The 114,425-nt window shown below is 62.3% G+C and carries 110 protein-coding genes and 1 tRNA gene (1 of these 111 only partly in view); 66 read left to right on the forward strand and 45 right to left on the reverse strand.

Translation table 11 applies throughout. From position 1 onward, the window contains the following. The 12 genes from H6851_09690 to H6851_09745 form a co-directional block, all read left to right on the forward strand. On the forward strand, nt 1-36 hold the end of the coding sequence (locus H6851_09690; GenBank protein ID MCB9943877.1) for a hypothetical protein. 201 nt of this gene lie to the left of the window's left edge; the window shows 36 of its 237 coding nt (coding positions 202-237); its start codon lies beyond the left edge, outside the window; the stop codon is at nt 34-36. Further along, nucleotides 26-691 (forward strand): IS1 family transposase, encoded by a 666-nt coding sequence (locus H6851_09695; protein ID MCB9943878.1) that lies wholly within the window; start codon nt 26-28, stop codon nt 689-691. The genes H6851_09690 and H6851_09695 overlap by 11 nt, the downstream gene beginning before the upstream one ends. After that, a complete protein-coding gene (locus H6851_09700; GenBank protein ID MCB9943879.1) occupies nt 628-954 on the forward strand; it encodes an IS1 family transposase in 327 nt (108 codons plus the stop codon). The genes H6851_09695 and H6851_09700 overlap by 64 nt, the downstream gene beginning before the upstream one ends. 30 nt (nt 955-984) lie before the next feature. Beyond that, complete coding sequence (locus tag H6851_09705) at nt 985-1,869, forward strand: tyrosine-type recombinase/integrase (protein MCB9943880.1); 885 nt, start codon at nt 985-987, stop codon at nt 1,867-1,869. Nucleotides 1,870-1,977: 108 nt separating this feature from the next. Next, the gene (locus H6851_09710) at nt 1,978-2,955 is read left to right on the forward strand and encodes a hypothetical protein (protein MCB9943881.1); all 978 of its coding nucleotides are present in this window, start codon (nt 1,978-1,980) and stop codon (nt 2,953-2,955) included. Between the two features lie 213 nt (nt 2,956-3,168). Further along, nucleotides 3,169-3,369 (forward strand): helix-turn-helix domain-containing protein, encoded by a 201-nt coding sequence (locus H6851_09715; GenBank protein ID MCB9943882.1) that lies wholly within the window; start codon nt 3,169-3,171, stop codon nt 3,367-3,369. After that, nucleotides 3,369-3,584, forward strand: coding sequence for a hypothetical protein (locus tag H6851_09720; protein ID MCB9943883.1), 216 nt, complete (start codon nt 3,369-3,371; stop codon nt 3,582-3,584). Before H6851_09715 ends, H6851_09720 begins: the two co-directional genes overlap by 1 nt. Further along, nucleotides 3,581-3,751, forward strand: a complete 171-nt coding sequence (locus H6851_09725; GenBank protein ID MCB9943884.1) for a hypothetical protein — start codon at nt 3,581-3,583, stop codon at nt 3,749-3,751. Before H6851_09720 ends, H6851_09725 begins: the two co-directional genes overlap by 4 nt. Next, nucleotides 3,748-4,641: a toprim domain-containing protein gene (locus H6851_09730; GenBank protein ID MCB9943885.1), complete on the forward strand. Its 894-nt coding sequence runs from the start codon at nt 3,748-3,750 to the stop codon at nt 4,639-4,641. The genes H6851_09725 and H6851_09730 overlap by 4 nt, the downstream gene beginning before the upstream one ends. After that, a complete protein-coding gene (locus H6851_09735) occupies nt 4,634-5,791 on the forward strand; it encodes an AAA family ATPase (protein ID MCB9943886.1) in 1,158 nt (385 codons plus the stop codon). Before H6851_09730 ends, H6851_09735 begins: the two co-directional genes overlap by 8 nt. Nucleotides 5,792-6,029: 238 nt before the next feature. Continuing rightward, complete coding sequence (locus H6851_09740; protein MCB9943887.1) at nt 6,030-6,296, forward strand: transcriptional coactivator p15/PC4 family protein; 267 nt, start codon at nt 6,030-6,032, stop codon at nt 6,294-6,296. Next, the gene (locus H6851_09745; GenBank protein MCB9943888.1) at nt 6,293-6,583 is read left to right on the forward strand and encodes a hypothetical protein; all 291 of its coding nucleotides are present in this window, start codon (nt 6,293-6,295) and stop codon (nt 6,581-6,583) included. Before H6851_09740 ends, H6851_09745 begins: the two co-directional genes overlap by 4 nt. Nucleotides 6,584-6,758: 175 nt before the next feature. Here the strand turns inward: H6851_09745 and H6851_09750 are convergent, their stop codons facing one another. The 6 genes from H6851_09750 to H6851_09775 form a co-directional block, all read right to left on the reverse strand. Continuing rightward, nucleotides 6,759-7,184, reverse strand: a complete 426-nt coding sequence (locus H6851_09750) for a type II toxin-antitoxin system HicB family antitoxin (protein ID MCB9943889.1) — start codon at nt 7,182-7,184, stop codon at nt 6,759-6,761. A gap of 825 nt (nt 7,185-8,009) precedes the next feature. Beyond that, nucleotides 8,010-8,086, reverse strand: a tRNA-Arg gene (locus H6851_09755). Between the two features lie 62 nt (nt 8,087-8,148). Next, complete coding sequence (locus tag H6851_09760; GenBank protein ID MCB9943890.1) at nt 8,149-8,748, reverse strand: SCO family protein; 600 nt, start codon at nt 8,746-8,748, stop codon at nt 8,149-8,151. 57 nt (nt 8,749-8,805) lie between these two features. Then, a complete protein-coding gene (locus H6851_09765) occupies nt 8,806-9,693 on the reverse strand; it encodes a DMT family transporter (protein ID MCB9943891.1) in 888 nt (295 codons plus the stop codon). Next, on the reverse strand, nt 9,690-10,616 hold the full coding sequence (locus H6851_09770) for a dihydrodipicolinate synthase family protein (GenBank protein ID MCB9943892.1): 927 nt from the start codon (nt 10,614-10,616) through the stop codon (nt 9,690-9,692). Before H6851_09770 ends, H6851_09765 begins: the two co-directional genes overlap by 4 nt. Before the next feature lie 57 nt (nt 10,617-10,673). Beyond that, nucleotides 10,674-11,735 carry an alcohol dehydrogenase catalytic domain-containing protein gene (locus H6851_09775; protein MCB9943893.1) on the reverse strand — a complete coding sequence of 354 codons (1,062 nt, stop codon included), beginning with the start codon at nt 11,733-11,735 and terminating at the stop codon, nt 10,674-10,676. A 259-nt stretch (nt 11,736-11,994) separates the two neighbouring features. Here H6851_09775 and leuB point away from each other — a divergent pair, with 259 nt between their 5' ends. From leuB to H6851_09790, 3 genes are read left to right on the forward strand one after another with little or no spacing between them, the layout of a single operon-like run. Next, nucleotides 11,995-13,107 (forward strand): 3-isopropylmalate dehydrogenase, encoded by a 1,113-nt coding sequence (gene leuB / locus H6851_09780; protein ID MCB9943894.1) that lies wholly within the window; start codon nt 11,995-11,997, stop codon nt 13,105-13,107. Nucleotides 13,108-13,137: 30 nt separating this feature from the next. Then, nucleotides 13,138-14,154 carry an aspartate-semialdehyde dehydrogenase gene (locus tag H6851_09785; protein MCB9943895.1) on the forward strand — a complete coding sequence of 339 codons (1,017 nt, stop codon included), beginning with the start codon at nt 13,138-13,140 and terminating at the stop codon, nt 14,152-14,154. Nucleotides 14,155-14,214: 60 nt separating this feature from the next. Next, entirely contained in the window at nt 14,215-14,652 is a 438-nt protein-coding gene (locus H6851_09790; GenBank protein ID MCB9943896.1) for a hypothetical protein, read from the forward strand. 138 nt (nt 14,653-14,790) lie between these two features. On the opposite strand, the gene H6851_09795 is transcribed toward H6851_09790, so the two are convergent. Continuing rightward, nucleotides 14,791-15,399, reverse strand: coding sequence for a ferric reductase-like transmembrane domain-containing protein (locus tag H6851_09795; protein ID MCB9943897.1), 609 nt, complete (start codon nt 15,397-15,399; stop codon nt 14,791-14,793). A 145-nt stretch (nt 15,400-15,544) separates the two neighbouring features. Here H6851_09795 and H6851_09800 point away from each other — a divergent pair, with 145 nt between their 5' ends. Beyond that, on the forward strand, nt 15,545-16,945 hold the full coding sequence (locus tag H6851_09800; protein ID MCB9943898.1) for an exodeoxyribonuclease VII large subunit: 1,401 nt from the start codon (nt 15,545-15,547) through the stop codon (nt 16,943-16,945). 56 nt (nt 16,946-17,001) lie between these two features. Then, nucleotides 17,002-17,754 (forward strand): nucleoside triphosphate pyrophosphohydrolase, encoded by a 753-nt coding sequence (gene mazG / locus H6851_09805; protein ID MCB9943899.1) that lies wholly within the window; start codon nt 17,002-17,004, stop codon nt 17,752-17,754. A gap of 45 nt (nt 17,755-17,799) precedes the next feature. Here mazG and H6851_09810 read toward each other — a convergent pair whose 3' ends face one another. The 8 genes from H6851_09810 to H6851_09845 all read right to left on the reverse strand — a co-directional run bounded on the left by H6851_09810 (nt 17,800) and on the right by H6851_09845 (nt 25,119). After that, nucleotides 17,800-18,372 (reverse strand): hypothetical protein, encoded by a 573-nt coding sequence (locus H6851_09810; GenBank protein ID MCB9943900.1) that lies wholly within the window; start codon nt 18,370-18,372, stop codon nt 17,800-17,802. A gap of 115 nt (nt 18,373-18,487) precedes the next feature. Then, nucleotides 18,488-18,904 (reverse strand): Rieske (2Fe-2S) protein, encoded by a 417-nt coding sequence (locus H6851_09815; protein ID MCB9943901.1) that lies wholly within the window; start codon nt 18,902-18,904, stop codon nt 18,488-18,490. Next, the gene (locus H6851_09820) at nt 18,901-20,028 is read right to left on the reverse strand and encodes an amidohydrolase (GenBank protein MCB9943902.1); all 1,128 of its coding nucleotides are present in this window, start codon (nt 20,026-20,028) and stop codon (nt 18,901-18,903) included. The genes H6851_09815 and H6851_09820 overlap by 4 nt, the downstream gene beginning before the upstream one ends. A 2-nt stretch (nt 20,029-20,030) precedes the next feature. Further along, nucleotides 20,031-21,110 (reverse strand): amidohydrolase, encoded by a 1,080-nt coding sequence (locus H6851_09825; protein MCB9943903.1) that lies wholly within the window; start codon nt 21,108-21,110, stop codon nt 20,031-20,033. A 40-nt stretch (nt 21,111-21,150) separates the two neighbouring features. Beyond that, a complete protein-coding gene (locus tag H6851_09830) occupies nt 21,151-21,975 on the reverse strand; it encodes a carbohydrate ABC transporter permease (protein ID MCB9943904.1) in 825 nt (274 codons plus the stop codon). Further along, entirely contained in the window at nt 21,972-22,844 is an 873-nt protein-coding gene (locus H6851_09835) for a sugar ABC transporter permease (GenBank protein MCB9943905.1), read from the reverse strand. Before H6851_09835 ends, H6851_09830 begins: the two co-directional genes overlap by 4 nt. Before the next feature lie 86 nt (nt 22,845-22,930). Further along, nucleotides 22,931-24,184, reverse strand: coding sequence for an extracellular solute-binding protein (locus tag H6851_09840; protein MCB9943906.1), 1,254 nt, complete (start codon nt 24,182-24,184; stop codon nt 22,931-22,933). A gap of 155 nt (nt 24,185-24,339) precedes the next feature. Next, nucleotides 24,340-25,119: an IclR family transcriptional regulator gene (locus H6851_09845; protein ID MCB9943907.1), complete on the reverse strand. Its 780-nt coding sequence runs from the start codon at nt 25,117-25,119 to the stop codon at nt 24,340-24,342. A gap of 333 nt (nt 25,120-25,452) precedes the next feature. Between H6851_09845 and H6851_09850 the strand changes: the two genes are divergently transcribed. From H6851_09850 to H6851_09905, 12 genes are all read left to right on the forward strand, one after another. Next, nucleotides 25,453-26,361 (forward strand): dihydrodipicolinate synthase family protein, encoded by a 909-nt coding sequence (locus H6851_09850; GenBank protein ID MCB9943908.1) that lies wholly within the window; start codon nt 25,453-25,455, stop codon nt 26,359-26,361. Between the two features lie 213 nt (nt 26,362-26,574). After that, the gene (locus H6851_09855) at nt 26,575-27,990 is read left to right on the forward strand and encodes an FAD-binding protein (protein MCB9943909.1); all 1,416 of its coding nucleotides are present in this window, start codon (nt 26,575-26,577) and stop codon (nt 27,988-27,990) included. A 92-nt stretch (nt 27,991-28,082) separates the two neighbouring features. After that, nucleotides 28,083-29,108 (forward strand): TRAP transporter substrate-binding protein, encoded by a 1,026-nt coding sequence (locus tag H6851_09860; GenBank protein ID MCB9943910.1) that lies wholly within the window; start codon nt 28,083-28,085, stop codon nt 29,106-29,108. A gap of 83 nt (nt 29,109-29,191) precedes the next feature. Continuing rightward, nucleotides 29,192-29,719 (forward strand): TRAP transporter small permease, encoded by a 528-nt coding sequence (locus H6851_09865; GenBank protein MCB9943911.1) that lies wholly within the window; start codon nt 29,192-29,194, stop codon nt 29,717-29,719. Further along, a complete protein-coding gene (locus tag H6851_09870; protein MCB9943912.1) occupies nt 29,719-31,005 on the forward strand; it encodes a TRAP transporter large permease in 1,287 nt (428 codons plus the stop codon). The genes H6851_09865 and H6851_09870 overlap by 1 nt, the downstream gene beginning before the upstream one ends. Nucleotides 31,006-31,142: 137 nt before the next feature. Continuing rightward, a complete protein-coding gene (locus H6851_09875) occupies nt 31,143-32,378 on the forward strand; it encodes a hypothetical protein (GenBank protein MCB9943913.1) in 1,236 nt (411 codons plus the stop codon). 150 nt (nt 32,379-32,528) lie between these two features. Next, nucleotides 32,529-33,551 carry an extracellular solute-binding protein gene (locus H6851_09880; GenBank protein MCB9943914.1) on the forward strand — a complete coding sequence of 341 codons (1,023 nt, stop codon included), beginning with the start codon at nt 32,529-32,531 and terminating at the stop codon, nt 33,549-33,551. Between the two features lie 4 nt (nt 33,552-33,555). Beyond that, nucleotides 33,556-34,407 (forward strand): ABC transporter permease, encoded by an 852-nt coding sequence (locus H6851_09885; GenBank protein MCB9943915.1) that lies wholly within the window; start codon nt 33,556-33,558, stop codon nt 34,405-34,407. Next, nucleotides 34,404-35,183 carry an ABC transporter permease gene (locus H6851_09890; GenBank protein MCB9943916.1) on the forward strand — a complete coding sequence of 260 codons (780 nt, stop codon included), beginning with the start codon at nt 34,404-34,406 and terminating at the stop codon, nt 35,181-35,183. The genes H6851_09885 and H6851_09890 overlap by 4 nt, the downstream gene beginning before the upstream one ends. Next, a complete protein-coding gene (locus H6851_09895) occupies nt 35,176-36,150 on the forward strand; it encodes an ABC transporter ATP-binding protein (protein ID MCB9943917.1) in 975 nt (324 codons plus the stop codon). Before H6851_09890 ends, H6851_09895 begins: the two co-directional genes overlap by 8 nt. Further along, nucleotides 36,150-37,040, forward strand: a complete 891-nt coding sequence (locus H6851_09900; GenBank protein ID MCB9943918.1) for a nucleoside hydrolase — start codon at nt 36,150-36,152, stop codon at nt 37,038-37,040. The genes H6851_09895 and H6851_09900 overlap by 1 nt, the downstream gene beginning before the upstream one ends. Then, a complete protein-coding gene (locus H6851_09905; protein MCB9943919.1) occupies nt 37,040-38,800 on the forward strand; it encodes an adenine deaminase in 1,761 nt (586 codons plus the stop codon). Before H6851_09900 ends, H6851_09905 begins: the two co-directional genes overlap by 1 nt. Here H6851_09905 and H6851_09910 read toward each other — a convergent pair. Further along, the gene (locus H6851_09910) at nt 38,771-39,964 is read right to left on the reverse strand and encodes an amidohydrolase (protein MCB9943920.1); all 1,194 of its coding nucleotides are present in this window, start codon (nt 39,962-39,964) and stop codon (nt 38,771-38,773) included. The genes H6851_09905 and H6851_09910 overlap by 30 nt on opposite strands. Before the next feature lie 49 nt (nt 39,965-40,013). On the opposite strand from H6851_09910, the gene H6851_09915 reads away from it, so the two are divergent. Next, nucleotides 40,014-40,691, forward strand: coding sequence for a phosphoribosyltransferase (locus H6851_09915; GenBank protein ID MCB9943921.1), 678 nt, complete (start codon nt 40,014-40,016; stop codon nt 40,689-40,691). A gap of 33 nt (nt 40,692-40,724) precedes the next feature. On the opposite strand, the gene H6851_09920 is transcribed toward H6851_09915, so the two are convergent. Then, the gene (locus H6851_09920) at nt 40,725-42,002 is read right to left on the reverse strand and encodes a TRAP transporter large permease (protein ID MCB9943922.1); all 1,278 of its coding nucleotides are present in this window, start codon (nt 42,000-42,002) and stop codon (nt 40,725-40,727) included. Between the two features lie 25 nt (nt 42,003-42,027). Further along, nucleotides 42,028-42,534: a TRAP transporter small permease gene (locus H6851_09925; protein ID MCB9943923.1), complete on the reverse strand. Its 507-nt coding sequence runs from the start codon at nt 42,532-42,534 to the stop codon at nt 42,028-42,030. Between the two features lie 226 nt (nt 42,535-42,760). Between H6851_09925 and H6851_09930 the strand changes: the two genes are divergently transcribed. Together H6851_09930 and H6851_09935 are read left to right on the forward strand one after the other, a co-directional pair. Then, nucleotides 42,761-42,979 carry a hypothetical protein gene (locus tag H6851_09930; GenBank protein ID MCB9943924.1) on the forward strand — a complete coding sequence of 73 codons (219 nt, stop codon included), beginning with the start codon at nt 42,761-42,763 and terminating at the stop codon, nt 42,977-42,979. A gap of 145 nt (nt 42,980-43,124) precedes the next feature. After that, nucleotides 43,125-45,566 (forward strand): FAD-dependent oxidoreductase, encoded by a 2,442-nt coding sequence (locus tag H6851_09935; protein MCB9943925.1) that lies wholly within the window; start codon nt 43,125-43,127, stop codon nt 45,564-45,566. Nucleotides 45,567-45,694: 128 nt separating this feature from the next. On the opposite strand, the gene H6851_09940 is transcribed toward H6851_09935, so the two are convergent. Then, entirely contained in the window at nt 45,695-47,704 is a 2,010-nt protein-coding gene (locus tag H6851_09940; protein ID MCB9943926.1) for a CocE/NonD family hydrolase, read from the reverse strand. A gap of 195 nt (nt 47,705-47,899) precedes the next feature. Between H6851_09940 and H6851_09945 the strand changes: the two genes are divergently transcribed. Both H6851_09945 and H6851_09950 read left to right on the forward strand, forming a co-directional pair. Further along, a complete protein-coding gene (locus H6851_09945; GenBank protein ID MCB9943927.1) occupies nt 47,900-49,090 on the forward strand; it encodes a hypothetical protein in 1,191 nt (396 codons plus the stop codon). Further along, a complete protein-coding gene (locus H6851_09950; protein ID MCB9943928.1) occupies nt 49,087-49,878 on the forward strand; it encodes an SDR family oxidoreductase in 792 nt (263 codons plus the stop codon). The genes H6851_09945 and H6851_09950 overlap by 4 nt, the downstream gene beginning before the upstream one ends. A gap of 74 nt (nt 49,879-49,952) precedes the next feature. Here H6851_09950 and H6851_09955 read toward each other — a convergent pair whose 3' ends face one another. Genes H6851_09955 through H6851_09970 form a run of 4 tightly spaced genes read right to left on the reverse strand, consistent with a single transcriptional unit; the run spans nt 49,953 to nt 54,919 of the window. Then, entirely contained in the window at nt 49,953-51,065 is a 1,113-nt protein-coding gene (locus tag H6851_09955; GenBank protein MCB9943929.1) for an ABC transporter permease, read from the reverse strand. Nucleotides 51,066-51,069: 4 nt separating this feature from the next. Then, the gene (locus H6851_09960) at nt 51,070-52,188 is read right to left on the reverse strand and encodes an ABC transporter permease (GenBank protein ID MCB9943930.1); all 1,119 of its coding nucleotides are present in this window, start codon (nt 52,186-52,188) and stop codon (nt 51,070-51,072) included. Then, nucleotides 52,185-53,927 carry an ABC transporter ATP-binding protein gene (locus H6851_09965; protein ID MCB9943931.1) on the reverse strand — a complete coding sequence of 581 codons (1,743 nt, stop codon included), beginning with the start codon at nt 53,925-53,927 and terminating at the stop codon, nt 52,185-52,187. Before H6851_09965 ends, H6851_09960 begins: the two co-directional genes overlap by 4 nt. After that, the gene (locus H6851_09970) at nt 53,924-54,919 is read right to left on the reverse strand and encodes an HlyD family efflux transporter periplasmic adaptor subunit (protein ID MCB9943932.1); all 996 of its coding nucleotides are present in this window, start codon (nt 54,917-54,919) and stop codon (nt 53,924-53,926) included. Before H6851_09970 ends, H6851_09965 begins: the two co-directional genes overlap by 4 nt. A 119-nt stretch (nt 54,920-55,038) precedes the next feature. Here H6851_09970 and H6851_09975 point away from each other — a divergent pair, with 119 nt between their 5' ends. After that, nucleotides 55,039-55,710, forward strand: a complete 672-nt coding sequence (locus H6851_09975; protein ID MCB9943933.1) for a TetR/AcrR family transcriptional regulator — start codon at nt 55,039-55,041, stop codon at nt 55,708-55,710. 34 nt (nt 55,711-55,744) lie between these two features. Here H6851_09975 and H6851_09980 read toward each other — a convergent pair whose 3' ends face one another. Next, nucleotides 55,745-56,446 carry a 2,4-dihydroxyhept-2-ene-1,7-dioic acid aldolase gene (locus H6851_09980; GenBank protein ID MCB9943934.1) on the reverse strand — a complete coding sequence of 234 codons (702 nt, stop codon included), beginning with the start codon at nt 56,444-56,446 and terminating at the stop codon, nt 55,745-55,747. A 422-nt stretch (nt 56,447-56,868) separates the two neighbouring features. Here H6851_09980 and H6851_09985 point away from each other — a divergent pair, with 422 nt between their 5' ends. The 15 genes from H6851_09985 (at nt 56,869) to dusA (ending at nt 74,278) form a co-directional block, all read left to right on the forward strand. Then, nucleotides 56,869-58,938 carry a hydantoinase/oxoprolinase family protein gene (locus H6851_09985; protein ID MCB9943935.1) on the forward strand — a complete coding sequence of 690 codons (2,070 nt, stop codon included), beginning with the start codon at nt 56,869-56,871 and terminating at the stop codon, nt 58,936-58,938. Nucleotides 58,939-58,954: 16 nt separating this feature from the next. Further along, on the forward strand, nt 58,955-60,616 hold the full coding sequence (locus tag H6851_09990) for a hydantoinase B/oxoprolinase family protein (GenBank protein MCB9943936.1): 1,662 nt from the start codon (nt 58,955-58,957) through the stop codon (nt 60,614-60,616). Beyond that, the gene (locus H6851_09995) at nt 60,613-61,434 is read left to right on the forward strand and encodes an SDR family oxidoreductase (GenBank protein MCB9943937.1); all 822 of its coding nucleotides are present in this window, start codon (nt 60,613-60,615) and stop codon (nt 61,432-61,434) included. Before H6851_09990 ends, H6851_09995 begins: the two co-directional genes overlap by 4 nt. Nucleotides 61,435-61,482: 48 nt before the next feature. Next, nucleotides 61,483-62,832, forward strand: a complete 1,350-nt coding sequence (locus H6851_10000; protein MCB9943938.1) for an ABC transporter substrate-binding protein — start codon at nt 61,483-61,485, stop codon at nt 62,830-62,832. A gap of 114 nt (nt 62,833-62,946) precedes the next feature. Continuing rightward, nucleotides 62,947-63,813, forward strand: a complete 867-nt coding sequence (locus H6851_10005; GenBank protein ID MCB9943939.1) for a branched-chain amino acid ABC transporter permease — start codon at nt 62,947-62,949, stop codon at nt 63,811-63,813. Nucleotides 63,814-63,835: 22 nt separating this feature from the next. Then, nucleotides 63,836-64,834, forward strand: coding sequence for a branched-chain amino acid ABC transporter permease (locus H6851_10010; GenBank protein ID MCB9943940.1), 999 nt, complete (start codon nt 63,836-63,838; stop codon nt 64,832-64,834). 2 nt (nt 64,835-64,836) lie between these two features. After that, nucleotides 64,837-65,613, forward strand: a complete 777-nt coding sequence (locus H6851_10015) for an ABC transporter ATP-binding protein (protein MCB9943941.1) — start codon at nt 64,837-64,839, stop codon at nt 65,611-65,613. Beyond that, the gene (locus H6851_10020) at nt 65,603-66,346 is read left to right on the forward strand and encodes an ABC transporter ATP-binding protein (protein ID MCB9943942.1); all 744 of its coding nucleotides are present in this window, start codon (nt 65,603-65,605) and stop codon (nt 66,344-66,346) included. Before H6851_10015 ends, H6851_10020 begins: the two co-directional genes overlap by 11 nt. A 47-nt stretch (nt 66,347-66,393) precedes the next feature. Further along, nucleotides 66,394-67,605, forward strand: coding sequence for an aspartate transaminase (locus H6851_10025; GenBank protein ID MCB9943943.1), 1,212 nt, complete (start codon nt 66,394-66,396; stop codon nt 67,603-67,605). A gap of 28 nt (nt 67,606-67,633) precedes the next feature. Continuing rightward, nucleotides 67,634-68,569, forward strand: a complete 936-nt coding sequence (locus tag H6851_10030; protein ID MCB9943944.1) for a LysR family transcriptional regulator — start codon at nt 67,634-67,636, stop codon at nt 68,567-68,569. Between the two features lie 721 nt (nt 68,570-69,290). Then, nucleotides 69,291-70,316 (forward strand): TRAP transporter substrate-binding protein, encoded by a 1,026-nt coding sequence (locus tag H6851_10035; GenBank protein MCB9943945.1) that lies wholly within the window; start codon nt 69,291-69,293, stop codon nt 70,314-70,316. Further along, entirely contained in the window at nt 70,316-70,900 is a 585-nt protein-coding gene (locus H6851_10040) for a TRAP transporter small permease (GenBank protein MCB9943946.1), read from the forward strand. Before H6851_10035 ends, H6851_10040 begins: the two co-directional genes overlap by 1 nt. Then, complete coding sequence (locus H6851_10045; protein ID MCB9943947.1) at nt 70,897-72,186, forward strand: TRAP transporter large permease; 1,290 nt, start codon at nt 70,897-70,899, stop codon at nt 72,184-72,186. Before H6851_10040 ends, H6851_10045 begins: the two co-directional genes overlap by 4 nt. A 142-nt stretch (nt 72,187-72,328) precedes the next feature. Continuing rightward, complete coding sequence (locus H6851_10050; GenBank protein MCB9943948.1) at nt 72,329-73,018, forward strand: SDR family NAD(P)-dependent oxidoreductase; 690 nt, start codon at nt 72,329-72,331, stop codon at nt 73,016-73,018. A 207-nt stretch (nt 73,019-73,225) separates the two neighbouring features. After that, nucleotides 73,226-74,278: a tRNA dihydrouridine(20/20a) synthase DusA gene (dusA, locus tag H6851_10055; protein ID MCB9943949.1), complete on the forward strand. Its 1,053-nt coding sequence runs from the start codon at nt 73,226-73,228 to the stop codon at nt 74,276-74,278. Between the two features lie 76 nt (nt 74,279-74,354). Here the strand turns inward: dusA and H6851_10060 are convergent, their stop codons facing one another. After that, nucleotides 74,355-75,524: a hypothetical protein gene (locus tag H6851_10060; protein ID MCB9943950.1), complete on the reverse strand. Its 1,170-nt coding sequence runs from the start codon at nt 75,522-75,524 to the stop codon at nt 74,355-74,357. Nucleotides 75,525-76,006: 482 nt separating this feature from the next. Between H6851_10060 and H6851_10065 the strand changes: the two genes are divergently transcribed. After that, complete coding sequence (locus H6851_10065; protein MCB9943951.1) at nt 76,007-76,795, forward strand: hypothetical protein; 789 nt, start codon at nt 76,007-76,009, stop codon at nt 76,793-76,795. 76 nt (nt 76,796-76,871) lie between these two features. Here the strand turns inward: H6851_10065 and H6851_10070 are convergent, their stop codons facing one another. The 10 genes from H6851_10070 to ettA all read right to left on the reverse strand — a co-directional run bounded on the left by H6851_10070 (nt 76,872) and on the right by ettA (nt 89,282). Next, nucleotides 76,872-77,708 carry a 3-keto-5-aminohexanoate cleavage protein gene (locus H6851_10070; protein MCB9943952.1) on the reverse strand — a complete coding sequence of 279 codons (837 nt, stop codon included), beginning with the start codon at nt 77,706-77,708 and terminating at the stop codon, nt 76,872-76,874. A 97-nt stretch (nt 77,709-77,805) separates the two neighbouring features. Beyond that, nucleotides 77,806-78,831, reverse strand: coding sequence for an extracellular solute-binding protein (locus tag H6851_10075; protein ID MCB9943953.1), 1,026 nt, complete (start codon nt 78,829-78,831; stop codon nt 77,806-77,808). 63 nt (nt 78,832-78,894) lie between these two features. Beyond that, nucleotides 78,895-79,701 carry an ABC transporter permease gene (locus H6851_10080; GenBank protein ID MCB9943954.1) on the reverse strand — a complete coding sequence of 269 codons (807 nt, stop codon included), beginning with the start codon at nt 79,699-79,701 and terminating at the stop codon, nt 78,895-78,897. Beyond that, nucleotides 79,694-80,590, reverse strand: a complete 897-nt coding sequence (locus tag H6851_10085; protein MCB9943955.1) for an ABC transporter permease — start codon at nt 80,588-80,590, stop codon at nt 79,694-79,696. Before H6851_10085 ends, H6851_10080 begins: the two co-directional genes overlap by 8 nt. Nucleotide 80,591: 1 nt before the next feature. Further along, on the reverse strand, nt 80,592-81,734 hold the full coding sequence (locus H6851_10090) for an ABC transporter ATP-binding protein (GenBank protein MCB9943956.1): 1,143 nt from the start codon (nt 81,732-81,734) through the stop codon (nt 80,592-80,594). Nucleotides 81,735-81,785: 51 nt separating this feature from the next. Beyond that, nucleotides 81,786-83,081 (reverse strand): serine hydroxymethyltransferase, encoded by a 1,296-nt coding sequence (locus H6851_10095; protein MCB9943957.1) that lies wholly within the window; start codon nt 83,079-83,081, stop codon nt 81,786-81,788. Nucleotides 83,082-83,102: 21 nt separating this feature from the next. Continuing rightward, a complete protein-coding gene (locus H6851_10100; GenBank protein MCB9943958.1) occupies nt 83,103-84,485 on the reverse strand; it encodes an L-serine ammonia-lyase in 1,383 nt (460 codons plus the stop codon). A gap of 122 nt (nt 84,486-84,607) precedes the next feature. Beyond that, entirely contained in the window at nt 84,608-85,621 is a 1,014-nt protein-coding gene (locus H6851_10105; GenBank protein ID MCB9943959.1) for a hypothetical protein, read from the reverse strand. Between the two features lie 263 nt (nt 85,622-85,884). Then, on the reverse strand, nt 85,885-87,561 hold the full coding sequence (locus H6851_10110) for a cation:proton antiporter (GenBank protein ID MCB9943960.1): 1,677 nt from the start codon (nt 87,559-87,561) through the stop codon (nt 85,885-85,887). Between the two features lie 44 nt (nt 87,562-87,605). Continuing rightward, nucleotides 87,606-89,282 (reverse strand): energy-dependent translational throttle protein EttA, encoded by a 1,677-nt coding sequence (gene ettA / locus H6851_10115; GenBank protein ID MCB9943961.1) that lies wholly within the window; start codon nt 89,280-89,282, stop codon nt 87,606-87,608. A gap of 202 nt (nt 89,283-89,484) precedes the next feature. On the opposite strand from ettA, the gene H6851_10120 reads away from it, so the two are divergent. From H6851_10120 to H6851_10150, 7 genes are all read left to right on the forward strand, one after another. Further along, nucleotides 89,485-91,797, forward strand: coding sequence for a S8 family serine peptidase (locus tag H6851_10120; protein MCB9943962.1), 2,313 nt, complete (start codon nt 89,485-89,487; stop codon nt 91,795-91,797). Between the two features lie 87 nt (nt 91,798-91,884). Then, on the forward strand, nt 91,885-92,196 hold the full coding sequence (locus H6851_10125) for a hypothetical protein (GenBank protein MCB9943963.1): 312 nt from the start codon (nt 91,885-91,887) through the stop codon (nt 92,194-92,196). Between the two features lie 176 nt (nt 92,197-92,372). Beyond that, nucleotides 92,373-93,428, forward strand: a complete 1,056-nt coding sequence (locus tag H6851_10130; GenBank protein MCB9943964.1) for a sugar phosphate isomerase/epimerase — start codon at nt 92,373-92,375, stop codon at nt 93,426-93,428. A gap of 36 nt (nt 93,429-93,464) precedes the next feature. Further along, nucleotides 93,465-94,586 carry a Gfo/Idh/MocA family oxidoreductase gene (locus H6851_10135; GenBank protein ID MCB9943965.1) on the forward strand — a complete coding sequence of 374 codons (1,122 nt, stop codon included), beginning with the start codon at nt 93,465-93,467 and terminating at the stop codon, nt 94,584-94,586. Nucleotides 94,587-94,742: 156 nt separating this feature from the next. Then, nucleotides 94,743-95,114, forward strand: coding sequence for a response regulator (locus H6851_10140; protein MCB9943966.1), 372 nt, complete (start codon nt 94,743-94,745; stop codon nt 95,112-95,114). A gap of 65 nt (nt 95,115-95,179) precedes the next feature. Beyond that, nucleotides 95,180-95,329, forward strand: a complete 150-nt coding sequence (locus H6851_10145; GenBank protein ID MCB9943967.1) for a hypothetical protein — start codon at nt 95,180-95,182, stop codon at nt 95,327-95,329. Between the two features lie 111 nt (nt 95,330-95,440). Then, complete coding sequence (locus tag H6851_10150; protein ID MCB9943968.1) at nt 95,441-98,191, forward strand: histidine kinase; 2,751 nt, start codon at nt 95,441-95,443, stop codon at nt 98,189-98,191. Between the two features lie 57 nt (nt 98,192-98,248). Here the strand turns inward: H6851_10150 and H6851_10155 are convergent, their stop codons facing one another. Next, complete coding sequence (locus tag H6851_10155; GenBank protein MCB9943969.1) at nt 98,249-98,902, reverse strand: ABC transporter substrate-binding protein; 654 nt, start codon at nt 98,900-98,902, stop codon at nt 98,249-98,251. Continuing rightward, entirely contained in the window at nt 98,892-99,605 is a 714-nt protein-coding gene (locus H6851_10160) for a VacJ family lipoprotein (protein MCB9943970.1), read from the reverse strand. Before H6851_10160 ends, H6851_10155 begins: the two co-directional genes overlap by 11 nt. 417 nt (nt 99,606-100,022) lie before the next feature. Between H6851_10160 and H6851_10165 the strand changes: the two genes are divergently transcribed. Both H6851_10165 and H6851_10170 read left to right on the forward strand, forming a co-directional pair. Further along, nucleotides 100,023-100,289, forward strand: a complete 267-nt coding sequence (locus H6851_10165) for a hypothetical protein (GenBank protein MCB9943971.1) — start codon at nt 100,023-100,025, stop codon at nt 100,287-100,289. A gap of 53 nt (nt 100,290-100,342) precedes the next feature. Beyond that, nucleotides 100,343-101,032: an RraA family protein gene (locus tag H6851_10170; GenBank protein ID MCB9943972.1), complete on the forward strand. Its 690-nt coding sequence runs from the start codon at nt 100,343-100,345 to the stop codon at nt 101,030-101,032. Nucleotides 101,033-101,103: 71 nt separating this feature from the next. Here H6851_10170 and H6851_10175 read toward each other — a convergent pair whose 3' ends face one another. The 4 genes from H6851_10175 to H6851_10190 form a co-directional block, all read right to left on the reverse strand. Further along, nucleotides 101,104-102,705: an MBL fold metallo-hydrolase gene (locus H6851_10175; GenBank protein MCB9943973.1), complete on the reverse strand. Its 1,602-nt coding sequence runs from the start codon at nt 102,703-102,705 to the stop codon at nt 101,104-101,106. 21 nt (nt 102,706-102,726) lie between these two features. Then, entirely contained in the window at nt 102,727-103,674 is a 948-nt protein-coding gene (locus H6851_10180) for a TIGR00730 family Rossman fold protein (protein MCB9943974.1), read from the reverse strand. Between the two features lie 158 nt (nt 103,675-103,832). Continuing rightward, nucleotides 103,833-104,213: a phasin family protein gene (locus tag H6851_10185; GenBank protein MCB9943975.1), complete on the reverse strand. Its 381-nt coding sequence runs from the start codon at nt 104,211-104,213 to the stop codon at nt 103,833-103,835. A 443-nt stretch (nt 104,214-104,656) separates the two neighbouring features. Next, nucleotides 104,657-105,328, reverse strand: coding sequence for a cell wall hydrolase (locus tag H6851_10190; protein ID MCB9943976.1), 672 nt, complete (start codon nt 105,326-105,328; stop codon nt 104,657-104,659). Nucleotides 105,329-105,597: 269 nt separating this feature from the next. On the opposite strand from H6851_10190, the gene H6851_10195 reads away from it, so the two are divergent. Further along, a complete protein-coding gene (locus H6851_10195; GenBank protein MCB9943977.1) occupies nt 105,598-106,626 on the forward strand; it encodes a hypothetical protein in 1,029 nt (342 codons plus the stop codon). After that, nucleotides 106,623-107,345, forward strand: a complete 723-nt coding sequence (locus tag H6851_10200) for an aspartate/glutamate racemase family protein (protein MCB9943978.1) — start codon at nt 106,623-106,625, stop codon at nt 107,343-107,345. The genes H6851_10195 and H6851_10200 overlap by 4 nt, the downstream gene beginning before the upstream one ends. Here H6851_10200 and H6851_10205 read toward each other — a convergent pair. Then, nucleotides 107,333-108,070 carry an isochorismatase family protein gene (locus tag H6851_10205; GenBank protein MCB9943979.1) on the reverse strand — a complete coding sequence of 246 codons (738 nt, stop codon included), beginning with the start codon at nt 108,068-108,070 and terminating at the stop codon, nt 107,333-107,335. The two genes, H6851_10200 and H6851_10205, sit on opposite strands and share 13 nt — an antisense overlap. Before the next feature lie 150 nt (nt 108,071-108,220). On the opposite strand from H6851_10205, the gene H6851_10210 reads away from it, so the two are divergent. Further along, a complete protein-coding gene (locus tag H6851_10210; protein MCB9943980.1) occupies nt 108,221-109,036 on the forward strand; it encodes a 4-hydroxy-tetrahydrodipicolinate reductase in 816 nt (271 codons plus the stop codon). On the opposite strand, the gene H6851_10215 is transcribed toward H6851_10210, so the two are convergent. Beyond that, nucleotides 109,014-109,466, reverse strand: coding sequence for a DUF4332 domain-containing protein (locus tag H6851_10215; GenBank protein ID MCB9943981.1), 453 nt, complete (start codon nt 109,464-109,466; stop codon nt 109,014-109,016). The two genes, H6851_10210 and H6851_10215, sit on opposite strands and share 23 nt — an antisense overlap. A 134-nt stretch (nt 109,467-109,600) precedes the next feature. Here H6851_10215 and H6851_10220 point away from each other — a divergent pair, with 134 nt between their 5' ends. Next, nucleotides 109,601-110,455, forward strand: a complete 855-nt coding sequence (locus H6851_10220; GenBank protein ID MCB9943982.1) for a transposase — start codon at nt 109,601-109,603, stop codon at nt 110,453-110,455. Nucleotides 110,456-110,464: 9 nt separating this feature from the next. Here the strand turns inward: H6851_10220 and H6851_10225 are convergent, their stop codons facing one another. Continuing rightward, a complete protein-coding gene (locus H6851_10225) occupies nt 110,465-111,685 on the reverse strand; it encodes an IS256 family transposase (protein ID MCB9943983.1) in 1,221 nt (406 codons plus the stop codon). 79 nt (nt 111,686-111,764) lie between these two features. On the opposite strand from H6851_10225, the gene H6851_10230 reads away from it, so the two are divergent. After that, nucleotides 111,765-112,532, forward strand: a complete 768-nt coding sequence (locus tag H6851_10230; GenBank protein MCB9943984.1) for a transposase — start codon at nt 111,765-111,767, stop codon at nt 112,530-112,532. Between the two features lie 515 nt (nt 112,533-113,047). On the opposite strand, the gene H6851_10235 is transcribed toward H6851_10230, so the two are convergent. Continuing rightward, complete coding sequence (locus tag H6851_10235) at nt 113,048-113,530, reverse strand: DUF2244 domain-containing protein (GenBank protein MCB9943985.1); 483 nt, start codon at nt 113,528-113,530, stop codon at nt 113,048-113,050. A gap of 95 nt (nt 113,531-113,625) precedes the next feature. Between H6851_10235 and nth the strand changes: the two genes are divergently transcribed. Then, a complete protein-coding gene (nth, locus tag H6851_10240) occupies nt 113,626-114,258 on the forward strand; it encodes an endonuclease III (GenBank protein ID MCB9943986.1) in 633 nt (210 codons plus the stop codon). The last annotated feature ends 167 nt before the right edge of the window (nt 114,259-114,425 follow it).

Below are 114,425 nucleotides of genomic sequence, written 5' to 3' on the forward strand. Positions count from 1 at the left end.
TATCTCGCACTGCCGGAGGGGGATCATGATGGATGACGAACTCGACCTCGCCCGGGGGCTCGCCGATCCGGTCATCGCCGAACGTGCGGAGATGCTCGCGCTAAGCCTGATGGCCTACAGCGAGCACACGCTCGGGGAAAACGGCTGGTGCGGCCGTGGCGAGCGGCTGGTCCTGCTGGCCGCATTCTCCCGCTGTTTCGCCGGCTTTGCTAATATTATAGCCTTCCGGCTGATTTTTTGCTACATCTCGCGTAGAGTGGCTGAGCGGGGGAATATGATGCATTGTCCGAAATGCGGTTCGGAGGTCCGGACGAAGGCGGGGTTTATCGGTGAGGTTCAGCGTTGGCTGTGCAAGTCGTGCGGCTGCAAATATACGCGCAGTACGAGGCACGGGATGGGAGACGGGATCAGACGTCGGGCGTTGCAGCTCTATCTCGAGGGCATGGGCTTTCGCGCGATCGGGCGGGTTCTGGGTGTTTCGAATGTCGCCGTTCTCAAGTGGATCCGGGCTTTTGGCGAGGAGGTCGAGCGGATGCGCAGGCCCGGTCCGCCGCCGAAGATCGCGATGATCGACGAGATGTGGCACTTCGTTCATGCCAAAAAAACGAATGCTGGCTGTGGATATCGATGTGTTATCTCACAAGATGCATCCTCGGCGTTCATGTGGGCGGACGAAGCGCCGACGACCTGAAGAGCTTTCTCAAATCATTTCCCCAAGCCCAGGGGCGCATCACCTTCACCGACGATCTCGCCGCCTACGCGGCCGTGCTGCCGAAAGGCGCCCATTTCACCGGCAAGATGCACACGCAACGGCTCGAAAGCCTCAACGCCAACGTCCGTCATCATCTCGCCCGATCCCGCCGCAAAACACGATGCACCACCAAATGCCCGCGCATGGCCTACCTCTCCGCGCTGCTCTTCATGCAGGCGCATAATAAAAAGCTATTTAGTTAGCAAATCCCGAAGACGCAACATTTCGACAACGTGCTCGAAGAATGGCTGAAACGGGATCAGTCGACCAATCGCAGCTTCGCCGAAATGAAGCGGCTGATGGAAAGGGAAGTCGCGCCGTCGTTCGCCGGGCGCTCAATCGAGGATATCCGCAAGCGGGACATCATCGCACTGCTCGACGGCATCGCGGACCGTGGCGCGCCCGTGGCGGCCAATCGCGTGCTGGCCCACACCAAGCGAATGTTCAAATGGGCGGTGGGGCGAGACATCATCGAGAGCGATCCGGCGGCGCATGTCGAGAAGGTAACGCCCGAAGTGAGGCGGGACCGCGTGCTTTCCGACGACGAGCTTGTGGCCGTCTGGAATAACGCAGGCACATTCGAGGGGCCATTCGGGGCGGCTGTCCGCCTGCTGATCGCCACGGGCGCACGCCGCGAGGAAATTTTTTCCGCAAGGTGGGACGAGCTTTTGGATGACGGATCGTCACTGCGGCTGCCGCGCGAGCGTTCGAAGAACGATACGGCCCGGATCATCTGCCTTTCACCGCTGGTGGCGGGGGTCGTCGACGGGTTGCCCGTGATCGGCGACTACATGTTCACGACCACCGGCGACCGTCCCTTTTCGAACATCAGCAAGAACAAGGCCAAGCTCGACGGATTGAGCGGCGTCACTGACTGGCGGCTGCATGATATCCGCCGAACCGTGGCCACCGGCTTGCAGCGGCTCGGGGTCCGGCTGGAAGTCATCGAGACGGTGTTGGGGCATGTGGCCGGCAGCCGGGCGGGCGTCGTCGGTGTCTATCAGTGCCACCGCTTCGAGGATGAGGCGCGCGAGGCGCTGGCGGTTTGGGGTGCTCATGTCGAGGCGCTGATCGAGGGGCGCGACACGGGCAAGGTGGTTCCGCTGCGGCGGGTCTGAGACTGAGAGTTCACGAGTTGGGCGCGGCTAGGTTGGCCGCCGAAAGCCGGGTCATCCGTACCGGCCCGCCGCGCCCTCCACATCACGGATGCGTCGACGGAGGACGTTATGTCGGACCCCATCCTGCCGGGCCATTTCCCGCTTCGAGCATTCATCGACGCGAACATGATCCACCGCGTGAGGGATGGTATTTCGCGCGATCAGGCTTTGTCGACGATCGGTGATGATCTTCGCGAAGATATCGCAAATGGCGCGCTGAAGTTATGGCGAATAACGCCCGACGGAATTGAACAGTGCTCCATGGATGACTTGAAGGGCGTCCAAAATCTGGACGGGTTTTACATCGAAGACCGCAACAATCCAGACTTGGCCGAAAGTGCCCGTCACGCACTGGGACCGGTGATTGCGCAACGACCGGGCCAGCGCGTTCAGGTGACAGACTATGATCCCAAGCTGCTACTGCCGTATCTCGAAGCCGAAGGCATGTTCGATGGAATTGAGGGCGAGTTGACGCGAAAAGTCGCCGAACATGTGGCGAAAAACGGCTGGCAGGAAGTCAGGATGCTCACCTTTGGCCAGACGGCGGTGCGTATCCGTCAACACTACGAACAGAAAGGAGAGACGATCGAAGACGCATGGCAGTCGGTGCAGCGGGAAATCGCAAATGGGGCGCTTAATCCGTTGGGGGAGGTCCCACCCGGAAACGAGAATCCGGCTGATTGGCTAAGAGAGGCAGCAGACGGGGGACGAGAGCTTTCGTCAGGGGAGAAGACCATGATCCGCAATGTTGTCCGCTTTACCGAACAGGATGTCGATCAATGCTTTCCGGTCGAAAGCGACAGTGATGGCGTAACAGCTTCGCCGAAAGTGAGCCTCGTTTCTGCTCAGAGAAAGGCAGAACAATGGATCAAGGAGGCCGTGAGCCGGGGCGAATACAAGATGAAAGGGGAATACAAGAAGGCCGCTTGTGCCGAAATCAACGGCCTGTCGGGTAGAGCATTTGATCGGGCATGGGCTGATGTGGCTGGTTTGCCCGAGTTCAAACACCTCGCTGAATCGGGGCCAAAATCAGGAGCAAATTCATAGATAATTCATCGCACTGATTCGAATCACCGCCATGAATTCAGCGCACCCCCCTGTCACGAATTCCCGCTCAGCCTATCTAACCATTTGAGAAACATAAGAACTGAATTCATCGCACTGATTCGAATCGGCAATTAATTCGTGCCGCCTATTTAACGCCCGTTTCCTGCTCATAATGCCGTGTCAGTTCAAACCGCGTGACGGAGTTTACGCACCATGGCTGACACGATCCTTCAACCCCCGGTCGTCGCCGAACGCCTGCATGTGAGCCTGGGAACGCTCGCCAAGTGGCGGGTGTACGGCAAGGGGCCGGCCTATGTGAAAATCGGCCGCATGATCGGCTACCGGGAAAGCGATCTTGAAGCATGGATCGCGGATCACGTCGTTCGTTCCACCAGCGAGAGGATGGTCGCGTGATGGCCGGAAAGGAAAACGCCGGCGGGGTAGCGGCCCCTGCCGGCGTTCGATTGTCTTCGCCAAATGGTCCTCTCGAACGTAGCGCCAGCGCGGCGGAATTGCCAGCCGGAATGTCCCGCGCCGCCGCGTGGCTCGTCGATAGGCATGGCGTCACGCCCGTGCTCGCCCCTCTCGTCGCCGAACTGGCCGGGCTTGGCGGGAGTGCGTTGCAATGAGCGGTTCGAATGAACGGCCTGCGTTCACGGTGACGCTTCGTCCCGAACCCGGCGTCGATCCATTGCTCGCGCTTCGTGCCGCTCTCAAGCGGTTACTGCGCGATCACGGGTTACGGTGCACGCACGTCGCCAAGGTGCCCGATGACGAGCGGGAGGGTGCGCGATGATCCCCGACACCCCCTCGTCGCGTCCCGGCACATATCGCCGCCCCTGTCCCGAATGCGGCAAGGGTGCGAGGGACGACGCGCTGGCTGTCACCCGCAAGCATGACGCCTCACTCGTCTGGTACTGTCACCGCTGCGGGTACAGCGGCAAATTGTGGCCGGACGAAGGCGGCAAGCCCGTCTCGCGCCGTCACAGGGCAGCCATCGAGGCCAGCGCCCCGGATCGCACGACCGGCAACGAGACCGAACACGACACGCTTTCGGACTACTGGCGCGCCTTCTGGCGCGAATGCCAGCACATCGAGCCCGGCACGGTCGCCGAACGCTACCTGACGGCCCGCTGTTGCGCGCTTCCTCACCAGGACGGCGATTTGCGCTTCCATCCGAACGCAAACCACTCATGCGGCCACACAGGCCCGGCGCTCGTCGGGCTCATCACCGACATTGCCACCGGCGAGCCAATCAACCTGCACCGAACATGGGTCGTCCCGAACGGCACCAAGCCCGGTATCGTGCGACCCCGCATGCTCTGCAAGGGGCACCGCAAGGCCGGAGGCGTCATCCGCCTGTGGCCCGACGACGAGGTGACGGACGGGCTTGCCGTCGCCGAAGGTATCGAAACCGCGCTCACCGCCGCGCATGGCATCACGCCCGTATGGTGCCTGATCGACGCGGGCAATCTTGCCGCCTTCCCGGTCCTGCCGGGCGTCGGGGCGCTGACCGTGTGCGTGGATCACGACAAGCCGGACAGGCACGGGCGACAATGCGGGCTCACCGCCGCCGCCGAAGTCTCGAACCGCTGGACGCTCGCGGATCGAGAGGTGCGCCGCTGGGTGCCACCTGTCGCGGGCCACGATGTGAACGACATGTACCGGGGCGCTGCTCATGGCTGATATCGCCGAACGGATACGCCACGACGCCGACAATCTGTCGGTCGACCGTATCGAGGATTTCGACCATCCTGACACGGGCGGCGGGAAAGCCCGCAAGCTCTCGTTCGTGTGGGCCGATGACATCGAGATCGACCTGAACACCAGCGAGGTGATTGGCGGGCTTTTGAGCACCACCGGCCTGACGGTGCTCTATGGCGAGTCCGGTTGCGGCAAGACATTCTTCACCCTCGACATGGCTTGCCACGTTGCCGCCGGTTTCGAATGGCACGGCAACCCGGTTGAGCAAGGCCCGGTGCTCTACGTGGCAGCGGAAGCGCCCGCGAGCGTCGAGAAGCGCGTCAAGGCATGGATGATCCGCCACGACGTGGAAAGTCTGCCCTTGGCCGTCGTGCAGTCCAGCGTTGACATGCTCAATGGCGACACTGAAGCAATCATCGATGTGGGCCGCCAGATCGAGGCACGGCATGGACGCCCGGCCCTTGTCATCGTCGATACCCTCGCCCGAGCCATGACCGGAGACGAGAACGGCCCGAAGGATATGGGATCGTTCGTCATGGCTTGCGGTCAGATCCGCGAAGCTCTCGGGACTCACGTTCTCGTCGTGCATCACAGCGGCAAGGATCTTGCCCGAGGTGCACGCGGCCATTCGAGCCTGTGGGCTGCCACCGATGTGGAAATCGAAGTCGCAGCCGGTGACGACAAGGTTCACACGGCGATGGTGACGAAGCACCGTGACGGACCGCAGGGGACCGTGTTCGCCTTCAACCTCGATGTGGTCGAGCTTGGAACGAACCTTCAGGGCAGGACCGTGACAACTTGCGTGACGTCACGCGTTGAGGGCGCCACGCGTCACGCCCGCGGGAAGACCAACAAGCGCCCGCTGGGTAAGGATGCAGCCCTTGCCAAGAGGGCATTGCAAAGCGCTCTAGACGAGATGGGCGAACGACCGCCGCCCTGTGACATGACGCGTGACGTGTCACGCGCTGTCACGGTGTCACGCTGGCGGACCTACTTCGAACAGCATTACGGCCGCATCGGCGACGATGCCAAAGAACGGGCAGCGTTCAGACAGGCATGGAAACGCGGTCGCGAGGCTTTGCTTGGCCGGGATGACGCCATTGCATGGGGGGAATGGGTATGGCTCGGCTGACGAAAATCACCCTCGACCGTGACCCGTTACGTGACCGTGACACCCCTATAGGGTGTTGTCACGTCACGTCACGCGAGCTATCACGCGACTTGTCACGAAATTGGCCGTTTGAGCCAGTAAATCCGGGCTTTGTGACAAGTGTGACATGTCGTGACAACTCGGAACCTGTCACGCGCGTGACAAGTCGCTTTTGTCACGCTTGTCACGCTGTCACGGCGATAGGTTCGGAGCCCCTGCCATGACTGACCGAACCCTCGCCACCATCCCCAAGAACTCATCCGAACGGCTGGTCGTCATGGAGCGCGCGTATCACGGGCACGAGCTGATCGACCTGCGCATCCACTTCACACCCGACGGCGGCCAGACATGGCACCCGACGAAAAAGGGCGTCTCGCTCAAACGCGAATTGCTGCCCGAACTCATCGAGGCGTTGCGGGCGGCAGGGACACAGGTATCATTCCGCATTGTGGAATTCACTCCTGAGAACAGGAAGGAACAGGAATGAGAGACGAACAGGGCAGGTTCCATGCAAGCTCGGGCAACCCGGGCGGGCGTCCGAGAGAAACCGGCAGGATGCGCGAGTTGTGCCGCGAGCACGGCGCAAAGGCCGTCGAAATTCTCGCAGCGATCATGATGGACGAAAACGAGCCCGCGAAGAACCAGATCGCCGCCGCGCGCGAATTGCTCGACCGTGGCTATGGCCGTCCCGCGCAGACGGTCAAGGGCGAGGAAGGCGCGCCGCCCGTCGTCTGGCAGTTCAATATGGGCTGCGTCGAGCATGAAGGCCCGTGAAACCCGCCCGTTCTCTTCGAGCAGACGTTAGCGTGAGCGGCGAAAAGCATGGCATGGCCATAATCGCTCGCAAACGGCCGTCAGGGCGCAATTTCATCGTTTGTGCTGGCACATGCGAAATCGAGGTGAACGCGCTCTACGGGGCTTGCAGGTGGCCTAGCGGCGATTTCGTATTTCAGGCGGTCACCACCTGCACGTCAGCAGCCATGCCGAACAGTGACAATGCCCGTTCGAGTTCTCCGGCCTTCGTCGTGTGGCGCAGGCTGAGCAGTCGTCGGGCGGCGGTTTCGGATTTGTAGTCCATGCGGCGGGCCAGCTCGGCGACCGGCATCCGCTCTCGTGCGACGAGGCGGGCGAGTTCGAGTTTCAGGGTGGTCACGGCGTCCAGCGTTGTCATGCGCTCGCCGCGCCGGGCCTTCGAGGCGGCGGGCCAGTCGCGGCCGTCTTCGGCGTAGATTTCAAGCGCGGTCGCCAGTGCATCGGCAGCATTGGCCAGCGCCTCGTTCTCGTCGTCGCCTTCGGTGACGGCTTCCGGAACATCGCGGAACGTGACGGTGAAACCGCCTTCCTCGCAGGGCTCGAAATGGGCGGGGTAGCGCATGGCAGCCTCCTGCAGTTCGTCGGGATCGACGCCAAGCCGTTCGCAAATGCTTCACATGGTGCCGCTCTTCAACTCGCGCTTGTCGACAATCAGCGTCGAAACACGGCCGTCGAACCAGACGCGCACCTTGGGAACCGGCACCGGCCAATTTATCGAGCAGGAATTCCACGTCCTTCCTGCGGGCCGGTTTGCGAAGCCTGCGAATGAACTCCTGCGTCTTCATGGAGCAAGGCTCGCACAAAAACGTGTGCTTGTTCAACACAAAAACGTGCACATTTGAAGGTGATGGAAGGGGCCGATTCTGGTACAATCGGTAGGTCGGCGCGGGCGAGTACCGGGTCGGCTTCGAAACCGGACAAGCCTATTCCACAAAGGAGCTTCGAAGATGACTACCCTGGACGGCGAACCGGAGAGGCGAGTGAAGGCGATGCGTTCACTAGCATCGAAGGGGCTGATCTCAGTGCACCCTTCGTGGCTGGGAGAAGATCCCGAGGCGGACCGGATGAGGGACTTGGCCATGAAGAAATACGAGAAGGGGTGGCGGAGAGACTCGTCGACGGAATCGCAAAAGTACCCAGAAAAGAACTCCCCCGAGGGGCCAAAGGGGAATACATCAGACGAGTGAATGAAGACCGAACCGAGCGGGTCAGGATCGGGCGCTCGAAGCGCTGACCTGAACCATCCCGCTTCAACACGCCCCGTCATCGAAAGGTGGCGGGGTTTTTCATGGCCCAACATTCCCCCGAATTCCATCCGCGTGGCGACATGGTGGCGACACGGGCGGTTTCGTTGATTGGCGGATGGTGGCCAAGTCTTTGATTTGATTGGCGCGCTCGAGAGGACTCGAACCCCTAACCTTCTGATCCGTAGTCAGATGCTCTATCCAATTGAGCTACGAGCGCTTGCCTGAGGCGTGGTCTAGACGGTCAGTCCGGGTTGCGCAAGAGGTTTCGAGTGGTGGATGTCAATCGAGATAGTCCCGGATCTTCGCGGCCATGTCCTCGGCCAACATGCCGTGAGGGAAATGGGTCAGGTAGTGGTTCTCACGATCCATCAGATAGGCGAAGGTCGAATGGTCGACGAGGTAGTCGGTGGAAGCGCGGTCCTTGTCCTCGACCTTCCTGGCATAGACGCGGTAGGCGGCGATGGCCGAGGCGATGGCTTGCGGGCTGCCCGAGAGTCCCTGGAGGGCAGGGTGGAACAGGCTGACATAGCCCGCCATCACTTCCGGTGTATCGCGTTCGGGATCGACGGTGATGAAGATCGGCACCAGCTGGGCCTGCTCTTCGGGTGTCAGCAGGTCGTAGGCAGCACTGATGGTGGCAAGGCCGGTCGGGCAGATGTCGGGGCAGTAGGTGTAGCCGAAATAGACCAGCATGAAGCGACCGGCATAATCGGCTTCGGTCACCGTCCTGCCGGTCTGGTCGACGAGCTTGAAGGGCCCGCCGATGGGAACCTGGGCTTGCTCCCGTTTTTCGGCCGGATCGAGTATTCCTGCCAGGAAGAGACCGGCGGCAATGGCCGCGACAAGGAGTGCGATCAGCAGGGCTGCGCGTCGTTTCATGGCAGGCGTTCCTCTCGATGCCCCGCCGACCGCTGCACCACGGGCGGGGGGGGATGGTCAGCGGGTCCGGGAAGACTGTTCCAGTCGCGCCAGATAGAAGGTCGCAAAAACGATCACGACCCCTCCCGCATAGGTATGGATGTCAGGCTGTTCGGAGAAGATCAGTGCGCCGTAAATTGCTGCGACGGGTAGCCGCGCATAGTCGAAGGGTGCAAGCGCGCTGGCCTCGCCGAGCTTGTAGCCGTGCATCATCAGCAGTTGCGAGAGGCTGCCCACGGAGGCCATCGCCACCATCAGCAGGATCTCGTGCAACGTTGGCGTCTGCCACACGAACCAGGCGGGAATGCCGGTCAGGATGGTGCTGATGATGCCCAGATAGGCGAGAATGGTCGCCTTGCGTTCGGTCGCGACCAGCTGCTTGATGAGGATGGCGACGAACGAGGCGGCGAGCGCGCCGAGCAGGGCCACCAGTGCTGCCGGATCGATGACGCCATCGCCGGGCCTCAGCATGATCGCCACCCCGGCAAAACCCGCCGCAGTGGCCAGCCAGCGCCGACGGCGCACGGTCTCGTGAAGCATCAGGGCGGCGAGGACGACCATGAACAACGGCTTGGTGAAGCTGATCGCCACGGCATCGGCCAGCGCCATGTGATTGTACGCATAGAACCCGCACAACAACCCGACCGTTCCGCAGATCGAGCGGACGACGTGCGTACCCAGGCGATCGGTGCGCAACAGGCTGAAGCCGTCACGCCAGAACAGGGGCAGCAGCAGCAGGAAGCCGAAAAAGGCGCGGGCGAACGATATCTCGAAGCTGTGCAGCCGGTCGCCGAGGATACGCGACAGCGCGCCCATGGCGGGAAAGCCGATGCTGGCGAGCAGGATGAACACGGCCCCGCGGACATTGCCCGGGAGGCCGGCCCATCCTGCCGCCAGGGCGTTCAACGGGTTGCTGACATCTGGTCGTCCACCGGGAAGCTGAACCCGGCCTCGCCGAGCCGAGCCAGCAGGTCGCTGCCGGCCTGCTCGTCGAGTTCCACCAGCGGCGGGCGGACGCGTGCCCATTCCGGGTCGTCCAGGGCATGGCTGACGACATGCTTGATCGCCGGTATCAGCGGGAACGACGAGACGATCTTGCGCACGGCGGAAACCGCTTCCATGGCGTTCTCGGAATCGAGTTCGTCGCCGTCCATGAAGGTGTCGTAGACGATGCGGTTCGCCGCGCAATTGAGATTGCCGGCAGCGGATATCGTGCCCGAGCCACCCATGCGGAGGTTCTCCAGAAGGTGGTTGTCCGCACCTGAGAAAACTTCAAAGCTCGGGAAACTCTCGATCAGATCGCGGGTATGCTCCCAGTCGCCGGAGCTGTCCTTGAGGCCCTTGACGATACCCGGATAGCGCTTGAGCAGGGCTTCGATCACCGGCTTTGTCACGGGCACCTGCGAGACCTGCGGGAAATGATAGAAATAGAGGTCGAGCCGGGAATCGTCGACGGTTTCTATGATGTCGCAATAGGCGCGGACCAGCCCTTCGTCGCTGTTGTTCTTGTAGAAGAACGGCGGCAGCACGAGCATCCGGGTGACCCCCAGCGAGAGTCCGTGCTTTGCCAGTGCCACGGTGTCGGATCGTGCACAGCAGCCGACGCCCAGGATCATCGAGGCGGGGTCGAGCCCGGCTTCGACATAGCCCTCAAGCGCCGCCTGCCGTTCGCTGACGCTGTAGCAATTGGTCTCGCTGGTCGTGCCGAAGACGCCGAGCCCGTGGCAGCCATGCGCAAGCAGCCATCTGGCGTGGCGGACATAGCGGTCGATGTCGATGTTGCCGTGCTGGTCGCACGGCGTGATCACGGCGGCAAAGATACCTTTCATGTCCCTATTCCTGTTTGGCAAGCGTATCGCTCGCAGGATGTTCTCATTTTTGATAGCTCAGGGCTGTAGCACGTAACGGCCGGTGACCTCACCCTGGGTCAGGCTCCGCAATGCCTTGTTGGCGTCATGCAGTGCGCAACCGGTGACCTTGATCGGCGGCAGCTTGCCCGAACGTGCCAGGTCCATGACCGCATGGAGGTCGTCGAGCGTGCCGACATAGGATCCCTTGAGGTTCATCATCCGCAGCGGCAGCATGGCCGTCGACAGCTTCATGCTGTCGCCGTAGAGACCGACGACCACGACGCTGGAGCCCTTGGTCCGCGAGCAGGCGATGCCGAACTCGGTGGTCACCGGTCGGCCGACGAAGTCGATGGAAGCATCCGCCCCGCCGTTCGACCAGGCACGCACGGCCTCCGCGGCCGTCTTTGCGTCGCTGTTGTCGAACACCGCGTCGCACAGGCCGGTCGCCATGGCCGCATCGCGCTTGGCCGCATCGATGTCGGCCACGGCCACGCGACAGCCGAGCACCGCCTTGGCCATCAGCAGGCCGTTCATGCCCACGCCTCCGGCGCCGATGATCAGCAGTGACTGGTCGGCCCGGGTGATGCCCGTCCTGGTCAGGGCGCTGTAGGCGGTGATGCCCGAACAGGCATAGGTGCAGGCGACTTCCACCGGCACATCGCCATGATCGACGAGATAGCGGGCGTCGGGGACGATGACATGGGTGCTGTACCCGCCATCGACCCAGGTGCCGATCACCCGAGGTTTCGTGCACAGCAAATTATCACCACGTTCGCAATCCGCGCACTGGCCGCAGCCAATCCATGGATAGACGACGCGACTGTCGCCGATCTCGACGCCGGTGGCTTCCGGCCCCATCGCGACGACCTCGCCCGCCACCTCGTGGCCGAGGGTGAATGGCAATTGCATGCCGCGATCGGCGATGTTCAGCCGGCGGCCGTCGCCGAGGTCGAAATAGCCCTGATGGATGTGCAGGTCGCTGTGGCACACGCCGCAGGCAGTCACCCTGACGAGGACCTCGCGGCCCTTGGGTTCCGGTGTCGGATAGTCGCGGGCCTCAAGGGGCTCGCCCCAGCCGACGATCTGATAGCTTTTCATGTTCCCCCCGGTAAAATCTATAGAACGAGAACTACAGTCCTTCGTTGCGGAAGCAAAGGGGCCATGCCGTTTCAAGTGAAATCGGCCCGCATTCATGGCCGGTCCGTGAGGTTGGCATGCCGGCACGATGTCAAGAGATATTGCGGCAAGAGGTGTAGAGGGGTTTGCGTTCATCCCGCCGAGGCGCTACGAACACCGCCGATATGATCGCCGCACAGCGCGCGGGTCGCCAGCAATCGACGCCTTAGGACAATGCGAAATGAACCAGGTCGGCAATCTTCTCCTTCTGCCCGGTGACGGAATTGGCCCTGAAGTCATGGGCGAGGTGCGCAAGGTCGTGAAGTGGCTGGGCGATCGCCAGGGGCTCGGCTTCGAGTGCGAGGAGGAACTGGCCGGTGGCTGCGCGCTCGATGCCCATGGCGTACCGCTGACCGACGACACCGTGAAGCTCGCGAAGGATGCCGATGCGGTGGTTTTCGGGGCCGTCGGCGTGCCCAAGCACGATGCCAATCCGTTCCACCTCAAGCCGGAGCAGGGCCTGTTGCGCCTGCGCAAGGAACTCGACCTCTTCGCCAACCTTCGCCCGGCGTTGGTATTCCCCGCGCTGGCGGAGGCGAGCACGCTCAAGACCGAGCTGGTCGAGGGTCTCGACATCCTGATCCTGCGGGAGCTGACCGGCGGTGTGTATTTCGGCGAGCCGCGCGGGATCGAGGAGCTGCCCGACGGCACGAAACGCGGTGTCGACACCCAGGTCTACACGACGCCCGAGATCGAGCGGGTGGCCGCGGTCGGTTTCGAACTGGCGCGAAAGCGGCGCAATCACGTGACTTCGGTGGAAAAAGCCAACGTCATGCATACCGGCGTGCTCTGGCGGCAGACGGTGACGGCCCTGCACGCCAGGGAGTTCGGCGACGTCAAGCTGGCGCACATGTATGCCGACAATTGCGCGATGCAGCTGATCCGCCAGCCCAAGCAGTTCGATGTGATCGTCACCGACAACCTGTTCGGCGACCTGCTGTCCGATGCGGCGGCGATGCTGACCGGATCGCTGGGTATGCTGCCATCGGCTTCGCTGGGGGCGCCCGATGCCATCGGCAAGCGCAAGGCGCTGTATGAGCCGGTGCATGGTTCGGCTCCCGACATCGCCGGCCAGGGCAAGGCCAATCCGCTGGCCATGCTGCTGAGCTTCGCGATGATGCTGCGCTACTCGTTCGATCTTGGCGACGAAGCCGACCGCCTTGAGAAAGCCATTGCGAATGTTCTGGATTCCGGCATCCGCACGGGCGATATCATGCAGTCCGGCAAGACCCTCGTTTCGACCGAGGACATGGGCCGTGCCGTGATCGCCGAGCTCGACAAGAGCCTGGCGTAAGAACAACCTTTTCAAAAAGAGTAAGCCGAAATGGGCTATCGCGTTGCCGTGGCGGGCGCCACGGGTGCTGTCGGCAGTGAGATCCTCAATATTCTCGCCGAGACGAACTTTCCGGCCGACGAGATCATTCCGCTCGCCTCGTCCAGATCGGTCGGCAAGGAGGTCGCCTATGGTGACGATCGCCGGCTGAAGGTGAGGGATCTCGACAGCTTCGATTTCGAAGGGGTCGACATCGGGCTGTTCTCTCCGGGGGGCGCGGTTTCGGCCGTCCATGCGCCGCGTGCCGCAGCGGCGGGTTGCGTGGTGATCGACAACACCTCGCATTTCCGCATGGAGCCGGACGTTCCTCTGGTGGTGCCCGAGGTCAATCCCGAGGCGCTTGCCGACTTTCGCAACCGGAATATCATTGCCAACCCGAACTGTTCGACCATCCAGATGGTCATGGCCCTCAAGCCGCTGCATGACATTGCCCGGATCAAGCGGGTTGTCGTCTCGACCTACCAGGCCACGGGCGGCGCCGGACAGAAGGGCATGGACGAGCTCTTCGAACAGACCAAGTCGATCTACATGAACGACAAGAAGCCGCCGTCGGTCTTCGCCAAGCAGATCGCCTTCAACTGCATTCCGCGCATCGACAGCATGGTCGATGGCGGGGTGACGAAGGAGGAGTGGAAGATGGCGGTCGAGACGAAGAAGATTCTCGACCCCGAGATCGAGGTCACGGCGACTTGCGTGCGTGTACCGGTGTTCGTCGGCCACAGCGAGGCGGTGAATGTCGAGTTCGAGGAGCCGATCGAGCTGGAAGAAGCCCGCGACGCGCTGATGGGCTTCGAGGGGATCATTGTCGTCGACGATCCGGAGAACCATGAATATGTCACGCCGATCGATTGCGTCGGCGAGTTCGCGACGTTCGTATCCCGCCTGCGCGTCGATCCGACGTTGCCTTACGGCCTCAACATGTGGGTGGTGTCGGACAATCTGCGCAAGGGGGCGGCGCTCAACGCCGTGCAGATCGCGCAGGCGCTGGTCGACCGCGGGCATATCTGAGGCCGTGTTCCGTCCGTTTGCCGCTGGACATGTGTGCATGCGGGCGGTCATCATTGGCGGATGACGCGAAAATCGCTGACACTGGCCGCGTGGGCCCTGGTTCCGCTTCAGGTTGCTGCCGGAGAGCTGGATCCGGTCGTGTACTGGAACCTGCCGCTTTCCGGCGAGCCCTCGTGGCTGACGGTCGAGGTCAGCCCCGACGGTATCGATGCGCATCGGCTTGAACTGGCCGGGCTGGCGCTCGATGGGTCGCGGGCACAGGTCATGGGGCTCGATGTCGTTGGCGGCGATGGACCCGTGCTGGGGGCGGATGTCAGTGTCTCCTTGATGTGGTGGGGTCTGGCGGGGATCGCCGCGGGCGCCACGGTTGCCATTGTCGTCGCCACCGACAGCGTCTGCCTGTCCTACAACGGTTCCTGTGACGATGATGACGACGATCGCCGGCATCGGGATGACGACAACGACGTTGCCGGTACGCCCAGGGTCATCGGGCCGTAGACTTCCGATGCATTGCCGCTGCGAATGCCGGAGAGGCAGTCTGAGTTAGGAATATATGGCAATCTGTGGTTATTTTCAAGTCCTGCGTAACATGGACCGGGCGGAGCCTCGATGGACGATCCGCCCGGTCGGGAAATGTCACGCCTCGGCCAGACGGCGGGAACGGCGCGGCCGGGTGGCGACATGCCAGATGCGATAGGCTTCAAGGGCAGCCAGTGGAGCGAAGTGGACAAGTGCGCCACCGACGCCCCGGCTGACCAGCAGCCAGTGAACCAGCGTCAGCATGGCCGCCGGATAGACCCAGCGCTGGAGGTTCTTCCACATGCCGCGCATGCGGCGCATGGACGTGTCGTTGCTGGTGATGGCCAGCGGCACGAAGATCAGGAAGGCCAGCCAGCCGGTCCAGATGCCGGCGCGGGTCAGGTCGGCCACGATGACATCCAGCGATGCCTTGTCCAGCAGGTAGTAGAGTGTGTGCAGTGCGGCATAGCCGAACGCGGCAACACCGAGATAGCGCCGGCGCGCCATCAGCCACAGGAGCCAGCGCCGCCGCCCCACGAGCATCATCAGCGGGGTGATCATCATGGCGATGATGGTGAAGCGGGCGGCAAACTCGCCGGTGGGATGAACGAGTCGGTGGAAACTGGCGGCACCGGAAATGCCGTCGGCGATCATGCCGACCGATGGCAGTGCGAGCAACAGCCAGAAGGTTAGGGGATGGTTCCAGACGGTTTTCAGTTTTGACATGGTGAAAGTCTTCGCTGTGAGATGACTGAACACCGGATACCCTAATCGCATTTCGTATCAGAATTTCACTGGCGCGCGGTGCCAATTGTATCCGTTTGTCCCGGCGACCGCTGGTCACGGCCGGTAGCCTGCGCTAGACGAGGGCATGGCCAGCAACGTTCACGAATATACCGTCTCGGAAATCTCCTTCGCCCTCAAGCGGACGGTCGAGGATGCCTTCGGCCTCGTCCGGGTGCGTGGCGAGATCTCGGGGTTCAAGCGCGCAGCGTCCGGCCACCTCTATTTCGCGCTGAAGGACGACAAGTCGGTGCTGGACGGGGTGTGCTGGCGTGGATCGGCCACGCGGCTGGCGTTCAAACCCGAGGACGGGCTCGAGGTCATCTGTACGGGCAAGCTCACGACCTATCCGGGCCGCTCCCGCTACCAGCTCGTCATCGAGCACATGGAGCCTGCCGGTGCGGGAGCGCTGATGGCGCTGTTCGAGGAGCGCAAGCGGCGCCTTGAGGCCGAGGGCCTGTTCGATCCGGCTCGCAAGCGGCCGTTGCCGTTCCTCCCTGAGATCATCGGCATCGTCACCTCGCCGACCGGCTCTGTGATCCGCGACATGCTGCACCGCCTGGCCGAGCGCTTTCCGCGCAGGGTCGTCCTGTGGCCGGTAGCGGTGCAGGGCGAGGGGGCTGCCGAGCAGATTGCAGCGGCCATTCGCGGCTTTCCCCGGGTCGATCCGCGCCCAGATCTTCTCATCGTCGCCCGTGGCGGCGGTTCCATCGAGGATCTGTGGGCGTTCAACGAAGAAGTTGTCGCTCGCGCGGTGGCCGATTGCGACATTCCGCTCATCTCTGCGGTGGGGCATGAAACCGATACCACGCTCATCGATCATGTCGCGGACCGGCGGGCCCCGACGCCCACGGCCGCTGCCGAAATTGCCGTTCCGGTCCGCCGCGAACTGGCCGGCGACGTTGCCGCGCTGGGCGAGCGGATGGAACATGCCGTTCATCGTATGCTCGATCATGCCGTGCAGCGGGTGCAGGGACTGGCGCGCGGACTGCCCGATCCCGCCATGCTGATGGGCATCGCCGCCCAGCGGTTCGACGACCTGAGCGAACGCCTGCGGTTGCGCACGCCGCTGCTCATGCTTGAGGAAAGGCGCGAGCAGATGACCAGGCGGCACCAGCGTATCGGCGAACTCGCCCGCGACCGCATCCGCGCCTGCGAGCGTTCGCTGGCCGGCATTCCGGATGGACGCATCGCCGCACTGGTCGACCGGCGCATCCATGACGAGACGGCACGGCTCGGCGGTCTCTCCAAGCTGCTCGAAAGCCTGGGGCACAGGCAGGTGCTGGAGCGAGGCTATGCACTGGTTCACCGGCCCGCCGATGGCGGCCTCATTTCCTCACGCGCCGATGCCGAGCGCGAGGGCATCATGGAGATCGAGTTCCGCGACGGCCGGGTGAAGGTGATGCGCGGCGGCGAGACGCCACCTGCGCGGCGAAGCGCCCGACGTGGCAGCAGCGAACCATTCGGCGACCAGGGGACCCTGCTTTGAAACCCGGTACGCCGCCCGGTGCGGAACCGTCCGGTATCGACCGGTTGCTGGAGGTCATGCGCCGGCTGCGCAATCCGGAAGGCGGCTGCCCCTGGGATATCGAGCAGACCTTCGACACCATCGCGCCTTACACCATCGAGGAAGCCTACGAGGTGGCGGATGCCATCGGGCGTGGCGATTTTGCCGATTTGCGCGAGGAGCTGGGCGATCTGCTCCTGCAGACGGTCTATCACGCACAGATGGCCGATGAGGCAGGGCTTTTCAGCTTCGACGATGTGGCCCACGGTATCGCCGACAAGATGGTTGCCCGCCACCCGCATGTCTTCGGCGCCGAACAGGTCGACAATGCAGCCGCCCAGACCGACCGCTGGGAAGCGCGGAAGGCCCGCGAGCGCAGTGCACGCGCGCATGCCCGGGGCGAAAGACCGAGCCTGCTCGACAACATCCCCCTGGGCATGCCCGGTCTCACCCGTGCCCTCAAGCTGCAACGCCGTGCCGCGCGCATCGGTTTCGACTGGAAGGAACTTCCCCCCATTCGTGCGCGCATCGACGAGGAACTGGCCGAACTCGATGCCGCCCGGGGCGATGAACGTGCGGAGGAACTGGGCGATCTGCTGTTCACGGTCGTGAATTACGCAAGGCGTATCGACGTCGATCCCGAAGCAGCCATGCGCGCCGCCAACGCCAAGTTCGAGCGCCGCTTCCGCCACGTCGAGGCCCATGCCGGAGACGATCCCGCTGCCGCCGGTCTCGATCGATTAGAAGAATTGTGGCAGGAGGCGAAAAGGCTGGAACGGGAAGGATCATAGGCCAGCCGCCCGCGACGGCCGATCGTCTCCAATTTTCGAAAAATTTTATCGATCGGGGCGAATCCGGTGCGCGCGTGTGATGGCTCTTGCGGTGGGGAAGGTCTTCACGGGGGGAGGGATGGCGCTCCGGTATGCATGGCCCGCCGCCCGCAGTGGCCGGGCATCGGCCGGAGCCGCAACCGCAACGCGCATGTAGCGAAGGGCGACAGGTGTTGCGGGAGCGGCCGTGATGGGGGCGGGTCGCATCCGCTGCCACGCCTCGCGCTGATGGGTGCGATGGGCCAGTTCGGCGTCGGCCGTCCGCGGGCCTTCAACCTCGTCCAGGTACATCATCCGCCAGAAATCGCGGTAATACCCGGCCGCCATGATGGCAAAACGCAACTGCCGGGCGAGGTCGCCGCCCCTGAGCGTGGCGTAGCAGAACGAACCCGCCGGTATCCGCAGGAAGCCGGGCAGGGCCGCCTCGCGGACCCCGCCATGCGCCCTGCGCCGCGACACCAGCAGCCAGCCCAGCAGCAGGAGCCGCCCCAGGCACAGCAACAGGATCTCCCGCCCCGCCGACAGCGGCGGGCGCACGGGATTTCCGGCAGGAACGGGGCTCGGGGCACATCGTGTCATGCTCCCGTACCTGCCATGAACCCTATCGAAAAGTCAAGGAAATAATTCCTTTCACCGTCATTTGAACAAGAAGCCAGCCCCTGACACCATTCCCCTATCGCCTCTTGACGACGCCTTACGCGTCGATGACGAGGTAATCGTCCTCGACGAGTACCTCGAACGTCTCGGCGATGTAGGGGCCTTCGAGGATGGTTGCGCCGTGCTCGCTGGAGGCAGGGTAGCTCTTCACCCATGTGCGCCGCGGGTCGCAGTAGGACTTGCCCGTTCTCAAATCGAACTCCCAGCCGTGCCAGGGGCAGCGGACGATTTCGCCCTTGCGCGTGTACTCCAGCTCGCCGGGACGCTCGGACCGGACAAGCCCGACCTGCTTGCCATCGCAGAGGCTCGCGCCCTGGTGCGGACAGCGGTCGAGAACGGCCAGGTATTCGCCGGCGACATTGAAGATGACGACATCCTGGCCACGGACCCGGACCTTCAGCCGTCCGCCTTCGGGAATTTCATCGGTCCGGGCCACGACATGACGCTCGCTCAAAGACGATACACCTTTCTGGCGTTGCCGGAGCAGATGGCCAACCGGCTTGCGTGATCGAGCTTGCGCGGCAAGGCGAAACTCGGGTCGTCGAAATCCCAGTGCGGATAGTCGGTCGCGATCAGCAGACGATCGAGGCCGATCCATTTCATCGTGTCGATGAGCTGCTGCGAACGCTCCGGCTCCTCCATCGGCTGCGTCGAGATCCACAGATTGCGCCTGAGGGTTTCCGACGGTGGACGGGTGACGTGGGGAACTTCCTCGCGATGTCTCAGCCAGTGCTTGTCCAGCCGCCACATGAGCGACGCGAGCCAGCCGAACCCGCCCTCGATCATGATCATGCGCAGGCCCGGGAAACGCTCGAACACGCCATTCATGGCAAGACTTGCCACACCGGCCTGACAGGCAGCGGCGTGTCCGGTCATCTCCTCGATGTAGTAGCTGGGCCAGCCCGCACCCGTGACGGCATGTCCGCTATAGCCGAAGACATGCACGCCGATCGGCAGCCCGACTTCCTGGGCCTTGGCGAAAATGGGCCAGTAGCGCTTTGCACCGAGCGGCTCGAAGGTGCGCGCGAGCATCAGGATCTGGGCAAAGTCGCGATCATCGGCGCATCGCTCGATCTCGGCCACGGCCGCTTCCGCGTCTTCGTATGGTATGACGATGGAGGCCTTGAGCCGCTTCTCCGGCCTCGTCCATGTCTCCCGCTGCCAGTCATTGACGGCCCGGCTGATGGCAGCACCGAAGTCGGTGTTGCGGTCGGCCTGCCCGGTGGGAAACAACGGCGCCAGGATACCGGCCTCGATATTGTAGGCGTCGAGATAGTGCTCGCGCATGAATGCGAGGTCGCTGCCCGGCTGTGCTCCCTCGGGCGTCCATGCATCGCGGCGGGCGGCCCTCGGCGCGGCCTTGGGATAGGGATCCCCCTCGGCGAACGGATGACGTGGCCGGGCCCCGTAGCTTTGCAGGTAGCGCCACCAGCGATCGGCGAGGAAAGGCTTGATCTCGCTGATCGACTTGACGGTCGGGTGGACGTCGCTGTCGATGATGGCAGGTCGCTTCCCGCGCGCCGTTTCCGGCAAGGGAGCCACGGCAGGTGCGGACGGCGTGGCGATATCTTCAAGCATCATCAAGGTCCTCCCAGACGGGGATAGGTCTCCATCGGATTGTCGCAAAGGAGCCGGCTGGACACGGGCTCGGGAAGTCCCGGCGGCAGGGCGTCGTCACCATCGAACTGCCAGTGCGGATAGTCCGAAGAGAACAGCAGCATCTCATTCGAGCCGAGATGGTCCATCAATCTTTGGACAATATCACTGTCATCGGGACAATCAAAGGGTTGCGTGGTAAGCCGGACATGCCGGCGCAGGATGTCGAACGGCGTCTGGTCGACCCAGGGCACTTCCATGCGAAGGCCGCGCCAGAACTTCGAATAGCGCCAGGCAAACGCCGGCAGCCAGCTGACGCCGGATTCGATCAGGACGATCCTGAGCTCCGGAAACTCGACGAACACGCCGTGACTCATCAGGCTGGCGAGCTGTGCCTGCATGCCCTGGGTCTGGTCGACATAATCCTCGACATGATAGGTCGGCCAGCCGACGGCGGTGATCGCCTGGCGGTAGGCGCTGCCGAGATGCAGGCCGACGGGCATGTCGTGGCGGCAGGCGGTGTCGTAGATCGGCCAGTAATGGCGGCGGCCGAAGGGCAGGTCATGCATGGCCGGCATCAGGACCTGGACGAAGCGCCGGTCCGGGGCAAGCCGCTCGATCTCGTCGACGGCCCGTTGCGGGTTTTGCAGGGGCACGACGATCGACGCCCGGAGACGGCTGTCGCGATCCAGCCATTCGGCAGCGATCCAGTCGTTCACGGCCGCGCACAGGGCCGCGGCAAGACCCTCGTCATGAACCTGCTGCACGCCGTAGAGGCAGTTGAGGATGGCGTGCGAAAGACCGAAGTGATCGAGCAGGTCGCGTTGCACCGCCTCGACACTGTCCGCGCCGTGGGCGGGACCGCTGCGCCAGTCCTCGCGGATGCTGGCCGGCACACCCGGCGGGTAGGCGTGGCTGCGGAAGCCCTCGATGCCACGCACCTCGACCATGTCCCGCCAGTAATCGTCAAGATAAGGCAGGAGCACCGACAGGGACGGAACCTGCGGGTGCACGTCGCAATCGATGGCGCCGCGGTATCGCTCCGTGGAGCTGGTGTTCGTCATCTTCCCCGGATCCCGTTGCATGGGGTTTCCCGCTGCCGGATCATCCCTTGACCGCCCCAAAGGCGAGGCCGCGGACGAGATGTTTCTGCAGGAACATCATGAAGGCGACGATGGGCAGCATGATACCGATGGCGGCCGCTGCCGACAGCGACCAGTAATTGATGTCCTCGCCGCCATATTCGGCGATCGCGACCGGCAATGTCTTGGTGCCGGGGCCGGTCAGCACGAGGGCGAAGAGGAATTCGTTGTAGGCGAGCAGCAGGCTGAAAAGCGCGGTCACCCAGAGCCCCGGCTTGACGACGGGAAGGGCGACGAGATGGAATGTCTGCCAGAGATTGCAGCCGTCGATGCAGGCGGCCTCGTCAAGCTCGACCGGTACATCGAGAAAGAAGCTGCGCATCAGCCAGATCGTGAACGGCTGGTTGATGGCCACCAGTGCCAGCACCATGATGGTGTAGGTATCGATCAGGTTGACGAAGGTCGCGAGCACGAAGAAGGGGATCGCGAGGAGGATGTGCGGGAACATGCGGATCGCCAGCAGGCCGAACAGCAGACCGCTCGTTCCGATCCCGCGCATGCGCGAGAGTCCGTAGGCGGCCATCGTGCCGATGGGCACGGAGATGCAGACGGTCGCGACCGCGATGATCACGCTGTTGACGAGAAAGCCGGTGAAGTCCTTCTCCACCCAGACCTGCCGGTGGAACTCGAAGGTTGGCGTGAAGACGAACCTGGGAGGCACGGCGAAGGCGTCGACCGGAAGCTTGATCGAGGTCAGGAACGCCCAGAAGATCGGCATCAGGTTGATGGCGGTGAAGGCACAGAGGCTGACGAAGAGGATGAGCTGGACATGCGGTTTGCGCTTCATCGGAACTCGCCTCGCTCGCGTCGGTAGATGACCGCGGTCATGCCGGCGACCAGGGCCGCCACGATCAAGAGCGTGAGAACGCCGAGTGCCGAGGCCTTGCCCACCTCGAGCAGGCGGAAGGCGAGGGCGTAGGTGTAGAGCGTGATCGTCTCTGTCGCGGTTCCGGGGCCGCCGGCGGTGAGCACGTAGATGCTGTCGAAGAAGCGGAACGCATCCATCGTGCGGATCGCGAGGACGAACAGGATCAGCGGCCGCAGCGCCGGCAGCATGATGCGGGTGAGAATCGTCCAGTTGCCCGCACCGTCCATCTGTGCGGATTCGATCTGGCTCGTGTCGACCGTGTTCAGCCCGGCATAAAGCACGAGGATCATGAAGGGCGTGAACTGCCAGGCATCGGCGAGCACGACCGTGAAGCGTGCCCAGATGGGATCGCCCAGCCAGTCGGGCGGAAAGAAGCCGAGGCTCATGATGATCCCGTCAAGCAGTCCCCAGCGGCCCATGAAGATCCAGCGCAGGAAGAGAGCGGCCACTACGGGCGTGATGATGTGCGGCAGGAAAATCAGGAGGTTGAGTGCACGCACGCCATAGGTGAGCTTGTAGAGTCCGAAGGCGATGGCAAGCCCGAGCGAGAATTCGAGCGAGACCGCCGAGCCGACGATGATGAAGGTCTTGTAGAGCGACGACCAGAAACGCTCGTCAGCCAGAAGCGCGGCGTAATTGCCCAGGCCGACGAAGGTGCGTTCTCCGGCGCCGAGGTAATAGTTGAACAGGCTCAGATAGACTGCATATCCGAAGGGGTAGAACAGGACGACGGCAAGGACGATACCGCTCGGCACAAGGAACAGCCACAAGCCACGCTGGCCATGCATGTCAAAAGTCACTCCGTGACCGAAAAGCCCATCAATGGGGTCAGACCTCCCGGTGGGTCGGCTTCAAGAAATTCGAGGCGATTCGGTTACTGCTTGTAGTAGCCACGGCTCGTGAGCAGCTGCGTCGTTTCCTCGGCCGCGGCGTCGAGTGCTTCCTGCATGTCCATTTCGCCCGTCACCCCCTGCAGTACGCGCCGGGTGATGAACTCGCCGACCTCGTAGAATTCCGGCAGCCGCGGAAATGCTTCGCCGATCTCAAGCGAGGCGAGTGATGCCGGATAATGGCGGTTGATCTTCTGCAACTCGGGATCGTTGAGGACCGAACGCCTCGGCGGCAGGATCATCGAGGCCGCCTCGCGCATATTGGCCTCGTCGGATGAGGTGGCGATGATGCGGAAGAGCGTATCCGGATCCTGGCTGGAAAATGCGGAGATTGCATAACCATCGGCGGCGATCCGCTGGTGACCGTCGGGTGGAGCCACCCAGTCGATCTTGCCGACGACATTCGACTTGGTTGGATCATCCATGGCTGCCGCACGCGATGCCCACTGCATACCCATGTATGCAGTATCCTGTTGCAGGGCAATCGTACATTCGTCATTTGCGGCTGAGGTGAAACCGCGCTGCGCGTTGGCCGTGATTTCCTTCAGTCTGGTGAAGGCAGCGACACCGGCCTCGTTGTTGAACACCGGACGCATGTCGCCATCGAACCACTGTCCGCCGAGGCCGTTGAGATACCAGTGCATTTCATTGAGAGCCGCATCGACCGGCTTGAGGCAGCTGATCGTGCCCGCGCGCAAGGGCGAGTTCAGTTCTGCGGCGAGCGCGCCATATTCCTCGAAACTGGTTGGCGGTTCCTTGCCAGCCTCATCCAGCAGGTCCTTCCGATAGAAGAAGAGCTGCGTGTTGATCGTGTGCGGAAGAACGTAGAGCTTTCCGTCATAGCGGAACGTATCGAGTGCACTGTCGGCAAAATCGCCGAGATTGAACTCTTCCTTGTATTTTTCGAACAGGTCGTCCAGCGGTCTCAACCAGCCATTCTTGGCAAAACTCAGGAACGTGCTGTCATTGAGATAGAGGATATCGACCGTATCCGCCTTGGAAGACAGGGCGATGGTCGCAAGCTCCATGGCCTTGTCGTGCGGCATGAGCTGGGTATTGACCTCGACTCCCTCAATGGCTTCCTTCATGCGTTCCGCATAGAATTCGAGCGCGGGATAACGGTGGCTGATCATCTGCACTGCATCTGCCGCATCGGCCCGGTCCACGCCCCCCGACATCAAGGTCAGTACGGCAACCAGACCCGCAGATCCACGGGCCAGCCCATCTACGAACGTCATCGCAACCCTCCCCAAGTCGATTATGTTCGTCTGCTGGGAACTCATCATGCCGGAGACCGGGCTTTCTGGGAAGCCCCGCCTTCAACATTCAGTTGATACCGGGCCCGAACAGTCTCGTTATTAACCTTACGGACGTCGCAGCCGATGATCCCTCGTCAGGCTTCGGTTGGCGACCTGTAGCCGAGGCGCCTTGAGATCGCGTCGGCATGACTGACCACATAGGGTGCGAAATTGTGCAGGGCCTCCTCCGTCAGCCTTTTCTTCGAGCCGCTCGCCGAAACGGCCGCAAAGACCCTGCCCGAACTGTTGCGGATCGGTGCGGCAACACAGTGCACATTGGCCTTGTGCTCTTCAAGGTCGAGGGCATAGCCGCGTGCGCGGATATGGTCGAGTTCTCCGTGGAGCCGTACGGGATCGGTGATGGTGGTGCGTGTGAACGGCATGAGGCCGGCGGCGATGACGCGGTCGATGTCGCCCTTCGACTGGAACGCGAGCGCGGCCTTGCCGACACCGGTGCAGTAGCAGGGCGAGATTTCCATGATGATGGTGGCGTTCTGGGGGCCGGTCGGCCCGCCGGTCGATCGCTCGACGAAGACCATGCGCTCGCCGTCGAAGACGCAGAGATGAACGCCTTCCCCGGTCAGCGCGCTCAGGGCCTCGACGAACGGATGAGCGACCCGCTGGAGATCCATGTTGTTGAGGACCGTTGCGCCGAGCTGGAAGAGCCGCAGCCCCAGACGGTACTCGTCACGTGTGTGATCCTGTTCGAGAAAGCCCACTTCCTTGAGTGCCAGAATGGCTCGGTGTGCTGTCGACCGCGGCAGCCCGGCACGTTCGGCGATTTTCGACACGGTGAGAGATCGATCCGTGGTGGAAAAGCAGTCAAGTACACTGACGAGCTTGCCGAGAGATTTGATGTTCTTCGTTTCAACCATCGCAGCCATTTCCAAGAAAGGGCACACATTGACAGGTGGTGTGCTTTTTTATCCCGCAATGTGGATACATCTGACTGCATTATGGAACAAGGGCGGATTTGGCAGCATGCCCATAATGCGGGATACGCGGTCATGCGGGTTTTTCATTTTTAATATTTTTTTGAACTAACTAATTGATTATCATTTATATAATTTGAATTAACCATTTTGCTCGTTGCATGCTATCGTTTCGTATTTCGGGATTTTCTGAAGAATTTTCACGTTTGGCAGTTGACCGAAATCGCGTCGAATTGGTATTGTCCATCCCGCAATATGAATTTGGGGAGGCTAGGCATGAGCAAGGACATCTTCGGTATCATTCCTCCGATCGTGACGCCCTTTGATGCGGACGGTCAAATCGACGAGGGCGCGCTGCGTGAGAACGTGAACTTCGTCATTTCGCGCGGCGTGCACGGCATCTGCTTCGGCGGCAGCACCGGAGAAGGGCATACCCTGAATTCCGATGAGCTTGAGCGCATCGCGGAAATCTGTGCCGAAGAAGCTGCCGGGCGAGTTCCGGTCATTGCGGGCATCATCACCAATTCGACCGTCGACGCGGCCGCCAAGGCCAAGCGCATGCGAAAATATGCGATCGACGCGTTGCAGATCACGCCCGTCCATTATCTCTTCAAGCCGGATGCCGATGCGACCTTCGGCCATTTTCAGGCACTCGGTGACGCGACCGATCTGCCCATCATTATCTACAACGTGATTCCGTGGAATTACATTGCACCCTCCGAACTGGTGCGGATGATGCGTGAAATTCCCAACGTCAAGGGCGTCAAGCAGAGCGCCGGCGATCTCAAGCTGTTCGCCGACCTGATGGTCACGGCACCGGACGATGCGATCATTCTTTCGGCGGTTGACGCGCTGCTCTACCCGTCATTCGTGCTGGGATCGCATGGAACGATCGCTGCCAACCCGGCAGCGGCTCCAGGAGCCTGCGTCGCTCTCTGGGATGCCGTTCAGGCGGGTGATTTCAAGCTTGCCCATCAAATCCACGTCGACCTCCTGAATTTCTGGAATACGATCTCGGCCGACAACCTGCCGGCCAACGTGAAGTTCTCGCTCGCCCAGCAGGGCGTTCGTTCGGGCTTGCCGCGTGCGCCGATGCCGGCGACATCCGAGGCGCAGGCCGCCCGTATCAAGGCCGCGTTGCCTGGTGTGTTGCAATACGACAAGGTGGAAAAGGCTGCGGCCTGAGCCGGGATATCCGGCAGCGTAACGGTTCGAACGACTGGCGGCAGTGGCATCGCACTCGGGGGAGGGTGCGATGCCCGGTCGTGACGGTTCATCCATGTTCGAAGCGGTCGCGTTGCGGATGCCGGGGGTGGTCGGGTGTTCCGATTGAGGAAATCCCGTGTCCCCGGCCCATGTCTTCCTGCGGGAACGCCCATGCCAGAAACAAGCCTTTCCATGCTTTCACGAACATCCCGGCAGGGATCCGCCGTGCCGGCCGCAGCATTCGGGGCACTTGCTTCGCTGCTCGGCGACCGGCTTTCCGAATCGAACGCCGAACGTGAGCATCATTCGCGTGGTGAGGGTCTTCCCGACGCCGGTTTGCCGGATATCGTCGTATACCCCGAAAGCAGCGAGGAAGTTGCCGCGATTGCGGGGATCTGCAACACTCACCGGCTACCAATGATTCCCTTCGGTGCCGGCTCGTCGCTCGAAGGCCAGGTTGCCGCCGTCGCCGGCGGCGTTTCCATCGACATGCAGCGCATGAACCGCGTGCTCTCCGTGTCGCAGGCTTCGCTCGACTGCCGGGTCGAAGCCGGGTTGACCCGGATCGAGCTCAACGATCATCTGCGCGACACGGGACTGTTCTTCCCGCTCGACCCGGGTGCGAATGCCACCCTTGGCGGAATGGCCGCGACACGCGCATCCGGAACGAATGCCGTAGGCTATGGCACGATGCGCGATGTCACGCTGGGCCTGACCGTGGTGACGCCTGACGGGCGAATCATCCGTACCGGCAGCAGGGCGCGAAAATCGGCGACCGGCTACGACTTGACGCGCCTTTATGTCGGTTCCGAAGGCACGCTTGGCATCATCACCGAGCTTCAGCTCCGCCTTGCCGGCCAGCCCGAAGCCATCGTGACGGCGGTGACGCAGTTCCCCGACCTGACGGCGGCTGTCGAAACGGCGAGCTTCGCCCTGCAGATGGGCCTTCGCATGGTACGCATGGAACTGCTGGACGAGGCGCAGATGGATGCCTGCATCCGCTATTCCGGGCTCGAATCCATGCAGCCCGTTCCCTCGCTTTTCGTCGAGTTCCACGGGACATCCGTTTCGGCGCGCGAACAGGCCGAGTTGTTCCGCGAACTGGCTGCCGATCAGGGAAGCCTTTCGTTCGACGAGGCGCACGAAGCCGAGGATCGCACCCGTCTCTGGAAGGCGCGCCACGCCTGTTACCAGGCCGTGCTGGCGCTGGCGCCGGGCAAGCGCAATATGGGAACCGATGCCTGCGTGCCGATCGAACATCTGGTCGAGTGCATCGTCGAGACGCAGGCGGATATTCGTGAGAGTGGCCTCGTGGCGCCGATCGTCGGCCATGTCGGCGATGGCAATTTTCATCTCGGCATCCTGTTCGATCCGCTGGACACGGACGAACGCGCGCGGGCGGAAGCGCTTGCCGAACGCGTGAGCCTCCGGGCGATCCGCTTCGGCGGAAGCTGCTCGGGTGAACACGGTGTGGGATTGCACAAGACACGGTATCTCGACCTTGAGCATGGCGACGGAATTGAGATCATGCGCTCGATCAAGGCGGCCCTCGATCCACTGGGGCTCATGAACCCCGGCAAGCTCATTCCCGAGCCGGTGCCGGGATAAATCACTCCCGACCGCTTCCGATGAAAGGAAGGGCGGGCGGGGTCAGGAAGGCAGCGGGGGCGGAATGCCCCCCGATCTACGGGAGGAAAGACATGACAACCAAATTCAAATCCCTGCTGATGGCGTCAGCCCTCATGCTCGTGGCCGTGCCGGCGCTGGCACAGGAAAAGCTGAAGGCGACCTGGACGGATCCCGATGATCCGACAACCGCTCCGGTGACGGCCTACATGCACGTCTTCCAGAGCCAGGTCGCTCGTCTCGCGGGTGACGACTTCACTGTGGAGCTCTATCCGAACGGCCAGCTTGGCGATCAGCGGGCCATGGTGCAGCAGATTTCCCGCGGCTCGCTGCATTTTGCCAATATCGCTTCGGGTGTGCTCGCCTCGCTCGGCTATCCCAGGCTCGGCATCGTCGACCTGCCCTTCCTGTTCAAGAGCCGGGCACACTTCAACGCCACGATGAACCGCGACAATCCGTTCATCAGGGATCTGATGGACGATGTCGCCAGGGAAACCGGGATCCGCGTGATCTCGCTGCATCCCTATGGTTTCCGCGACATGACCACCAAGGACACGCCCGTCCATTCGCCAGCGGACATGAAGGGCCTGCGGATGCGCACGATGGAGGTGGTTCCGCATCAGCAGATGATGGAAGCACTTGGCGCGACGCCTGTGCCGATCCCCTACCTTGAGCTCTATACCAGCTTGCAGACCGGCGTTGTCGACGGTCAGGAGAACCCGCCGACCAACATCCTGTTGCAGCGCTTCTACCAGGTGCAGGGCAACATGACGATGACCCAGCATGTCATGACGGTGGGGGCCGTCATCACCAACGAGGAGTGGTGGCAGTCGCTCAGCGGCGATCAACGCAAGGCCATTCTTGCGGCCGATGCAGAGGGCAGTCTTGCCCATGACGGGATCGGCAGCGTGCAGGATCTGCTCGGCGTGCAGAAGATCCGCGACGAAGGTGTGGAAGTCTACACCCCGACGCCAACCGAAATGGAGGAATTCCATGCCGCGACGGTGGAACCGACCAAGGCATGGGCTATCGACCAGTTCGGCAAGGATTTCGTGACCGGCTTCTTCGATCACATGGCGTCCTTCGACGACCGCTTCTAGAACAAAAAACACCGCCCGCCCGCGCAATACCGACTGTCGCGGGCGGTTCCGGTTCAACGATCTTTGGGGGGAGGGCGGAGTACATGCGGGGACATGCGCTCGTCGATCGGCTCAGGCGGATCGACACGATCGTGCAACTTCTGGCAAGCAATCTCGTGGCTCTCGCCCTTCTGGTCATGGTGATTGTCGTGGTGACGCTCGTCGTCGGGCGTTACTTCTTCGGGCTGTCATTCTTCTGGGGCGAGGAACTGGCCCGCTACACCATGATCTACATGGCATTCATCGGCGGTGCGGTTGCGTTGCGCACCAACCAGCATCCACGGTTGACGGTCTTCCTCTCCATGCTTCCCGAAAGTGTCCAGCGTGTGGTGGGATGGATCATCGGCGGGCTGATGGCTGTCACCCTCGTCATCCTGTTCTATCAGGGTCTCGATGTGGCGCTGAACGAGGGCAGACTGACGACGCCCGCCCTGCGCATCAAGTATTTCTGGGTCCTTCTGGCCGTTCCGATCGGTGCTGCCGCCATGCTCCTGCAACTGGCCATGAAGGGGCTCCAGCCACCGACGATTTCCGTCAATGAAGAAGACGATATCCGCGAGGTGATCGAATAATGTCGGCTTTCGGATGGATGCTCATCGCCTTTGCCTGTCTTACGGTCTTCGGCTTTCCGCTGGCCTTTGCGATGCTGCTTTCCTGCATCGTCTATTTCACGCTTGCGGGCGAGCCCATGTATCTGGTCGCCCAGCAGTTCTTCAACGGGATCGACTTCTTCACCATCATGGCGATCCCGTTCTTCATGCTCGCCGGCGAGCTCATGGTCGCTTCCGGCACCGCCGACCGCCTGCTGAAGTTCGCCCAGCTCCTGGTCGGGCGGCTTCGCGGCGGCACGGGCTATGTCAACATCCTCGCCTCGATGCTGTTCGGCGGATGTTCGGGTTCGTCGATCGCCGATATCGCGGCACTCGGGCGGATGCAGGTCCAGATGATGGAGCGCTCGGGCTTCTCCCGCGAATTTTCGGCGGCACTCACCGTCTCGACCTCGATCAAGGGCGCGATCATCCCGCCGTCCATTCCCATCGTACTCGTCGGTGCCGTGACCGGAACATCCATCGGCGGAATGCTGATCGGCGGTCTCGTGCCCGGCCTCCTCGTCGCCATCGCCATGGCCATCACCGTCTTTCTCGTGACCCGGCGGCAGAACATCCAGACCAGCCCGCGCAAGACGTTTTCCGAAGCGATTGTCATCATTATCCAGTCGCTGCCCTTCCTCGCCATGCCGGGTATCATCCTCGGCGGCATCCTTTCCGGCGTGTTCACACCGACAGAGGCTTCGGCGGCGGCGGTCGGCTGGGGGTTCATCCTGCTCATGGCGGAAACGCGGCTGCGTCCGGACTGGAAGCTGCTCTGGCGCATTTTCGTGCGGTCCGGCACGCTCTCCGCCGCAGTCCTCATGCTCACCGGCGCGTCGAACGTGTTCTCCTGGGTTCTCGCGAGCGAGCAGGTTCCGGCGACCATTTCGCAGATGATCTTCTCGATCACCGAGAGTCCCATCCTCATCTTCCTCATCATCAACCTGTTCCTGTTGATATGGGGACTGTTCATGGACATGCTTCCGGCGATCTTCATCGTCCTGCCGATCCTGATGCCGCTCGCAAGCCATCTCGGTATCGATCCCGTGCATTTCGGCGTGGTGGCGACCTTCAATCTCGTCATCGGCCTCATCACACCCCCCTACGGAACGGCACTCTTCACCGGATCCATCGTGCTCGGCATTCCCATCGAGAGGATGGTGCGTCACATGCTCCCGTTCTTCGGGGCCGCGGTGTTCGTCCTGCTCCTGATCACCTATGTCCCCGAGACCGTCCTGTTCCTGCCCCGGCTCATGGGTCTTCTATAGAAGATTGGTGCAATGCTGCATGTTTCCACCTTCAGGTGTGTGCCATGAATTTCAAATAAAACTTAACAGTATATATAAAAAAGTAGAATTGCCCATAGTTGATATTCCTTATTTTCGGGCATCAAGAATTTTGAGAAATGTACAATGAATTTTATTTCAAGATCATTTATCGGGAGATCGACGCAATGGCCAATATCCTGGGAAGCGCGGGCAATGATCCTATCTCGGGGACTCCTGAAGATGATGTCATCATCGGCGATCCCTACGCGGGCTCCTTTGACGTTTTTGCGGGTTTTGTCGACAATTGGGGAGATCTCGCTGCTGGCAGGGGCGGGGATGATGTGATTTTTGGCGGGGACGGCCGCGACCTGCTCCTTGGCGATGCCTGGACAATCCGGGCCCATGCCCTTGGCGGCGATGACCAGCTCCATGTCGGGGCGAACCCCTATCTTCCCTATCTCGCCTCAGGGCAGGCGTTCGGCGATGCCTATTCCATGTACAACCACAGCGTGGGCGGCGAAGACACGATCTACGGTGGGGCAGACCCCGACCGCCTCTTCGGCGATGCGCACGACATGTATGACAAGGCAGTCGGCGGAGATGATGTAATCTATGGCGGGGCCGGCAGTATCTTCCTCCGCACGGCAGACGTGATCTACGGCGACGCAGCCAACATGTACGGCAAGGCTTCCGGCGGTGACGACCAGATCCATGGCGGGCAGGATGTCAATTTCCTCCATGGCGACGCGGAATACATGTACGACAAGTCCACAGGCGGTGATGATACGATCTACGGCGATTCGGATTATGATCGTATCTATGGCGACGCAGTTGTCATGAACGACCGCAGTGCTGGTGGTGACGATACGATCTACGGCGGGGGACAGGGCAGTCAGGGGGCATTCCTTGACGAACTCCATGGCGATGCCGACCAGATGTACGGCAGGGCGGTCGGTGGCGATGACACGATCCATGGTGGAGCGGGTACCGATCAGCTCTATGGCGATGCCGGGGGAATGTGGGACCGTTCCGTCGGTGGCAACGATAGACTCTTCGGTGGCGATGGCGATGACGAGCTCTGGGGGGACGGGCAGTTTCATTCTTCCCATGTTCGCGGTGGCGACGACCTGCTGACGGGCGGTGACGGAGCCGACACGTTCTTCTTTGCCGGTGATTTTGGTGTGGATACGATCACCGACTTCAGTTCCGGCGACGGCGACAGGATCGCGTTCGAGACGTTCGGCAGTGACGATATCTCCCTCATGTTCCTGGGCGGCAACAGTGTTGTCACGGTGGACAACGAGTGGGGCCAGGGAGGGCATATCATCGCTCTGAACGCTCATCTCGGCCCTGATGATTTCCTGTTCAGTTGATTGAAATCTGCTGGCATATTTCTTCCGCCCTTTTTGCTGCATCGCAGCTATCGGCATTTTGTCAACGCGCTGCTAGGATCGGGTGGCACGATCCGGCAGGCAGGGTGATGCATGTCCTGCCCTGGCGGGGATCGAACGGGGGACATGCCTATGTTGAAGAAGACAATCCTGGTCGCGGCTTGCGGGCTCGTCATGGCGGGCGGGGCGCGGGCTGCCGACAGGACGCTGACCATTTCCGTCTACAGTTTCGCGCAGGATGAGTTCAAGGAGCTGGTCTATACGCCATTCGAGCAGATCTGCGGCTGCGAGATCGTCGTCGAGACGGGAAATTCAGTCGAGCGGATGGCCAAGATCGAGGCCAACAAGGCCGACCCGGTCATCGACATGGCCGTGCTCTCGGCGCATGATGCCCTTGCCGCGGCCCGCGCGGGACTGTTGCAGCCCGTCGATGTGTCGAAGCTGTCGAATTACGACAAGCTCTACGATGTGGCCAAGGACCCGATCGGCGGACATATGGGCGTGGGCTACACTTTCTATGCCACCTCGATCGTCTACCGCTCCGACAAGGTGACGGTGAACAGCTGGGCTGACCTGCTGTCGCCCGAGCTTGCCGGCAATGTCGCCTTTCCCGACATCACCACCAATCAGGGACCGCCCAGCCTCTACATGCTGTCGAAGGCTCTCGACGACGGCTCCGGCGGCGTTCCGGCGGCCATTTCCGCGGTCGGGGAAAAGGCCGATGATTTCGTGACCTTCTATGTCCGCTCCTCGCAGCTGGCCCAGCTGATGCAGCAGGAGGAGATCTGGGCGGCCCCCATCGGTCGCTTCGCATGGGCGCAGTTCAAGGACAATGGCCTGCCGATGGCGTGGGCGACGCCTGCCGAGGGGCAGACCGGAGGCATGAACGTGATGGTGATGACCGCGCATAACGGCAATGAAGACCTCGCCCTGCAGTTCATGGATTTCTGGCTTTCCACCGATATCCAGACCGCGCTGGCCGACAAGCTGGTCGACAGCCCCGCCAATGCCGAGGTCAAGGTCTCCGATGAGGTCGCCGACAATCTGACCTACGGTGCAAAGACCGTATCCCAGCTGCATCTGCTGCCGGCCGCCGAGATTCTCGACAATCGCGAGACATGGCTCGACCAGTGGAACAACGAGGTCGTCCAGTAGGGCGATGTTCGAAAACCGGGCTGTCGGTCTGGCTCTCGCGATGCCCGCGGCGATCTTCGCCGCGGTCATTTTTCTGCTGCCGGTTGGTATTCTCCTTTCCGAGGCATTCCACACCGATACCGGCTGGTCGGCCTGGGCCTATGTCGAATTCTTCCAGAGCGGGCGCAACCAGACGGTATTCCTGCGCACGTTGAAACTCGCGGCGATGGTCGCGCTGGTATCGGCGGTGATCGGCTACGCCGCCGCCTTCGCCATTGTCGGCCTGCCCGCAAGTTCGCGCGGTCGGATCTTCGGACTCGTCACTCTGCCGCTGATGATCTCGCCGGTCGCGCGCACCTATGCCTGGCTGGTCATCCTGGGACGCACCGGCTTCGTCAACCGCATCCTCGTGGATCTGGGAATCGCGGAAGCGCCGCTGCGCATCCTGTTCAGCGAGACGGCGGTATTCATCGGCCTGTTGCAGCTGTTCCTGCCCCTGATGATCATTTCGCTGGTTTCGGCGATGGAGAACATGCCGCGCGACGCGGTTTCCGCCGCGCGCATCCTCGGCGCGAACTGGTTTCAGGTGTTCCGGCTGGTGATCCTGCCGTTGACGCGCGAGGGGCTGGTCATCGGCGGAACGCTGGTGTTCACAGGTTCGATGACGGCCTACATCACTCCGGCCATTCTTGGCGGATCCAAGGTCCTGATGCTGGAAACCCTGCTTTATCAGAGGGTTTCGGTTGCCAACGATTTCGTTTCGGCCAGCGTCATCGCCATGATCCTGATCGTCATGGCCTTTTCCGCCAACCTGCTGCTGAAGCGGATCGCGACGGCCCGCAAGACGCCCCGGAATATGGCCGGAGCGGCGAGATGACCAGCCGGACCGCCACCTGGCTCATTCTCGGGCTGACCTTGACGTTCCTGATCGGCCCGTTCCTCATCATCATCGCCGCTGCCCTTTCCGCCGGCAACACCCTGGCCTTTCCGCCGCAGGGCTTCTCGTTTCGGTGGTTCATCAAGGTTTTCGAGATCGAGAGTTTCCGTGCGAGCTTCGGCGTTTCGATGTTCCTTGCGATCTTCGGCACGCTGGCGGCCCTCGTCCTGGGCGTTCCGGCGGCCTATGCGATGAACCGCTACAGGGTGCCGGGCGCGGAACTGGTCAAGGCCGTCGTCTCCTCGCCGATCATCGTGCCGGGCATCATCGTCGGACTGGCGCTGCTGCGCTATTTCGCCCTGCCCTATGGGGTGGGGATCGGCACGGCCCTGTTCCTGGCCCACACCGCGCTCGTCCTGCCCTATGCGGTGCGGGTGGTGTCGGCCAGTCTGGAGAACCTGCGCACGGACATGGAGGAGGCCGCGTTGCTGCTGGGATGTTCGCGGTTCGGCGCCTTTCGCCGGATCGTGCTGCCCAACATCCGTGGCGGAATCCTCGCGGCGTTCATTCTGGGCTTTGTCACCAGTTTCAATCAGGTGCCGGTCTCGCTGTTCCTGTCCGGCCCCGGTTTGAGAACATTGCCCATCGACATGATTGCCTACATGGAAATCAACTACGATCCGTCAATTGCCGCCCTGTCCGCACTGCTTGCCTTCATGTCGATCGCCATCGTCTTTGCCGCCGAACGCTTCATCGGGCTATCGCGCTATGTCTGACGCCACCCATGCCGATTTCGTTTCGCTTGAGGGCCTGACCCTCGCCTATGGCGACACCATCGCCGTCGAGGCGCTCGATCTCGGGATCAGGGAGGGCGAGCTGGTCGCCCTGCTCGGTCCGTCGGGCTGTGGCAAGACCACGACCATGCGTGCGATCGCAGGGCTGCTGAAGCCCCGTCGGGGGCGGATCCTGATTGCCGGTCGCGATGTGACAAGGCTCGCACCCAGTCGCCGCGAGGTGGGGCTGGTCTTCCAGTCCTATGCGCTGTTCCCGCATCTGAACGTCTACGAGAATGTCGCCTTTGGTTTGAGGTTGCGCCGTGAAGCCGGTCTCGACGCGAAGGTCATGGCCGGACTGGCAACGGTCGGATTGTCCGAGTTCGCCCGCAGGATGCCGGCCGAACTGTCGGGAGGCCAGCAGCAGCGGGTTTCTCTGGCCCGTTCGCTGGTGATGCAACCCAAGGTGCTGATGCTGGACGAACCGTTGTCCAATCTCGATGCGAGGCTTCGGCTGGAGATGCGCTCCGAGTTGCAGCGAGTGCAAAGGGAGACCGGTGTGACCATGGTGTTCGTCACCCACGACCAGGCCGAGGCACTGGCACTGGCCGACCGTATCGTGTTGATGCGTCACGGAAGGATCGAGCAGATCGGCACACCCGAGGAAATCTACAACCGGCCCGTCAGCGGCTTCGCCGCCGATTTCGTCGGCTTCGAGACCATCCTTCCCGATGGAGCGGGGGGCGGGCTTGCCTGGCGGCCGGGTTCCGTCGTGCTCGGCCACGGCCCGCACGAGGGAGAGGTGCGCGGTGCCGCCTTTGCCGGAGAGCGCCGGGAATATGTACTCAGGAGTGAATTCGGCATCGTCAAGGCCGATGTGCCCGCCGACCGCGAGGTCTACCGGATCGGCGACCGGATCGCTTTCGACCTGCCACGGGAAGCGGCCGTGGCCCTGGCCCGGTTCGACTGATGGGGATCTGGGTCGATACCGACATGGGTGTCGATGATCTGTTCGCAATCTTCCTTGTGCGGCGATATCTGGCAATTGACGGAATATCGCTCGTCTTCGGCAATGCGCCCCTCGATCGGGTTTGCCGCAATGCTGCCGGTGCCCGCGACCGCTTCGGGTGGACCATGCCGATCGTGGCGGGAGCCGATCGCGCTCTTCTGGGGGGTGCTGAGACCGCGCAGCGTATCCTGGGCGAGAGCGGCATGCCCAGCCGCGGCGAACGGCTGCCCGAATGTCGGGCCATCTTCGAAGCTGCCCAGCCGGCTCTCGCGGCATGGCTCGAACGCGCGGTGGACGCCCGTATTCTGGCGCTCGGTCCACTCGCCAACCTCGCCATTCTCGTCCTGCATCGTCCGGATCTCGCGGGTCGCATCGGCGAGGTGGTCTGGATGGGGGGAGGGGTGACGCGGGGAAACCACACCGCATCGGCCGAGTTCAATGCCCTTGCCGATCCCGAAGCGCTGGCGGTGCTCCTTGCGCGGGAAGTGCCCCTCACCATGATCGACCTCGACGCGTGCAGACAGGTCGAGATCACCGAGGACGATGTCCGGTCGCTCGCGGCGCCACCGCTCATCCGCGACCTGCTCGGCGGTTATCTCGACATTGCGCTGACGCGTGGACGGACGGGCATGGCGCTCTACGATCCCGTGGCGGCGGCGGCCCTGGCATGTCCTGAACTGTTCACCTTCGCCGCGGCACGGATCGACGTGGAGCTTGCCGGGCGGCATACCCGCGGGCGGACCGTCGTCGACCAGCGCGATCCTGTCGCCGCCAACGCCCGCATTGTCGACAGTCTCGATGCCGCGACTGTCAAGTCCTTGTGCCTTTCGGCTCTGGAGGATGTGTGCTGATGGAACCATTCGACCTCGATGAGCCTGAACTGCGCGACCGTGCCGTCGCCGCAGCGCGGGGAGATGCGCCGTTCGACCTGCTGGTGCGTGGGGCGGTCATTGCCGATGTCGTCACCGGCGAGATGCGGGCTGCCGATATCGGGATCTGTGGACCGCTGATCGCCTCCGTGCAACCGCCGGCGAGCCGGGGCGACGCGTTGCAGGTCGTCGATGCGGACGGGCTGGTGGCAACGCCGGGGCTGATCGACAGCCACATGCATGTGGAAAGCTCGATGGTCACGCCCGAGACCTATGAGGCGGCAGTGCTGCCGCGTGGGGTAACGACCATTGTCTGGGATCCTCACGAATTCGGGAATGTTGCCGGTCTGACCGGGGTAGATTACGCGCTCGACTGCGCGGATCGCGCGCTCTTGCGCATTCTGCCACTGGTCCCTTCATGCGTTCCATCTGCACCCGGCTATGAAACCGCGGGCGCAGATTTCGACGCCGATGTCATTGATGCCCTGCTCCAGCGCGACGGACTGGCCGGACTGGCCGAGGTCATGGACATGAGTGCCGTCATCGCCCGCACGCCCCGGATGCGCGGCATCCTGCAAGCCGGGCTGCGGTCGGGCAAGCCGGTCTGCGGTCATGCCCGCAGCCTCGAAGGTCGCGATCTCCAAGCCTATGTCGCGTCGGGAATTTCCTCAGACCATGAAATTACCTCTAGTGATGATTTTCTCGAAAAGTTGCGATCCGGGCTGACGGTCGAGCTGCGCAGCTCGCACCCCTATCTCCTGCCCGACTGTGCGGCGGTCCTGCAGGAATTGCCGTCTATGCCACCGACGGTAACATTCTGTTCCGACGATGTTTTTCCTGACGATCTGCTGGGCTCCGGTGGCGTCGACCAGATGCTGCGGCTGATGATCGGGCATGGCCTCGCCCCCTTGCGCGCGCTGCAGGCGGCGACACTGAACGCCGCGTTGCGCCTCGGCCGCGCCGATCTGGGGTTGATCGCGCCGGGCAGGCGCGCGGACATCGTGCTCGTCCGCGATCTTGCGGGCTTCGAGGCGGTCACGGTCCTGCGCAATGGGCAGCCGGTTCGGCGTGATCCGCGGTCGTCAACGGTCCCCGATGCACTCCGAGCGACCTGCCGACTCGAACCGCTCACTGCGGAGAACTTCTCTATCGGGGCACAAGGGCCGGCAGCGCGTATCGCGACCGTCGCCAAGCCGAGATTTACCCGATGGGGAGAAAGGCGGCTTGCCGTTGACCAAGGTAAGGTGACACCAACGGCCGATCTGACAATGATTGCCGTTGTCAACCGATACGGTCGTGCGGACACATCACCACGTGTCGGATTTCTCGAACAGTGGGGAATATGGCGTGGCGCATTTGCCACGACTGTCAGTCACGATTGCCACAACCTGACCGTGTTCGGCAGCAATGGCAGTGACATGGCAATGGCTGCCAATGCGGTCATTTCCTGGGGCGGCGGAATGGCCGTTGCCCGCCACGGTCAGCTCCGCGCGGTGCTGCCGCTGCCCGTGGCCGGACTGGTGTCCGACCGCCCGCTGGAGGAAGTTGCCCGGGCCTTCGCGGCGGTGCGGGATGCCATGGGCGAGGTGGTGGACTGGGAACCGCCCTATCTCACGTTCAAGGCGCTGGTCGGCGCGACACTTGCCTGCAATGCCGGGCCGCACCAGACCGATCTGGGTATCGCCGATCCCCAGGGCGAACGCCTGCTGGTTTCACCCGTCCTTGCCGACGGCCTCGAATGACAGGGCCTGCCTCGCCACTTCCACCCACCATGCCACACCTGTGGAAATGGCTCCGTCGTTGAAGTCGTAGGCGGTGTTGTGATGCAGGGCGCCATCAACCGCGGGTCCATTCCCGAGCCAGACATAGGCACCAGGTGCATTCTGTCCGAAGAAGGCGAAATCGTCACCTGCGGTCGAGGGGGGGAATCCGGTGAGGACATTGCGGCAGACGGCGCGTGCGGCTGCGAGCGCCACACGGGTCGCCGCCGGATCATTGACCACGGGTGGAATGCGACGGATGAACTCGTACTCCGCGGTGACCCCCATGGCCATGGCGATGCCGCGGGCGAGGCGGCCGATGCCGGCTTCCAGCTGATCGCGGACCCCGGCCGTGTAGGCACGGGCGGTACCGCCGATACGTGCGAAATCGGGGATCACGTTGAGCGCCTTCTCGTCGCCTGCGGACAGCGAACAGGCACTCACGACCGCAGGTTGCAACGGATCGACATCCCGCCCGATTATCGTTTGCAGGCCGGCGAGGAAGTGTCCTGCAGCGGTGACCGGATCGTGTCCAAGATGCGGTTTCGCGCCATGCGTGCCGATACCCCGGAACGTCACCCACCAACTGTCGGACGACGCCAATTGGGGACCTTCCACGACGGCCATCTGATCCACTGCCAGCCCGGGCATATTGTGCAGACCGAAGACCATGTCGCACGGGAAGCGTTCGAACAGTCCCTCCTCGACCATCCTTTTTGCTCCGCCGCGTCCTTCCTCGGCAGGCTGGAAGATGAAATGGACGGTGCCGCCCGCCGGCGGGTCGGCCGCCAGCGCTTCGGCCGCACCCAACAGCATGGCCGTGTGGCCGTCATGCCCGCAGGCATGCATCTTTCCTGCAACGGTCGAGGCCCAGGGCGGTGTTCCCGTCTCGGGCATGGCCAGTGCGTCCATGTCCGCCCGCAGGCCGACGGCACGGTCTCTCCCGTCGTTGTCGCGATCCCGCCGCAGGCTGCCGACGACGCCCGTCCCGCCCAGTCCCTCGGTGACGTCAAGGCCCAGTTCTCGCAATCGCCTCGCGACGATCGACGAGGTTCGCACCTCCTCGAAACCCAGTTCGGGATGGGCATGGAGATCGCGGCGCAGGGCGGTCAGGCGGGCGAGGTCGATGGACGGGCGCTCAGTCATGCGGGTAGTGATAGCCGTCGGGAAACGGTATTGACCAGCGGGGACATGGATGAAGGCGCATGAATTCTGGCAGGAAATCCATTCTGCCGAAACGGTAACGCCACAACCGTATGAAAAATCCTATCCGGCGAGATTGCCGGATGGCCGCATTCTCTTCCTGCCGATAAGACCGCTCGGTGAAAGCGGGTCGGCCATCGCCTCGCTGATCCTGAACCAGGCCGCCCTTGCCGTGGAAGACGCGCTGGCCGGATGGCTTGCCGAACGCCTGGCACCCTTTTCCCCGGACATCGTCGTCGGGCTGCCGACCCTGGGATTGTCGCTTGCCCGGCTGGTTGCCGCAAAACTCGGGCATCGGCGCTACATCGCCCTCGGGACATCGCGCAAGTTCTGGTATGACGACGAACTTTCCGTGCCGGTCGAATCGATCACGAGTCCGGGGGCCCGCAAGCGGCTGTATGTCGATCCGAGAATGCTGCCATTATTGGAAAATGCTCGAATCGCGCTGGTCGACGATGTCATAAGTACCGGCACTTCGATCTCCGCCGGGCTCGATCTGCTGGGGGCGTCGGGCCATGAGCCGGTGGTCATCGGCGCGGCGATGCTGCAGACCCGCCGCTGGGCAGACCGGCTCGAATCGGACCGCAGGGGCATGGCCGGGCGGGTCAGGGGCGTCATCGAGACGCCCCTGCTGGAGAGGGCCGAAGGCGGCTGGCGGCCGCTGGATTGATCCCGCGGGGGTCGATTCGCCACTGCAATCCGCTCAAAAGCCCAGCAGATGCGGCAGGAGCAGGGTCAGCCCCGGCCAGTAGGCGATCACCAGCAGGATGCCGATCTCGGCAATGATGAAGGGCCACAGGCTGGCCGCTATGCGCTCGATCGTCTCGCCGGTCACCGTGGACAGCACGAACAGGCAGGCCCCCACCGGCGGTGTCATCAAGGAGATGTTCAACGCCAGTACGAAGACGATGCCGGCGTGAATGGGATCCATGCCGATCGACGCGGTGAGCGGGGCGAGCACGGGGGCGAGGATGATCAGCATCGCGGTGATGTCCATGAACATGCCGATGACCAGCAGCATGGCGATCAGCATGAGAATGATCATCGACGGGCTGGACGACAGTGTGAGGAAGCCTGCGGCCAGTGCCTGCGGGATCTTTTCGAAGGCCAGCCACCAGCCGAGCACCGAGGCCGAGGCGATGATGAGGAAGATGACGCCGGTGACCCGCGCGGTGCGGATGAGCATCTGCATCAGGTCGTCGAAGGTGATGGCCCGGTAGACGACGACCCCGACGAACAGCGAATAGGCGACCGCCACCGAGGCCGCTTCGGTGGGCGTGACGATGCCGCCCAGGATGCCGCCCAGGATGATGAGCGGCATGATCAGCGCCACGAGCGACGAGCGGAAGGCCGTCAGGATCTCGCGCAGGCTGGGGGCGTTCGCGGCCTTGGGCAGGTTCAGCCGGCGGGCCATGGCGGCGATGATGCACATGCACACGAGGCAGATGAGCAGGCCCGGCAGGATGCCCGCCGCGAACAGGCCGCCGATCGATACTCCCATGATCGAACCGTAGATCACCATCAGCGAGGAGGGCGGTATGGTGGGGCCGATGATCGAGCCGGCGGCGGTGACGGCACAGGCGAACGGTCGGGAATAACCCTGCCTGACCATCGACGGCACCAGTGTCTTGCCGAACGCGGCGGCGTCGGCGGTGGCAGCACCGGTGATGCCGGCAAAGAACACCGAGGCGACCATGTTGGTGTGGGCCAGCCCGCCGCGCATGTATCCCACCAGCGTTTCGGCGAACTGGACGAGGCGATGGGTGATGCCGGTATGGTTCATGATCTCGCCGGCCAGGATGAAGAAGGGCATGGCGAGGAACGGGAAGAGGTTCAATCCGGCAAAGAAGCGCTTGGGCGCCATCGACAGGAAGCTGGCGCCGCCCGCGTCGACGATGCCCGCAAGGCCGGCAATGCCGAGCGTGAAGCCGATGGGCATGCCCAGGAACAGCAGGACGAAGAAGATGGCGAGCACGATCATTGTTGTTGTTCCCCCGTTCGGTCGCTCAGACCAGTTCCTCGTGCGATTCGAGATGGATCAGCCGGCCGCGGTCGCGAATGCCCACGAGGACCAGCTGAATTGCCGCCAGCAGCGAGGCGACAGGTACGGAAGCGTAGGGAATGGCCATGCTCATGTCGAAGATCATGGCGAACTGCTTTGCCCCGGTCATCGTCATGCCGATCCCGTAGATCATCATGAACGTGAAGAAGGCAAATGCGAGGACGTCGAAGACCAGCAGCAGGTGTTTTTGCAACGATACCGGGAAAGTCGCCAGGAGCATGTGAAACCCGATATGCTCGCGACGGGCGATTCCCGCCGAAATTGCCAGCAGTGCCGCCCAGATCATGAGATAGCGGGCCAGTTCCTCGGTCCAGGGAATCTGCGCACGCAATGCGTATCGGGCGACGACTCCAAGCCAGACATCGAGCACCAGGGCTATCATCAGCAGAGCGACGATGCGCTCGACATACCAGTTCAATCGGTCGCTGATAGCGGCGGCCTTGTCACGCATCTCGCCAGTCTCCCCTCTGGGCATTGCGGCGAGTTTGCGACCTCGTGCCTTGCTCGTCAATCGTGCCTGCTCTGCCGGCACTCCGGCATGCCTCGTGCGGTCGGAACATCTGCGGTCGGCGTCCCGCCTGCACCTTCGGTATGACAGCGACCCCTTCGCTTTTCGCTGCCGGGGTCGTTCAGGCTATGGATGGAACAGGCATGAACAACAGGAATACAGGGGTGAAATGCAACTCAACCTCGTGATGGCCGCGATCGCGGCGATGGTTCTGGTTGCGCTGCTCGCGCGCGACACGGATGCGGAGGGCATGGGTATCGGCCGCTACCAGATTGCCGGCACCGATGGCAACATCTGGCGGGTCGACACGGTGACCGGTGCCATGCGCACCTGCTTTCGGGTCAATCGCAACGGGACCATCTTCTTTCGCTGCATGGATGTGAAATAGGTCATTCTCCGGGCCTGGCCGTTCGTCATCGGCCGTCATGTCGCTTGCACGGCTTTTCCGGTCGCCTCGGCGGCTTTTTCCTGCCAGAGCTTTTGATAGTGATCCGCTCGCTGGATCAATGACGAGAGCAGGCGGGAGAGGTGCAATGAAGACGACGGCAAGGGTTGTGGTGATCGGCGGTGGCGTGGTCGGCGTCAGCACGCTCTACCATCTGGCCAGGGAAGGCTGGACCGATGCCGTGTTGCTGGAGCGCACCGAGCTCACGGCCGGTTCCACCTGGCATGCCGCCGGGCTGCTGCCCTTGTTCAACATGTCCTATTCGGTCGGGCAGCTTCATCAGTACTCGGTCGAACTGTACAAGAAGCTCGAAGCCGAGACCGGACAGGATGTCGGCTTTCACCAGACCGGCAACCTGCGGCTCGCCTGCAACCGCGACCGCATGGACGAGTACCGCAACTATCAGTGCACCGCCGAGACCATCGGCGTGGAGTGCCACCTGATCGGCGTGGACGAGGTGAAGAAGCTGTGGCCGCTGGCGTCGATGCACGATCTGGTGGGGGCGCTCTGGCATCCCACGGACGGTCACATTGCACCTGTGGATGTTACCATGGCGTTGGCCAGGGGCGCGCGTCAGATGGGTGCCACGATCCGGCAGCAGACCGAGGTCACCGGTATCGAGCGTGAGAATAACGAATGGGTGGTAAGGACTGACAAGGGCGATATCCGCTGCGAGCATGTCATCTGCGCCACGGGAAATTATGCACGTCAGACGGCACGCATGGTGGGGTTGCAGATCCCGGCCATCCCGGTCGAGCATCAATACATCGTCACCGATGTGGATCCCGTCCTCAAGGAGTATCGCGAGGCCGGCAACAGGGAACTGCCGATCCTGCGCGAGAGCGACGCACAATACTACTTCCGCGAGGAGCGCCACGGATGGATCCTCGGTCCCTACGAAAAGCACGCGCCGGCCTGCTTCGTCGATGGTGTGCCGCCAACTTTCGAGAAGGACCTGTTCGAGGGCGATCTCGAACGGCTCATGCCGCATGTCGAGGCGTGCATGGCGCGTGTTCCCTCTTTCGAGAATGCCGGCATCAAGAATATCATCAACGGACCGATTTCATACACGCCGGATGGTAATCCCATGGTCGGACCCGCCTTCGGTTTGCCGAATTTCTGGGTCTCGGAAGGTCACAGCTTCGGGGTTACTGCCGCCGGTGGAGCGGGCTGGCAACTGGCCAACTGGATCATCCACGGCGAACCCTCTGTGGATCTCATCGGTGTCGACCCGCGCCGCTTCGGCGTCGTCTCCAAACATTTCGCGAAGCTGAAGAACGAGGAGGCCTACGAGCACGTCTTCATCAACCATTTCCCCATGGAGGAGCGCCCGGCCTGCCGGCCGGCCAAGGCGCCGCCGGTCCATGAGCGGCTCGACCGCGCGGGTGCGGTGTTCGGTGCGCGTTTCGGCTGGGAGCGGCCCAACTGGTTTGCGCCCGAAGGTGTCGAGCGCAGGGATATCTACTCGTTTCGACGTTCCAACTGGTTCGAACATGTCGGCAACGAGGTTCGTGCCATGCGGGACAATGTCGGCCTTCTGGAATTGTCCTCCTTTGCCAAATATATCGTCGAGGGTCGGGGCGCCCGGGTGTGGCTCGACGGTCTCGTCGCCAATGCGATTCCGAAGACGGTCGGCCGCATCAACCTCTGTCACCACCTCAATCCGTCGGGCTCGGTGCGCTCCGAATTCACCATCATGCGCATGGCGGACGGGCTCTGGGGCGAGCGCTTCTACGTCGTCGGTCCCGGCGCGGCTCACGACATGGACTGGGATATCCTGACGAAGGCGGTGCCTCGCGACGGCTCGGTGTTCATCCAGGACGTCACCACGCAATACGGTGTTTTCGTGCTGGCCGGGCCGAATTCCCGCAAGGTTCTGGAAAAGCTGGCCGATGCCGACGTTTCCAATGCGGGGATGCCCTGGCTCACCGGTGGCGACATCCCGGTCGGTTTCTGCCCGAATGTCCGTGCCCTGCGTGTGAATTTCGTCGGTTCGCTGGGCTGGGAGCTGCATCATCCCATCGAATACCAGATCTCGCTGTTCGACCAGCTCGTGGCGGCGGGTGCGGAATTCGACATGGCGCATGTGGGGATGCGGGCGATGGACAGCATGCGTCTGGAAAAGACCTATCGCCTGTTCGGCACCGATCTCAATGCCGAGAATTCCATCCTCGAAGCGTCGCTGGATCGCTTTGTCCGTCTCCAGAAAGGGAACTTTGCCGGCAAGGATGCACTCATCCGCCAGATCGAAGCCGGAATTCCGCACAGATTCTGTACAATCGAGATCGACGCCGACGATGCCGACAGCTTCGGCAACGAGCCGGTGTTCATGGGTGGCGAGGTTGTCGGCCGAGGTACGGCAGGCGGCTACGGCCACTATGTCGGGAAATCCCTGATGCTGGGCTATGTGAAGACAGCCCATGCCGAAGTCGGCAATGCCTGCAAGGTCCGCATCATGGGTGACCTTCGCGACGCCCGGATCGTCGCCGAAAGCCCCTATGACCCTGAAAACGCCGCACTGAGGGCATGACGGCACGAGGTTCGTTCGCCCCGATCGTCATCACGGCGGCGAACGAACCTCATCTCGATCTTTCGCTTCTCGTCAGATTTCCATCAACGGAAATATTCCTGACTGTAATTTCCTTGTCGGAAAGGACCTTACGCGAACCGCCGCGGAATCGAGGTGCGCCAGCTCTTGGCATAGAGCGACTGCCCGTCCTCGAATGCCTCGACCTCGGCCTCGATATACCATTTGTCCCGATCGCAGCGCATCTCGCACACGGCCTCCGTCCGCACGTTCCACGCCTCGCGGCAAAGGGTCTGGCTCCAGTGCATGCGCGCACTGGCCGAGGTCGGATCGTCGGGATGGATGCTGTAGATCTCCCGGGCGATGTGGCCTGCGATCAGGCCGTGGGTCGGATCCTCATCCTCTCCAAAATCGTCGAATATCTCCATGGTGGTGACGCCGCTGGTCAGCGAGCGGACGATTCTCCGCTCGTGCCGCGGGGCGCGGTGATGGGCCAGTGCCAGCGGCTCCGCGGTCACGGCCTCGGCAAAGACCGGCTCCGGTTCATCGGCCGCCGTTCGCAGCGGCAGCTCCAGCCACGAATGCGCGGGCGCGAGCCTGAGCGTCACCGGTTGCGGGTCGGGCCAGACCAGCGGCCAGTACGCGTTGGAGATGGCGACGCGAAGGCGCTGTCCGGGCTGCAGCGAGTGGCAGCAGTGATCGAGCGCGATGCGGATGTCGGCAGCCTCGCCGACCCGCATGGGCTCGGGCTTCTCCGCACTCTCGCGCTGGGACAGGTTCAGCACGCCATAGGTGATCCGCTCCACCGATCCGTCCGGATTGATGGCATTGAGGCGAACGGCGATGTGAGCCTGCGGCCTGTCGCTGCTGAGCCGCAGGACGAGCGATGGCGCGCCGAGGATGACGGTTTCCTCCTCGACGGGCTGGCCGTCGAAGGTGACGGAGAATGCATCGTCGGACCGCTGGTCGCCGGGAAGATCCGGGCCGAGCCATATGGCGCAATATTCGCCGGCCATGCTCCCGACATCCTGCGGCGACGCGATGACGACCTCGCCATCCACCGACGTGTCGTTGTCCAGTCCGCCGGGTCCGAAGGGGATGCGTTGCGTGTTGACGTTCGGTGATGGCCACTGGCGCTCGGCCAGCCAGCGTCCCGCGCGATGCTCGTATTGCACCTGCGGCCGCCCGCCGGTCTGGCAGTAGACCCGGTAGGCAGGCTCCTGTTCCACATCGTTTTTGATGTCCTTAAGCCAGCGGTCCCACCAGCGCAGCGCTTCCTGGAGGAAGCCGATGCGCGGGCCGGGTACGGCGAAATGGGGGTATTTATGCACCCAGGGGCCAATGATCCCCTTGCAGGGAACATGCGTCAGGTGTTCCAGCATGGCCGGAACGGCGTTCTTGTAGGAATCGCCCCAGCCGCCAATGGCAAGCACGGCAGCCTTGATGGTACTGTAGTCCTCGCAGACCGATCCGTGCTTCCAGTAATCATCGCGTTGCTGGTGCTCGTGCCAGAGTTCGGCCAGGTGCGGCTGGGCCGCGAGGCGTTCGAGCCACATGCGCTTCCATCGCCCGCCGACCAGTTCGGGATCGGGCGGGCGCGACATGTAGGACAGCATGGTCGCCGACCAGCCGAGGTTTTCGAGCAGGATGCATCCGCCCTTGTAATGCACGTCATCGGCATAGCGGTCGACGGTGGAGCACAGGGTCACCACCGCGTCGAGCCCCTCGGGTGCACGGGCCGCCACCTGAAGTCCGTTGAAGCCGCCCCAGGAAATGCCCATCATGCCGATCCGGCCGGTGCACCACGGCTGGTCCCGCAGCCATGCAATCACTTCCAGTGCGTCATCCTGTTCCTGCCGGAGATATTCGTCGTGAAGGAAGCCGTCGGATTCGCCGCTGCCGCGCATGTCGACGCGAATGCAGGCATAGCCTCGTGCCGCAAACCATGGGTGGGTCAGCGCATCGCGTGTCGCGGTGCCGTCGCGCTTGCGATAGGGCAGGTATTCGAGGATGGCCGGCACCGGCTGGATGTACGCGTCCTCGGGAAGCCAGATGCGGGCGGCAAGGCGGGTCCCGTCACCGAGCTCGATGAATTCATTTTCGATTTCACGTACCGGCTTTGTGGTCTGGCTCTCTGACATGCCATTCTCCGTGTGGTGACCGCCTTCGCATCGGCGCTCAGCCTTCCAGGGTCAAGGGCATTGGCCGGATGGATCGGCGTTCCCGCGCCTGATTTGATGATGGAGACCGATGCCGGCCGGTGATAGGATCATATCCGCGACTGTCGGGGGACGGCCCCGGCGTCATGTGTCGCGCCAGGGAGGGAGAAAGCGGAGTTGAGTGCCACGTCCATCTATGCCTATGCGTGGGATCTGGCCGAGGACGGGCTGGATGAGGTGGTGCCCCGGCTGCGCGATCTCGGGATCGGCAGGATCGCCATGGCGGCAAGTTATCATGCCGGGAAATTCCTTCGACCGCATGGAAAGCGCGGCAAGGTGTACTTTCCCGAGGATGGGACTGTCTACTTTCGTCCCGACCCCGGACGCTACGGCAGGCTGAAGCCGCTCGCCAACTCGATGCTCGCCGAGTGCGACATGCTGGCCGAGCTCTGCGCACGCGGCGACATCGAGGCTCAGGCGTGGACCGTGCTCATGCACAACAGTCGCCTGGGCGCCGAGCATCCCGAAGCCTGCGTCCATAATGCCTTCGGTGATCGCTACATCTACAACCTGTGCCCCGCTTCGCCCGACGCCCGGGCCTATGCCGTCGCGCTGGCCGGCGATCTCTCGGATCGTTTCGATCTTGCCGCCATCTCGCTCGAAACCCCCGGCTATTTACCCTACACCCATGGTTATCATCACGAATTCGCGATGGTTCGGCTCAATGGCTGGGTCAATCGCCTTCTGGGCCTGTGCTTTTGCGACCACTGTCTGAAGGGGGCGGCGAAGGCCGGTATCGATGCGACGACCCTCCGGCAGCAGGTGGCCGATGATATCGGGGCCGCGCTCGCGAGCCCCGGCAGCATTCCCGACGACATGGCCGAAGCGGCGTGGCTGGCCGATGTCGTCAGTGACGGCCGACTCCGGGCATTCCTGCAATGGCGCTGCGACACGGTCACCTCGCTGGTTGGCGACATCCGGGAGGTGGTCCGCAAGTCCGTCAATCTCGCTGTCGTGCCCTCGGTGGTCCGTCCCACCGCCCATTGCTGGTATGAAGGCAGCGATATTGCCGCTCTGGCGAAGGTTGCCGATACCATCGAAGCCTGTCTCTATGAGCCTTCCGCGGCCCGCGTGACCGCCGACCTGCGCGACATCGGGAGGCGCATGAAAGGCGAGGGGTGCGTACGCGCGCTGTTGCGCCCGGGATACCCCGACTTCGAGGATCGCGACGCCTTCCTTGCTGCCGTCCGTGCCGCGCGAAACGAGGGCGTGGACGGCCTGGGCTTCTACAATTACGGGCATCTCCCGGCGGCCCATCTCGACTGGATCGGCGATGCAACGAACGAAAGCCGGAGCATGAGGTCATGAGTTTCAGGAACAAGGTGGTCGCCATAACGGGTGCTGCGGGCGGTATCGGTCGAGCCCTGTGCCGGCATTTCGCGGGGCAGGGGGCGGTCATCGCGGCGGTTGATCGCGGCAACGGCGTCGAGGCCGTGGCGTCATCGCTCCGGGACGATGGCGCCGAGGCTGCCCACGGCATTGCCGATATCGGCGATGCCGCCGCTGTCGCGCGCACGTTCGCAGCCCTCGCCGAACGGCTCGGACCTGTCGACATCCTCGTCAACAATGCCGGCTTTTCCAGCCACATGAACTTCGCCGACACCGATCCGGCAGGCTGGGCACACGATGTCAACGGCAATCTCAACGGCACCTACAACTGCGTCCATGCCGTCCTTCCCGCCATGAAGGAACGGATGCGCGGATGCATCGTCACTGTGGGCTCCGTCAACGCCGCCAGCGCGCTTGGCGATCCGGCCTACAGTGCGGCCAAGGCGGGCATGATCCAGATGACCCGTTCCCTGGCAGTCGAGTGCGGCCGTTACAACATCCGCGCCAACATCGTCCTGCCGGGCACGGTACGTACGCCGGTCTGGGAGCGCCGCTCGGCCAACGATCCGCGCATCCTCAGCGTGCTGGCCCGCTGGTATCCGCTGGGCCGGGTCGTGGAGCCGGAAGAAGTCGCGGCAACCGTCGCCTTCCTAGCCTCCGATGCCGCTTCCGCGATCACCGGCGTGGCACTTCCCGTCGATTGTGGTCTGCTCGCCGGCAACGCTCCGATGACACGTGAGCTGACGCTTGCACCCGGCGAGGACTGAACCCCACGCCTGTCCGGTCGCCTGATCCCGAACGCCCGGCGGTCATGGGCGCCTCGTCAAATCTCACCGGGCACTCAACTCAGGCGGTTGCGGAACAGCCATGCCGCCAGGGGCAGGGTGACGGCGGCGAGGAGTATGAGAGGCAGGAAGCTCGGCGCGATGTCGGCAAATGTTGCGCCTTCCAGATAGACCCGCCGCACGATGTCGATGCCGAAGCGCAGGGGATTGGCGTAGGTTGCGATCTGCAGAACATGCGGCATGTTGCGCACCGGCGTCAGCAGGCCCGACAGCAGTATCAACGGCATGATCAGCAGGAAAGTATAGAGCATCGCCTGCTGCATCGAAAGTGATACCGCCGAGATCGACAGGCCGATCCCGACCGAAGCGGTCGTGAACACAAGAAGCCCGACATAGAGAAGCCAGACCGGGCCGGCCATCGGGATCCGGAACCAGAACAGGATGACCAGAAAGATGATCGTCGACTGCGCCAACCCGACAAGGATCGAAGGCAGCGCCTTGCCGATCAGGATCTGCGAGGGCGTCAGCGGGGTCACCAGAAGCTGGTCGAAGGTGCCCTGCTCGCGTTCGCGCGCAACCGACAGCGCGGCCAGCAGCAGGGTTTGCAACATACTGAGCGAGGCAATCAATGCTGGCATCAGGTTCCAGCGCGATTCGTAATTGGGGTTGAACCATGCCCGCCGCACGATCCTGACCGGCATGCGCTGGCCGATCGACTGGTTATAGCCCGCAACGATCGAGCCGATCTGCGCCGAGGCCGCCCCCGCCGTGGCCGAGTTGCGCCCGTCGAGGATGATCTGCATCGGGGCCTCGGAACCGGCGGCCAGATGTGAGGCAAAGTCAGGCGGAAAGACGATCGCCAGCAGGGCATCGCCGCTGTCGATCTGCGTCGCGATCTGGCTGCTGTTGTCCAGCGTTGCAATGCGCGTGAAGACGCCCGTGCCCTCGATTCGCGCCAGGATTTCAGTTGACGCGGCGCTGTGGCTCTGATCCAGCACCGCAAAGGGCGCATGGGTCAGGTCATAGGTGGCGCCGTAACCGAAGAGCAGCGTCTGCATCAGCGCCGGAGCGATCAGGAGCATGCGGCTGGACGGGTCCTTCAGGATCGCCAGGAATTCCTTGTGGATCAGGGCGACGGTCTGGGCAATGTAGAGAAGTGTCACCTGCATGGGATCAATCCAGCGTCTTGGCGAGCTTGCGCTGTGCGATGAGGATCAGGACGATCGCGTAGGCAGCCAGCGTCGCATTCGCGGCCAGGATCTGGGGCCAGTAATCGCCCGCCATGAACAGCGTCTTGACCAGCCCCATGAAATGCGTGGCAGGCAGAAGCTTGCTGACGATCTGGATGAAGACGGGAACATTGCGCAGATCGAAGACAAAGCCCGACAGCATCAGCGCCGGCAGGAAGCTGACCAGCAGCGCCACCTGGCTCGCGGCGAACTGGTTACGCGTGATGCCCGAAATCACCAGCCCCAGTGCCAGCGACACCAGCAGATACAGCAGAGACGAGAGCGCGACGATCCAGAGCGAGCCGCGTATCGGCACGCTGAAGACGAGCTTCGCCGCCAGCAGGCACATGACCAGATCGATCACGCCGATGATCAGATAGGGGACGAGCTTGGCCAGCACCATCTCCAGCGGACGGGCCGGGGTGGCGAAGAGCGATTCCAGCGTGCCGCGTTCCCATTCGCGTGCGATCAGCAACGAGGTCAGGAACGCGCCGATCAGTGTCATCACCAGAACGATCAGGCCGGGAACGACGAACCATGCGCTGTCGTTGGCCTCGTTGAACCAGACGCGTGGCACGACCGAGACGGTTGCGCCCGACGGGGCGAGGCTCCTCTGATCGACGAGATGTTGCAGGGCAGTCTGGATGGCGCTGTTTGCATAACCCTCTATCGACTGTGCGGTATTGGAATCGACCCCGTTCAGGATCAACTGCAATTCGCCCCTGCCGGTGGTCAGATCCCGTGTGAATTCGGCCGGCACGCGCAAGATCGCATCCGCATCGCCGGCGCGGATCATCTGTTCGGCATCGTGCATCGACCAGGTCCAGATCGGGCTGAGGTAATCCGATCCGGCCAGCCCCGCCACCATGTTTGTCGTCGGTGCGGAGCTGTCCTCCATGACAACGGCGATACGGGCATTCGTCACATCGAAGGACAGGCCATAGCCGAACAGCAGGATCATGACCACCGGCAGGAACAATCCGACGAACAGGTTGCTGCGATCGCGCAGCATCTGGCGCGTTTCCTTGCGGGTCAGGGCGGCAAGGCGCGTGAGCGAAATCATGCAGCCGCCTTTTCCGTCTTGGCCGTGCGGGCTTTCTCGACAATGGCGATGAAGGCGCTGTTCATGTCACGGGTGCCTTTCTCGCCCGCCATTTCCTGCACTTCGCGCGGGGTGCCGATCGCCAGCATTTCGCCCGCATCCTGAATGGCGATCCGGTCGCAATATTCGGCTTCCTCCATGAAATGGGTGGTGATGATGATCGTCACGCCGCTTTGCGCCAGCGCGGTGATCGTGCGCCAGAAGGCACGTCGGGCCAGCGGGTCGATACCGCTGGTCGGTTCATCGAGAAAAAGGATCTCGGGCTGGTGCAGAAGCCCGGCGGCCATCGCCAGCCGCTGCTTGTAACCCGCGGGCAACGGACCGCTTCTCGCTGACGGGTCCAGATCGAACTGCCCGGTCAGGCTGATGATCCGATCGTGCAGGGCGCGCCGCGCCAGCCCATAGGCTCCACCGAAGAACCGAAGGTTCTCGCGCACGGTGAGATTGCCGTAGAGCGCAAATTTCTGCGACACATAGCCGATCCGCGACCGGGCCTGCGCACGGGCGTGGCGCAGGTCGCGACCGGCCACTTCAAGATGGCCGCCGGTTGCGGGCAGAAGGCCGCAAAGCATGCGGAAGGTCGTGGTCTTGCCCGCGCCGTTCGGGCCGAGCAGGCCGAAGATCTCGCCGCGGGCAACGTCGAAGGACGTGTTGGCCACGGCGGTGAAATCGCCGAACTTGCGGACAAGATCTCGCACGATGATCACCGGGCTGTTCTTCTCGGATGGTTGTATCTGCACCGAAGCAGGCATCGCCACAGGGGATGGCGCCTCTCCCTCGTGCTGGCGCAGCAGCAGCATGAAGGCATCTTCCAGCTCTTCGGGACGTGGCTCTGCGGAGGTGTCCTCCAGCAATTCACCCAACTGCGCCGCGGTTGTGCCGGGTTGTCGGATGAATCGCACGTTCCCGCCTTGCGGCACCGCGTCGATGATCAGATCGGTGCGGTCGATCAGCCGGGCCTGCAAGGCGCGGGCAGGCATTCCCGCTGGCGTGGCGGCGGTGAAGGTCAGTCCCTGCGCGCGCTGTCGCAGCGACTTTGGCGTGCCTTCGGCCAGCAGGCGGCCCTTGTTCATCACGAAGACCTGCGCGCAGCGTTCGGCTTCGTCCATGTAGGAGGTGCTGACGATCACGCTGAGCCCCTCATCTGCAACAAGTTGCTCGACGATCTGCCACAGGTCGCGTCGCGACAGCGGATCGACCCCGACGCTGGGTTCATCGAGAAGCAGCAGGTCCGGCGAACGGACAAGCGTGCAGGCCAGGCCCAGCTTCTGCTTCATCCCGCCCGACAGCTTGCCCGCCGGCCGCGCCGTGAACCGCGCCATGTCGGTCATCTCCAGCATGCGGGCGAAACGGGTCTTGCGTTCACCCGTCGGCACGCCGTGGAGGTCGGCATAAAGATCGAGGTTCTCCTGAACGCTCAGATCCTCGTAAAGGCCGAAGCGCTGCGGCATGTAACTGATCCGGTCCTGCACCGCCTGCGGGTCGCGCAACGCGTCAATCCCGAGGACGGCAAGCGTTCCGGCATCGGGCTTCAGCAACCCTGCGAGCATCCGCATCAGCGTTGTCTTGCCCGCTCCGTCCGGCCCGACAAGTGCCGTGAATTCGCCCTGCCGGACAGACAGCGAAAGCCCGTCAACCGCCGTCACCGTGTCGCCGAAGGTCTTGGTGATGCCTGCGGCTGAAACCGTCAGTTCCCTCATGACACGGACCCGAACGGTATGCGGACAGTCACCGGCTGGCCCAGGCGCAGCCGATCGTCCTTGTCTTCGACGGATACATGGACTTCATAGACAAGGCTGGTCCGCAGCTCCTCGGTCTGCACGACCTTGGGCGTGAACTCGGCCACCGACGAGATATAACCGACCTGGCCGATAATCGACTGGTCGGGAAAGCTGTCGGTCAGAACCTGCGCCTCCATCCCCGGCCGGATCCGCCCGAGATCGGCCTCACGCACATAAATCCGGACCCATTTCGGCTGCCGCAATGCCAGCGCATAGACCGGCGATTGTGTCGAGACCATGTCGCCGGGTTCGCGCAGGCGCGATCGGACCACGGCATCGCTGGGCGCGCGCAATACCCCCTGACTGATCTGGAACCGCAGCAACTCCAACTGCGCCTCGGCCGCCCGCAACCGGGATTCGGTTGCGGCCAGTTCCTCTTCGCGGGTTCCGGCCAGAAGCAGATTAAGGGCTGCGTCATACTGATCGACCAATGCATTCGCTGCACCCGCCTCGGCTTCGGCGCGATCCATATCGGCCTGACTGGCCGCGCTGCTACCCGAGGTCATCAGCCGCGCAACGCGATCCCGCTGAAGATTCGCCAAAGTCGCGCTCGCCTCCGCAGAGGCTCCTCTGGCCCGCGCCTGCGCGATTTCCTCCTCACGCGCACCCTTGCGCAATTCGAGAAGGTTCTGACGCTGCGCCTCGACCGTGGCCGCCTGAGCCTTGGCCTGCAATTCGAGCGCCCGGGTGTCGAGGCGGCCGATCACCTGATCGGCGGCGACCTCGTCGCCTTCCTCGACGCCGAGTTCGGTGATCCTGCCATTGCCGTCGAAGGCCAGCGCGATCTGCCGGACATCGATATTCCCGTAAAGTGTCAGGCTGTCCTGTCCGGTTGCCGCCCGCTGGTTCCACCAGAGCCATCCCCCTGCAGCCAGAGCAAGTATCAGCACGACAGGCAGGATCCGTTTCATCGCCGACCTCCAGTCTAAAACTAAATTGAATTTAATATACTCCGGTGCTAATGTCGAGACGTCTTCACACAGCCCGGCATCGTTGCCCGAGGGACCCTGCATTGGGATGGAGAGACGTGATGAACCAGACAGGTGCCGGGAGCGGCCGGGAAACACGGTCGGACGGCGCGACCACCCGCCGCCGGATCCTCGAAGTCGCAGGAGAACGGTTCGCGGCCGCCGGGTTCGCCGAGACAAGCAACAAGGAAATCGCGGCGGTGGCCGGGGTCGATCTGGCCTCGATCAACTATCATTTCGGAACGCGCGCCGGTCTCTATCAGGCGGTCTTGGCCGAAGCGCATCGCCGACTGGCAGACCGCGATGACCTTGAGCGGATTGTCGGCGGCACCGGCACGGCCCATGACAGACTGCGCGCGCTTATAAGGTTTCTTCTCGGCGGAGGGCAGTCACAATGGCCGATGATCGTCCTGGGCCGTGAACTGCTGTCGCCCTCGTCACATTTCCAGACGTTGCAGGAAGACGAGATCCTGCCGAAGATACGGATTGCGCTTCCGCTTCTTAGTGAATTGTCCGGAATTCCGCGGGACGACCCGCAACTGCTGCCCTCGCTCATCTGCGTGATGATCCCCTGCGTGGCGATTTCCCTGGTTGCCCGGGGAAGCACGCCCCTGGCCATCCGGCTCCAGGAAGCCACGATGGACGAGATCTCGGACCAACTGTTCCGCTTCGCGACAGGCGGCCTGGAGGCGCTTGGATCCCGGCATGAGACGGATGGGAACGGGGCAGGATGAGAAAAAAAGGTTCGATATGTTCCCTGTTTCCCGATCAGGCCAACTTGGCCTGAAACTCGCGGATGCCCTGACCGATGAAGGGGTCCATGTGATAGTAGATGAATTGCGCACCTTGCGCAGTCCAGTAGGCCAGGCGGTCCAGTGTGGTCAGCGTTCCGCCGATCTTGCCGGCGCTGGTGATTTTCGTCAGCGCCAGTTTGACCATTTCTTCAAGTTCGGGCGGTGGAGGATTTCCAGCTCCCGAGTACGGCATAAGCCCCATGGACTGCGCCAGATCGTTGGGGCCGATGAAGAAAACATCCACGCCTTCGACCGCAAGCATCTCATCGAGTTCGTTCTGGACGGTTTCGGCGCTTTCGATCATGCAGACCACCAGCCGCTTCTCATAGTCGGTGGGGCAGGCATATTGCACCGTATCGACAATGGCCTGCGCCTGCTCGGCCGTCTCCACCATGGGGACCATGATGCCGTCGGCACCCATGTTCAGGTAGCGGATGATCGTGGACCGCTGATGCGAATCCGGGCGCACGATCATGGCACCGCCGGCGCCTCGGACGGTTTGCCCCATGACGCGAATGTCCTCGTGCGACCAAGGCCCGTGTTCGCAATCGGCAAAGATCGCATCGGCACCGATTTCCACCAGCCTTGATGCCAGCGTTACAGAGTTGTGGTGTGGGTTGATCATCCCGATGCGCTGTCCGGCTAGAAGTTTTTCCCGCATTTGAATTCCGCGCATGTCGATCGCTTTCCAGGTTGATTTCGCTAACATCCATGCCCGACCGCATATGGCAGGCAGATAGGAAGGATCACCTTTTTGGGGTCATCACGATCCTCAAATTCTTCGTGGCGATCTGGCTTGTATGAGTGACGAGTGGCGGTAAACCGTCAACCCGGAGCACGGCCGTTATCCAGAAATGCTATGGTGGTAGAGTGTTGGGCGGTGTCTCGTTGCTTCCGTGACATGGTTACCCGCCGGTCAGCCATCTTAATTCGCTATGACGGCAGATGCGTTCTCTGTATTCCGCCGGATCGTGCGCTGCTCCTAGCCTTTGATTGGAAAATCGACAGAGATTCCGGGCTCATGACGGCCAGCGCCCATAACTGGCATGGCGCATCTTCCGGGACCTCACGAAACTTGTAGGAGCAACTGGGACGGTCATGGCAAGACTTGCATTCGATACTGGCGGTACATTCACGGATTTTGCCCTGATCGACGATAACGGTGCCTTGCACCTTCACAAGATACTGAGCACGCCCCTCGATCCGGCCGAAGCCGTGATTCAGGGCATCGACGAACTTCTGGAACTCCACGCCGATCAGGCGCCGCTCTCCGGTCTTCAGATCCTCGGTGCGACGACTGTCGTTACCAACGCAATCCTGGAGCGTAAGGGAGCTGAGACCGCATTCGTGACCACCGCCGGTTTCGAAGATCTTCTGAAGATCAGGACCGAAGGTCGATACGATCTGTATGATCTGAACATTGAATACCCCGATCCGCTTGTACCTCGCGCGCGCATCTACGGAGCGATCGAGCGCGTGGCCGTGGATGGCACGATCATGACACCGCTCGACGAAGGCTGCATCAGGGACATCGCCGCGAAGCTGAAACAGGATACGGTAAGTTCCGTGGCAGTCTGCCTGCTGCACGCCTACAAATATCCTGAGCATGAGCAACGGATCGCAGAGATCCTGCGTGCCGAACTGCCAGACGTCGCAGTGTCCATTTCGTCGGAGGTCTGCCCCGAGGTGCGGGAATTCGACCGCGCCTCGACGACGGTTGCCAACGCATACACCCGCCCGATCATGGCGTCGCACACTGGAAACCTCGAGGCCGAGTTTCAGGAGCGCGGCGTTGTGAACCAGTTGCTCTGGATGACGTCGAGCGGTGGCGTGGTACCCGGGCGCCGGGCCGCCGAGCTTCCTGTGCGACTCATCGAATCCGGTCCCGCCGCAGGCGCCGTCGCCGCTGCCGAGTTTGGCCGGCTCGCCGGGGAAAATAGCCTTCTGTCCTTCGACATGGGCGGCACCACGGCCAAGCTGTGCATCATTCCCAACGGCGAGCCCACCATCGGCACGGATCTTGAAGTCGCGCGCCATCAGCGTTTCCAGCGCGGGTCCGGATTCCCGCTCAAGATCCAGTCGATACAGATGATCGAGATTGGCGCGGGTGGTGGCAGTATCGCGGCACGGACACCGCTTGGGCTGCTGGATGTCGGGCCGCGCAGTGCCGGTGCGTTGCCGGGCCCCGCTTCCTACGGGCGGGGCGGGACCGAGCCTACGGTGACCGACGCCGATATCGTGCTGGGTTACATGGGCGTTGAGTCCTTCGTCGGCGGCACGTTCAAGATCGACCGTGAATTGGGCGAAATGGCGATAAAGCGCATCGCCGACGATCTGGGCATCTCGCAGGAACGGGCGGCCTGGGGCATCCATGACCTGATCAACGACAGCATGAGCAAGGCTGCGTCGATGCACGCCACCGACCTAGGCCTGGATGCCCGCAAACTGCCCATGGTCGCGTTCGGCGGTGCAGGGCCGGTTCACGCCTACGGTGTCGCAAAGAAACTGGGCATCAAGAAGGTCATTTACCCGACGGGCGCGGGCGTGACCTCTGCCATCGGTCTGCTGATCGCGCCCGTGGCCGTCGACCTTTCCGTTTCGATGCCGATGTCGCTCGGCCTGTGGGACGGAGACGCCATGCGCAACCTGCTCAATCAGCTGTCCAGCCAGGGCGCAGAGGTCGTCGTCTCTGGCGGCGTGGACCCCGCCACGATCGAGAACCGGTTCACCGTCGACATGCGGCATATCGGTCAGGGACACGAAATCAGTGTCTCGTTGCCGGACCTGTCGCTGCCCGAGGACACGTTCATCGAGGAGCTGCGGAACAAATTCCACAAGCAGTACCGCGAACTCTACGGACGGATCGTGCACGGCTCGGAAGTCGAGGTCATCACCTGGCGTCTCCGCGCTGGGGGCGAGAAGGCGACGATTTCCGGTTTCAGCGCCGATGCCGAAATTGTCGACGCGTTGAAGGGGCACCGCCCCGCCTATTTCCACGAAGCCGGCGGATATGTGGATACCCCTGTCTACGACCACTACCGGTTTGCCGTCGACGCCGTGATCGAGGGCCCCGCCGTCATCGAACAGCGCGAGTCGACCGTCGTTTTCGGCCCGGATGCCAGTGCGTGCAAGGATGCGTGCGGCAATCTCATCCTAACCATCAAGTAAGGAGCCTGACATGCAAATGCGTGCACCGATGCAGGACTTCCAGGACCCGATCACCCTACAGGTGATGTGGAACCGGCTGGTCTTTATTGCAGACCAGGCAGACAACGTCCTGGGCCGAACAGCTTTTTCGCCGATCGTACGCGAGAATCACGACTACGTGACCGTGCTCATGGATTCACGTGGACGGGCGTTGTCGCAATGCACGTGGTCGATCCCGGTGTTCATCTCGTCTTTGCCGGCCGCCGTCCAGAACCACTTTCTGAAGGCCTTTCCCCCCGAAACGCTGAAGCCGGGTGACGTCCTGGCCACCAACGATGCAGATATCGGTACAGGTCATCTGCTTGACGTGACGATGGTCACGCCAATCTTCAAGAATGGCAAGGTCGTGGCTTATGCCGGGTCCATCGCACATATGCCGGATATCGGCGGCCGCCCGCTGTCCCCTGACGCGACTGACATTTTCGAGGAAGGCATCCGCTTTCCGATGATGAAGATGCACCGCGAGGGTGAGCCCAACCGCGACATGCTGGACATCATCGCCGCAAGCGTGCGTCTGCCGTACGAGGTAATGGGCGATCTGGAAAGCATGGTCGCGGCCAACGCCGTCATGGCGCGTGAACTGGAACGGTTCCTGGACGATTACGACCTGGACGAAGTCGACATCTTGGCCGACGCGATCCACTCCCGCTCCGAGGCGCGGATGCGCCAGGCGATCAGCGCGCTGCCGGACGGCGTCTACAAGAGCGAAGTCATGCTCGATGGCTTCGACGACGATGTCCACCTCAAGGTCGCCGTCGAGGTAAAGGACGATACCGTCCATGTCGACTATGCGGGGACGTCCGATCAGGTCCTTCACGGAATCAATTGCCGCCCGAACTATCGCTTCGCGCATTCGGTCTATGCGATCAAGTGCCTGCTGGATCCGGGCACGCCCAACAACGAGGGCTGCATCAACCCGATTACCGACAGCGCTCCGCTGGGGTCGATCCTGAATCCTCGGGCATCCGCGGCCGGGAACTCCCGGAACCTCGTCGGACACGTCATTCCCAGTGCTATTTTCCGGGCTATGCAGGAAATCCTGCCGGAACGGGTGATCGGGGACAGTGGCGGTGCACCGATCTGGGCAACGAACTGCATGGGGCAGCATGCCGACGGAACGTCGTATGGCTCGATGCAGTACTACCACGGCGGGCAGGGCGGTCGGGCAACTCTCGACGGACTGGACGCGCTGAGCTTTCCGTCCAACTGCAAGGCCACGCCGGTAGAGATGTTTGAACTTGCCGTGCCGGTCCTTACGGAATGCAAGGAGCTTATCCGGGACTCCGGGGGTATCGGCAAATATCGCGGCGGTATGGGACAGCGTTCGATCCTGCGCAATCTCTCACCGCTTCCGATGAGCATCTACGTGTCGTCGGAGCGGGTCAAATACCCCTGTTTCGGTGTCGTTGGTGGACAGGATGGTCGCCCCGGTCAGGTGCTCAAGAACGGCGAGCCGCATTTTCCCAAAGGTAAGATCCGTCTCGATCCGGGCGATCGTTTGACGATGGAGAGTCCCGGCGGCGGCGGATGGGGTGATCCGGCGGAACGGCCCGTTGCCGATATCGAAGGCGACCTCAGCGAGGGCTGGGTCACACAGGCGGCAAGCCGCAAAGCCTATCCGCATTGGAAGCCGGAATGACCGCCGGTACGGCGTCTGTCCGCCGGCTGGAGAACCGCGTTATCGTCATTACCGGCGCAGGGTCCGGCATCGGAAGTGCGGCCGCGCGGCTCCTCGCAGAAGAGGGCGCCGCTGTGGTCCTCGTCGGCCGCCGTGCCGCCGCGCTTGAGGCGGTCGCGGAGCAAATTGAAAAGGCCGGAGGGAGCGCGCTGGCGCATGCGGCGGACATCTCGGACGTGGACGAGGTGCGGGTCTTGGTGGAAACTGCCGAAAGCCACTTTGGTCCGGTGGACATTCTCGTAAACAATGCGGGGCGGGCAAGCGAAGTGCTCAACGCGCGGTGGATGACCAACGAGGATTGGGCCGAGACGGTCTCGTTGAACCTCACGGCAGTGTTCCAGCTGACGCGTGCGGTGTTGCCGTCAATGATCGCCAGGGGCGGAGGTTCCATCGTGACGGTATCGTCGCTGGCGGCGGACCGGCCCAACCTTCTGGGCGGGCCGGCGTACGGCGCCGCAAAGGCAGGCGTGCGAAACTTCATGGGGTACCTGCACAACACTTACCGCAACCAGATGATCCGGGCGACGACCATCCTGCCAGGCGAGACGAACACACCAATCATGGATCTGCGGGCCCGTCCTCCGGAAGCGGAGGAAAGGGCGGTCATGCTCGACCCGGACGACGTCGCCGCCGCGATCCACCTGTGTTGTACACTGCCTGCGAGAGCCGTGATCGAAGAACTCAAGATTGCGCCGACATTTCAACGAAATATCGAAGTGGACCTTGAGGTTGCGCGGTGGCTGGGCGTGCCGGGCGACTTTCCCGACGCGCCGAAATAATCCAGTCCGGCGACGCAATCCGCGCCGGTCTGGTCATCAAATAATCCTATGGTGACAGAGCGAGCCAGTAATGGCTACGCCCAGATCCAGTCGCTAACGTTAACCATCAGAGGCCGGCAAAATGGCCCTGAATGCCCCCAAGAGAGGGTAGCCCGCCACACGGCGGATTCAACAGAGAGAGAGGCCATCATGAAAAATAATACCCTGTCACGTTCTGGCGCCCGTTTAGCGGCGGCGCTGGGTGCAACTGCGATCAGCGCGGCGCTGCTTCTGTCCGGTGCGTCTTCCTTTGCGCAGGAGGACAACGTCCAGATCGGTCTGGTTACCCCGATGGCCGGTGCAAACGCGCGGTTCGGGGGCTTCGCCCTTCGGGGAATGGAACTGGCCATCAAGGAGATCAACGAGGCCGGTGGCGTGAACGGCCGGATGCTGGAACTGTCCTATGGAGACAGCCAGTGCGCTCCGGTCGAAGGCGTCTCGGCCACGCGCCGCCTGATCGAGAGCAACGAGGTTGATTTCATCCTTGGCGACGTGTGCTCGTCGGTGACGCTGGCGATGCAGCCCATCGTCGAAGAGGCGGGCGTCCTGCTGCTGAACGCGGCATCCTCGAACCCGCAGATCACCTACGGCGCCGGGGTCGGCGGGTTCGAATGGACCTTCCGCAACTACATCACCGACGAGATACGTGCGCGGGCCGTCCAGCAGTTCGCCTATGAAAACCGTGGCTACACCAAGTTCGCGGTGCTGTCCGTCGACAGCGACTTCGGGCGCGGTGCCATTAATTTCGCACGCAAATACCTGCCCGAATTCAATGGCGAGATCGTCAGTGAGGACTACTACAGGGAGGGCGAAGTTGATTTCCGCTCGGTTTTGACCAAGATCAAGAATTCGGGGGCCGAGGCGATCATCATGTACGGCTTGGGCGACACCACCCCGGTGATCGGCCGCCAGATGATCGAGCTGGGTATGGCGGGAAAGATCCCACTGATAGGCGATGGCGAGTTCAACGCATCGAACACGCTGAAAGCCGCTGGAAAAGCGATGGAAGGCGCGATCCAGGCGATCTTCTGGCTGCCGACGTTGGACAGTGAGCGCTCGCTCGAATTCGTGGAGAACTACAAGGCGGAATATGGCGGCGAGGAACCCAACAACCACGCCTATTCGCATTGGGACAGCACCCATCTGCTTGCAGAAGCCATCAAGATCGCTGGAAGCGCCGAGCCCGAAGCCGTGCAGGCGGCTCTGGAGGAAAACACCTTCGAAAGCGCTGTGGGAACGGTGAAATTCGATGACCATCACCAAGCGAAGCTGCCGATGATCCTGCTTGAGATCGTGGACGGCGAGATCCAGGTCGTGGGCAGCGTCGAAGGCGATATCAACTACCCACCAGCCAACTGACCTGCGTTCTGCTTCGGACCGTGCCGGATGTGCGGTCCGAAGAATCCCTTTGAACGGGTCGGGGGCAATCTCGCCGCTGCCCTATTTCCAGAAACCGAAATGATGGGACGGGCAATGCTTCTCTTCGAGCAGTTTCTGAACGGAATCGTCACCGGATCTGTCTACTCGATCGTGGCAGTCGGGATGACCATGATTTTCGGGGTTCTCCGTGCCATCAACTTCGCGCATGGCGAATACTACATGTTCGGAACCTTCGGTGGCTGGATCGTGCTTGACTGGTTAGGGCTTCCGTATCCTGCCGCGATCGTCGCGGGCGTTCTTGCAACGTTCCTTGTCGCGGCGCTGGTGGGTCAGGTGGTCATGCGGCACATGGTCGGCCGGTCCGCGGAAGCCGGTGTCCTCGCCACGCTGGGTATCGCGCTGGTCCTTCAGAACACGGTGATCTTCTTCCTCGGCGGCAGCTACAAGTTCTTTGCCGGTGGTTATATCGAACCCGTGGAGTTCTGGGGTATCTCCCTGGCGCAGCAGAGGATCCTGATTCTGGTGGTCGTCGTGCTGATATTCAGCACCCTTGAGTTCATGGTGACCTACACGCGGTTCGGCAAGTCGATGCGGGCTGTCGCGCAGAATATCGAATGTTGCGAGGTCGTCGGGATCGATGTGCCCAAGGTGGTGTTCCGCACCTTCGTGCTGGGCGCCATCCTTGCCGGCCTTGCCGGCGTCCTGACGGGACCTATCAACGTCACGATCTATCCTGGCATGGGCGAGATCATCACGTACAAGACGCTTCCCATCATCGTCATGGGCGGGCTTGGCAATGTGCGCGGAACGCTCGTCGCGGCGATGGTCCTTGGCGTCGCCGAGAGTTTCGTCTCTGCCTACATGGGCCTGCAATATCGGGACGCGGTCGGCTTCGCCACGCTTATCCTGATCCTGATGGTTCGCCCGCACGGCCTGTTTGGCACGACAACCCGATTTTGATCCCATTTTCGTGAGAAGTACCATGCAAACCACATATCTGGCGCCTACCGGGCTCTCCGACAGACGCTTTATCGTCATCGTCGTGGCCGTCGTACTGCTCGCTGTTGCGCCGTTCGTTCTGGGTCGGTATGTCCTTCACTCGATGATCGTGGCGATGATCTTCATGTTGCCCGCGATCGGCCTGAACCTGATCGTTGGTTTCACCGGCCTGCTGTCGCTGGCGCAGGCGGCCTTCTTCGGCATCGGCGCCTACGCGTCGGCCCTCATGGCGATACACTGGGGCACGCCGTTCTACGTGAACTTTCCGCTCGCCGGCATCGTGGCCGGTGTGATCGCGGCGCCCCTTGCGGTTCCGGCGCTGCGGTTGCGGACGACTTCGTTCGTGATGTGCACGCTGGGTTTCGTGATCATCAGCCAGGCGGTATCCAAGAACTGGGTCTCGGTCACGCGCGGGGACATGGGGCTGTCGAACGTTCCGAACCCAGAGTTTTTCCTCGGTCCGCTGTCCTTCACCGTGTCGACCATCGTGGGCCAGTATTACCTGCTGCTCATTATCGCCTGCGCGATGGTGGCGTTGATGTACGGAATCGTCCGGTCGGCGGCGGGGCGCAACATGATCGCCATCCGCGAGAACGAGACGCTGGCGGAGTCGATGGGCGTTCCGACCTGGCGGGTCAAACTGTCGGTCTTCGTCCTCTCGGCGTTCTTCGCGGGGCTTGGCGGCAGCGTCTATGTCCACTACCTGACCATCGTAAGCCCGCTGACCTTCCAGACCCACTACACCACGACGATCCTGATCATCGTCCTCGGCGGCGGTCCCGGCACGATCACGGGAGCCATCCTGGGCAGCTTCCTTTTCGTTGGCCTGTCCGAGGCGCTTCGGATCGCGCCCGAAATACGCATGATCCTCTACGGTCTTTGCCTCCTGGTGCTGGTGTTCTGGTTTCCGAAGGGCTTCAGCTCGTTGATTGAGTGGTTCTGGTCCAAATTCACGCCAGCCCAAAAGGCGGGAAGTGAGTGAACATGACACATCACCCAACCCCGGTATTCGAGGTGAGCGGGCTCACCAAGTCCTACAATTCGGTGATCGCGGTCGACAATCTGAGCATGCACGTGAACCGCGGCGAGATCTGTGGTCTCATTGGTCCGAATGGTTCCGGCAAGTCGACCTTCTTTGATTGCTGCACCGGGCTGGCAAGGCGCAATGCGGGCCAGGTCCTGATCGACGGACAGGACGTGTCGGACTGGTCACTCAACCGGATCGCCCGAGAGGGCCGACTGCTGCGCAGTTTCCAGAAAACCGTCGTCTACAAGTCGATCAACGCGGAAGAAAACCTGATCATTGCGGGGCAGATGTTTGCGTTTCCATCGCTGGTCTCGACCTATTCCTTTGGCCGCCGGGCGCGGCAGCGGGTCGAGACCTTGCGGAAGCGGGCCCGGGAACTGGTCGAGATTGTCGGTCTTGCGGCGGTGGCCCACCAGCCGGCGGGAAACCTGTCGGGCGGGCAGCAGAAACTGATCCAGTTCGCCTCGATGCTGATGCCGCAGCCGAAAATCATCCTGCTGGACGAGCCCATGGCGGGGATCAATCCCGAGATGATCAAGAAGGTGATGGAGAACATTGTCTACGCGAATAGGGATTTGGGGATCTCTTTTCTCATCATCGAACACAACATAGACGTGATCACGAGCCTGTGCAGCCGGGTCGCCGTCCTCGACCAGGGCGCGAAGCTGGCAGAAGGGACGCCGGCCGAGATCATCGCCGACAAGCGCGTGCGGGAGGCCTATCTTGGCGGATGAAATGGATCTTAGGCTTGTCGATTTGCAAGCGGGGTATGGCAACCTGGATATCCTGCACGGTGTAGACCTGTCCGTCTCTGCCGGGGAATTCGTCTCGCTGATGGGCCCCAATGGCGCCGGGAAGTCCACGCTTCTGAAGACCATCTACGGGATGACCACCATCAAAAGCGGGTCGATCTTGTGGGGAGGGACGGAACTCGCGGGCATGAAACCGCGCGATGTCCTGGGGCAGGGTATTAGCTATGTCCCCCAAGGGCGCTGTAATTTCCCACAGATGACGGTCGAGGAAAACCTCGAGATGGCCGCCTATACCATCCCCGGCGGCAGCAGCGACGAGGAGAAGGACCGCATCTTCGACCTGTTTCCCGTGCTCAAGTCCCGGCGTGGTACGATGGCCGGAAACATGTCCGGCGGCGAGCAGCAATTGCTGGAAATGGCGATGGCCATGCTTCAGCGTCCGCGCGGCCTGCTGGTCGACGAACCTTCGGTCGGACTGTCACCTGCGGCAATCGGTCTCGTATTCGACGAACTGTGCCGGATCCACGAAAGCGGTCTGACGATCCTTCTGGTGGAGCAGAACACCAAGAAGGCGATGGAATATTCCAAGCGGGCCGTCGTGTTGCGCCTTGGCAAGGTCATCTGGGACAGCCCGCCAGGAGACCTCAGCCACGATGACCTCGGCGAGTTATTCATGACCGGCGAGGCTTCCGCTCTCCAGCCCCATTCCGAATGACCACGACTGAAGACCCGGTATTTCGCGCCGGACTACAGGAGACTCCCATGATCTCTTTTGAACCATCCGCCCGCGTTCAGCGGATCAAGATCTCGCCGACGACCGCCGCCGCCGCGCTGACCCGAGAGATGAAGGCCGCGGGGCGGAATATCGTGGATCTGACGATCGGCGAGCCGGATTTCGACACTCCGGAACCCATTCGGGCCGCGGCGATCGCCGCCATCGAACGTCGCGAAACGCGCTATACCTCCGTCAACGGGACACCGCAGCTGCGGACGGCGATCATCAACGATTATTCGCGCCGCCTGGGACTGGCCTATTCCGACAACGAGATCTGCATCGGCGGCGGAGCCAAGCAGATTCTGTTTATCGCCATGACGGTCACCCTCAATCCCGGGGACGAGGTGATCATTCCCGCGCCCTATTGGGTAAGCTATCCCGATATGGCGCTGGCCAACGACGGTGTTCCCGTCATCGTCCCTTGTCCCCAGGAGGATGGCTTCCTGCTGACGCCCGAACGGCTGGAGGCGGCGATCACGCCCAAGACACGGTGCCTCGTTCTGAACACCCCCGGCAACCCGACCGGCGCTGCCTATTCCGAAACCGAGCTCGCGGCTCTCGCTGAGGTCCTTCTGCGGCATCCGCGGATCATGGTCCTTTGCGACGAGATCTATGATCAGATATGGTTTCAGGACGAACCGATCCGCAGCCTCGTGTCTGTCGAGCCTCGCATGAGGGATCAGGCGTTGGTCGTGAACGGCGTGTCGAAGGCCTATGCAATGACGGGATGGCGCATCGGATATGGTGCTGGACCGGCAGACATGGTGTCGGCCATCAACAAGCTTCAGTCGCAGGAATCTTCCTGCCCATCATCGATCAGCCAGGCGGCTGCCGCCTTCGCGTTGTCCTCACCGGACCAGTCATTCATCAAGGAAAGCGTGACATGCTACCGGCAACGGAAAGACTTTGTCGTGTCTCGTCTGAACGCCACGCCGGGGCTCAGCTGTAGCGACCCCGCCGGGGCGTTTTACCTTTACGCGAACTGCGCCGAGGTCATTGGCAAGACCACGCCCGACGGTACCGTGATCGAAAATGACAAGGACTTCGTTCTTTATCTTCTGGAGAAAGGCGGAGTGTCTTCGGTTCACGGCGAAGCCTATGGTTTGTCTCCCTATTTCCGCCTGTCGATTGCAAGCTCGATGGATACCCTGCGCGAGGGCTGCAACCGCATCGAAGCTGCGTGTCGCGCATTGCGGTAGGCTTGATTGTGAACTACCGTTTGCGGCTATGGCAATAGAGTTCCGCAAGCTTCGTCACTTTGTAAAGGTCGTGGATACTGGCAGCATCTCGCGTGCCGCCAGTATTCTGCGTATCGCCCAGCCCGCCCTCAGTCAGCAGATCGTTTCGCTTGAAACTCACTTTCGGCAAAAGCTGCTGATCCGGTCGAACAGGGGGATCGTCCCGACCGAGGCCGGGCTGCTGTTTTATCGCCACGCGCAGACGATCCTGAAGCAGTTCGATCAGGCGCAACTGGACATGTCCAAGTCTGCTTCGACGCTGGGAGGCCGTGTTTCGATTGGCCTTGGGACTTATTGCGCCCTGCCGTCCTTGTCTTTGAACATCCTGTCCACGATGCTGAGCCGGCATCCCAACATCACGGTCCATATTACGGACAGCTTCGGTTATATCATCAGTGAGTCAATCATGACCGGGCGGATGGATCTTGCCGCAATCTGCGGCCTGGGGCCGATCAAGGGCGTCCAGCTTTCTCCGCTCTTTCACGAAGAGCTCTTCCTCGTGCTGCCAAAGAACATGTTGACCTCGTTTCAGCCAGATACCCCGGTGCAGATGCGCCAGCTGAACGATCTGCGCATATTGCTGCCAGGCAACATAAACTACCTGCGTACTGTGCTGAACGAGGCGTTTATCAGGGCACGGGTCACGCCCAGCATCGTGGCCGATATCGAATCCACGACTGTCATGGGCGAAGCGGTTGCGGCAGGGATGGGGGCGACGATCCTGCCACTTTCGGTTGCACACCAGCTTGGCATCCCGATGGAGCAGATTCGACCCTTGTCACACCCGAAGGTCGAAGTCCCAACGTCTCTGTGTGTGTCCGATCATCTTCCGATGTCAGAGCCGGTGGCCGCGGCGCGCGAGGTTCTTTTGGAAGTCGTGAACGATTTCGTTCAACGCCAAACGCAGGGCATCCGCAGGGCCTGACCCGCGACATTCACCAGCAGGTGAGTACCGCGCGGCAATAGGTACCGCACCGTGTGGTTCAGACAATTTCGAATGCGTCGCCACGAGTGTTGGCGTCGGCTGCGACGGTTCCGGGCGTGCGCCTGCGTATCGCGCATCTGTCACTACCAACGTGCCCATTTTGGAAGGTTGTTAAATCATTCTCAGGTAAAAATCGGCAGTCAGCCGTGCACCCGTGAATCCAGCTTTCAATTCGATGAGTTGTCATCAGGTTTTCATATGGCTCTAGAGCGATCTAGTTCTATGCGTAGTCCATCACCTCCGCCTAGTCTTTTCTTGAGAGGCCAGCAAAAGAGACTGCAATATAAAGCGATTGTCCGTCAATGCGTCGGTCCGACGGAGAGCTAAGATGAAAGCCAATACTATCTCCCAACCGCCGTCGCCAGCCTCAATGTCAATGGCGTCACGGATGCCTTGGCGTCGTTCGAAGTGCATCTCCGTTAACCCCACTGTCAGGCGGAGACCCGGGTCTCCTTCGCTCGACCCTGAGGTTGTGCAGCCGAGGCATTTTATTGCGACGATGCCCGTACGTTTTCCGCCATGTCGGTGGAAAGGCTGTGACCAGTAGATACCGAGGCTGCGTTAATCCTGCGTCGTGTATCAGTGCGTCTCGGAGTCCAACCAGGCGAACCTGAGTCCGGCCCGCGCGGAGCCAGACACCATTTCAAAAAGGAGAACTACCTTGAAGCAATACCTGAAACAGACGCTGCTTGCCTCGGTGGTCGCGATCGCTGGCATGCCCGCCTATGCCCAGGACACGTTAAAGGCGACTTTTACTGACCCGGATGATCCCGTGACCTCCTCCGTTTCGTCCTACATGCACGTCTTCAAGAATGAACTCGAACGGATCGCCGGCGAGGATTTCAAGGTGGACCTGTACCCCAATGGTCAACTCGGTGACCAGCGTTCCACGGTTCAGCAGGTCGCGCGCGGTTCGATCCATTTCGCCAACGTGGCGTCAGGCGTCCTCGCGTCACTCTACTATCCCAAGCTGGGCATTGTCGATCTTCCATTCCTCTTCGACAGCCGCACCCAGTTCAACGAGATGATGTCCCGCGACGATCCCTATATCGCCCAACTGCTGGATGAACTGGCTGCCGAGACCGGCATCCGCGTGATTTCGCTGCATGCGAACGGATTCCGCAACCTTACAACCAAGAACAGCAGCGTCTGCGCACCGGAAGACCTTAAGGGTCTCCGCATCAGGACCATGGAAGTCGTGCCGCACCAGAAGATGATTGAGGCCCTTGGCGCGACTGCTGTGCCGATCCCCTATCTGGAGCTCTATACCAGCCTTCAGACGGGTGTGGTGGACGGGCAGGAGAACCCACCGTCGCAGATCCTTCAACAGCGTTTCTATCAGGTGCAGGGCTACATGTCCGAAACGCACCACGTCATGACGGTGGGCGCTCACATCACCAACGAAGCATGGTGGCAATCCCTGACCGACGAGCAGCGCGGTGCCATCCTGGCCGCGAACAAGGAAGCGAGCCTTGCCCTCGATGGTACCAGCCTCGTGCAGAACATGCTGGGCGTTCAGAAGATCCGTGACGAGGGCGTCGAAGTATGTACGCCGTCGCAGGAACAGATGGCTGCGTTCCGCGCTGCTGTGGTCGGGCCGACGAAAGAATGGGCAGTTCAAGAGTTCGGGGCGGAATTCGTCGATACCTTCTTTGCCCACATGGACAGCTTCAAGAGCGGCGACTGATGGCCGCCGGCGTTCGTGAAACCGTAGCGGACGCCATCCCAAACTTCGGAGACAACGGTATGATCACACGGACAATGACGGCGCTTCGAACGCTGGATCGCGCTCTACTTCTACTTAACGCGAACCTCGTGGTCGTTGCGCTACTAAGCATGGCGGTCGTGGTCATAACGTTGGTCGTAGGTCGGAACATGTTCGGCCTGTCTTTCTTCTGGGGCGAAGAACTTGCCCGTTATGCCATGATCTATATGGCTTTCCTTGGGGGCGCCATGGCGCTCCGCTCCGACCAGAACCCGAGGCTGACCGTCTTCATCGACAAGTTGCCAGGAGGTGTGAGAAAATACCTCGAGCGACTGATTGCGGTCTTCATGGCGGCAACGCTTGTCATCCTGTTCCTTCAGGGCATCGATATCACGCTCAACGAAGGCAGGATGACGACACCTGCTCTTCGTATCAAATACTTCTGGGTCTACCTGGCTGTGCCGATCGGTGCGGGTGCCATGTTGATTCAGCTACTCTTTTCCCAGTTCCTGGCTTCACCCCTGACCATCAGGGAAGATGAGGATATCGTGGAAGTCATCGAATGATGTCGGCCTTCGGTGCAATGCTTATCGTGTTCGCGTTTTTGACGGTGGGAGGATTTCCACTTGCTTTCGCGATGCTCCTCTCCTGCATCTTCTATTTCTGGATGGCCGGGGAGCCGATGTATCTTGTCGCTCAGCAATTCATGAACGGCATCGACTTTTTTACGATTATGGCTATTCCGTTCTTCATGCTTGCGGGCGAACTGATGGTGGCTTCCGGTACAGCCGATCGCTTGTTGAAGTTCGCGCAACTTCTGGTCGGTCGCCTGCGGGGCGGTACCGGATACGTGAACATCCTTGCATCGATGCTGTTCGGTGGATGTTCCGGATCATCGGTAGCAGACATCGCTGCCTTGGGACGGATGCAGGTGCAGATGATGGAGAGGTCCGGCTTTTCACGCGACTTCTCTGCCGCGCTGACGGTGTCGACCTCGATCAAGGGCGCGATCATTCCTCCGTCCATTCCCATCGTACTCGTCGGCGCCGTGACCGGAACCTCGATCGGCGGCATGCTCGTCGGTGGGTTAGTCCCGGGCATTCTGGTTGCGGTCGCAATGGCCATCACCGTCTTCATCATGACGCGTCGCATGAACATCGAAAAAAGCCCGCGGAAGACACTGCGTGACGCGCTTCGGATCGTGCTGGATTCGTTACCGTTCCTTGCCATGCCCGGTATCATTCTGGGCGGCATCCTCTCCGGCTTCTTCACGCCGACCGAGGCATCCGCGGCGGCAGTGGCCTGGGGCTTCGTGCTACTGCTGGCGGAAACCCGCTTTTGCCCCGATATGCAGCTTCTCTGGCGTATCTTGCTACGGTCGGGCACCTTGTCGGCTGCCGTTCTGCTTTTGACGGGGGCGTCGAGCGTGTTCTCGTGGGTCCTGGCGACCGAACAGGTACCCGGAACCATCGCGCGGGTGATCTTCACGATCACCGAGAACCCGGTCCTTGTCTTCCTCATCATCAACCTGTTCCTGCTGGTCTGGGGCCTTTTCATGGATGCCCTTCCCGCCATCCTGATTGTGTTGCCAATCCTCACGCCGTTGGCGGGGCAGCTGGGAATCGATCCGGTTCATTTCGGGGTGGTCGCGACGTTCAACCTCATGATCGGTCTCATTACGCCGCCCTACGGCACGGCGCTGTTCACCGGCTCGATCGTGCTTGGCATACCCATCGAACGCATGGTGAGACACATGCTGCCCTTCTTCCTCGCAGCTTTGGCCGTGCTGATGTTCATCACCTATGTTCCCGAGGCGGTTCTATTCCTGCCGCGGATGATGGACCTTCTTTAGGGCCGGCTGCGTGGAATTTCTGCTGAGCCGCAAAGGTGAAGCCACACACGGTGAATGAATTCCCCCCGCGGACTTGCGCCGCCAACGGTGCAAAACACCCAAGGGGATCGAACCAGAATGCAAAATGCAAGGAGTAGAGAATATGTTGGAACCGAATGGTCGCGTTGTCATGGTCTCCGGTGCTTCGCGTGGCATTGGCCGGGCCGTGGCGCTGAAGCTTGCCAGTTCCGGGTTCAAGGTTTCGGCGGGCGTGCGCGATCCCAAATCCCTCGAAGAGGGAGAGAACCTTTCCGTTCATTTCTATGACGCCGACAAAATCGGCGCGGCCGAGGCTTGGGTGGACGCAACGATCCAGAGATGGGGCGGCGTCGATGGCGTCGTGAACGCGGCCGGAATTCATCATCTGGTAAAGGTCTTCGAGGATGGCGAGGAAGAGCTGGACGAAATGTGGCGGGTCAACGTGATGGGACCCTTGCGCGTCATTCGCGCCGCCGTACCGCATCTTGAAAAATCCGGTATCGGGCGCGTTGTGAACATCGCATCGAACGCAGGCAAGCGCGTGCCGAATAACGTGGGATACTCGATGACGAAGTTCGCAGTTGTTGCCCTCAATCACGGAGTCCGTCGCGAGGGGTGGGAGCGGGGCATCCGGTCGACCGCGATCTGCCCCGGACTGGTCAACACCGACATGGCGAAGGTCTTTTCGCTTCCGCCAGAGGAAATGTCCCAACCGGAAGACATCGCCGCCCTTGTGGAAACCGCGCTTTGCGTACCCAACAATGCGGCAGTATCCGAACTGGTCGTTCACTGTCAGTTCGAGCCAATGCTTTAGCGAAAGGGCTATCTATGGTGACGTCAGGAGATGGCGAAACGTGGACTGATGCGGTGGATGTCCTCTTGTATGCCATGGTGATTCTGGATGAACCTTGCGACGGGCACCATCGGTGGCGAAGAAGATGCGCAAACGGGCCAAGGGGGTGCCAGTCGGTGCATTTGGTGCAGAAAAGACGGGAACGGGATAGAACAAGACACGAATCACATGGCCGACAAGAAAGAAAATATTGAAGTCACAAGCGCTGCCCGCCTGTCCGTGGCGCCCATGATCGACTGGACGACGCGGCACTGCCGGTATTTCCACCGTCTCATCGCTCCGCGCGCCCTGCTCTATACGGAGATGATCACTTCGGGTGCGATCATTCACGGCGGCTGCGAACGTTTCCTCGCCCACGATCCGGCCGAACACCCTCTCGCGCTGCAGCTTGGCGGTTCCGATCCGCGCGATCTGCATGAAGCCACGCGCCTGGCCGGTCGTTTTTCGTTCGACGAGATCAACCTCAACGTCGGTTGTCCCTCCGATCGCGTGCAGAGCGGCCGTTTTGGCGCCTGCCTGATGGCCGAACCCGACCTGGTCGCCGACATCGCCGGTGCCATGATCGAGGCCACGGATGCGCCCGTCACCATCAAGACCCGCATAGGCATCGACAATGCACCCGTTCCCGACATGCTCTTCGAACTTGTCGACAAGGCTGCCCGCCGCGGTGTCCGCCGCTTCATCGTCCATGCCCGCCAGGCATGGCTCAAGGGGCTGAGCCCGAAGGAAAATCGCGAAATTCCGCCCCTGCGCCACGGGATTGTCCACGATCTCAAGCGCCGGTATCCCGATCTCACCATCATCGTCAATGGCGGTATCGCGAGTCCTGAAGCGGCCCTCCGGTTCGTCCGCAATCTCGACGGTGTCATGATCGGCCGCAAGGCCTATCATGAGCCCATGAGCCTCGCCGCCTTCGAGCGAACCCTCTTTCGGGAAGCTGTCGCCGACCCGATGCCATCTCCGCATGAAATCGTCCGGCGGATGGCCGACTATGCCGGGCGGCAATGCGATGCCGGTACGCCTGTCCGTGCCATTGCCCGCCACATGCTTGGCCTGTTCGCCGGCCGGCGGGGCGCCAGGGCCTGGCGCCGCCATCTCGGCGAACGCATGCACGAGCCCACCGCCGGCCCCGAAATCCTTCTCGATGCCGCCGCGTTCGTGTCGGAAGATGAAACGCATGAAATCCCGAGCGGAAGACAGGGGGAAATGGCTTGCCCCTGACTTCCCGTCGGGCTCGTGGATGGCGGGTGGCCGGAGGAAATTCCGGCCACCTGCCTTGCCGGCATAAGCGCTTTGATCAGTACAGCGACTTGTACATCGCGCTCGATTTCGGATTGTAGTTTTCCGGAAGGATCAGGTAGACCGTCGGATCACCACTCGTGCAGTTGAAATAGGATTCGTAGGCCAGATTGGCCGAATTGCGCTTGAAGAACTCGAACATGTTCCTGACGAACAGATCGTTGTCACCGTTACCCTGGTAATAGGACGTATCGCCGCGATTGGTGATGCCCCACTCGCTGACGGCGAGTTTCTTGCCGCGGCTCTTGGCGAAATTCAGCCATGTCTCGATGCCCTCGGGGTTCTTTGCCGTTCCCTTCCGGGAGCTTTCGTCCCACTTCGCCTGGGTCCTGTTGTCCAGGTCCCGGTCGTAATAGCTGAGGCCGATATAGTCGACGAAGGCATTGCCGGGGTAGAGATCGGCCGCTGTCCTGTTGAAGCGGGTCCTCTTGCCGTTGTGCCAGTCGAACTTGAGCTGCGGGGACACCGCGCGCATCTTCCTCACGATCCGCCTGTAGCACTGCTTGTAGCTGTTCACGCCATAGTCGGCGATCCACGGATAGCTCTGGAGGTTGGCCTCCCAGCCAAGGCGCAGGACGATGTCGCCCAGTCCGCGACCTTTCAGCAGGCTGGCGATCTTCGTGAAATAGCTGTCGAACTGTCCCTTTGCGCAATTCCTGAGCTGTCCACGGTGCGACTCCGGCAACATCGGCAGGCCGATGGAAGGCAACGCACCGTTGTTCTTGGCGTTGATGAACTTGTTCATGTTCCCGCCGGAGAAATAGTTCATGATGTCGTTCCAGTCGCCGGTGTGCGGCGCCCAGCCGACGGATGCCGTGATCGGCGAGCCGCGCCACGATGCGGCCGTGGCCATGTCGGTGCAGGACATGCCGGAAAGCCAGCTCACTCCGCCGCCGCTCGATGATCCGCTGCCTCCGGACGACGTGCAGCCCGCGCGCTCCAGCTGTTCCTCATAGCGGGCCAGGCGATTGACGATCCATGTGGGCGGGGGAACCTTGCTGTACGCCTTGCGGCTTTTCAGGTCCTCGATCTGTGTGTTGATGAGGGCGCATATGGATGTGGCAACCTGGACAATATTGGTGTTGCCTGTCGCGAATGATGCACTTTTCGATATTGGAAGAGCATTGGCACTTCCACAGGAAAGGAAAAGCAATCCTGCAAAGAGCAAGGCAAATCCTTCATGAAAGGGTCTGCGGAGAATTGGTTTTTCACGGATCATGGAGAATTCCACCTGATATGGACGTGTTGCGAAGTCAAGTTTTCGAAAGTTGATTTTTCACGATCGGATAGTGCACCGACAGGCAATTCCAACGCTGTTGAATCTGCCTTGTTCAAGGACGTTATAACTCCGGTTTTATCCCTGTATAGTGATAAAATTTCCGCATTATTTTTCGCATGGTTGAAGATGAAACAAGTGATCCCGGAATTTTACCGGCATGTTGAAGGAATGCGGGATCATTCGTGTTGCAAGCGAGCGCGTGGCCGGCGGATCCGACAGGGTGCCTTCGGCGCGACTTGCCAAAAAAGGCGGTTCCAGCCAGCGCAACATGGTTCGAACGCGATGTTCCTTTCATGTCAGCGACTGTTTTCCGGATAAATAAGAAGATATTCCTTGACTCTCGTACTGCCCTTCCATCATAACCTCCCCCCATGTCTCACAACCCCGCCATGCCACCCCCCATATTGCCGCGCAAACTTGCCGGCCGGGTCTTTCGCTGGGGCGCACCTCGATTCCTGAAGGTGTGCTGGCTGGTGGCGACCGGGCGGCGGGGGGTGCTGGCGGGGCCGGCGGTCCGGCTTGATGTGGCGGAGGTCGACGGGTTGGAACATCTGCCGCATGTGGCAGGTGTCCTGTCGGCGATGCGGGCGGGACTATCCCCACATGGCGGTCATGGCCTCCGGGCGATCCTCCACCGCCTGCTGCTGTTCCACTCCCGCGACTGGTTCCGCCAGTTGCAGGACAACTCCCTGGCGCAATCCGTCGCTTCGGCGGATGGTGCCGAAAGGGCATGGCTGGATCGTGCCGGACGCAGGGGAATGGGGAATGTCATCACCTCGCTGCTGAAGTCGGTGGCCAGAGGGATCGACGTGCCGGATGTCTGCCCGGTGCCATGGTCGCTCACGAAGGACACTCCCGGGGCGGCGAAACCCGCAAGAACGAGGAAATCCCGCGGCGAGGAGGAAAGGCTCCGCGCAAGGGGACGGTCCCGCCTGCTCAAAAGTCTCCACGAGCATATCCTCGACGCGATGATGACGACCCCGCAGGCGGGTGCGTTCGCCATCTTTGCGCCGGACGAGTTGCGCCTGATCCGCGCGCTCCCGCCCGGCGATTTCCCCGACCTGCCGCCGCCGCCCGTGCGGCCGGTGTCGGCGAGGCGGCCGTTGCCGGTCTGCAAACCCCATCCGGTATTCGGAAAATCGCTCTCCGGCATCCCCTGACGCCTTCGCACGGGGTTATTCTACAGTGGAAATTGTGGAATTTTGGGTTGTTTCCTGCCTTTCAACGGACCGGGGATCAGGCCGCGACTCGACGAAGTTGGAGAATTTCCCGAGCCTGATTGAAGTTGGCCACCGGGCGTTCGTATTTCTCGCAGAGCTCGACGACCCGTTTCACGAGCGCCGCGTTGGAGGGGGCGAGGGTGTGGCGGTCGAGGCGGACATTGTCTTCGAGGCCGGTCCGGGTATGGCCGCCGGCGGCGATGGCCCATTCGTTGACGACGATCTGGTTGGCGCCGATGCCGGCTGCACACCATTGGGCGTCGGGTGCGCGGGTCGCCATGGTCTGGACGTAGAAGTCGAAGACGGCCTTGTCGGCGGGCATGGCATTCTTCACGCCCATGACGAATTGCACATAGAGCTTGCCGTGGAGGCCGCCGGCTTCGTGGCGGGCGATGGCCTGGAGAATGTGAGAGAGGTCGAAGGCCTCGATCTCGGGTGTGACCTCGTGGGCGATCATCTCGCTGGCGAGCCAGTCGACCAGGTCGGGCGGATTCTCGTAGACGCGGGTGGGAAAGTTGTTCGAGCCGACGGAAAGCGAGGCCATGTCGGGCCGCAGGGACAGCATGCCGCCGCGTGCCTTGCCGGCACCGGAACGGCCACCGGTGGAGAACTGGACGATCATGCCGGGACAGTGCCTTTCCAGTCCCTCCTTCAGCAGCGCGAAGCGTGCCGGATCGGATGTCGGGGTCTCGTCGTCATTGCGGACGTGGCAATGGGCGATCGTGGCTCCTGCCTCGAAGGCTTCGTGGGTGCTCTCGACCTGTTCGGCGATGGTGATCGGCACGGCGGGATTGGCGGCCTTGGTCGGAACCGAGCCGGTGATCGCCACGCAGATGATGCAGGGTCTGGTCATGGAACGGCCTTTCTCTGTCGTGTCGCGGTCCTGCCCGCATGCAGGTGGACGCGGCCTGCATACAGCGCGGCTGGTGCTGCATGCAGGCCGGCTGCGCCTATTTCTGCAGTTCGGTCCAGATGGCGGTATAGAATTGCTGGGCCTCGTCGCTGCAGGCGGGAGTGAACTTGCCGGCGGCCTTCAGATCGTCGGGGACGTTGATCTCGGGGGCGGTCTTCATGTCTTCGGGCATGAAGGCTTCCGAGCCGTCGATGCCGTTGGCATAGCGGGCGAAGGCCGAGATCATGGCCGCATTTTCGGGATCCATGATGAAGTTGAGGAAGAGCTTGGCGTTGTCGACATTCTTCGCATCGACAAGGATGGCGGCCGAATCCATCCAGACGACATAACCTTCCTTCGGATAGCCATATTCGACATCGGGATTGTTCAGCCGGGCGCGGAAGGTCGAGCCGTTCCAGTTGACCGAGGCCATGACGTCGCCGTTGGAGAGCTTTTCGGTCATGCCGTAATCCATGCTCATCCAGTGCGGCTTGGCGTTGACGAGCGCGTCGCGGGCCGCCTTCAGCTTGTCCTTGTCGGTGGTGCAGGGCTCGCCTCCGACATACATCAGTGCGAGCGCGACGACGTCCTGCATCTCCGGAACGACGTTGACCTTGCCGTCGAGTTCGGCCGGCGGGTCGAGCCAGATGGCCGAGGTGTTGATGTCGCCCTCGTAGGCCGAACGGTTGACGGCCACGCCGGTCGTACCCCACTGCCAGGGCACGGAGTAGCGGCGGCCGGGATCCCATTCGACGTCCTTCCACTGCTGCGACATGTTCTTGAAGTTTTCCATGTCCGGCACGCCGGCGTCGAGCAACAGGCCCTTTTCGATGTAAATGGGGATGTACTGGTGGGTGGGCACGACGATGTCGAACCCGTGCCCGCCCGCCTCGATCTTGGCGAGTGCCGTGGTGTTGCTGTCGTAGTCGGTGACCGTGACCTTGACGTCGTAGGCATCCTCGAACTTCTTGATAAGGTCAGGACTGGTATAGTTTCCCCAGTTGTAGATGTTGAGCTCGCCTTGCGCCCACGCATGACCTGCGAGTGCGATGCCGATGGCGCTGGCCAGAAGCGGTGTTCGCATGTTCAACTCCTCCCATGCCCGGCGACAGGGCCGGATCTGCCAATTCGATATGGGGATCTGCGGTCATCCGCGCTTGCGCGTCAACAGGAAGAACGCCGTGAGCAACATCACGGTGAGTGCCAGAAGGGCGGTGGAGATCGCGTTGACCTCGGGCGTGACGGCCCGTCGCAACTGGCCCAGCATGTAGGTGGGCAGTGTGTCCTGACCCGCGGACTTGACGAACTCCGTGATGATCACGTCGTCGAGCGAGATGACGAAGGCGAGCATCGCGCCGGCGATGATCCCTGGTGCGAGCAGGGGCAGTGTCACCCGGTAGAAGGCCCGCAAGGGCGTGGCGTAAAGGTCGGCCGCCGCCATTTCGAGCATGCGGTCCATGCCTTCCAGGCGGGCGCGGATGGGCAGGTAGGCAAATGGTATGCAAAAGGCGGAATGTGCCAAAATGAGATAGGCCAGTCCGGTGTAGCCGGTGACAACCTTGATCGACGCGAAGAAGATCAGCAGGGCGACGGCGGTGACGATCTCCGGCACCATCAGGGGTTGGTTGATCATCACGTAGATGAAGGTGCGGCCGGGGAAGGCGGCGGTACGGGTCGTTCCCAGGGCGGCCATGGTCGCGACCGACGTGGCGATCGCGGCGGCACTGACGGCGATGACAAGCGAACGCGCGGTGGCTTCCTGCACCTGCACGTTGGCCCAGGCGGCATCGTACCAGCGCCACGAGAATCCGCCCCATACGGCCACCGATTCCGAAGCATTGAAGGAATAGACGATGAGCGTGACGATGGGTGCATACAACATGACGAACGCCGCCATGGCGATTGTCGTGAAGCCGGGCAGCCCGGTGATGGAAAAGCGCCGGGGCTCAGCCATGACGTTCCTCTTTCGAGGATATTCTCACATAATAGACCAGTGCCACGCCGACGATAAGCAGCAGCAGCATGGACAGGGCCGAGCCCAACGGCCAGTTGCGGCCCTGGCCGAACTGGAGTTCGATGAAGTTGCCGATCATCATGTTCTTGCCGCCGCCGAGCACCCGTGGGGTGACGTAGGCACCGAGCGAAGGGACGAACACGAGAATGGATCCGGCGATGATGCCGGGCCGCACGATGGGCAGGATAACCCGGCGCAACACCCGCCAGCGCGAGGCATAGAGGTCGTACCCGGCTTCGACCAGGCGGAAGTCGAAGCGGTCGATGGCTGCATACAGCGGCAGCACCATCAACGGCAGGTAGACGTAGACCATGCCGATCAGCACCGCCGTATCCGTATACAGGATCTGCAGCGGCTGATCGATGAGCCCGGCCCCGATCAGGGCCGAGTTCAGCAGGCCCTGGTTGCGGATCACCTCCATGATCGCGAAGGTGCGGATCAGCAGGTTGGTCCAGAACGGGATGGTGATCAGGAAGAGCCAAAGGGGCCGCGCCCGCGGCGATCTCGTGGCGATGAACCAGGCCGTCGGGAAGCCGATGAGGAATGTCAACAATGTGGTAAGGAATGACAGCCGGGCCGAACGCCAGAAGATCGTCAGATGCGCGTCCGCAAGGGACACCGTGCCGTCGAAGATGTCGCGCTCGAAGAACACGCGGAACCACGCGTCGCCGGAGGGCTGCCAGACAACTCCGGAATATTCCCCAGGTGTCAAAAATGAATATACTGCGACTATCGTCAGGGGGCCAGCCGCCCCCACGAGGAGAATGACCAGTGCGGGCGCGCTGAGCAACCAGCCATCCTTGCCGCCGTTGCCCCGGGCGGTGCCCATGTCAGTCCTCCAGCACCCGGACGGCGCCGGGGGCGAAGGCTATGGCTACGGACGCACCGGGGGCGAGGCCGATGTCACCCGAGGGAGGGCTTGAGACGCGAGCCACCAATCCCGATCCGTCAGACAGCTTCAGATGGCAATGGGTTGCTGTTCCCGAATATATTGTTTCGCTGATTATCCCTCGAATACCTTCATTTGTTTCATCGGGAAGGATGACAATTTGTTCGGGGCGAATGGCGAGCGTGGAGCGACTGTTCTCCGCAGGTTGATTTTCCACATTCAGCGGCAATCTCTCCCCGTTGTTCAACAGGAAGGCGCCGCCGTTCACTGTCACTTCGAGGAAATTCGTCTCACCGATAAAGTCGGCGACAAAGCGATTGACCGGCTGGTTGTAGATCTCCCTCGGTCGACCAACCTGCAGCAGCCTGCCCTGACGCATCACGCCGATGCGATCAGACATCGTCAACGCCTCTTCCTGATCATGGGTGACGAAGATGAAGGTGATGCCGGTTTCGTGTTGCAACCTTTTGAGTTCGAGCTGCATTTCCTTGCGCAACTTGAGATCGAGCGCAGAGAGAGGTTCGTCCAGTAGCAGCACTTCGGGCGAGGGGGCCAGTGCTCGGGCCAGTGCCACCCGCTGCTGCTGCCCGCCGGAGAGCTGCTGCGGCCTGCGACCGGCCATGCTCTCCATCTGCACCAGTGCCAGCATGCGGTCGACCGTGCTGCGTATCTCGCCGCGCGGCCGGCCGAGCATCTCCAATCCGAAGGCGATATTCCCCGATACGGTCATATGCGGGAACAGCGCATAGCTCTGGAACACCGTGTTGACCCGACGACGGTTGGGCGGATCTCCGGTGATATCCTCGCCGTTCAGGCGGATACTGCCCGATGTCGGTTGTTCGAACCCGGCGATCAGCCTCAACAGGGTGGTCTTGCCGCATCCGCTCGGTCCCAGAAGGGTGAAAAACTCTCCCTTGGCAATGGTCACGTCGACATGGTCGAGTGCGCGGACGACATCGCCGGCCGACCCGTATTCCCTGCACGCCGCAAGCGCTTCCACCGCCGGCTTTTCCGCCACGACCCGTTGCCCCCGCCATGAACGACGCGTCGACTGCACCCGCTTTTTCCGCAAAAGGCAAGTCATTCGATCCGGAGAGACGGGCGCGGCCGCCGGCGCGGGGAAGCGTCGACCGGGTCAGTAGATCGGGAAGGCCCCGCAGAGATCCTCGACCCGTGCGAGGGTCTTCCGCTCGATCTCGCTGTTATGGTCGTGGCCATGCGTGGCGAGGCCGTCGAGGACGTCGGAGATCATGTGGCCGATGGCGCGGAACTCGTCGCTGCCGAAGCCGCGGGTGGTGCCGGCCGGAGTGCCGAGCCGGATACCGGAGGTCACGGTGGGTTTCTCCGGGTCGAAGGGCACGCCGTTCTTGTTGCAGGTGATGCCGGCGCGGCCCAGCGAGTCGGCCGCCTCGTTGCCCTTCACCCCCTTGGGACGGAGGTCGACGAGCATGAGGTGATTGTCGGTCCCGCCGGAAACGATGTCGCAGCCGCGTTCGAGCATGACCTCGGCCAGCACGTTCGCATTGGCGACCACCTGTCGGGCGTAGGCCTTGAACTCCGGGCGCAGCGCCTCGCCGAAGGCGACGGCCTTGGCGGCGATGACGTGCATGAGCGGGCCGCCCTGAAGGCCAGGGAAGACGGCGGAATTGATCTTCCTGGCGATGTCCTCGTGATCGGTGAGGATCATGCCGCCGCGGGGGCCGCGCAGGGTCTTGTGGGTGGTGGTGGTGACGACGTCGGCATAGGGCAGCGGCGAGGGGTGGACGCCAGCGGCGACGAGCCCGGCGATGTGCGCCATGTCGACCATGAGCAGGGCCTCGACCTCATCGGCGATGCTGCGGAAGGCTTCAAAATCGAAGATGCGGGAATAGGCGGAGGCGCCGGCAATGATGAGCTTCGGGCGGTGTTCCTTCGCCAACTCGCGGACATTGTCCATGTCGATCAGGCCGTCCTGCTGGCGCACGCCATATTGTACGGCGTTGAACCACTTGCCGGAGAGGGCCGGGCGCGCTCCATGGGTGAGGTGGCCGCCGGCGGCGAGGTCCATGCCGAGGATGGTGTCGTTCGGCCGGGTAAGGGCCAGCATGACGGCACCGTTGGCCTGTGCACCGGAGTGCGGCTGGACGTTGGCGAAGCCGCAGCCGAACAGCTTCCTGGCCCGGTCGATGGCGATGTCCTCGGCGACATCGACATGCTCGCAGCCACCATAGTAGCGACGCGACGGATAGCCCTCCGCGTACTTGTTGGTGAGCACGGAGCCCTGCGCTTCGAGGACCGCCTTGCTGACGATGTTTTCCGAGGCGATCAGCTCGATCTCGTTGCGCTGGCGGCCCAGTTCGTGCCGCACGGCGGCGGCTATCGCCGGATCGGCGGTACCGAGACCGGCCGAGAAAAATCCGGGTTCGACCGTCCCGGCAAGGGCACTGGACATGCGCGTCACTCCACTCTCATCTCAGCATTCGACAATGTTGACCGCAAGACCTCCAAGCGAGGTCTCCTTGTACTTGTCCGACATGTCCCGGCCGGTCTGACGCATGGTGTCGATGACCCGGTCGAGGCTGACGAAATGCGTACCGTCGCCGCGGAGCGCCAGACGCGCCGCATTGATGGCCTTGATGGCACCCATGGTGTTGCGTTCGATGCAGGGGATCTGCACCAGCCCGCCGATGGGATCGCAGGTGAGACCGAGATTGTGCTCCATGCCGATCTCCGCCGCGTTCTCCACCTGTTCGTTGGAGCCACCGAGAACAGCGCATAAAGCACCGGCTGCCATGGAGCAAGCCACGCCGACCTCTCCCTGGCAGCCCACCTCGGCCGCCGAGATCGACGCATTCTGCTTGTAGAGCATGCCGATCGCGGCGGCGGTCAGCAGGAACTGCTCCATGCCGGCCTCGGTGGAGCCGGGAACGAAACGCATGTAGTACGCCAGTACCGCTGGAATGACGCCTGCCGCGCCATTGGTGGGCGCGGTCACCACCCGTCCGCCGGCAGCATTCTCTTCATTGACAGCAAGTGCGTAGAGATTGACCCAATCGAGCAGCGTGAGACTGTCGCGCAGGGCCGCTTCCGGACGACCGCACAGCTCGTCATGCAGCTTCTTCGCCCGCCGCTTCACCTTGAGCGCGCCGGGCAGCAGGCCGGTCCCGCGGCACCCGCGCGCGATGCAGCCCTCCATGACCGTCCAGATCTGCCGCAATCCTTCGCGCAGTTCGTCATCGCTGCGAAAGGCATGCTCGTTGCGGCGGATGATGTCGGCGATGGAACTTCTCTCGCGGGCACAAATCTCCAGCAACTCGTTCGCGGAGGCGAACGGGTGCGGGATCTGGACATTGCTGTCGTCGGCCGCGTCGCCGGCGAGCGCTTCGGCCTCGGAAACGACAAACCCGCCACCAATTGAGAAATACACCTCTTCGAGAATTCGCTCGCGTTGGTCGTCATAGGCGATGAAGCGCATCCCGTTGGGATGCTGGGTCATCGTCTGGTTGGTACGGAACTGCAGGTCGTCGGGTTCGCTGAAGTCGATCTCGTGGCGTCCGAGCAGGGCGAGGCGGCCGCTCGCGCGTATCGCCCCGAACCGCGCATCCGCGCTGTCGGCGTCGATCCTGTCGGGAACCTCGCCGGCAAGTCCCAGGATGATCGCCTTGTCGGTGGCATGTCCCGGTCCGGTCAGGGCAAGCGATCCATAGAGGAGGGTCCGCACCCGCACGGTCCGTTCGACCAGACCGAGGCTGTCGAGCGAAAGGAGGAAACGGTTGGCCGCCCACATCGGCCCCACCGTATGCGAACTCGACGGGCCAATACCGATCTTGAAGAGGTCAAAGACGCTGAGCGGCATCGTGATCGCTCCCTGCAAGCGGTTTCCGGTATGCGGAATGCCGCTTGCTATCAGGAGCCGGGCAAGCGCGATAGCGCGGGAACGACAGAAATCTTGCCGATACGACCGTCGCGGGGCACCCGTCAGCCCAGCGACGCCAGCGCCTGATCCAGTTCCTGCGGGCTCATGGCTGCCCGAACCCGGTCGCGCATCGCCAGTGCCGGGCCGAAGCCGTTGTTCGCGGACAGCGTCAGCCAGCGGTAGGCGTCGATCAACTGGGGCGAACCGAGCCGCCCCTCGAACAGCAGGGAACCCAGGTGGAACTGGGCACGCGGGATGCCTTCCCTGGCCAGCGGCTCCCATATGGAGCGCGCCTTCGCGTAATCGCCGGCCTGATAGGCCGCGATGCCGTCCTGTACTGAACTGGCCGGCGGTGCCGGGGGCGTGATTTCCCGGATCTGTGCCGGCGGAGAACCGGCGTCGGACCTGAGGTCCGTGAGCCTCGCAGGTCCCCCTTGTGACGGCGGAACGGGTGAAGGTGAAGACGCCGCGGGCCGTTCCACGGTCGGCTGACGGACGGGTGCCGGCGCCGCCGCGATCGATGACGGAGGCTGCGCGTCATTGGACGCAAGCTGCTGGCGGGCGGCGGCGAGTTCGTCGCGCAGCCGGTCCCGTTCGGCGGTGACGGTCTTGAGCCGCTCCTCAAGCTCCCGGAGCGACTGGTTCATCCTGGCGCTCTCGCCACTGCCGTCGTCGACCCTCGAATTCAGCTCCCCGACCCGCGCCTGGAGTGCCGCGACCTCGTCCTCCGCCCTGGCCAGCCGGCCCGTGAGATCGTTGCGCAGCTGATTGAGCTGGTCGCGCTCCTGCAACAGTTGGTTGCGTTCCTCACCCAGCGCCCGCACGCGCTCGTTGGCCTGGTCGAGGGCCCCGACGGTCGCGGCGAAATCGGCGGCGCGCGTGGCCGGCATGTCGTCGCCACCGGCCATCGTGTTGCCGCCGATGAAGCCCCGAACATCCTGGTTCAGCGCCCGGGAATATTGTGCGCCGGCCTTCGTGGCCCGCCAGTACTCTGTGCCGATCAGCATCAGCACCGCAACAGCGATGACGGATACCACGAACCCGAGAACGCGTCGAAAGCGTGAACGACCTGCCATGCCAGTTCCATCCCTCTACTCATGCCCCGGGGCCCGTGGCCACCATCGCTGTCGTCATGAGTCCTGTTTATCCCAAATCTGCTGTAAACTATCCCGATACCCAAACGCGGCTCAATCAAACGCTCGTTCGACTTGCACAGATTGATACGGGAATATGTTGCCTGTTAAGGTTCATGGCACCGGCAGGTGATCTTTACATGGGCTGTTCGCCCTCATCGTGGATTATTGATCCGGGTTATTATAATCGACAGTTGGCATCAATATCATGACGTACGCTGTTCGGAGTGACGCAGGTCGGCATAGTCATCGGCGCGCAGCAGGCCGGCGATATTGCCGACCCGGTCGTCCTCGATGCCGATATTGCGCAGGGTGGCTTCGCCCAGGGCGAGGCTCATCTCGACGGCTTCCGGCACGACATGGCTGACGCCGGCAACCAGCATCGCCTCCCGTGTGCGCAGGTCGGGCGCGCGGGCGATCAGGGGTACTTCGGGATGAAAGTTGCGGATCGCCGAGATGACCCTGCCTGCCGCCTCGGGACGGTCCAGCGTGACCACCACGGCAGCCGCCCGGCCGATGCCGGCCATATCCAGAAGCTTGCGGTCCGTGGCATTGCCGTAGATGACGGCGGCACCCGAGGCCTGGCCGCGCTCGACCCGCAGGGGATCGTAGTCGATTGCAACAAAGGAGTGGCCAGCGGTTTCCAGCATCGCGCCGACGGTCCGTCCGGCGCGGCCATAGCCGCACAGGATGACGTGGCGATCCATCCGTGGCAGGGAGTCGGGGATGGCCGGCCCGGTCGGTCCCGCACGGCGCAGGCGTGCGTCGATGAGCCCGGTGATCAATGGCGTCATCGCCATGCTCGTGGAAATCACGAGGATGACCTCGACGAACCCGCCGGAGTCCAGCAGACCCGCGGCACGGGCCGCTCCGAACAGCACGAAGCCGAATTCCCCGCCTTGCGGGAGCAGGCCGGCGATGCGCATCGAATCGGCGCGGTCGAAACCGAACATCCGGGCGACCGCCAGAATGCACGCGAATTTCACCGTAATGACGGTGAGGACACCGAGTGCGATGGCCACGAGATTGTCGCTGAGACTTGCAAGATCGACCGACATGCCGACGGAGATGAAGAACAGGGACAGCAGAATGCCCTTGAACGGCGCAACATCGGCTTCGAGCTGGTGGTGGAAGCGGGAACGCGACAAAAGCATGCCCATCAGGAAGGCCCCGAGCGGCATGGACAACCCCGCATGGTCCATCAGCAGCGCTGCAAGCGCCACCGACAGGAGGGCGAGCCCGGTAAAGGCTTCGCTGTGGCGGTGGTGCGCGACATAAGCCAGTGCAGCGGGCATCACGAAGCGGCCGGCCACGATGACGGCGGCAAGCATCGCGAGGGCGGTCAGTGTGTGGGCGGACATGCTGGTTTCGCCGGTCGACGGGGCATTGCCGAGCAGGCTCACGAGCATCAGGAGCGGGACGACCATCAGATCCTGGAACAGGAGAATGCCGAACGAGGCCTCGCCGTGACGGCTGGCCCGCTCGCCGCGTTCGTCGAGGATCTGGATGACGAAGGCGGTGGAGGACAGCGCGAGGCCGGTGCTGACGACGATGGCGGTTCGGCCATCCTGGCCGAAGGCGATGGCCGAGAGCCAGAGCACGCCGGCCGTCAGCGCGACCTGCGCCATACCCATGCCGAACACGAGGCGGCGCATGGCCCAGAGCCGTTTCGGCTCCATTTCGAGGCCGATGATGAACAGCAGGAGAACGACGCCCAGTTCGGTGACCGAACGGAACGTCTCGACATCGGCGGTGATGGCGAGGCCCGATGGACCGACGACGATGCCGGTGGCCAGCAGCCCCAGCACGGAACCGAAACCGGCCCGCTGAAACGCCACGATACTGACGATACTTGCCGCCAGGAGAATGGTGGCGGCAAGCAACAGGTCGAAATGGTGGACTACCGGCTGAATGATCGTGTCCGCGATCAGGCGACCTTGAGGGGCTTGTACCTGATCCGGTGGGGCTGCGTCGCCTGGGCGCCGAGGCGGCGCTTCTTGTCCTCCTCGTAGTCCTGGAAGTTCCCCTCGAACCACTCGATGTGGCTGTCGCCCTCGAAGGCGAGGATGTGGGTGGCGATGCGGTCGAGGAACCATCGATCATGGCTGATGACGATGGCGCAGCCGGCAAAGTCCAGCAGGGCGTCTTCGAGGGCGCGCAGCGTGTCGACATCGAGATCGTTGGTCGGCTCGTCGAGCAGCAGCAGATTGGCGCCGGAGCGCAGCAGCTTGGCCAGGTGGACGCGGTTGCGTTCGCCGCCGGACAGCACGCCGACCTTCTTCTGCTGGTCGGAGCCCTTGAAGTTGAAGGCGGCGACATAGGCCCGCGAGTTCATCACGTGCTTGCCGAACTCGAGATGATCGGTACCACCGGAGATTTCCTCGAAGACGCTCTTGCCGGCATCGAGGGAGTCCCGACTTTGGTCGACATAACCCAGTTCAACCGTTTCACCCAACGCCACCGTTCCCCTGTCGGGTTTTTCCTCGCCGGTGATCATGCGAAACAGGGTGGTCTTGCCGGCGCCGTTCGCTCCGATGACGCCGACGATGCCGCCGGGGGGCAGGCGGAAGGAGAGGTCCTCGATCAGCAGCCTGTCGCCGAAGCCCTTGCTCACCCCGTCGAACTCCACGACGTTGCCGCCCAGCCGCGGACCAGCGGGGATCATGATCTGGGTGGTGCCCGGCGCGCGGTCCGTGGCGGTGCGCAGCAGCTCCTCATAGGCGGTGACGCGAGCCTTCTGCTTGGACTGGCGTGCGCGGGGGCTCTGGGCGATCCACTCGGCCTCGCGGGCGAGCGTACGCTGGCGCGCCTGTTCCTCCCGCTCCTCCTGCTCCATGCGCTTGCGCTTCTGTTCCAGCCAGCCGGAGTAATTCCCCTCGTAGGGAATGCCCCTTCCGCGGTCGATTTCCAGGATCCACCCGGCGACATTGTCGAGGAAATAGCGGTCGTGGGTGACGGCCACCACCGTGCCCTTGTAGTCGTGCAGGAAGCGTTCCAGCCAGGCGACGCTCTCGGCATCGAGATGATTGGTCGGTTCGTCGAGCAGCAGCATGTCGGGCTGGGAAAGAAGCAGCCGGCACAGGGCCACTCGCCGCCGCTCGCCGCCGGAAAGCTTGCCGACATCGGCATCGCCGGGCGGACAGCGCAGGGCATCCATGGCGATCTCCAGCGTACGCTCGATCTCCCAGCCGTTGCAGGCGTCGATTTTTTCCTGCAATTCGGCCTGTTCGGCCATCAGGGCATCGAAATCGGCATCCGGTTCGGCGAACCTGTTGCTGACCTCATTGAAGCGATCGAGCAGGTTCTTTGTCTCCGCGACGCCATCCATGACGTTCCCGAGTACGTCTTTGGTCGGATCGAGGTGAGGCTCCTGTTCGAGATAGCCGACCTTGACCCCATCGGCCGCCCAGGCCTCGCCACTGAAGTCCTGGTCCTGTCCGGCCATGATCCGCAGTACGGTGGATTTACCCGCGCCATTGACGCCGAGCACGCCGATCTTTGCGCCGGGCAGGAATGCAAGCGTAACATTTTCCAGAATTTTCCTTCCGCCCGGAAAGATCTTGGACAGTCGCTTCATCACGTAAATATACTGGTAGGCGGCCATGCAGCACCCCGGCTGAATTCGATTGTCAGTGGAAGACGTGGCGGGCTTCTAACAGGGTTTACCTCAGACGGGAAGCGAGGCCTTCCAGTACGCGTTCTTGCAGCTTGCCAGCCCGATCCAATCGACTAGCTTCACGGTCACACCCTATATCTTCATATCAGCGACGGACCTTTTTACACCTCGCCGTAGTTCGGAGACAAGTATGACGTCGGCTCGCATTTACTGGGGCCTGCTATCGTGTTCCATCGTGATTTCGGGATGCGGGGGAGGAGGAGGCAACGGCGGTGGGAATGGAGGCGGATCGACCCGCCCGACCACACCCCAGGCGACAGCCAGCGACTACCGGACGGAAGAATATCTCCGCATGGGCGGCCATGACATCATCTCGCTCGCCGACGGCTATGCCATCCAGACCACCGGCAGGCCCGGCGGTGCCGGCACGAAGATCGGCATCGTCGACATCGGCATTTCCCCGCACCCCGATCTCGACGTCGTCGGGAACTACACGTGGGGAGGGCTCCCGCCCGGGGATCCGGGAAACCATGGCACGCTCGTCGCAGGCGTTGCCGCGGCCCGCAAGAACGACGAGGGTGTCCACGGCGTCGCCTACAATGCGGGCCTCGTCAATTTCCGGATATCGCCATCGAACTACAGCGCATCCAATGAACTCGACGACGATGCCGTCATCGCCGCGGCAATCGCTTCGGGCGCCGGTGTCGATGCCACGTATTCCTACAGGTACGTTGCGGGGAAAAGCGCGAGCTCGAATCCGGCCGGCGAGGTCGATGTCATCAACATGAGCTTCACGACCGCGGATTTCGAAGGCAACATCCGGGACGCGATGAGGAAGGCGGCCGCGGCTGGCAAGATCATGACCGTGGCGCTGGGCAACGAGGGGCATGCCACGCCCCTGTGGGCGCCGGCCGTCTATGTCGGCGAACAGGGGATCGCCGGGGCGGCCGTCGCCGTCGGCGCGCTCGATTCCGCCGGCAACGAGAGGGCCAGATTCAGCAACATGTGCGGCGACGTCCGCAAGTACTGCCTGTTCGCGCCCGGCTCCAACCTGGTCAGCACCAGCAGCTCCGGGAGATACACCCACAGCAATTCCGGCACGTCGTTTGCAGCACCCTATGTCGCCGGGGCGGCTGCCGTGCTGCTGGCTGCCTTTCCGGGGCGCAGCGGCAAGCAGGTCGTCGAAAGGATGCTGTCGACGGCCGACGATCTCGGCACGCCCGGGGTCGACGGGATTTATGGTCATGGCCGTTTGAACATGGAAAAGGCGTTGAATCCGGTCGGTTCCACATCTGTCGCTCTGGATAATTCGACGGCCGGAAGGGCGACGAGCCTTGCCGGCATGGCCGTCGATCTGCCGGCGTGGGCCGATGCATCCGGTCTCGCCGCTTCACTGAACGACGTGCTGATCCATGACAGCCAGCTGTTTCCCTTCAGGGGCGACCTGAGCCATTCGGTTCGCACTGCCGACAATCCCGCCCGGATCGACTCGTTCCTGCTTTCGTCCGATGTCCGGACCGTGCAGGTCGAGGCCGGCGACATGCTGTCGCTTGCCTTCGCGCATGAGCCGGCGGCGGGTCCGGAAGGGCTGACCCGCCGGTTCGACGAACTCGACGATGGTGGCAGGGTCGAGAGCTACGAGGTCGCGCTGGCGCTGGGCGAAGGCTCGAAGGTGACGTTTGCCCGTGGTTACGGGGTAATGTCGGATGCCCCGGAACATGCCGTCCGGCAACTCGCCGGTGGCGATATGGGGCCGTTCGGTGAAGCGCTGTCGCCGTTCTCCAGTCTTGCATCGGCCCAAGAGGGGCTGCGTTTCGACACGGAGCTGGATGATTCGACACGCATCGGGATGGCCTTCGCCCGGGGAGGAATGCGCGGCAGCGATGGCGACAGCCGGATCGGCAGCCTGACACTCAGCCGTGACCTCGGCGACGGCGTCCAGATCAGCTCGACGGTCGGCGTCATGGACGAGAGCGAAACGGCTCTCGGCGGCAGTCTCGGCGGCGCTGCCGGTGGTGTCGATGGCCGCACATCGTTCGTCAATCTGGTGGCCATGGCCGCCGTCAGCGACACGTTTTCGATGTTCGGCAGCCTGACTTCGGGCTGGACGGACAGCGGCATCAGCCAGCCGGGCCTCGTGCGCGGCCTCGACATGGGGCGAAGCGACGCCTACGCCGTAGGCTTCTCCTGGCGTGAACTCGCGGGGGCCGACCAGCTTGCTGTCAGCCTGTCGCAGCCGCTGCGACCTGACGAGGTGACGATGAATCTCGACCTGCCGGGACATGAGGCGGGGAGTGGCGGCCCGATTTCCCGCGAGCGCAGCAGGGTCGATATCTCTCCGGATGGCCGCGAACGGAACCTGCAGATGATCTACCGCAAGGCGTTTGATGAAGAACAGCGCGTGACCATGGCGGTAGGCGCGTTCGCCCGTTTCCAGCCCAACCACGATGCCGATGCCGCGACCGAACTCGGCGGCGGGGTACGGGTCGGTTATGGTTTCTAGAGCTGTCTTCCCGATCAGGTGAAATCGGGAAGACAGCTCTGTCTGCTCGTGGTGGATAAACGCGCGGACGTCGCGGGGATGTGGGTGATGACAAAAGGTATGATGGCAAGTGCGGTGTTGCTGGTGGCGCTTCAGGGGTGTGGCCCGATGACAACGGACAACGGGGGAGGCACTCCGACGGAGGCGGGCGCCATGAGGCGGGACGCCGCTGCAATCCCGCCCGACGGGGCCATTCGGATCAGCGAGAGCGTCTACATGGTCCCCGTCTCGACCACCGCCGATGGCTGCACGCAGTACACACCATGGTCGGCCACGGCCGCAGTGGTCGCCGCCATCTACTATCGCCGGGCCGACGGGTCCTTCACGTTGGATCGCAGTCAGTCGGAATGTGCCCGATAGCGAATTTCTCCCACCGTTGATGAACTTCGACACGGGTCTTCCGCCTCGAATGTACAATCAACCGGTAACGATGAGCCGGCATGTGCGGCACCTGCAGCCTGCATCTTTTACTGGCACCTGCCTTGAGCTAGGCTATCTTCAGCTGCAAGATAACCAATCGGGGGGAGGTTCCATCCATGAAGACCATGCTCGGTCCAGGTCTGTTTCTCGCTCAGTTCGCGTCGGACGAAGCGCCGTTCAATTCTCTTGACACTATCTGCAAATGGGCTGCCGGCCTCGGCTACAAGGGTGTGCAGTTGCCGAGCTGGGACGGACGGTTGTTCGATCTCGCAAGGGCCGCGCAGTCGAGGGACTATTGCGACGAGGTGAAGGGCATCGCCGCCAGCCATGGCCTGACCATCACCGAACTGTCGACGCACCTGCAGGGCCAGCTGGTGGCCGTGCATCCGGCCTATGACGAGATGTTCAACGGTTTTGCCGCACCCGAGGTGCGCGGGAAACCGAAGGCGAGGCAGGAATGGGCGGTCGAGCAGGTCAAGATGGCGGCCACGGCCTCGCAACATATGGGTCTTTCCCGGCATGTCGGCTTTTCCGGGGCGCTGGCATTCCCCTATCTGTATCCTTGGCCCCAGCGGCCGGGAGGACTGATCGAGGAAGCCTTCGGCGAACTGGCCCGGCGCTGGAAGCCCATTCTCGATCACTACGACTCCTGCGGTGTGAATTACGGTTACGAGATCCATCCGGGCGAAGACCTGTTCGATGGCGCCACTTTCGAGATGTTCCTCGAACGGCTGGACAATCACCCCCGCTGCACGATCAACTACGACCCGTCCCACTTCCTGCTGCAGCAACTCGACTATCTGCAGTTCATCGACATCTACCACGAGCGTATCACCAGCTTTCACGTCAAGGATGCGGAGTTCAATCCGGACGGCCGCCAGGGTGTCTATTCGGGCTACCAGCGCTGGGTGGACCGTGCGGGACGGTTCCGTTCGCTGGGTGACGGACAGGTGGATTTCGCCGGCATCTTTTCGAGACTGGCCGCCCATGACTACGATTACTGGGCCGTGCTCGAATGGGAGTGCTGTCTGAAGGATGCCGAGGAAGGTGCACGCGAGGGCGCACCCTTCATCGCCAGCCACATCATCAAGGTCACCGAACGCGCATTCGACGATTTCGCCGCGGGCGGAACGGACCGCGAAGCCAATCGCCGCATTCTCGGCCTGTCCTGAGGGAGGATCTCCAGCATGAAGCGTCTCAAGCTCGGCATGGTCGGTGGTGGTCGCGATGCTTTCATCGGCGGTGTCCATCGCATCGCATCGCGCATCGACGACCACTACGAACTGGTCGCAGGCTGCTTCTCGTCGACCGCGCAGAAGTCGAGGGACTCGGCGGCCGATCTGGGCATTGCCGCCGACCGGGCCTATGGGGCATTCGACGAGATGGCCCGGGCGGAGGCCGGCCGCGACGACGGCATCGATGTCGTGGCCATCGTCACGCCCAACCATGTCCACTATCCGGCGGCCAAGGCATTCCTCGAAGCCGGCATCCATGTCATCTGCGACAAGCCGATGACGACGACGGTCGAAGACGCCGAGGCCCTTGCCCGACTGGCGAGGAAGAGTGGCAAGGTGTTTGTCTTGACCCACAATTATACCGGTTACCCGATGGTTAGGCAGGCTCGCGAGATGATCCGCAACGGAGAACTCGGCAGGATTCGCGTGGTCCAGGCCGAATATGCGCAGGACTGGCTGTCCACGGCGCTGGAGGAGACCGGCCAGAAGCAGGCGGGCTGGCGCACCGATCCGGCACGTTCCGGCCCGGCGGGCTGCACGGGCGACATCGCGACCCATGCCTACAATCTCGCAGGCTACATGACCGGCCTCGAACTCGACCAGCTTTGCGCCGATCTCGACACGTTCGTCGAGGGGCGGGCGCTGGACGACAACAGCCAGATGCTGTTGCGCTTCAAGGGAGGCGCGCGCGGCATGCTGTGGGCCAGCCAGGTCGCTCCCGGCAACGAGAACGCCCTGCGGATCCGCATCTATGGTGAAAAGGGGGGATTGTCCTGGGAACAGGAACAACCCAATCAGTTGCATTTCACGCCGCTTGGAGAGCCGCCGCGGCTGATTACCCGCGGCGGCAGCGGCGCCGGGCCGTTCGCCGGCAGGGTGACGCGTATCCCCGCCGGCCATCCGGAAGGCTATCTAGAGGGTTTCGCGACGATATATGGCGATGCCGCCGAACTGATCCGGGCGGCTGACGAGGGGCGTGAACCGGATCCGGCCGCGACCACGGTGCCTGGCGTTGACGATGGCGTTGATGGTGTCCGCTTCATCGCGGCGGCCGTCGCCTCCAGCCTCGAAGGGGGGTCCTGGGTGCGGCCCTGACGGCCGGTGACGGTGACTGGCGGGCGATGACGTGGACAGCATCCGCCCGTCGATGGCGGGAAGGGCGCTCCGGCGGCTTTGACCGGAGTGCCCGCGGTGCTATGAGCGGGCAGAGAGTCACCGCTGGATGCATGGCGGGGAGGAGCGTCGGGAAGCATGAACAAGCGCGTTTTGGTCGTTGACGATGAGCCCAATATCGCCACCTCGCTCGAATTCCTCATGAAGAAGGCCGGTTTCGATGTCGAGGTCGCCCGCGATGGTGCGGAGGCCCTGCTCGCCCTGCAACGCCCGCCGCCCGACCTGATGTTGCTGGATGTGATGATGCCTGAATTCGATGGCTACGAGGTCTGTGCACGTATCCGCAAGGACGGCGCGTGGGACGGAACACGGATCGTCATGCTGTCCGCGCGGGGACGGGAAAACGAAAGGGAGCGCGGGCTCAGCCTCGGTGCCGATGCCTACATCACCAAGCCCTTTTCCACGCGGGAACTGGTGCAGCAGGTCAAAGAGATGCTGGAGGTCGCCTGAAGAGGTTAGCGCATTCCGGGACGGATGGCCGCTCACGTCGGGTCATCCTTCTGGTCGTTGTCATCGTGGCACTGTTCAACTATCCGGTTCTGGCGGTCGTCGATGCCCTGTCGGCCGCCTATGGCCCGATCCTGTTGCCGGCCTACCTGTTCGCGGTGTGGGTCTTCGCCATCGTCGGCATGGCGCTGCTGATGCACCGGCGTGTGGATCGCTAGCGGGATGCCGGGGGAATGGCAGCCTTGCGCCGCCGGTTCCACCGATCGTTCCGGGCTGTCCCGTTTTCCTGCCATTCTGCCTGCATTCCCCTGCAAGGGAATGTTTTCGTGATGTTGCCGACCTGGCTCGTCGCCTTCGCCTCGCTTCTCTATCTGGGACTGCTGTTCGCGCTTGCTTCCTTCGGCGACCGGCGTGCCGATGCCGGTCGCAGCGTCATCAACAATCCGGTGGTCTATACCCTGAGCCTTGCGGTCTATTGCTCGGCCTGGACCTATTACGGCAGTCTCGGCGTGGCGGCAACGTCCGGGATCGGTTTCCTGCCGATCTATCTGGGACCGACGCTGGCGGCCCTGCTGTTTCCCTTCGTGCTGCTCAAGGTTCTGCGCATCACCAAGGCCTATGGCATCACCTCGATCGCCGATTTCCTGGCCGCGCGCTACGGCAAGAGTGGCCGTGTCGGCGGGCTGGTAACCATCGTGGCGGTCATTGGCGGCATTCCCTACATTTCCTTGCAGTTGAAAGCGCTGGCGGCCAGCGTCGCCACGGTGATGGGAGACAAGACGCCATTCGTCTCAAGCTTCAGTCTCGGTGCCGATACCGCCCTGACAGTCACGCTGGTGCTGGCCGTCTTCAGCATCTTTTTCGGGACCCGCCATGTCGACGTGGCCGAGAATCACCAGGGCATGGTTCTGGCGGTGGCGTTTGAGGGCATGATCAAGCTGCTGGCGTTCCTTGCGGCCGGCATCTTCGTGACCTACGGCCTGCATGACGGCCTTTACGATATCGCCTCGAAGGTCATGGCGAACGATGAGCTGCGCGGATTGCTCAGCTTCGAGGCGACGCAGTTCAGCTATATCGACTGGTTCCTGCTGACATCGCTGTCCGGGATGATGTTGCTCGTGCTGCCGCGCCAGTTCCAGGTAGCCGTACTGGAGAATGTCGACGAGAAACACGTGCGCACGGCAAGCTGGCTTTTCCCGGCATATCTGCTGTTGATCAATCTTTTCGTCCTGCCGGTGGTCATGGCCGGGTTGCTGGACGGTGCGGCGACCGGAGGCGAGGGGGCCGCGGAACTGATGATCCTCAGCCTTCCCCTGAAGGCGGGCCACGAAGCGCTCGCACTGATCACCTATCTGGGCGGGTTGTCGGCGGCGACCGCCATGGTCATCGTCGCCACGCTGACCTTGAGCACGATGGTCTCGAATGACCTGGTCATTCCCTTCCTTTTGCAACTCCGTCGCAAGAAATCTGCCGACCGGCTGGTCCTGACCGGGATGATCCTGAACATTCGACGCGCGACGATCCTCATCCTCCTCATGTCCGGCTACCTGTTCTTCAAGCATGTCAGCGGCGGTCTCGGTCTCGCCAGTCTCGGCCTCATATCCTTTGCCGCGGTGGCCCAGTTCGTCCCCGCCATCATTGCCGGCATCTACTGGCGTGACGCCAATCGTGCGGGGGCCTTCCTCGGCATACTTGGCGGTTTCGCCGTCTGGCTCTACACGCTGATCGCCCCGATGCTCGCCACGGCGGGCTCGATCGACAACGCGTTCATGACCCATGGCCCGTTCGGTCTCCAGTTGTTGCGGCCGCAGGCCCTGTTCGGGCTGGAGGGGCTGCATCCGGTCAGTCACGCGCTGATCTGGAGCCTTGCCGTGAACATCGTGCTGCTGGTGACGGCTTCGCTGGCGACGCGTCAGGACAGTCTCGAACGGGTGCAGGCCCTGATGTTCGTCGAGGTCAATGCGGGGCACGAGACGGCCCGGCTCTGGCGCGGGCAGACCCGGGTGGACGACTTGCTGGACCTCATGGAGCGTTTCCTCAATCGCGACGGCGTGGAACAGGCGCTCTTTCTCGATGCCGGGCGTCGCGGGGCGCGGTTGACCGGCAGGGAGGAGGCCGACGCCGAATTCGTGCTGCTGGTCGAGCGGCAACTGGCCCGTGCGATCGGTTCGTCATCCGCGCGGGTGATGGTTTCCTCGGTGGTTCGAGGCGAGCAGATCGGCCCGGATCAGGTGATGGAGATCCTCGACGAGACGTCGCAGGTCATCGAGTACAGCCAGAGGCTCGAACAGAAATCCCGGGCTCTTGAGGCGGCCACGGCGGAATTGCGCGATGCCAACGATCGTCTCACCGAGCTCGACGGGCTCAAGGACGATTTCATCGCTACCGTCAGCCATGAATTGCGCACGCCGCTCACATCGATCCGCTCGTTTTCGGAAATCCTGCTGGATTCGCCCGACCTGTCGGCCGAGGAGCGCTCCTCCTTCCTGGCAATTGTCGTACGCGAATCCGAGCGATTGACGCGTCTCATCAACGATGTCCTCGACCTCTCCAGGATCGAATCCGGCCGCATGGACTGGCAGGTGACGCGGGTTGATCTGCGCGACGTGATTGAGGACGCTCTCTCGGCGATAAGCGGACTCTTCACCGAGGCCGGGGTCGCCGTCGTTCTGAATGCCGAGGTCGAGAATGCGCTGGTGGAAGGGGATCGGGACCGGCTGATCCAGCTTGTCGTCAATCTTCTGGCCAATGCTGCCAAGTTCGCGCCGAGAAAAAGCGGGCAGGTCCGGGTCGAACTGCTCAGGTCCGGTGCCGGCCGTTTCGAGATCCGGGTCGACGACAACGGTCCGGGCGTACCTGAGGATTATCGTCGCGACATCTTCGAAAAGTTCAAGCAGGCGAGTGAGGCGTTCAAGGAACGACCCAAGGGCACGGGGCTAGGACTGACGATCACGCGACACATCGTCGAGGCCTTCGGCGGACGCATATGGGTCGAACGCAGCACCACGCTGGGCGGCGCCTCGTTTCGCTTCATCCTGCCATCCATCGCGGTCCTTGACGGCAAACCTCCGGCAGACTGACCTTGCGCGTTGCGATGGATGCCCAATACCCGGTTCACGGCAGTCGTCGGCGCATGGTCAGCCCGAATCTGTCTGGGCCCCATCCAGACGACGCTGCATCACCTTGATGAGTCCATCCATTCCATCCGATGCTACGATATCGCTGACTTCCGAGCGTTGGGTAACGACCAGGCTTATCCCTTCGGCGACGACATCTATGATATACTGACTGTTGTCGTCCGTCCGCACACGCCATTCCACCTGAATGGGCGGCGCACCTGAGGGGCGCAGGATATTGGTGGCCACGAGGCTGTCGCGGTCATTGATCTCGCGGCTGCCGACGATCTCGAATGTTTCGCCGCCATATTCGTGCAGGCGGTCAGCCATTGTCTTCATCACCAGTTGACGGAAGACATTGACATAGGCATCGCGCTGGGCATCGGTCGCCGTGCGCCAGTATTTGCCGAGCACCAGCTTCGCCAGCAGGTCCAGATCCGTGTAGCGGTCGAGCAATCCCTTGATCGCGACCAGCTTCTCTTCCTTCGGGATGTCGGTTCGCTGCAGCAGCTCTATCGCCTGGTCGCCGATCTCGCGAATGAACTGCTCGGGGCTCTGTGCGGCCCTGGCCCCGAACCCTTTCAAGAGGAAAGGCAGTGCCAATGTGGCGCTCAGGAGCATACGGCGGGTCGACTGCAAGCGGCCCGGACACCCGGTGCGCGCGTCATGGTTCATCAAGGCTGTCCTCGAATTCCTCGCTGAAGATATCTTCGTAGTTCTGATCATTGGATAACGAGCCGCCATTGCGGATGTCGGCCTCGCGTTTTTGAAGGTAGACCGTACGGGTGCTGGCGTAGAGATCAAGGCTGTTGCGCTTGAGATCCCTGATCGCCGGGTCGAGCTGGTAACGGGTGTCGATGCCGTCCGCGACGTAAAGCCCCAGAGCGGCCTCGTTGCTCATGACGTACGAGGCGGGATCGAGCGTCAATGCCGTCACGACGGTGCCTGTCAGGTCGCGGGCCGAACTCGGACCCAGGATGGGCACGATCAGGTAAGGACCGGGTCCGACGCCATAGACCCCCATCGTCTGGCCGAGATCCTCGGTATGGGCCTCCTCCATGCCGACCACGCTGGCAAAGTCGAACAGGCCGAACAGGCCGAGCGTGGTGTTGATCATGAAGCGGCCGAGCGTTACCCCGGCCCTCTCGCGCTCTCCCTGGAGGATATCATTCACGAAGGTAACCGGAGAGCGCAGGTTCGAAGTGAAGTTGCGAAGGCCGGTCTTGGCCGGGGCTGGCACGACCACGCCGTAGACCTGCTGCGCGGGGTTGAGGATGACGGTGTCGACAATCTGGTTGAAGCCGAAGATGAACCTGTTGACCGGCTCCAGCGGATCGTACACCGAGTTCAGGGCACGTGCGGGTGCCGGGGACAGCATGAGGACCGTTCCCAGGAAGACAGTCGTCGTCCACCACCGGCGATGGCAACGCATGATCGGGTGAAAACCGGCGTTTGAACCCATACAGCCCCTCTTCAGCACGGCACATTTTCGGTTCGAGGACCGAATGACGTTGCGAACTGCTCCTCTGTTCGCCGCGACGGTAGAATTAGGCAATCGCCTCCTTTGTTGCAAGAGTGGAACAAGGCCAGGGTTAAGACTTGAAGCGTATCGAGCTACCGGGAAGTGACAAACCGGCTTGATACTAACCCGAATGATATTAACAATTCGTGAGTGGCGGGTCGGGAAACCCGCAGGAATTCACTGTCAAAACCATCCTTGCGAACGCCTGTAGACGGCTGGCGGGCAGGAGGGGCGGGGATCATGCGGCTTGTACCGCAGGAAGGAGGAAAACCCATGAACGAGGTCCGTGTTGTTTCGCTGAACGGATTGGCCCGGCGCCTTCGCGATATCCTCGGGGCGGAATCCAACCTGTTCCATCGTTTCTCTAGGGCCCTGCGCGATCAGGACGAAGGTCTCATTCAGGAGGTCATGGACGAACTGGCGCTCTGTCCGCAGCCATTGCGCTCGCAGGCGCATGACGCCATGCTGGCATGGCTGTTCGACAGCAGGGACAATTCCGGGCTTGCCGACCTGCCGGCCGCGAGCCGGAGCATGAACTGATCCGGACGTGGCGTTTTCCCCGTTCGGACAGAAATCAAACGGGGAGAAGCAACATGATTCACGAACCGCCACTGCTGCGCATCCGGCGTCATTTCGAAAGGCCGCAGTCACCGGTCATGGACCGCCTGCGCTCGGCCAACAGCTGCTGGATCGGCGATGCGCTCGAAGGCCGGGCCGGTCTCGATCCATCGATACGCACCATCGGCACCGGGCCGATTCCGGTCTGCGGGCCGGCATTCACCTGCAGTACGGGGGTGAACGCCAATGTGGCACTCGCCGCGGCCATCTCGCTCGCCGAACCCGGCGATGTGATCATTGCCGCAAACGAGGGCTTTGCCGGAGCGGCCATCATTGGCGACGTGCTGGCCGGCATGGCGAAGAACCGGGGTGTGGCCGGTATCATCATCGACGGATTCGCCCGCGACCTCGCTGGACTGAAGGATGTCGGCCTGCCGATCTTCGCCCGGGGCGTCACGCCGAATTCCTGCGTGCGCATGGGCGTCGGAACGGTCGGCCTTCCCGTGCAGGCCGGCGGTCAACGCATCGACAGCGGCGATTTCATCTTCGCCGACGACGATGGCGTGGTGGTGATCGCGCGGCAGGATATCGATCGGACTGCCGATCGTATCGACGAGATCGCACAGGCCGAAAGGGGAGTTGTCCAGCGCGTTCGCGATGGTCTCGACCGACCGGACTTCATGGTCGACCTGCTGCAATCGGACCGCGTCCAGTATCTCGATTGACGGACAGGTTGTGACCGTGCCGGGAGCTGCGGCGATGGCCCGCATGCTCCCGGATCCGTCACCGTCCCGGATCAGGCCCGTTGGTCGCGTGTGAGCGCTTCGCGCATCCTCTCCAGCAAGGCCAGCTTGACGTCGCTGTTCTCGATGGTGTCGAGGCGCTTACCGAGATCCAGCAGCAGCCGCGCATAGGCACTGTGCCAGTCATGGTCGGCCGCGGCCTGCTCGTGCGACAGGCGCCGGTGCTCGGCATGGCGGGCGGGCTCTCCGCCGAGCGACAGTTCGAAGCGATCATCGAGCTCCGGGGTGAGGATGTGCCGGGGATTGCAGCCCGCCGCGGCGAGATGCTCCCTGAACGCCTTCATCGCATCGGGTTCGCCGTGGGACAGGAAGATGGTGTTGCGTACCGGGAGGCGTTCCTTGACCCACTGAACGAGTTCGCCCTGATCGGCATGGGCTGAATAGGAGTCGATGCGTTGAATGTCGCAATTGACCTCGATCTCCTCGCCGTGAATGCGTACCCGCTTTTCACCGGAGAGGATCAGGTGCCCGAGTGAGCCGGGAGCCTGATAGCCGACGAACAGCACGCTGGCTTCGCGACGCCAGAGGTTGTTCTTCAGGTGGTGACGGATACGGCCGGCATCGCACATACCCGAGGCGGCCATGATGATGGCGCCCTTGCGGATCGTGTTGATCGCCTTGCTTTCCTCGACCGATTGGGTGAAGCGGATGCGGGGGCTGCGGAAGATCCTCATGTCGGGATCGATATCGTGAAGGGAATTGCGATGGCGTGCGAAGGTTTCGGTGACCTTGATTGCCAGCGGGCTGTCGATGAAGATCGGCGCGTCGGGAATTTCGCCATCCTCCATCAATTTCACCAGGCTGTAGATCAGCTCCTGCGTGCGTTCAACCGCGAAGGCCGGGATCAGAAGGTTGCCACCCCGTCCGAGCCCCTTGTTGACCGCATCGCGCAGTCTGGCCCGGCGGGCTTCCAGCGAAAGGTCCTCGCGGTCGCGGTCGCCGTAGGTGCTTTCGCAGATGAGATAGTCGACATCGTTCGGACCGCTGGGGTCGTCCTGGAAGGTCTTCTCGTCGGGACCGATGTCGCCTGAAAACAGGATGCGGATGGGGCGTTTCTCGTTCCGGTCGGCGACTTCCAGTTCGATCGACGCCGATCCGAGGATATGTCCGGCGTTCCAGTAACGCGCACGGATCCCCTTCATGGGTTCGAACCATTCATCGTAATTCTCGGCCCGTGCCAGTTCGAGGACGGCTTCGGCATCCCGCCGCGTGTAGATGGGTTCGACCAGCGGGCGCCCGCGCTTCCTGTTGCGCTGGTTGACCCGTTCGACCTCGCTTTCCTGGATGTGACCGCTGTCGGGCAGCATGAAGGCCATGAGGTCGATGGTGGGCTCGGTCGCGAAGATCGGTCCCTTGTAGCCATTCGCGGTCAATTTGGGCACGAGACCGGTGTGGTCGATATGCGCGTGGGTGAGAACCAGGGCGTCGATGCCGGCCGGTTTGAACGGAAACGGCCTGTAGTTGAGCTCGCGGATCGTCTTGGTGCCCTGGAAAAGCCCGCAATCGATCATCAGCCGGCCGCCGTCATGGTCGATCACGTAGCAGGAGCCGGTGACCGTCGAGGCCGCACCGTGGAAGGTCAGTGAGGTTGGCATGGCATTGTTCCCTGATGGCGTTCAGCGGGATGTCTGCGGGGCTCCGTCGGTCGGACCGTCGCAATCGCTCGGGAGCAGGTCCGAATAGGCATAGTGCTCGCGGATCACGTTCCAGGCGTCTTCGGCACTCTCGACATAGGTGAAGATCCCGGTATCCCGCACACCGATGACACCCTCTTCAACCAACGCATCGAAATTGATGATCTTTGTCCAGTACTCCCGGTCGAACAGCAGGACCGGCATGGGCCGCGCCTTGCCGGTCTGGATCAGGCAAAGGCACTCGAACAGTTCATCCAGCGTGCCGAAACCGCCCGGAAAGACGATGAGCGCCAGGGCCCGCATCATCAGGTGCATCTTGCGAATGGCAAAATAGTGGAACTGGAAGCACAGTTCGGGCGTGATGTATTCGTTGGGGGCCTGCTCATGCGGCAGGGTGATGTTGTGGCCGATACTCAGCGCACCGACATCGGCGGCGCCGCGATTGGCGGCTTCCATGATTCCCGGCCCGCCTCCGGTAACGATGACGGCGCGCCGCCTCTCGCTGTTCTGCCCCGCTTTCGACACGATCTGGGCGAAACGCCGGGCCTCGGCGTAGTAGTTGGCATGGCGGGCGATGCGGCTGGCCTCGCGTAGCCGGGCTGCAAGCTCCTCATTGTCGGGATCGGCCCGGAGTGCTGCCTCGGCCTCTTCGAGAAGCTTTCCGGCTTCCTCGGGCTGACGATTGCGCGCACTCCCGAAAACGACGATCGTCGATTCGATCTGATGCTCCTGCAAGCCCATTTCCGGCTTGAGCAGTTCGAGCTGCAAGCGGACGGGCCGAAGCTCCTCGCGAAGGAGGAAGTCAGTGTCCGCGAAGGCGAGCGGATAGGATTGCGAACGGGTCTGCGCGGTCTGGCGCGTCGCCGCGGCGCGTTTCGCATCTTCCCGCGCACTCGGCAGGGCATATCGTTCGCGGTCGTCGTCACGCATCTCTTGCGGCCCCGATTGTTCAACCTGCGCAAGAGCCTAGCAGCGTGTCGCCGAATTGCCGAGTGCCGCGATGTGAATGCGCGCATGATCGGATGCGAAAACGGCCCCGCTCGACGAGGCAGGGCCGTAGTCACCGGTCGCCGCGACGACCCCAAAGATCAGGCGGCGAGGGTCTTGACATCCTCAAGATTCTTGGTGGCGCGCTTGACCAGCAGGTCGACCACCTCGTTCTGCGCCTTCATGCTCAGGTCGATCGTCTCCTTGACGTCAACCATGGCCTTTTCCATCACGGCGCGGGCCTCGTCCATGTACTCCGCGGGCTGCTTCTTCGCATCGAAGCCCTGGAAGAGATTCTCGCCCTTGGAGAAGGTCTCCTTGAGCATCTCGCCCTGGCGCTTGGCGACTGTCTGGGCGAGGTCGAAGAGGATCTTCTGGGCGGTAACCATGGTCTCCAGATTGGCCTTCTGAAGGGCGATGACCGCTTCGAAGTCGAACTTGGGAAGGGTCTGTGCGACGGTGGCCGCAGGCTTGGTGGTCATGGAGGGAACTCCTGTCAGACGTTCGAAAAATACAAACTCCTTCTACTCCAGCTTCTGATGCGCTGCAATATGAATTTTGCTGCGACGCGATATATTCATGAAGTGGCCATAGTCCTTTCATGTGTGAAAGCTCTCCTCGGAGGGGACGAGTCATGCAGGTACAGTCCATTGCGATCTTTTTCTACAGGATATTCAAGTATTGAGAATATATGAGTGTTTTATCACCGCGCCGGCTTTGGCGAATCGATGTGCAAGGGACAGGATGCACATGAGGTCATGAATGCAGGGAACATTCTCCCGTACCCAGTCATGATGGGAAATTCGTCAAGTCTTGATATTGCGATGCCGCATTGTTTCGGTTGCGTGGCTGCGGGCAAGGCGAATCCCGTCGGGGATGCCTGCCACAATGCGTGGAGCAGCAGCCGATTGCCGTCGGGAGCCGGTCAGGGCAGGTCGATGGGGAGGAGGTTGTCGAAACGGGATTCCGGTCGGGAGACGGGAATGATGTTCCCCAGCGAGCCGGGCCCGGCAAGGTCAATGGCCGTCCAGAATGCGTCGAGGCCATCCAGGGCCTCGACCTGCTGCCTCGGGCTGACCGGAAGGGGAGGCTGGGGCCTGGCTGCCGGTTCGATCGTCCATTCGGGCTCGATCGACCTGACACTGGTATAGTAGACATGGCCGCCATACTGGGCTACGCGATGCATGGAATTGCTCCAGCTCGGGCTTATGGTGACGGCATGAAAGCTGGTGGCGCCGCCGGTCAGGTCGGGAAGGGTGGTTGCTGTCAGGGCTGCCAGCACCGAGTCGGTCCAGGCCTGACGGTCGATGGCATTGCGGATCCGGACATTGTCGGAAAGACCATCGTGGGTCCACGAAAACTGATGGGCATCCCAGATGACCTTGCACGGTGTATCATCATATCGCGGGTCGGCGACCCGGTTCAGCACGACCTGGCCCACGGCCAGCTTGTCGGCAAAGGCACTGCCGCGGGCTTCGAACCAGATATTGCGGGCCATGCAGGTGACCTGTTTCTCGAATGCCGCGGGATCCGGGTTGTGAACCGCAAACAGCATCATCATGGCTTCGAGGATCGTCCTGGCTTCACCGGCGACCATTTTTTTCTCCATCCTCGTCATGACATCGCCGGATGCAGGACCATCGAGACGGCCGCCGTTCGATCCGACAGGCGTTCACGGGCGTTGGCATGAACGTCACCTGCAGGAATAGCCGATCACCCGTGGGAGGTGGTGCTAAAGTGTTTATTGCCAAGCCCTTGGGTACGTATGGGTGTTAACCGGTTGCTGCCATTGCAGGCTGTCCGTGCGATCTCTAAACCATCGGCACGTGAGCCCGGGCGGATCGGGGCCATTGGGAGTGGGCGTTGATGAAGCAGTTGCGGATCGGGAGCACGATGGTCGCGAGACGCTCGACCTTCGGCCTGGCCATCGGGCTCTCGGTCCTGATGACACCCCGCTGGGCGACCTGCGGCGAACCCGGGATCATTCATGTCAGCGGTCGCCCGACGGTCGGCGCGCACTACCACTATGTCGTCGAGCGGTCGCGGAACCTCGTCATCGATGGCATGAGCGACGTGCGGGATGCGCAGGCCAGTGCGTCGCTGGACGTGGTCAGGGAGCGTCCCGACGGTTTGCAGTTCAGCTGGACGCTCGAACAGGTGACCATCGCGGGCAGCGCCGACCTCGATGTCGAGAACATCACTTCCCAGCTGACGGCCCAGCTGACGGATTTTCCCGTGGTCTACTGGACCGATCCGGCGGGCTCGATGATCGAGATCACCAATTTCGAGCGCCTGCGCGACAGGCTCGACGCCGGTACCGGGCGGATGATCGACAGGGTCACGGCAACGATGAAGGACGACGGCGCCACCGATACCCAGATCGAGGGCGCCCGCAAGCTGATCGTCGACATCCAGCAGATGCTCATCAGCCAGCCTGCATCACAGCTGGGATTCCAGCTGCTTCCCGAAGCGTCGCTGGCGACCTATGCCTTCAACATGTCGCTCAAGCTCGATCGGGCGGTCATCTATTCGCGTGAGGAGCCAAGCCCGCTTGGCGGTCCGCCGCTGGCCCTGGCGGGCGAACTCAAGGCCGTCGATCTCGATCCGGAGAAGGGACTGGTGACGATACGCTGGAACGAGAGCTTCGCGCCGGATGCGGTCGAGAGCTTCATCCACGATTTCGGCCGGATGATCGAGGAGCGCGCGTCGGAGGACATGCGCGGCGACCTGCTGGAGCAGTTTCACGCGATTGCCCGCAACATGACGATCGAGCGGCGGGGAGAACTGCTGGTCGATCTTGCCGACGGCATGACGGTGCGCGGGGCGGTTCACAAGGAAACGATGCTCGGCATGAGCCGGCGCATCGACGAGATGTCGATCAGGAGGGAGCCATGATAGCCCGTGGCGGGCCAGCCGTGGCAGGCGCGGCGGTCGGCATCCTCATGTTGCAGGCCCGGTTCCCCCGGGTGGTGGGCGAAGTCGGCAACGCGTGCACCTTCGATTTTCCGGTGCACTACAAGGTCGTTCGCGATGCATCGCCCGATCGTGTCGTGCGCCGGCGCGCCGAGGGATTGCTGGACGCGTTCATCGACGGTGCCCGCGAACTGGTCGCGATGGGGGCGGATGGCATTGCCACCAATTGCGGCTTTCTGGCCCTGTTCCAGGGCGAACTGGCGGCAGCCCTCGATGTCCCGGTCGCATCATCCAGCCTGATGCAGTATCGCCTGATCCAGTCGATGCTGCCACCGGGAAAACGGGTGGGGATCATCACCATTTCGAGTGATACGCTCAGTGACGATCATCTCCGGAGCGCAGGAATTCCGCTCGATGCACCGGTCGTCGGCACCCGGCCGGATTGTCACTTCAATGCGGTGATTTTCGGCGATCTTCCCGAACTGGATACGGATCGCGCCTGCGAGGACGTGCTCGAGGCGGCCCGCCGGCTCGTGGGTGAGCATGAGAACATCGGCGCGATGTTGCTCGAATGTACCAACATGTGCCCCTACAGTGACGCGGTTGCCGACATGACCCGACTGCCGGTCTTCGACATGGTCAGCTTCATCCGCTGGTTTCACCAGGGGCTGAGACCCCGGCGATATGGCTACAGCCCCTGAAGCTCGCTGGCGAGAATGGCTCCGCGCGAAGCCATGAAATAGAGCCCCATGTGATGCGTCTCGGCCTTGGGATGGGCAGCGGTGTCGGGCAGGCCGAGGTTCCGTGCGACCTCGAGCGGCAGGTCGTAGGTGGCACAGGCCGGCTCAAGCACGACGATATCGCGCAATGTCGGCATCAGCGCATGATTGCGTGCGGACAGCATGGTCAGGACGAAGTCCATGACGCAGATGTCCGTACAGATGCCGACGGTGACGATCGTCTGCAGACGGTGGGCGTTGACCCAGTCGATACAGCGATTGTGGCTTGTTCCATGCGCCTTGAAGGTGGGCTCGATGGCGCCGACAAAGCCATTGATGCAGTCCTTGCGGATCAGTGTCACATCGTGATGGCCCGCGAGCCAGGCGAGTTCATCCACCAGTTCTTCCTCACCGGTGCCCTTGATGCAATGGGGCGGATAGGGCGGTTCGGGGCGGTCGGGCTCGTGGGTGTCGAGGAAGGCCAGGATCGGCCACCGGCGATCGGTAAAACGGCGGGCGATGTCTCCGGTCATCGCGATCATGCGGCTGATCTGCTCGTCCGCTGCTTGTGGCGCGAGATTTCCGCCACCGACCCGGCAGAAGCCGTTGACCTCATCGACGACGACGAGCCCTGTCGCGCCATCGCCGATGTCATGCGGCCGCATCTGGACGGGCAGGCTTGCGCTCATGCGTTCGGGCAGGCTCATCGGGCTTCCTCCGGTCAGAACGTCCGGCCGCGCGGGCCGACACCACGATCGTGCATCGGCTGGACCCGGCATGCAAGCTTGCGGGCCACCGGTACAGCAGCTAACAGCGTCGCGTCGGAGCAGCGGCAAAAAACGGGGAGGCGCGCGATGTTGCGGGTTGGAGTGATCGGTTGTGGCGGTCGGATGGGCAGGGCCAACATGGCGGAAATCCTGTCCACCGAAGGGCTTGAGCTCGTCGGCGGGATCGAACTTCCCGGCAATCCGGTGATCGGTGGGGATCTGGGCGAGCTGGCGGGGCGAGATCCCCTCGGTATCAAGGCCGGTACGGACATCGGCTCGCTGTTGACAGCGGCGCATGTGGTCATCGAATTTTCCACACCGGACGCGAGCGTCGCCAATGCGCAACGCTGTGCTGATGCGGGTTGCGCCCACGTCATCGGAACGACGGGATTGACCGCGGCACATCAGGCGGTGCTGGCCGAGTGCGGACAGCGCATCCCCGTCGTCTGGGCGGCGAACATGAGCCAGGGGGTCAGCCTGCTGCTGGGGCTGGTCGAACAGGTTGCCCGCGCCCTCGACCCTTCGTTCGACATCGAGATCGTCGAAGCGCACCATCGACACAAGGTGGATGCGCCGTCCGGGACGGCCCTCGCACTCGGTGAAGCGGCGGCCAGGGGCCGGGGCGTGGATCTCGCCGAAATCGCCGACCGTGGCCGCGACGGTCTGACCGGCGCGCGCCAAAGTGGCCATATCGGCTTTGCGGCCATGCGTGGCGGCGATGTCATCGGCGACCACACGGTCCTGTTTGCGGGTGACGGCGAGCGGATCGAGCTGACGCACAAGGCATCCAGTCGAGAGATCTATTCCCGTGGTGCCGTGCGTGCGGCGCGGTGGGCGGCCTCGCAGCCGCCCGGGCTCTATGGCATGATCGACGTCCTCGAGCTCAGTAGTCGACGAGAGGCGTGATCTCCCTTGCCTGGTTGACCCAGTCGAGAACTTCTTCGGAAGTGGGAGACCGTCGGGCGAGACGTTCCTCCTGATTGTAGGCCCGCAACTCGTCGTGCAGGCGGGCGGGGTCTTGCGCGGCCAGCGACTGGACGTCGCGCACGCCCAGATCTTCAAGCATCAGGCCGAAGACAGCGCCGATGCCGTTGACCCGCGACATGTCGGCCCGCTGGACCAGCGTGGTCAGCAGATCGAGGTCGAGATTGGTCATTCTTGCCAGCTGTGCCCGCTTGTCGGCCGTTCCCGCCGCATCGAGAAGCTGGCCGCAGCTGGTGATGCGTCGAGCCTTCAGCACCACGCGTGCCCGCTGCGGCACGCCACGGAGCTTGCTGATCGGCAGAGAATAGCGTGTACCCGCAGGCCCGAGTGGGCCGGAATCTGACGCCGCCATCAATCTGTTCCCTCTATCCCTGGTAACCGGTGCAAAAGTCCGGGCGGACTGGATTTTTGAGGCTTGATCTGCGCGCATGGAATAAGAATATGTTCTCGATTCCCAAGAGCGATGGGACGTGATTCAAGTTTGTTATGTCCAAGCCCAATGCCACCAACCTCGCCACACTCGGCCTTGATGATCTCCGCGATTTGGTTGCGGCGCTGCTGGAGCGCGTCGCTTTGCTGGAGGCGGAGAATGCAGCATTGCGGGATGAGATTGCCCGGCTCAAGGGGCTGAAAGGGCGGCCGAAGATCAAACCGTCGGGGATGGCAGCGAAGGCCGGAACATCGACGGCCACAGGCAAGCGAGGCGGCAAGGGCAAGCGGGGTGGTTCGTCGAAGGCCAGCCGGCGGGTTCCTGTGGTGAGCGAGGAGCAGAAGCTCGGGGTTGAGGCGCCGCCCGGCTCGCGGTTCAAGGGGTATGAGGATTTTGTCGTGCAGGATCTGCGGCTGGAGAGCCGGGTGATCCGCTATCGCCAGGAGCGCTGGATGACGCCGGACGGGCGAACGGTGACAGCGCCGTTGCCCCAGGGCTTGTGCGGGCATTTCGGGCCTGAACTGGTGCGGTTCATCATTCTGCAGCACGTCCAGGGCCAGGTCACGACGGAACGCTTGACGGCGATGCTGAACGAGATCGGCATCGTCATTTCCAAGTGCCAGGTCATCCGGCTGTTGAACAATGATCCAGGCGATTTGCATGACGAGGCCACGGAGCTGTTCCGCGCCGGTCTCGAGAGCGCGAAATGGATCACCGTCGATGACACCGGCGCCCGGCATGGCGCCAAAAACGGCTTCACCACCCAGATCGGCGATGACCGCTTCACCCACTTCGCGACGACGTTTTCCAAGAGCCGGGTGAATTTTCTCGAACTGCTGCGCGCCGGTCATGGCGGTTATGTCCTCAATGACGGGGCCTGTCAGGAATTTCGTGTACGGGCGATGAATTGATCATGATTTTCAGGCGGCCCGGAGGCGGTCTTCGAAGAGAATGGCGAACTGTGCCTTGGCCATGGCCCATTCGCGTGGCGGCATTCTCCACTCCTTTTCGGCCAGGTTCAAGACCAGGAAGAGCAGCTTCATGGCGCTCTCGTCATTCGGGAAATGACCACGGGTTCGCACCGCGCGTCGCAGTTTGCTGTTCAGGGCTTCGATCGCGTTGGTGGTGTAGATGATCCGGCGAACGTCGTCGGCAAAGGCGAAGAACGGAATGACGGCCTGCCAGTTGCGACGCCAGGACATGGCAATGGCCGGGTATTTTTGCCCCCAAATTCCAGCATCGAACGCCTCCAGCGCCGCCATTCCGGCGTCGGCGTCCTTGGCCCGGTAGACGGTCTTCAGCTCGGCGGCGACGGCCCGGCGGTCCTTGTAGCTGACGAAATCCAATGAGTTGCGGATCAGATGAACGATGCAGGTCTGGACCTGGGTCTGCGGGAACACGGCCGTGATCGCCTCCGGAAACCCCTTCAGGCCATCGACGATCGCGATCAGGATATCCTCGATGCCCCGGTTTTTCAGCTCGTTCATCACCCGCAGCCAGAATTTCGCGCCCTCTGTCTGTTCGATCCAGAGCCCGAGGATCTCCTTCTGGCCGTCGAGCCGAACGCCGAGCGCGACATAGACCGCCTTGTTGCGGACCATCCCCTCGTCGCGGATCTTGACCCTCAAGGCATCGAAAAAGACCAGCGGATAAAGGCTTTCCAGCGGCCGGTTCTGCCATTCGGCAACCTCGTCCAGGATGTCGTCGGTCACGGCACTGATCAGCTCGGGGGAGACGTCAACGCCATAAATCTCGTCCAGATGACCGCGGATCTCCCTGACCGTCATGCCGCGGGCGTACATCGAGATGATCTTTTCGTCGAAGCCCGGCAGTCGCCGGCGATATTTCGCGATGAGCTGCGGATCAAAGGTCGATAACCGGTCACGTGGCACCGCAATCCCGAACTTGCCACTGTCCGTGATCACCGTCTTGGAGCTGTAGCCATTGCGGCTGTTGGATTTCCCCTCGCTCGCTTCGCCAGCCAGGTGATGATCCATCTCGGCGTTCAACGCCCGCTCGGCCAATTGCCGTTTGAGCTCATCAAGCAATCCTCCCTTGTCGAACAGCGTCGAGGGATCTTGCCCAACAAGCAACTGGTCGATCAGTCGCTCACGTTGCGTAGGCTTCTTGCGTGCTGGCATGTGATGGTTCCTCTCTTTCCATCATCATCGCCCGTACACGAAATTCCTGACAGGCCCCAATGACGACGCCTTCAGCTACATGCGCAAACATGCGCTGGCAGGCTCCGTGATCGCCCGGCTGGAGGCGCATGACACCAGGACATTCGCCGATCGCGGCGCCTTCTCGGCCCATCTGGGCGAACTCGGTATCGATCAACTCGATGTTCACCCCGACCCGGTCAAAATCGCCACCGAGGCCGCACTGTGGGGCAGCATCCACCACCACGGTCTGCTGAACGATACCGTCATCGTCTCCGATGGCGCCGGACAGTTCCGCGTCGGCCAACATGCACTCTGTTGGGTTCATGCCGAGCGCCTGATCCACAAGCTCGTCGGCTTCAATGAAAGCCAAAGACGTGCCATCGATCTCCTCCGCCAGCTCGTCTGGTGGTTCTACGCCGATCTCAAGGCTTACAAACAAGCCCCGCAAAGGTCGCGAGCTGCCCAGCTCCGTGCCCGCTTCGACCGCATCTTCAAGCGCAAGACCGGTTTCGCCACCCTCGATCGCCTGCTCGCACGCCTGCATGCCCGCAAACCGGAACTCCTCCTGGTCCTCGACCGACCCGAAATCCCCCTGCACACCAACGGCTCGGAAAACGACATCCGCTGCCACGTCACCAAACGCAAGATCTCCGGCGGCACCTGGTCCGATGCCGGCCGTCAGGCACGCGATACCCTGCTCGGCTGCATGAAAACCTGCCAGAAACTCGACGTCTCCTTCTTCCAGCTCCTCGGCCACCGACTCGCCGTACCATACACGACAGAAATCCCACCACTCGCCCAGCTCGTCACCGCCGCCAAGGTCTGATCGCCCGGACTTTTGCACCGGTTACTATCCCTGTCATTTTTCGAACGAGGGCGGGTGCTCGATGATCAATCCGGCAGTTGTACTGGATCCATGCCGGCCGGGATTTCCATCAATGGATTCCCACCCCCGACATGGTGAATTGCAAGATGCGGGCCAGACATTGTCATGGAAATGAACGTGAAATAATTAATAGGAAAAAATAGAAAAAATGGAATCTATATATCAATAAAATCGAATAGTGTTGTGTAGAATTTTAACCTAGATAGCTCGCAATTTATTTTGAAATTCGCTTTTTTGTACCCATAAGCATAGCTTAAGCGTAAAATTTCGACCGATGGCATGGTCGCCTTTTGATAATGATTTTCAAACTGGTCGACGAAGGCTTGAAGTTGCCTGCTTCGACGATATGGAAGCGTCTGCGGCGAAAAAAAATCGACGACGCACAGCTGTGCAATCGAGATTTCGTAAAAAAACTCGACGGTTGACTGGCGGAATTTCGCGTGCCCGGGAAGGGGTCAGCGCGTGCCGGAACGGAAGCGCGCGAGTGCCTCGATGAGCGCGTCGGCGAAGTCGAGCCGGTCTTCCGGTGTCAGAAACTGTCCAAGACGCAGGTGATTGCCGTGGCTGCTGACGACGACAAGGCTCGTGCGCGAGGGCGGGCGATCGATCTCGACACGTGCCCAGTAGGGTTCAAGGCGCCAGCTTCGGGAATTACCCGAACCGTCAACGGCCTCGATGTGAAGGCCTTCATCATCGAGCGTGACGCGCTGGTGGCGCCGCGCTTCCCTTTGCGCCCAGCGGAATGCCACGAAAAGCAGGACGACATCCAGTCCGAGAAATCCCGAAATGGGCCATGCACCCATGGAGATGAAGATCAGGGACATCGTTGACACGACCAGACTCACCCCGCCCATCAGCAACACAAAGGTTCGTGGCGAAACCGGCTGGTTGGGGTAGAGGATGGCCTCGAAATGCTGCGTGGTCGAACGGTCGATCAAGATCGGTCTTCCGTGGTCGGGCGGCTGCCGGCGGCACTATGGCGATGCGGGGCACTCGCGCCAAGTCGAAACCGCAAAACGGAGAAATCAACACCATGCGCAATGTCGATGTCGAGCGATTTTTTGCCCGATTGTGCGAAACCAATCCCAATCCGCGTACCGAGCTGCACTATCGTGATCCCTTTACACTGCTTGCGGCCGTGATGCTGTCGGCTCAGGCGACTGATGTTGGCGTGAACAAGGCCACCGCGCGGCTTTTCGCCGAAGCGGACACGCCACAGGCGATGGTGGATCTGGGCGAGGAGAGAGTTCGCGACCTGATCAAGACGATCGGGCTCTTCCGCAACAAGGCCCGGAACCTGATCGAGCTTTCCCGCATCCTCGTGGAGCGTCATGGCGGCGTGGTTCCCAGGGAGCGCGAAGCGCTCGAAGCCCTGCCGGGAGTAGGGCGCAAGACGGCCAATGTCGTGCTCAACGAGGCGTTCGGCGAACCCACGATCGCCGTCGATACCCACATCTTCCGGCTGGGGAACCGAACCGGCCTGGCGCCCGGCAGGACGGCGCGCGAGGTCGAGGACAGGCTCCTCGAGGTCGTCCCGGAAGCCTATCGCAAGGGCGCGCATCACTGGCTGATCCTGCACGGCCGCTATGTGTGCAAGGCGCGCAGACCCGACTGCCCGAACTGCGCAGTCCGGGATATCTGCCAGTTCGGGGAAAAAGTCGAATGACGATGGACGGCCGACCGCTGCACGGGAAATTTACCATATGTCAAAATATTCGACATGTCTGGAAGGGTATTCCGTTCCACAATGCTGGAGCGACGCAGCTTCCGGTCATGTACAAGGTGTGGAATTGCCCGATTTGTCGCGAATAACGCCGCAAGTTATTTGGGTTT

The organism is Geminicoccaceae bacterium, assembly GCA_020638465.1.
Lineage (GTDB): Bacteria > Pseudomonadota > Alphaproteobacteria > Geminicoccales > Geminicoccaceae > JAGREO01.

Excerpts from the sequence above, each read along its gene's own strand:
- H6851_09695 (MCB9943878.1), top strand. The coding sequence starts at position 26 with ATGATGGATGACGAACTCGACCTCGCCCGGGGGCTCGCCGATCCGGTC.
- H6851_09700 (MCB9943879.1), top strand. The coding sequence starts at position 628 with ATGTGTTATCTCACAAGATGCATCCTCGGCGTTCATGTGGGCGGACGA.
- H6851_09710 (MCB9943881.1), top strand. The coding sequence starts at position 1,978 with ATGTCGGACCCCATCCTGCCGGGCCATTTCCCGCTTCGAGCATTCATC.
- H6851_09715 (MCB9943882.1), top strand. The coding sequence starts at position 3,169 with ATGGCTGACACGATCCTTCAACCCCCGGTCGTCGCCGAACGCCTGCAT.
- H6851_09720 (MCB9943883.1), top strand. The coding sequence starts at position 3,369 with ATGGCCGGAAAGGAAAACGCCGGCGGGGTAGCGGCCCCTGCCGGCGTT.
- H6851_09725 (MCB9943884.1), top strand. The coding sequence starts at position 3,581 with ATGAGCGGTTCGAATGAACGGCCTGCGTTCACGGTGACGCTTCGTCCC.
- H6851_09730 (MCB9943885.1), top strand. The coding sequence starts at position 3,748 with ATGATCCCCGACACCCCCTCGTCGCGTCCCGGCACATATCGCCGCCCC.
- H6851_09735 (MCB9943886.1), top strand. The coding sequence starts at position 4,634 with ATGGCTGATATCGCCGAACGGATACGCCACGACGCCGACAATCTGTCG.
- H6851_09740 (MCB9943887.1), top strand. The coding sequence starts at position 6,030 with ATGACTGACCGAACCCTCGCCACCATCCCCAAGAACTCATCCGAACGG.
- H6851_09745 (MCB9943888.1), top strand. The coding sequence starts at position 6,293 with ATGAGAGACGAACAGGGCAGGTTCCATGCAAGCTCGGGCAACCCGGGC.
- H6851_09750 (MCB9943889.1), bottom strand. The coding sequence starts at position 7,184 with ATGCGCTACCCCGCCCATTTCGAGCCCTGCGAGGAAGGCGGTTTCACC.
- H6851_09760 (MCB9943890.1), bottom strand. The coding sequence starts at position 8,748 with ATGAAACGACGCGCAGCCCTGCTGATCGCACTCCTTGTCGCGGCCATT.
- H6851_09770 (MCB9943892.1), bottom strand. The coding sequence starts at position 10,616 with ATGAAAGGTATCTTTGCCGCCGTGATCACGCCGTGCGACCAGCACGGC.
- H6851_09775 (MCB9943893.1), bottom strand. The coding sequence starts at position 11,735 with ATGAAAAGCTATCAGATCGTCGGCTGGGGCGAGCCCCTTGAGGCCCGC.
- leuB (MCB9943894.1), top strand. The coding sequence starts at position 11,995 with ATGAACCAGGTCGGCAATCTTCTCCTTCTGCCCGGTGACGGAATTGGC.
- H6851_09785 (MCB9943895.1), top strand. The coding sequence starts at position 13,138 with ATGGGCTATCGCGTTGCCGTGGCGGGCGCCACGGGTGCTGTCGGCAGT.
- H6851_09790 (MCB9943896.1), top strand. The coding sequence starts at position 14,215 with ATGACGCGAAAATCGCTGACACTGGCCGCGTGGGCCCTGGTTCCGCTT.
- H6851_09795 (MCB9943897.1), bottom strand. The coding sequence starts at position 15,399 with ATGTCAAAACTGAAAACCGTCTGGAACCATCCCCTAACCTTCTGGCTG.
- H6851_09800 (MCB9943898.1), top strand. The coding sequence starts at position 15,545 with ATGGCCAGCAACGTTCACGAATATACCGTCTCGGAAATCTCCTTCGCC.
- mazG (MCB9943899.1), top strand. The coding sequence starts at position 17,002 with ATGCGCCGGCTGCGCAATCCGGAAGGCGGCTGCCCCTGGGATATCGAG.
- H6851_09810 (MCB9943900.1), bottom strand. The coding sequence starts at position 18,372 with ATGACACGATGTGCCCCGAGCCCCGTTCCTGCCGGAAATCCCGTGCGC.
- H6851_09820 (MCB9943902.1), bottom strand. The coding sequence starts at position 20,028 with ATGCTTGAAGATATCGCCACGCCGTCCGCACCTGCCGTGGCTCCCTTG.
- H6851_09825 (MCB9943903.1), bottom strand. The coding sequence starts at position 21,110 with ATGACGAACACCAGCTCCACGGAGCGATACCGCGGCGCCATCGATTGC.
- H6851_09830 (MCB9943904.1), bottom strand. The coding sequence starts at position 21,975 with ATGAAGCGCAAACCGCATGTCCAGCTCATCCTCTTCGTCAGCCTCTGT.
- H6851_09835 (MCB9943905.1), bottom strand. The coding sequence starts at position 22,844 with ATGCATGGCCAGCGTGGCTTGTGGCTGTTCCTTGTGCCGAGCGGTATC.
- H6851_09840 (MCB9943906.1), bottom strand. The coding sequence starts at position 24,184 with ATGACGTTCGTAGATGGGCTGGCCCGTGGATCTGCGGGTCTGGTTGCC.
- H6851_09845 (MCB9943907.1), bottom strand. The coding sequence starts at position 25,119 with ATGGTTGAAACGAAGAACATCAAATCTCTCGGCAAGCTCGTCAGTGTA.
- H6851_09850 (MCB9943908.1), top strand. The coding sequence starts at position 25,453 with ATGAGCAAGGACATCTTCGGTATCATTCCTCCGATCGTGACGCCCTTT.
- H6851_09855 (MCB9943909.1), top strand. The coding sequence starts at position 26,575 with ATGCTTTCACGAACATCCCGGCAGGGATCCGCCGTGCCGGCCGCAGCA.
- H6851_09860 (MCB9943910.1), top strand. The coding sequence starts at position 28,083 with ATGACAACCAAATTCAAATCCCTGCTGATGGCGTCAGCCCTCATGCTC.
- H6851_09865 (MCB9943911.1), top strand. The coding sequence starts at position 29,192 with ATGCGGGGACATGCGCTCGTCGATCGGCTCAGGCGGATCGACACGATC.
- H6851_09870 (MCB9943912.1), top strand. The coding sequence starts at position 29,719 with ATGTCGGCTTTCGGATGGATGCTCATCGCCTTTGCCTGTCTTACGGTC.
- H6851_09875 (MCB9943913.1), top strand. The coding sequence starts at position 31,143 with ATGTACAATGAATTTTATTTCAAGATCATTTATCGGGAGATCGACGCA.
- H6851_09880 (MCB9943914.1), top strand. The coding sequence starts at position 32,529 with ATGTTGAAGAAGACAATCCTGGTCGCGGCTTGCGGGCTCGTCATGGCG.
- H6851_09885 (MCB9943915.1), top strand. The coding sequence starts at position 33,556 with ATGTTCGAAAACCGGGCTGTCGGTCTGGCTCTCGCGATGCCCGCGGCG.
- H6851_09890 (MCB9943916.1), top strand. The coding sequence starts at position 34,404 with ATGACCAGCCGGACCGCCACCTGGCTCATTCTCGGGCTGACCTTGACG.
- H6851_09895 (MCB9943917.1), top strand. The coding sequence starts at position 35,176 with ATGTCTGACGCCACCCATGCCGATTTCGTTTCGCTTGAGGGCCTGACC.
- H6851_09900 (MCB9943918.1), top strand. The coding sequence starts at position 36,150 with ATGGGGATCTGGGTCGATACCGACATGGGTGTCGATGATCTGTTCGCA.
- H6851_09905 (MCB9943919.1), top strand. The coding sequence starts at position 37,040 with ATGGAACCATTCGACCTCGATGAGCCTGAACTGCGCGACCGTGCCGTC.
- H6851_09910 (MCB9943920.1), bottom strand. The coding sequence starts at position 39,964 with ATGACTGAGCGCCCGTCCATCGACCTCGCCCGCCTGACCGCCCTGCGC.
- H6851_09915 (MCB9943921.1), top strand. The coding sequence starts at position 40,014 with ATGAAGGCGCATGAATTCTGGCAGGAAATCCATTCTGCCGAAACGGTA.
- H6851_09920 (MCB9943922.1), bottom strand. The coding sequence starts at position 42,002 with ATGATCGTGCTCGCCATCTTCTTCGTCCTGCTGTTCCTGGGCATGCCC.
- H6851_09925 (MCB9943923.1), bottom strand. The coding sequence starts at position 42,534 with ATGCGTGACAAGGCCGCCGCTATCAGCGACCGATTGAACTGGTATGTC.
- H6851_09930 (MCB9943924.1), top strand. The coding sequence starts at position 42,761 with ATGCAACTCAACCTCGTGATGGCCGCGATCGCGGCGATGGTTCTGGTT.
- H6851_09935 (MCB9943925.1), top strand. The coding sequence starts at position 43,125 with ATGAAGACGACGGCAAGGGTTGTGGTGATCGGCGGTGGCGTGGTCGGC.
- H6851_09940 (MCB9943926.1), bottom strand. The coding sequence starts at position 47,704 with ATGTCAGAGAGCCAGACCACAAAGCCGGTACGTGAAATCGAAAATGAA.
- H6851_09950 (MCB9943928.1), top strand. The coding sequence starts at position 49,087 with ATGAGTTTCAGGAACAAGGTGGTCGCCATAACGGGTGCTGCGGGCGGT.
- H6851_09955 (MCB9943929.1), bottom strand. The coding sequence starts at position 51,065 with ATGCAGGTGACACTTCTCTACATTGCCCAGACCGTCGCCCTGATCCAC.
- H6851_09960 (MCB9943930.1), bottom strand. The coding sequence starts at position 52,188 with ATGATTTCGCTCACGCGCCTTGCCGCCCTGACCCGCAAGGAAACGCGC.
- H6851_09965 (MCB9943931.1), bottom strand. The coding sequence starts at position 53,927 with ATGAGGGAACTGACGGTTTCAGCCGCAGGCATCACCAAGACCTTCGGC.
- H6851_09970 (MCB9943932.1), bottom strand. The coding sequence starts at position 54,919 with ATGAAACGGATCCTGCCTGTCGTGCTGATACTTGCTCTGGCTGCAGGG.
- H6851_09975 (MCB9943933.1), top strand. The coding sequence starts at position 55,039 with ATGAACCAGACAGGTGCCGGGAGCGGCCGGGAAACACGGTCGGACGGC.
- H6851_09980 (MCB9943934.1), bottom strand. The coding sequence starts at position 56,446 with ATGCGCGGAATTCAAATGCGGGAAAAACTTCTAGCCGGACAGCGCATC.
- H6851_09985 (MCB9943935.1), top strand. The coding sequence starts at position 56,869 with ATGGCAAGACTTGCATTCGATACTGGCGGTACATTCACGGATTTTGCC.
- H6851_09990 (MCB9943936.1), top strand. The coding sequence starts at position 58,955 with ATGCGTGCACCGATGCAGGACTTCCAGGACCCGATCACCCTACAGGTG.
- H6851_09995 (MCB9943937.1), top strand. The coding sequence starts at position 60,613 with ATGACCGCCGGTACGGCGTCTGTCCGCCGGCTGGAGAACCGCGTTATC.
- H6851_10000 (MCB9943938.1), top strand. The coding sequence starts at position 61,483 with ATGGTGACAGAGCGAGCCAGTAATGGCTACGCCCAGATCCAGTCGCTA.
- H6851_10005 (MCB9943939.1), top strand. The coding sequence starts at position 62,947 with ATGCTTCTCTTCGAGCAGTTTCTGAACGGAATCGTCACCGGATCTGTC.
- H6851_10010 (MCB9943940.1), top strand. The coding sequence starts at position 63,836 with ATGCAAACCACATATCTGGCGCCTACCGGGCTCTCCGACAGACGCTTT.
- H6851_10015 (MCB9943941.1), top strand. The coding sequence starts at position 64,837 with ATGACACATCACCCAACCCCGGTATTCGAGGTGAGCGGGCTCACCAAG.
- H6851_10025 (MCB9943943.1), top strand. The coding sequence starts at position 66,394 with ATGATCTCTTTTGAACCATCCGCCCGCGTTCAGCGGATCAAGATCTCG.
- H6851_10030 (MCB9943944.1), top strand. The coding sequence starts at position 67,634 with ATGGCAATAGAGTTCCGCAAGCTTCGTCACTTTGTAAAGGTCGTGGAT.
- H6851_10040 (MCB9943946.1), top strand. The coding sequence starts at position 70,316 with ATGGCCGCCGGCGTTCGTGAAACCGTAGCGGACGCCATCCCAAACTTC.
- H6851_10045 (MCB9943947.1), top strand. The coding sequence starts at position 70,897 with ATGATGTCGGCCTTCGGTGCAATGCTTATCGTGTTCGCGTTTTTGACG.
- H6851_10050 (MCB9943948.1), top strand. The coding sequence starts at position 72,329 with ATGTTGGAACCGAATGGTCGCGTTGTCATGGTCTCCGGTGCTTCGCGT.
- dusA (MCB9943949.1), top strand. The coding sequence starts at position 73,226 with ATGGCCGACAAGAAAGAAAATATTGAAGTCACAAGCGCTGCCCGCCTG.
- H6851_10065 (MCB9943951.1), top strand. The coding sequence starts at position 76,007 with ATGTCTCACAACCCCGCCATGCCACCCCCCATATTGCCGCGCAAACTT.
- H6851_10070 (MCB9943952.1), bottom strand. The coding sequence starts at position 77,708 with ATGACCAGACCCTGCATCATCTGCGTGGCGATCACCGGCTCGGTTCCG.
- H6851_10075 (MCB9943953.1), bottom strand. The coding sequence starts at position 78,831 with ATGCGAACACCGCTTCTGGCCAGCGCCATCGGCATCGCACTCGCAGGT.
- H6851_10080 (MCB9943954.1), bottom strand. The coding sequence starts at position 79,701 with ATGGCTGAGCCCCGGCGCTTTTCCATCACCGGGCTGCCCGGCTTCACG.
- H6851_10085 (MCB9943955.1), bottom strand. The coding sequence starts at position 80,590 with ATGGGCACCGCCCGGGGCAACGGCGGCAAGGATGGCTGGTTGCTCAGC.
- H6851_10090 (MCB9943956.1), bottom strand. The coding sequence starts at position 81,734 with ATGACTTGCCTTTTGCGGAAAAAGCGGGTGCAGTCGACGCGTCGTTCA.
- H6851_10095 (MCB9943957.1), bottom strand. The coding sequence starts at position 83,081 with ATGTCCAGTGCCCTTGCCGGGACGGTCGAACCCGGATTTTTCTCGGCC.
- H6851_10100 (MCB9943958.1), bottom strand. The coding sequence starts at position 84,485 with ATGCCGCTCAGCGTCTTTGACCTCTTCAAGATCGGTATTGGCCCGTCG.
- H6851_10105 (MCB9943959.1), bottom strand. The coding sequence starts at position 85,621 with ATGGCAGGTCGTTCACGCTTTCGACGCGTTCTCGGGTTCGTGGTATCC.
- ettA (MCB9943961.1), bottom strand. The coding sequence starts at position 89,282 with ATGGCCGCCTACCAGTATATTTACGTGATGAAGCGACTGTCCAAGATC.
- H6851_10120 (MCB9943962.1), top strand. The coding sequence starts at position 89,485 with ATGACGTCGGCTCGCATTTACTGGGGCCTGCTATCGTGTTCCATCGTG.
- H6851_10125 (MCB9943963.1), top strand. The coding sequence starts at position 91,885 with ATGACAAAAGGTATGATGGCAAGTGCGGTGTTGCTGGTGGCGCTTCAG.
- H6851_10130 (MCB9943964.1), top strand. The coding sequence starts at position 92,373 with ATGAAGACCATGCTCGGTCCAGGTCTGTTTCTCGCTCAGTTCGCGTCG.
- H6851_10135 (MCB9943965.1), top strand. The coding sequence starts at position 93,465 with ATGGTCGGTGGTGGTCGCGATGCTTTCATCGGCGGTGTCCATCGCATC.
- H6851_10140 (MCB9943966.1), top strand. The coding sequence starts at position 94,743 with ATGAACAAGCGCGTTTTGGTCGTTGACGATGAGCCCAATATCGCCACC.
- H6851_10150 (MCB9943968.1), top strand. The coding sequence starts at position 95,441 with ATGTTGCCGACCTGGCTCGTCGCCTTCGCCTCGCTTCTCTATCTGGGA.
- H6851_10155 (MCB9943969.1), bottom strand. The coding sequence starts at position 98,902 with ATGAACCATGACGCGCGCACCGGGTGTCCGGGCCGCTTGCAGTCGACC.
- H6851_10160 (MCB9943970.1), bottom strand. The coding sequence starts at position 99,605 with ATGCTGTCCCCGGCACCCGCACGTGCCCTGAACTCGGTGTACGATCCG.
- H6851_10165 (MCB9943971.1), top strand. The coding sequence starts at position 100,023 with ATGAACGAGGTCCGTGTTGTTTCGCTGAACGGATTGGCCCGGCGCCTT.
- H6851_10170 (MCB9943972.1), top strand. The coding sequence starts at position 100,343 with ATGATTCACGAACCGCCACTGCTGCGCATCCGGCGTCATTTCGAAAGG.
- H6851_10175 (MCB9943973.1), bottom strand. The coding sequence starts at position 102,705 with ATGCCAACCTCACTGACCTTCCACGGTGCGGCCTCGACGGTCACCGGC.
- H6851_10180 (MCB9943974.1), bottom strand. The coding sequence starts at position 103,674 with ATGCGTGACGACGACCGCGAACGATATGCCCTGCCGAGTGCGCGGGAA.
- H6851_10185 (MCB9943975.1), bottom strand. The coding sequence starts at position 104,213 with ATGACCACCAAGCCTGCGGCCACCGTCGCACAGACCCTTCCCAAGTTC.
- H6851_10190 (MCB9943976.1), bottom strand. The coding sequence starts at position 105,328 with ATGGTCGCCGGTGAAGCCAGGACGATCCTCGAAGCCATGATGATGCTG.
- H6851_10195 (MCB9943977.1), top strand. The coding sequence starts at position 105,598 with ATGAAGCAGTTGCGGATCGGGAGCACGATGGTCGCGAGACGCTCGACC.
- H6851_10200 (MCB9943978.1), top strand. The coding sequence starts at position 106,623 with ATGATAGCCCGTGGCGGGCCAGCCGTGGCAGGCGCGGCGGTCGGCATC.
- H6851_10205 (MCB9943979.1), bottom strand. The coding sequence starts at position 108,070 with ATGAGCCTGCCCGAACGCATGAGCGCAAGCCTGCCCGTCCAGATGCGG.
- H6851_10215 (MCB9943981.1), bottom strand. The coding sequence starts at position 109,466 with ATGGCGGCGTCAGATTCCGGCCCACTCGGGCCTGCGGGTACACGCTAT.
- H6851_10220 (MCB9943982.1), top strand. The coding sequence starts at position 109,601 with ATGTCCAAGCCCAATGCCACCAACCTCGCCACACTCGGCCTTGATGAT.
- H6851_10225 (MCB9943983.1), bottom strand. The coding sequence starts at position 111,685 with ATGCCAGCACGCAAGAAGCCTACGCAACGTGAGCGACTGATCGACCAG.
- H6851_10230 (MCB9943984.1), top strand. The coding sequence starts at position 111,765 with ATGCGCAAACATGCGCTGGCAGGCTCCGTGATCGCCCGGCTGGAGGCG.
- nth (MCB9943986.1), top strand. The coding sequence starts at position 113,626 with ATGCGCAATGTCGATGTCGAGCGATTTTTTGCCCGATTGTGCGAAACC.